Source organism: Mangrovibacterium diazotrophicum (genome assembly GCF_003610535.1).
Classification (GTDB): Bacteria; Bacteroidota; Bacteroidia; order Bacteroidales; family Prolixibacteraceae; genus Mangrovibacterium; species Mangrovibacterium diazotrophicum.
Genome location: NZ_RAPN01000004.1, coordinates 1 through 115,343, shown reverse-complemented (window position 1 = coordinate 115,343; position 115,343 = coordinate 1). Strand labels below are relative to the sequence as shown.

At 43.3% G+C, this 115,343-nt stretch carries 82 protein-coding genes (1 of these 82 running past the window's edge); 42 read left to right on the top strand and 40 right to left on the bottom strand.

The window, feature by feature from the left end:
• The 15 genes from BC643_RS20095 to BC643_RS20025 all read right to left on the bottom strand — a co-directional run.
• Nucleotides 1–340, bottom strand: the 5' end (the start) of a protein-coding gene (locus tag BC643_RS20095; RefSeq protein WP_120275081.1) for a tyrosine-type recombinase/integrase. 797 nt of this gene lie to the left of the window's left edge; 340 of the gene's 1,137 nt are visible here — the first part of the coding sequence; it begins with the start codon at nucleotides 338–340; the stop codon falls past the left edge of the window.
• A 631-nt stretch (nucleotides 341–971) separates the two neighbouring features.
• Nucleotides 972–2,612, bottom strand: a complete 1,641-nt coding sequence (locus BC643_RS20090; protein ID WP_120275080.1) for a beta-N-acetylhexosaminidase — start codon at nucleotides 2,610–2,612, stop codon at nucleotides 972–974.
• Nucleotides 2,613–2,824: 212 nt separating this feature from the next.
• Nucleotides 2,825–4,402, bottom strand: a complete 1,578-nt coding sequence (locus BC643_RS20085; RefSeq protein WP_120275079.1) for a Gfo/Idh/MocA family protein — start codon at nucleotides 4,400–4,402, stop codon at nucleotides 2,825–2,827.
• Entirely contained in the window at nucleotides 4,399–4,899 is a 501-nt protein-coding gene (locus BC643_RS20080) for a DoxX subfamily (RefSeq protein ID WP_120275078.1), read from the bottom strand. The genes BC643_RS20085 and BC643_RS20080 overlap by 4 nt, the downstream gene beginning before the upstream one ends.
• A gap of 676 nt (nucleotides 4,900–5,575) precedes the next feature.
• The gene (locus tag BC643_RS20075) at nucleotides 5,576–6,166 is read right to left on the bottom strand and encodes an RNA polymerase sigma factor (protein WP_120275077.1); all 591 of its coding nucleotides are present in this window, start codon (nucleotides 6,164–6,166) and stop codon (nucleotides 5,576–5,578) included.
• A 332-nt stretch (nucleotides 6,167–6,498) separates the two neighbouring features.
• Nucleotides 6,499–7,266, bottom strand: a complete 768-nt coding sequence (locus tag BC643_RS20070) for a glucosamine-6-phosphate deaminase (RefSeq protein ID WP_120275254.1) — start codon at nucleotides 7,264–7,266, stop codon at nucleotides 6,499–6,501.
• An 81-nt stretch (nucleotides 7,267–7,347) separates the two neighbouring features.
• Nucleotides 7,348–8,589 (bottom strand): Nramp family divalent metal transporter, encoded by a 1,242-nt coding sequence (locus BC643_RS20065; RefSeq protein WP_120275076.1) that lies wholly within the window; start codon nucleotides 8,587–8,589, stop codon nucleotides 7,348–7,350.
• A gap of 12 nt (nucleotides 8,590–8,601) precedes the next feature.
• Complete coding sequence (nagA, locus tag BC643_RS20060; protein WP_120275075.1) at nucleotides 8,602–9,837, bottom strand: N-acetylglucosamine-6-phosphate deacetylase; 1,236 nt, start codon at nucleotides 9,835–9,837, stop codon at nucleotides 8,602–8,604.
• 246 nt (nucleotides 9,838–10,083) lie between these two features.
• On the bottom strand, nucleotides 10,084–11,196 hold the full coding sequence (locus tag BC643_RS20055; protein ID WP_120275074.1) for a glycoside hydrolase family 88/105 protein: 1,113 nt from the start codon (nucleotides 11,194–11,196) through the stop codon (nucleotides 10,084–10,086).
• 55 nt (nucleotides 11,197–11,251) lie between these two features.
• Entirely contained in the window at nucleotides 11,252–12,649 is a 1,398-nt protein-coding gene (locus tag BC643_RS20050; RefSeq protein WP_120275073.1) for a Gfo/Idh/MocA family protein, read from the bottom strand.
• A 224-nt stretch (nucleotides 12,650–12,873) separates the two neighbouring features.
• Nucleotides 12,874–14,580, bottom strand: a complete 1,707-nt coding sequence (locus tag BC643_RS20045; RefSeq protein WP_147377285.1) for a hypothetical protein — start codon at nucleotides 14,578–14,580, stop codon at nucleotides 12,874–12,876.
• A gap of 272 nt (nucleotides 14,581–14,852) precedes the next feature.
• On the bottom strand, nucleotides 14,853–16,412 hold the full coding sequence (locus BC643_RS20040; protein WP_120275071.1) for a RagB/SusD family nutrient uptake outer membrane protein: 1,560 nt from the start codon (nucleotides 16,410–16,412) through the stop codon (nucleotides 14,853–14,855).
• A gap of 31 nt (nucleotides 16,413–16,443) precedes the next feature.
• Nucleotides 16,444–19,767 carry a TonB-dependent receptor gene (locus BC643_RS20035; RefSeq protein ID WP_170154639.1) on the bottom strand — a complete coding sequence of 1,108 codons (3,324 nt, stop codon included), beginning with the start codon at nucleotides 19,765–19,767 and terminating at the stop codon, nucleotides 16,444–16,446.
• Nucleotides 19,768–19,965: 198 nt separating this feature from the next.
• Complete coding sequence (locus BC643_RS20030; RefSeq protein ID WP_120275069.1) at nucleotides 19,966–21,009, bottom strand: FecR family protein; 1,044 nt, start codon at nucleotides 21,007–21,009, stop codon at nucleotides 19,966–19,968.
• Nucleotides 21,010–21,405: 396 nt separating this feature from the next.
• The gene (locus BC643_RS20025) at nucleotides 21,406–22,260 is read right to left on the bottom strand and encodes an AraC family transcriptional regulator (RefSeq protein ID WP_120275068.1); all 855 of its coding nucleotides are present in this window, start codon (nucleotides 22,258–22,260) and stop codon (nucleotides 21,406–21,408) included.
• Between the two features lie 565 nt (nucleotides 22,261–22,825).
• On the opposite strand from BC643_RS20025, the gene BC643_RS20020 reads away from it, so the two are divergent.
• The 4 genes from BC643_RS20020 to BC643_RS20005 all read left to right on the top strand — a co-directional run bounded on the left by BC643_RS20020 (nucleotide 22,826) and on the right by BC643_RS20005 (nucleotide 28,815).
• Nucleotides 22,826–25,096 carry a glycoside hydrolase family 3 N-terminal domain-containing protein gene (locus tag BC643_RS20020; RefSeq protein WP_120275067.1) on the top strand — a complete coding sequence of 757 codons (2,271 nt, stop codon included), beginning with the start codon at nucleotides 22,826–22,828 and terminating at the stop codon, nucleotides 25,094–25,096.
• Nucleotides 25,097–25,368: 272 nt separating this feature from the next.
• Nucleotides 25,369–27,141, top strand: a complete 1,773-nt coding sequence (locus BC643_RS20015; RefSeq protein ID WP_120275066.1) for a tetratricopeptide repeat protein — start codon at nucleotides 25,369–25,371, stop codon at nucleotides 27,139–27,141.
• 207 nt (nucleotides 27,142–27,348) lie between these two features.
• Nucleotides 27,349–27,999 carry a hypothetical protein gene (locus tag BC643_RS20010; RefSeq protein ID WP_120275065.1) on the top strand — a complete coding sequence of 217 codons (651 nt, stop codon included), beginning with the start codon at nucleotides 27,349–27,351 and terminating at the stop codon, nucleotides 27,997–27,999.
• 111 nt (nucleotides 28,000–28,110) lie between these two features.
• Nucleotides 28,111–28,815, top strand: coding sequence for an FAD-dependent oxidoreductase (locus BC643_RS20005; RefSeq protein ID WP_120275064.1), 705 nt, complete (start codon nucleotides 28,111–28,113; stop codon nucleotides 28,813–28,815).
• A gap of 167 nt (nucleotides 28,816–28,982) precedes the next feature.
• Here the strand turns inward: BC643_RS20005 and BC643_RS20000 are convergent, their stop codons facing one another.
• Nucleotides 28,983–29,795, bottom strand: coding sequence for an XRE family transcriptional regulator (locus tag BC643_RS20000; protein ID WP_120275063.1), 813 nt, complete (start codon nucleotides 29,793–29,795; stop codon nucleotides 28,983–28,985).
• A gap of 63 nt (nucleotides 29,796–29,858) precedes the next feature.
• Here BC643_RS20000 and BC643_RS19995 point away from each other — a divergent pair, with 63 nt between their 5' ends.
• The 3 genes from BC643_RS19995 (at nucleotide 29,859) to BC643_RS19985 (ending at nucleotide 35,434) form a co-directional block, all read left to right on the top strand.
• On the top strand, nucleotides 29,859–30,608 hold the full coding sequence (locus BC643_RS19995; RefSeq protein ID WP_120275062.1) for an ImuA family protein: 750 nt from the start codon (nucleotides 29,859–29,861) through the stop codon (nucleotides 30,606–30,608).
• Nucleotides 30,601–32,094 carry a Y-family DNA polymerase gene (locus BC643_RS19990; protein ID WP_120275061.1) on the top strand — a complete coding sequence of 498 codons (1,494 nt, stop codon included), beginning with the start codon at nucleotides 30,601–30,603 and terminating at the stop codon, nucleotides 32,092–32,094. Before BC643_RS19995 ends, BC643_RS19990 begins: the two co-directional genes overlap by 8 nt.
• Before the next feature lie 109 nt (nucleotides 32,095–32,203).
• Nucleotides 32,204–35,434, top strand: coding sequence for an error-prone DNA polymerase (locus BC643_RS19985; protein WP_120275060.1), 3,231 nt, complete (start codon nucleotides 32,204–32,206; stop codon nucleotides 35,432–35,434).
• A gap of 87 nt (nucleotides 35,435–35,521) precedes the next feature.
• On the opposite strand, the gene BC643_RS19980 is transcribed toward BC643_RS19985, so the two are convergent.
• The 9 genes from BC643_RS19980 to BC643_RS19940 form a co-directional block, all read right to left on the bottom strand.
• Nucleotides 35,522–35,869, bottom strand: coding sequence for a BT0820 family HAD-type phosphatase (locus BC643_RS19980; RefSeq protein WP_147377284.1), 348 nt, complete (start codon nucleotides 35,867–35,869; stop codon nucleotides 35,522–35,524).
• A gap of 22 nt (nucleotides 35,870–35,891) precedes the next feature.
• Nucleotides 35,892–38,276 carry a GumC family protein gene (locus BC643_RS19975; protein ID WP_120275058.1) on the bottom strand — a complete coding sequence of 795 codons (2,385 nt, stop codon included), beginning with the start codon at nucleotides 38,274–38,276 and terminating at the stop codon, nucleotides 35,892–35,894.
• Nucleotides 38,277–38,314: 38 nt separating this feature from the next.
• Nucleotides 38,315–39,112, bottom strand: a complete 798-nt coding sequence (locus BC643_RS19970; RefSeq protein ID WP_120275057.1) for a polysaccharide biosynthesis/export family protein — start codon at nucleotides 39,110–39,112, stop codon at nucleotides 38,315–38,317.
• A gap of 50 nt (nucleotides 39,113–39,162) precedes the next feature.
• The gene (locus BC643_RS19965; RefSeq protein ID WP_211338155.1) at nucleotides 39,163–39,918 is read right to left on the bottom strand and encodes a WecB/TagA/CpsF family glycosyltransferase; all 756 of its coding nucleotides are present in this window, start codon (nucleotides 39,916–39,918) and stop codon (nucleotides 39,163–39,165) included.
• Between the two features lie 103 nt (nucleotides 39,919–40,021).
• Nucleotides 40,022–40,882 (bottom strand): ATP-grasp fold amidoligase family protein, encoded by an 861-nt coding sequence (locus BC643_RS19960; protein WP_120275056.1) that lies wholly within the window; start codon nucleotides 40,880–40,882, stop codon nucleotides 40,022–40,024.
• 51 nt (nucleotides 40,883–40,933) lie between these two features.
• Nucleotides 40,934–42,043, bottom strand: coding sequence for a glycosyltransferase (locus BC643_RS19955; protein WP_120275055.1), 1,110 nt, complete (start codon nucleotides 42,041–42,043; stop codon nucleotides 40,934–40,936).
• Between the two features lie 49 nt (nucleotides 42,044–42,092).
• Nucleotides 42,093–43,235, bottom strand: a complete 1,143-nt coding sequence (locus tag BC643_RS19950; RefSeq protein ID WP_120275054.1) for a glycosyltransferase family 4 protein — start codon at nucleotides 43,233–43,235, stop codon at nucleotides 42,093–42,095.
• 93 nt (nucleotides 43,236–43,328) lie between these two features.
• On the bottom strand, nucleotides 43,329–44,261 hold the full coding sequence (locus BC643_RS19945; RefSeq protein WP_120275053.1) for a glycosyltransferase family protein: 933 nt from the start codon (nucleotides 44,259–44,261) through the stop codon (nucleotides 43,329–43,331).
• Between the two features lie 3 nt (nucleotides 44,262–44,264).
• A complete protein-coding gene (locus tag BC643_RS19940; RefSeq protein WP_120275052.1) occupies nucleotides 44,265–45,182 on the bottom strand; it encodes a glycosyltransferase in 918 nt (305 codons plus the stop codon).
• 525 nt (nucleotides 45,183–45,707) lie between these two features.
• Here BC643_RS19940 and BC643_RS19935 point away from each other — a divergent pair.
• From BC643_RS19935 to BC643_RS19900, 8 genes are all read left to right on the top strand, one after another.
• On the top strand, nucleotides 45,708–47,267 hold the full coding sequence (locus BC643_RS19935; protein ID WP_120275051.1) for an AsmA family protein: 1,560 nt from the start codon (nucleotides 45,708–45,710) through the stop codon (nucleotides 47,265–47,267).
• 79 nt (nucleotides 47,268–47,346) lie between these two features.
• Complete coding sequence (bamA, locus tag BC643_RS19930) at nucleotides 47,347–49,170, top strand: outer membrane protein assembly factor BamA (protein ID WP_120275050.1); 1,824 nt, start codon at nucleotides 47,347–47,349, stop codon at nucleotides 49,168–49,170.
• 12 nt (nucleotides 49,171–49,182) lie between these two features.
• Nucleotides 49,183–53,058, top strand: a complete 3,876-nt coding sequence (locus tag BC643_RS19925) for a translocation/assembly module TamB domain-containing protein (RefSeq protein ID WP_120275049.1) — start codon at nucleotides 49,183–49,185, stop codon at nucleotides 53,056–53,058.
• Nucleotides 53,059–53,175: 117 nt separating this feature from the next.
• The gene (locus BC643_RS19920; RefSeq protein WP_120275048.1) at nucleotides 53,176–55,305 is read left to right on the top strand and encodes an ATP-binding protein; all 2,130 of its coding nucleotides are present in this window, start codon (nucleotides 53,176–53,178) and stop codon (nucleotides 55,303–55,305) included.
• A 237-nt stretch (nucleotides 55,306–55,542) separates the two neighbouring features.
• Nucleotides 55,543–57,996, top strand: a complete 2,454-nt coding sequence (gene pheT / locus BC643_RS19915; RefSeq protein ID WP_120275047.1) for a phenylalanine--tRNA ligase subunit beta — start codon at nucleotides 55,543–55,545, stop codon at nucleotides 57,994–57,996.
• 87 nt (nucleotides 57,997–58,083) lie between these two features.
• A complete protein-coding gene (locus BC643_RS19910; protein WP_120275046.1) occupies nucleotides 58,084–58,995 on the top strand; it encodes a DMT family transporter in 912 nt (303 codons plus the stop codon).
• Nucleotides 58,996–59,204: 209 nt separating this feature from the next.
• Nucleotides 59,205–59,828: a nitroreductase family protein gene (locus BC643_RS19905; protein WP_120275045.1), complete on the top strand. Its 624-nt coding sequence runs from the start codon at nucleotides 59,205–59,207 to the stop codon at nucleotides 59,826–59,828.
• Between the two features lie 58 nt (nucleotides 59,829–59,886).
• Entirely contained in the window at nucleotides 59,887–60,330 is a 444-nt protein-coding gene (locus BC643_RS19900; protein WP_120275044.1) for a DUF2383 domain-containing protein, read from the top strand.
• A 124-nt stretch (nucleotides 60,331–60,454) separates the two neighbouring features.
• Here BC643_RS19900 and BC643_RS19895 read toward each other — a convergent pair whose 3' ends face one another.
• The gene (locus BC643_RS19895) at nucleotides 60,455–61,357 is read right to left on the bottom strand and encodes a diacylglycerol/lipid kinase family protein (protein ID WP_170154638.1); all 903 of its coding nucleotides are present in this window, start codon (nucleotides 61,355–61,357) and stop codon (nucleotides 60,455–60,457) included.
• A 52-nt stretch (nucleotides 61,358–61,409) separates the two neighbouring features.
• Here BC643_RS19895 and BC643_RS19890 point away from each other — a divergent pair, with 52 nt between their 5' ends.
• Entirely contained in the window at nucleotides 61,410–62,579 is a 1,170-nt protein-coding gene (locus BC643_RS19890) for an App1 family protein (protein ID WP_170154637.1), read from the top strand.
• Between the two features lie 42 nt (nucleotides 62,580–62,621).
• Here the strand turns inward: BC643_RS19890 and BC643_RS19885 are convergent, their stop codons facing one another.
• Entirely contained in the window at nucleotides 62,622–64,583 is a 1,962-nt protein-coding gene (locus BC643_RS19885; RefSeq protein ID WP_120275041.1) for an alpha-L-arabinofuranosidase C-terminal domain-containing protein, read from the bottom strand.
• Nucleotides 64,584–64,790: 207 nt separating this feature from the next.
• On the opposite strand from BC643_RS19885, the gene BC643_RS19880 reads away from it, so the two are divergent.
• The 6 genes from BC643_RS19880 to BC643_RS19855 all read left to right on the top strand — a co-directional run bounded on the left by BC643_RS19880 (nucleotide 64,791) and on the right by BC643_RS19855 (nucleotide 72,841).
• Nucleotides 64,791–65,792 carry a phosphotriesterase family protein gene (locus BC643_RS19880; RefSeq protein ID WP_170154636.1) on the top strand — a complete coding sequence of 334 codons (1,002 nt, stop codon included), beginning with the start codon at nucleotides 64,791–64,793 and terminating at the stop codon, nucleotides 65,790–65,792.
• A 141-nt stretch (nucleotides 65,793–65,933) separates the two neighbouring features.
• On the top strand, nucleotides 65,934–66,836 hold the full coding sequence (locus BC643_RS19875; protein ID WP_120275039.1) for an EamA family transporter: 903 nt from the start codon (nucleotides 65,934–65,936) through the stop codon (nucleotides 66,834–66,836).
• A gap of 111 nt (nucleotides 66,837–66,947) precedes the next feature.
• The gene (locus BC643_RS19870; protein WP_120275038.1) at nucleotides 66,948–67,460 is read left to right on the top strand and encodes an O-acetyl-ADP-ribose deacetylase; all 513 of its coding nucleotides are present in this window, start codon (nucleotides 66,948–66,950) and stop codon (nucleotides 67,458–67,460) included.
• A gap of 265 nt (nucleotides 67,461–67,725) precedes the next feature.
• Entirely contained in the window at nucleotides 67,726–70,140 is a 2,415-nt protein-coding gene (locus BC643_RS19865) for a hybrid sensor histidine kinase/response regulator (protein WP_120275037.1), read from the top strand.
• A gap of 128 nt (nucleotides 70,141–70,268) precedes the next feature.
• The gene (locus BC643_RS19860) at nucleotides 70,269–71,627 is read left to right on the top strand and encodes a sigma-54-dependent transcriptional regulator (RefSeq protein WP_120275036.1); all 1,359 of its coding nucleotides are present in this window, start codon (nucleotides 70,269–70,271) and stop codon (nucleotides 71,625–71,627) included.
• A 311-nt stretch (nucleotides 71,628–71,938) separates the two neighbouring features.
• Nucleotides 71,939–72,841 (top strand): Cbp1 family collagen-binding glycoprotein adhesin, encoded by a 903-nt coding sequence (locus tag BC643_RS19855; RefSeq protein ID WP_120275035.1) that lies wholly within the window; start codon nucleotides 71,939–71,941, stop codon nucleotides 72,839–72,841.
• A 147-nt stretch (nucleotides 72,842–72,988) separates the two neighbouring features.
• On the opposite strand, the gene BC643_RS19850 is transcribed toward BC643_RS19855, so the two are convergent.
• The 3 genes from BC643_RS19850 to BC643_RS19840 are packed head-to-tail and all read right to left on the bottom strand — an operon-like array spanning nucleotide 72,989 to nucleotide 75,886.
• Nucleotides 72,989–73,366, bottom strand: coding sequence for an SRPBCC domain-containing protein (locus tag BC643_RS19850; RefSeq protein ID WP_120275034.1), 378 nt, complete (start codon nucleotides 73,364–73,366; stop codon nucleotides 72,989–72,991).
• Nucleotides 73,367–73,374: 8 nt separating this feature from the next.
• Nucleotides 73,375–75,351: a DUF3078 domain-containing protein gene (locus tag BC643_RS19845; protein ID WP_120275033.1), complete on the bottom strand. Its 1,977-nt coding sequence runs from the start codon at nucleotides 75,349–75,351 to the stop codon at nucleotides 73,375–73,377.
• A gap of 46 nt (nucleotides 75,352–75,397) precedes the next feature.
• Nucleotides 75,398–75,886, bottom strand: a complete 489-nt coding sequence (locus BC643_RS19840; protein WP_120275032.1) for a CYTH domain-containing protein — start codon at nucleotides 75,884–75,886, stop codon at nucleotides 75,398–75,400.
• 326 nt (nucleotides 75,887–76,212) lie between these two features.
• On the opposite strand from BC643_RS19840, the gene BC643_RS19830 reads away from it, so the two are divergent.
• The 4 genes from BC643_RS19830 to BC643_RS19815 all read left to right on the top strand — a co-directional run bounded on the left by BC643_RS19830 (nucleotide 76,213) and on the right by BC643_RS19815 (nucleotide 80,287).
• Entirely contained in the window at nucleotides 76,213–76,686 is a 474-nt protein-coding gene (locus BC643_RS19830) for an NADH-quinone oxidoreductase subunit NuoE family protein (protein ID WP_120275030.1), read from the top strand.
• A 4-nt stretch (nucleotides 76,687–76,690) separates the two neighbouring features.
• Nucleotides 76,691–77,878 carry an NADH-ubiquinone oxidoreductase-F iron-sulfur binding region domain-containing protein gene (locus BC643_RS19825; protein ID WP_120275029.1) on the top strand — a complete coding sequence of 396 codons (1,188 nt, stop codon included), beginning with the start codon at nucleotides 76,691–76,693 and terminating at the stop codon, nucleotides 77,876–77,878.
• Nucleotides 77,879–77,888: 10 nt separating this feature from the next.
• Nucleotides 77,889–79,679 carry an NADH-dependent [FeFe] hydrogenase, group A6 gene (locus tag BC643_RS19820; RefSeq protein ID WP_120275028.1) on the top strand — a complete coding sequence of 597 codons (1,791 nt, stop codon included), beginning with the start codon at nucleotides 77,889–77,891 and terminating at the stop codon, nucleotides 79,677–79,679.
• A 125-nt stretch (nucleotides 79,680–79,804) separates the two neighbouring features.
• Complete coding sequence (locus BC643_RS19815) at nucleotides 79,805–80,287, top strand: methylated-DNA--[protein]-cysteine S-methyltransferase (protein WP_120275027.1); 483 nt, start codon at nucleotides 79,805–79,807, stop codon at nucleotides 80,285–80,287.
• A gap of 41 nt (nucleotides 80,288–80,328) precedes the next feature.
• Here the strand turns inward: BC643_RS19815 and hydE are convergent, their stop codons facing one another.
• The gene (hydE, locus tag BC643_RS19810; protein ID WP_120275026.1) at nucleotides 80,329–81,411 is read right to left on the bottom strand and encodes a [FeFe] hydrogenase H-cluster radical SAM maturase HydE; all 1,083 of its coding nucleotides are present in this window, start codon (nucleotides 81,409–81,411) and stop codon (nucleotides 80,329–80,331) included.
• 79 nt (nucleotides 81,412–81,490) lie between these two features.
• Between hydE and BC643_RS19805 the strand changes: the two genes are divergently transcribed.
• The 9 genes from BC643_RS19805 (at nucleotide 81,491) to hydF (ending at nucleotide 89,356) form a co-directional block, all read left to right on the top strand.
• Nucleotides 81,491–81,913 carry a DUF1801 domain-containing protein gene (locus tag BC643_RS19805; RefSeq protein ID WP_120275025.1) on the top strand — a complete coding sequence of 141 codons (423 nt, stop codon included), beginning with the start codon at nucleotides 81,491–81,493 and terminating at the stop codon, nucleotides 81,911–81,913.
• 227 nt (nucleotides 81,914–82,140) lie between these two features.
• Nucleotides 82,141–82,395 carry a TM1266 family iron-only hydrogenase system putative regulator gene (locus BC643_RS19800; RefSeq protein ID WP_120275252.1) on the top strand — a complete coding sequence of 85 codons (255 nt, stop codon included), beginning with the start codon at nucleotides 82,141–82,143 and terminating at the stop codon, nucleotides 82,393–82,395.
• Nucleotides 82,396–82,406: 11 nt separating this feature from the next.
• A complete protein-coding gene (gene hydG / locus BC643_RS19795) occupies nucleotides 82,407–83,798 on the top strand; it encodes a [FeFe] hydrogenase H-cluster radical SAM maturase HydG (RefSeq protein WP_120275024.1) in 1,392 nt (463 codons plus the stop codon).
• Nucleotides 83,799–83,878: 80 nt separating this feature from the next.
• A complete protein-coding gene (locus BC643_RS19790) occupies nucleotides 83,879–85,285 on the top strand; it encodes an aspartate ammonia-lyase (protein ID WP_120275023.1) in 1,407 nt (468 codons plus the stop codon).
• A gap of 106 nt (nucleotides 85,286–85,391) precedes the next feature.
• Nucleotides 85,392–85,604, top strand: coding sequence for a hypothetical protein (locus BC643_RS19785; RefSeq protein WP_120275022.1), 213 nt, complete (start codon nucleotides 85,392–85,394; stop codon nucleotides 85,602–85,604).
• A gap of 309 nt (nucleotides 85,605–85,913) precedes the next feature.
• Nucleotides 85,914–86,159 (top strand): hypothetical protein, encoded by a 246-nt coding sequence (locus tag BC643_RS23430; RefSeq protein WP_170154635.1) that lies wholly within the window; start codon nucleotides 85,914–85,916, stop codon nucleotides 86,157–86,159.
• 224 nt (nucleotides 86,160–86,383) lie between these two features.
• On the top strand, nucleotides 86,384–87,481 hold the full coding sequence (gene corA / locus BC643_RS19780) for a magnesium/cobalt transporter CorA (protein ID WP_211338154.1): 1,098 nt from the start codon (nucleotides 86,384–86,386) through the stop codon (nucleotides 87,479–87,481).
• Nucleotides 87,482–87,705: 224 nt separating this feature from the next.
• The gene (locus BC643_RS19775) at nucleotides 87,706–88,053 is read left to right on the top strand and encodes a Rieske (2Fe-2S) protein (RefSeq protein WP_120275021.1); all 348 of its coding nucleotides are present in this window, start codon (nucleotides 87,706–87,708) and stop codon (nucleotides 88,051–88,053) included.
• Between the two features lie 64 nt (nucleotides 88,054–88,117).
• Nucleotides 88,118–89,356 (top strand): [FeFe] hydrogenase H-cluster maturation GTPase HydF, encoded by a 1,239-nt coding sequence (hydF, locus tag BC643_RS19770; protein WP_120275250.1) that lies wholly within the window; start codon nucleotides 88,118–88,120, stop codon nucleotides 89,354–89,356.
• Here the strand turns inward: hydF and BC643_RS19765 are convergent.
• The 3 genes from BC643_RS19765 to BC643_RS19755 all read right to left on the bottom strand — a co-directional run bounded on the left by BC643_RS19765 (nucleotide 89,353) and on the right by BC643_RS19755 (nucleotide 99,231).
• Nucleotides 89,353–94,707, bottom strand: a complete 5,355-nt coding sequence (locus tag BC643_RS19765; protein ID WP_120275020.1) for a tetratricopeptide repeat protein — start codon at nucleotides 94,705–94,707, stop codon at nucleotides 89,353–89,355. The two genes, hydF and BC643_RS19765, sit on opposite strands and share 4 nt — an antisense overlap.
• A gap of 148 nt (nucleotides 94,708–94,855) precedes the next feature.
• Entirely contained in the window at nucleotides 94,856–96,976 is a 2,121-nt protein-coding gene (locus BC643_RS19760) for a patatin-like phospholipase family protein (RefSeq protein WP_170154634.1), read from the bottom strand.
• A 197-nt stretch (nucleotides 96,977–97,173) separates the two neighbouring features.
• Nucleotides 97,174–99,231, bottom strand: coding sequence for an acetate--CoA ligase family protein (locus tag BC643_RS19755; protein WP_120275018.1), 2,058 nt, complete (start codon nucleotides 99,229–99,231; stop codon nucleotides 97,174–97,176).
• Between the two features lie 155 nt (nucleotides 99,232–99,386).
• On the opposite strand from BC643_RS19755, the gene BC643_RS19750 reads away from it, so the two are divergent.
• The 3 genes from BC643_RS19750 to BC643_RS19740 all read left to right on the top strand — a co-directional run bounded on the left by BC643_RS19750 (nucleotide 99,387) and on the right by BC643_RS19740 (nucleotide 101,715).
• Entirely contained in the window at nucleotides 99,387–100,202 is an 816-nt protein-coding gene (locus BC643_RS19750; RefSeq protein WP_120275017.1) for a universal stress protein, read from the top strand.
• Nucleotides 100,203–100,275: 73 nt separating this feature from the next.
• Nucleotides 100,276–101,271 carry a hypothetical protein gene (locus tag BC643_RS19745; protein WP_120275016.1) on the top strand — a complete coding sequence of 332 codons (996 nt, stop codon included), beginning with the start codon at nucleotides 100,276–100,278 and terminating at the stop codon, nucleotides 101,269–101,271.
• Between the two features lie 33 nt (nucleotides 101,272–101,304).
• The gene (locus BC643_RS19740; RefSeq protein WP_211338152.1) at nucleotides 101,305–101,715 is read left to right on the top strand and encodes a GNAT family N-acetyltransferase; all 411 of its coding nucleotides are present in this window, start codon (nucleotides 101,305–101,307) and stop codon (nucleotides 101,713–101,715) included.
• Here the strand turns inward: BC643_RS19740 and BC643_RS19735 are convergent.
• Nucleotides 101,712–102,863 (bottom strand): hypothetical protein, encoded by a 1,152-nt coding sequence (locus BC643_RS19735; RefSeq protein ID WP_147377283.1) that lies wholly within the window; start codon nucleotides 102,861–102,863, stop codon nucleotides 101,712–101,714. The genes BC643_RS19740 and BC643_RS19735 overlap by 4 nt on opposite strands.
• A gap of 642 nt (nucleotides 102,864–103,505) precedes the next feature.
• Between BC643_RS19735 and BC643_RS19730 the strand changes: the two genes are divergently transcribed.
• The 4 genes from BC643_RS19730 to BC643_RS19710 all read left to right on the top strand — a co-directional run bounded on the left by BC643_RS19730 (nucleotide 103,506) and on the right by BC643_RS19710 (nucleotide 109,193).
• Nucleotides 103,506–103,847, top strand: coding sequence for a YciI family protein (locus BC643_RS19730; protein ID WP_120275014.1), 342 nt, complete (start codon nucleotides 103,506–103,508; stop codon nucleotides 103,845–103,847).
• Entirely contained in the window at nucleotides 103,847–105,100 is a 1,254-nt protein-coding gene (locus BC643_RS19725; RefSeq protein WP_120275013.1) for an RNA polymerase sigma factor, read from the top strand. Before BC643_RS19730 ends, BC643_RS19725 begins: the two co-directional genes overlap by 1 nt.
• 567 nt (nucleotides 105,101–105,667) lie before the next feature.
• A complete protein-coding gene (locus tag BC643_RS19720) occupies nucleotides 105,668–106,240 on the top strand; it encodes a hypothetical protein (RefSeq protein WP_120275012.1) in 573 nt (190 codons plus the stop codon).
• A gap of 391 nt (nucleotides 106,241–106,631) precedes the next feature.
• Nucleotides 106,632–109,193: a rhamnogalacturonan lyase family protein gene (locus tag BC643_RS19710; protein ID WP_245995030.1), complete on the top strand. Its 2,562-nt coding sequence runs from the start codon at nucleotides 106,632–106,634 to the stop codon at nucleotides 109,191–109,193.
• A 79-nt stretch (nucleotides 109,194–109,272) separates the two neighbouring features.
• On the opposite strand, the gene BC643_RS19705 is transcribed toward BC643_RS19710, so the two are convergent.
• From BC643_RS19705 to BC643_RS23780, 5 genes are all read right to left on the bottom strand, one after another.
• The gene (locus BC643_RS19705) at nucleotides 109,273–111,459 is read right to left on the bottom strand and encodes a S46 family peptidase (protein WP_120275010.1); all 2,187 of its coding nucleotides are present in this window, start codon (nucleotides 111,457–111,459) and stop codon (nucleotides 109,273–109,275) included.
• Nucleotides 111,460–111,627: 168 nt separating this feature from the next.
• Complete coding sequence (locus BC643_RS19700; RefSeq protein ID WP_120275009.1) at nucleotides 111,628–112,209, bottom strand: Maf-like protein; 582 nt, start codon at nucleotides 112,207–112,209, stop codon at nucleotides 111,628–111,630.
• On the bottom strand, nucleotides 112,209–112,739 hold the full coding sequence (locus BC643_RS19695) for a KdsC family phosphatase (RefSeq protein ID WP_120275008.1): 531 nt from the start codon (nucleotides 112,737–112,739) through the stop codon (nucleotides 112,209–112,211). The genes BC643_RS19700 and BC643_RS19695 overlap by 1 nt, the downstream gene beginning before the upstream one ends.
• A gap of 1 nt (nucleotide 112,740) precedes the next feature.
• Complete coding sequence (locus tag BC643_RS19690) at nucleotides 112,741–113,517, bottom strand: Rossmann-like and DUF2520 domain-containing protein (RefSeq protein ID WP_120275007.1); 777 nt, start codon at nucleotides 113,515–113,517, stop codon at nucleotides 112,741–112,743.
• A gap of 80 nt (nucleotides 113,518–113,597) precedes the next feature.
• Nucleotides 113,598–114,047, bottom strand: a complete 450-nt coding sequence (locus tag BC643_RS23780) for an O-antigen ligase family protein (RefSeq protein WP_394340529.1) — start codon at nucleotides 114,045–114,047, stop codon at nucleotides 113,598–113,600.
• Nucleotides 114,048–115,343: the final 1,296 nt, after the last annotated feature.

Here is a 115,343-nt window from a genome sequence, read left to right as displayed (position 1 = left end):
TGTACCGTCTTTGTGCTAACTTTTCTAAATAACCATCGGGGAGGCTCACTAATTTTCGGTAACTGTAATCAAAAGACGGCCTCGGTTCTACTTTTTTAACTGACAGAGTCTTTAACGCCTTATATTCCAACCAGGCTTTCCCCCGAAACACGTCAAAAAACCGGTGCAAATCAAATTGTTCTTTGGGGACATACCAACAACCCAATGTTTGGCTCCAGCTAGCATGATCAAACTGTTTCACAATCGCCACAAGCTCCGCATCGTAAGCAAAATCAATCCGAACAACGGACTTGCTCCGATGCGTTGCAAAGCTCAGCTTGATGTTCCTTTCTAGTGGCATGTTGATGATTGGTTTCTATCACTAATTTACAAAAAATACAATTAGTAACTACCATCCAATCATAATTCTAACTGAATACAAAAAACAGTTTATACACATTTTTCGTACAATAACAACTGGAATTGTGGATTTGAATTCAAGCTTCGTCGAAGATACAACAATGTCACGTTGTTCTATGTGTATTGCCTTTAACACTAAATATTACTACTTTTGAAAATAGAGTTCAACTCATAATGAAATAAACCGAGTCAAATCTCAGGTGAGTTAAACGGTGAGTTCTCAGCTTGAAATATTCGATATACAACTATCAATAAACGACTTACAGATACCAAAATCAATCCTGGTATCCCGACAAAATTTAAACCCGCTGTAAATCAAGCATTTGCAGCGGTTTTTTGCGTTTATACCCCTATTATACCTTGTTTTTACTGTTGTTTTTTTACTGCAAATAGTGTAATATTGTTATCAGATTGTGTCACTTTTGGTCTTTTGGGAGCATTGACTGACCTAAAAACTGACCTAGAAAAAGAGGCGTTTTTAACTGGCGAAAAAAAGGACTGGCGCACGAATTACACGAACACGACACACTAAATAATAGTATTATGGCAACAGTAAATAATTTGTGTTACTGTTACTTTTCATTGTCTTCAGATTCAATTCCGACGACGGAATCCGGAGCATAATAAACACCGATTTTATCCCAATGCATCTTCATTTTTTTCAGTGCCCGTTCGAATTCCCCAAAGTTCTTGTTTTCGATTTGTGTCCATCCAACTTCAGCATAGGCTGCTATTCGCGGAAAAACCATAAAATGCATGTACCCGTTAGTCGGAATCCATTCACCCCACATTTGACATCCCATACCAATCACTTTATCATGATACCGAGAATCCAGCTCTTCAGGAATTGGATTAAAAGAATATGCCTTTTGCAAAGGAATATCGACATAGTCGTAATCGAGGTAAGTGTATGAATGCAATGAATTCACAATTTCATAGCCCTCACTGGCAGCTTGGCTAATAAGCTCCACGTCTCCCTTCCAAAAGTGGATTACTGTTTGACGGGCCAGTTTCTGTTTTACCTGAGTATCCGCCTCATCCTGATATTCGTGGAGATTATGCCCCAAAATTTCATTCCATCCCATCATTCTTCTCCCTTTTCCCTGTAAATACCGAGAAATACTATTGGTGAAATAGACTTGCAGGTCTGCCGGAGTTTCCAGATTATTCTCATTCATGTAAGCCTGCACAGATAAAGATTGCTTCCAATGATCGTATTTAACTTCATCACCACCGATGTGTATTACCATTGACGGGAATAACTCAATTACCTCATCGAGCACATCTGTAAGAAATTGATAGACTTTCGGATCGCTCAAATCATATACGTCCGTACCAACGCCAAAACGAATTGGCACCTCAATTTCATCTTTGGCTGTCCCCAGCCAAGGGTATGATGCGATCGCCGCAGATGAGTGTCCCGGCATTTCGATCTCAGGAACGATTGTAATATGCCTCTGCGCTGCGTAGTTAATAATTTCCTTGATTTCATCCTGAGTGTAATATCCTTCGTGCGTTTCACCCGACTGAATCGGGCTCTCCCACTTCAGCGGTCCCACTTGCGTACTTTCCCTCTTTGAACCAATTTCGGTCAGAAGCGGATACTTTTTTATCTCGATACGCCACCCCTGATCATCAACCAAATGCCAGTGGAAAATATTCATCTTCAAGGAAGCCATTTCGTCAAGTAGCATTTTCACCTGATCCGCGCCTTTAAAATATCGGCTTTCATCAAGCATAAAAGCCCTCCAAGGGAAACGAGGTGAATCTTTGATTGACACTCCGGGAATCGAAATATCGTTGACCGCAGAAACACCATCATTCGGGGGAAGTAGCTGTTTCAGGCTTTGAATCGCATAGAACCACCCCGTGTTATCAGACGCACTGATTTCAACGCAATTGGCGTTTACATTTAGTTCGTATCCTTCGGAGGGCAAATTCCGCTTGAGAGTGAATCTGATACACTTCTCTTTTTCTGTTGCCAACGATTTTAGTTCGAGTTTTAAACCATATTCACAAGCAAAGTATTCCCGTAGGATCAACGCGGTACTTTGGCTCTCGACTCCAGAAACGATAAATAGACGCGAGTCTAATAGAAAATTGTCATTGGTTTCAACCATCTCCTTCGGCTGTGGTATGATCCGAATATTTTCTGCGGAAACGGCAAAAAAGCCTAATGTAAACGATAGCAAAAACAAACATAAAACCTTCATTTTATACACTTTTTATCATTATTAGTAACTCTTAAAAGAAATAGGCGGTTTGCTAGGTTTAGCCACGAATGCAATTCATCAATGACAAGCGATTATTGCATACATCCTACAACCATTTTTAGAATTTATAACTCAACGTTATCTTTCTTTCCTGTGGATATTTCGGTTCACTTCGATTGGATTGCTTACTTTGCATGTCCAAATATCTTTTGCTAGATTATTTTTTGAGCAATCGGATCCCATTTGACAACTCGTTTCTCCACATAAGACTTATGCGCCATTATACAAGCGATACCTTCTTGATAGGCCATTTCGATATTCGCACTCGGCATACCTCCATTTCGAATACAGTTTAGCCATTCTCTTAAATGGAGGTGAGTAACATCCACGTTCTGTCCATTAATGGCAGTTGTCGTTAATCCCCGGGCTGCATAGTATTTTTCGGATGCGGATGAGACAGCATCAATTTGTTGCGCATTGGAACTAAAGGAAATAATCGGAGAGTTAGGATCAATTACCCCTGATTGGATTCCTTTGCTATAGCGCGTTGAGTTCCTATCTACTCGAATAACAGCATCACTTCCCAACTCCAAAGAGGCATCATGCCCCATAAATATTCGTCCGCGATTGTGGCTGGAAGCGAGATTTCCGCTATAAACCATCGTTAGGTCATGATTCGGATACTCAAAAACACAGTGAAGTGAATCTGGCATCTCTCGGTTATTCTTCCAATAATAAATTCCTCCTGAGGATACTACTGAATGTGGAATTCCTATCCCCAGCAACTGATTCACCGCATCAAACTCATGGGTAAACAGTTGCCCAATCATCCCTGTATCATAAGCAAACCACTTAGTCCAGTTATAAAATCGGTCGACTGAAAATGGTGCATATGGAGCATTTCCGAGCCATTGCTCCCAGTCAATCATTTTTTCACTACCGGGTTTAAGATTTCCATTGGCATCCAAATGTCTTATCCAGGCTTCACTCGCGCTGTTTCTGTTTGAGGTTGTTTCAACCAAAGTTATCTTTCCCAGAATGTTCCTTTTTATTATTTCTTTCGCCTTTTTAAAAACAACACTTTGGGTTATCTGATGTCCCAGTTGATAGACTATTTTACTCTCTTTTACAGTCCGGTAAAGTTCATTTAATTCCTCCTCGGTGAGTGCCACACTTTTTTCACAGTAAACATGTTTACCCGCTTTTACTGCATCAATTGCCATGCGGGCATGATGATGATCCGGAGTAGCTATAATCACCGCATCAATTTCTTTATCTGCAAGCATGTCTTGGTACGTCTGATAACGTTTAACAGGCAACGATAGCTTACGACCCCCATCAGATATGTCATTTGATGCGGTATCCAAGCCATTTTGCGCGTGCAAATCAAACACATCACAAATACCCGTTATGGCCACGTTTAATGACTTTTGTCCGAGAATAACATTCTGTTTTCCCAATTTCGTATCGCATGGGTGCACAAAACCTAAAGCTTGCGCCAATGAGGTTGCACGGGTACCGAAACCAATGAAGCCCACCCTGACCAATTCACTATTAGCTTTGGTATCGCCATAATCCATTTCGGAGAAATCAGCTGTATCCAATCCGAGCTCTTTTAGCACGGATTCTCTGGCTCCTAAATCATAACTTCTTTTCTTTAATATCTCAAATCCCAAAAGACCAATAACAGGAACCCCTGCCAAAGCTTTCAATAATGATCTACGTGGCATTTGGGACCGATGACCATCAGATTGATTTTTAGAATGATTCTCGTTTTCAGCAGTCATCATTTCGTATTCTTTAAAGTTTTCAGTTTACTGGTAAAAGCATCTAATCCAAAAATCCTATTGGTAGGAAACAGCGCCAACACGCAAAGCGACAATGCTTCTATCAATGTTTCATCAATCAAGAGATTATTCCCATCTACCGGGCTAGAATATCCGCTTCCGATGAGGGGGGGATTACATAGAAAATAAAACAATAGAATAGTAGCACCTGAAATAACTGCCCCTCGGAAGAAAAGCCCAAGTACAACTCCTAACCCAATAGATATCAGTCCCCATGTATTTAGAAAGTCGACGAGATTTAAAACCACGGGATTCGATACTATCCAATCGCTCATTCCAGTGAACAGACCTCGAGTTTGTTGCAAGAAGACTAATGATGACCACTGAGGAGATAATGCTTTTGCCAGGCCTTCATATAATATATGCCAGCCAACCGAAAAGCGTAACAACAATAAAAATGTCAACTGTAAGTTTGAAAAACTGTCCTTGGAATTATTCATAACACGAATATTTTCATTACTCTACTATTTCTAATAATAAAACGATAGTCCTCAATATCTGCAGCTTGAAGGTTGCATTGTTTTATATTGAAATCGTCTTTATTCTGAATAGACACAAACAGCAATCGACTAATCATCTTTATTATCAATCAAATTACAACTATTCACCCGCGCAGTTAGCGTTCTGTATCAGGTCATCAAAAGGCCATTGACAATCCCTGTAAAAGAAGCATCACATCACAGTATTATCGGGAAAACATTCGGATAGTGTATTTCCATATCGAATATATTCTGAATTGTAAAGAGAAAGAATTACATCGCAGACGCCGTCCACCAATAACTACAAAACCCTCACTATCTACAACATATGCACAAGCATCGTTGATCTATCCGTCTTTACTCATAAATTTTTTTTACTGTTAGTTGTTCTCAGATGCCTCCATCGAAAAAGATTTAACTTCTTTTGTGCCTATTTTTTCGATCACTTCTCGATTTAAATCCTCCCGTATTATCGGGAGGATTTTGACTTGCCAAACAAAAAACAATCAATGAAAAGTTACCCTATGTGATACTTCAATAGGTAATAGTATTGGGAAGACAAAATCTAACGGGAAAAAGGAAGTTTTTTTGTCGAGATCTAAAATGACCCGAGAGAGAGATTCTACTTTAGCCGAGCTTATTCTGTGATAAAAATTGCAAAGAATAGTAACATGCCAAGGTTGTTGGGTGAAATATGCTGACGTAGGAACTTAATGGCAGCTGAGATATTATTGTCAACGGTACCGGGAGCGAGATTCATTTCTTTGGCAATCTCTCGCGTAGATTTCCCTTCTTTCCGGCTTTTTATAAAAATGGCCTTTTGTTTTGCCGGTAATTTGTCGATAAGCTTATCCAGTTCTTCAATTGTCGCTCTGTATTCCAATTGCTCTTCCAGATCAACAATGTTATTTTCGGAGATACTTTTTTCTAGAAGAAATCTGGTATGCCTTCTCTTTTTCCGAAAATGCAGACATATATTATGATATGCGATAGTAAAAAGATACGATTTTAAAGAAGCTTCTTTTTTTAAGTTCTTTCTGTTTTCCCATATCTTCAAAAATACATCCTGAACCAACTCTTCAGTTTCTTCTTTAGACTTCAAATACCCCAACGCAAATCCAAATAGTCTGTCTCCATACTTCGAGAAAATTTGATCGAACGCATCAATGTCTCCATTGCAAAATTTTTCAACTAACTCATAATCCAAAGTATGTTCATTCGATCTCATTGCTACACAGTAATGTTTGACGAATATAAAAAAATTAATCAATCGTGTTCACTTCTACTCCGGAAAAACAAAATTTGTAAATTATAATCTTCCAAACCGAACATTTAGACACAAAAAAATTTAAGAATCCTTTACTCTCATTGTAAAAAACAATGAATGCTGAAACGGAATTCAGCATTCATCATAAACCAAATCAATAATGCACATAATGGTATATGCAATCGTATTTCTTGCTTTTCAAATAAACAACATCGAACCCCTTTAACCAGCGAAAGTTAGTTTTACAAGACTCGAAGACTTGTGTGAAAGCTAGCAGTCTATAGCAAGATTGCCTATTTTAACAGTGATGCTGAAAATGAATCGAGAAAAAGTACACAATCATTATGTTTTCGAAGAATAGTTGAAGGATAAGCAGTAGAAACCTCTGCGTTCAACGTGTCATATACAGCTTGAGCTTTCCTTGCGTCAGGCACAGCACAACTAATCGTATCACAACGCATAATGGCTGGAATAGTAAGAGAAAGCGCATGTGTTGGAACCTCCTCGAATGTAGAAAACCAACCTTCTCCGAGTTGTTGTCTACGGCACGCTTCATCTAGTTCTACAACTTTCACCAAATATGGGTCGTTAAAATCAGCTACAGGCGGATCGTTAAATGCAATGTGCCCATTTTCCCCTATCCCAATACACGCAACATCAATAACAGTATCTTTGAGCAAATTTTCATACTTCAATATTTCAGCTTCTACATCCGGCGCATCTCCATGCAGATAGTGTACTTGTTTTGGCTGAACTTGCTCAAGTATCCGCTCCTTCAAATACTTCCTGAAACTGGCTGGATGATTATCGCTTATGCCTTCATATTCATCAAGATGAAAAACTGTTATTTTACTCCAATCAATAATCTCGTTCTTAAGACATTGAATAAAAGAAAATTGAGATGCACCAGTGGCCAAAATTAAATTAGCTTCTCCTTTTTTCAGAATCGCACTGTTTAACTTTTCGGCTACAAATTTCGCAGATGCTACGCCTAATTCACTAACACTTTGATAAATATTTACACTAAGATTCTCAACTTTCTGTTCTTTAACTTCATTCATTTGTTTTATATTTAGATTTATACTTAACATATTTACACCGAATACTAGATCACAATACACGCCGCTTTATTCCCAACTCCTTCAAAATAGCAGTTCTGAGATAGCGAACCATGTGGTTACTAGTGAAAATAGCACGACAGCCCCAATTCCAAGATTCTCCCAAACCGATGCCTTATATTTCCCCATAAACTCTTTACGATTAAGAAGTAATAATACGGGAACAGCCACCGCCGGAAGAATAACTGCCTGAAATGCTTGGGAGAAAATCATCAATGCCGGAGGCCGTTGATTCAGGAAAACGGTACCGAAAGCAAACAGCATCGCCAAAAGGATCAACGTACGCGATTGTTTCGAATGAATATTACGTGGCTTACCAGAATAATCTGCAATTAACCAGGGTGCAATTAAAACGATTGGAAAGATTGTCGAGAGCCCAGCCCCGACTATACCAAGTATTAATATAAGAACTGCAATATCCCCCCCGATCGGTTCAAATAGGTGGATCATTTCAACGGTATTCTCAAGTTTCAACCCCATTACATGTAGAGTTCCTGCGGCAACAGCCATAATTACCCCACTTAACAACAACATGACGGACGCAGACACAAAAGCATCCTTCTTCTCATCTTTTAAGTTTTGAATAGTCCACCCCTTTTCTGCTACGACAGTGCTTCGTATTATGAAAACCGCTGCAGAACAAGTAGTCCCTGCAATTGCAGCAGCCAAACCAAAGGCTCCACTTTGATTAGGCATTCCAGGAATTAGCCCACGGGCAATTACTGAAAAATCGGGTTTGACCATAAAAAATACGACAATGAAAGCCAACCCCATGAAAATCACAAACACCGTCAAAACTTTCTCGAAAGTTTTGTATTGCCCATACAGAAGCAATAGGTATAAACCCGCTGCCAGGATCAAAATAATCACCCACCTATCAACCAGAAAGTCGTTCTTTAACAGACGAAAAGCTTCTTGCAACAAATCAGCGACTATACCCATAACTCCCATTAAAGCCAGCAATTCACCAATTATTAGCGCAATTAGGATATACAAAGCAAGTATCCATCCATACTTAAACTCTTTTTTGATATTCGAAAGAGCGGTGTTACCAGAAACCAATGTAACTTTTCCATAGGCTACCATCAGGATAAATGTAAAAATGCAGGATAACACAAGTGCCCAAAACAATTCCATGCCATACTCTGCACCTGTTTTAGCCATCGTTGTTACACTTCCGGTTCCTATATTGTAACCAATCAGAAATAAGCCCGGCCCAACTGATGCCAGGGCCATTAGTATTTTTTTAACTACTTTATTTTTCATCTTATGATCGACTCATTCAGCCTGATAGACTAATTTACCTTGGACATACGTTTTCTGAATTTGCAACTGGTTATTCTCCATTTTGAATAAAATTATATCAGCGCGTTTGCCGGGCTCCAGTATTCCCCGATCAGATAAACCATACAAATTGGCTGGATTTGTGCTTGCCATTTGAACAGCATCTGCTAGCGTACAGCCTGTTACATCAATAATATGACCAACACCTTTGGTTATTGGAGACGCCGAGCCATACAATACTTTTTGCTCAGGATATCGCAACATTCCTTCTTCTGTCAATTCGATGATTTCCCCCGTTTGAGTATGATATACCCCAGGATCCAGTGCCGCGTAACTTGTTACATCTGATGTTAAGATTGTTTTATCGATCCCTTTTGCTTTATAAAAAGTTTTGATCTCTTCGGGTAAAAGGTGAAAGCCATCACAAATAATACTAACCATAAAACGATCATCTGCCAATTGCGACCAAAAAGGATTTTGATGACGGTTAACCATATTAGCAGCCCCATTTCCAAGATGAGTTGCAATTTTAGCTCCCCTATCAATAGCCTGACTAACAATTTCTGATGGAGCATTATGATGCCCCAAAGCAACAACAACACCTGCTTCGGTACAGTTTGAAATGAAATCGAGTGCCCGATCCATTTCAGGCGCTATCGTAATTTGTAAGATTTTATCATTTGCAGCTTCGTTTAACTGCACAAATTCCTCCCAATCGGGCAGTCTTACATATTTCACTGGATGTGCACCTCGGTAACCGTCTTCAGGATTAATATATGGGCCTTCTAAATGGAACCCGGGAATTGAGCCCAATAATCTTTCGCTTTCCGAAGCCCTTGATAAAATACTCAGGTTTTTTATTAATAACTCTTTTGTATTTGTAGTCAGCGTTGGTAAATAGCTGGTGACGCCGGTTTTCCACAGTGCGATAGTAGCCTTTTCAACTCCTTCGTATGTTAAATCACTCCCACCAAAAGCAAATGAAACCCCGGCGAAACCATTTACCTGATTATCAATAAACCCCGGAGCTATGTACAGCTGCGGAAAATCTTTCGAAACCTCTTTTAGCCTCTTTATCTGTTTTATTCTACCATTTTCTATTTCTATCGATATCGGGCTATTGTCGTAATAGAACAATCCTTCTATCGTTTCTTGAGCATAAGTTGACAGTGATAAAAGAGCTGCAACTCCTGTGATAAAGAGATTTTTCATCCTTTTTCTATGCATCATACCAATAAATTTATTTTATAACTGTTTGTCTGCGAACAGCAAAAATTGAGTGAAACACCACATTCCGGTGATTCTTCGTTTTTGTGTTACCGAAAACTCTAACTTGTAAGACGGGGATGAACAGGGATATTCTTCCGTTTACGCTCTCAGTTGAATGCTTGAAATCCCTGAGTCCAGAACAAACACCAGTTCCCTATTTTTTTACTAAATAGCTTATTACCCAAAACGAGATATGCTATTTTACCATCACCGATTTATTGAGTACATTTTCAACACTTCGACAGCAGCAAGGAGAAATTGCCCTTGTCCGAACCAGTCTGTATCTGTCTCCTTCACGTTTCCTGGCTGATGCGCAACTATTTGACAACGCCCCATGCAACCTTTCGAATCAATATTTCGAACTAAAGCTGCCCATGCTTCCCTCAGGTGGGGTTCATACTTTTTCTTACTTAATATTCCATTATTAATTCCCCATGCCATTGTATAGCAAAACAGCGCAGAACCACTGGTTTCGGTGTCTGGAAAATCTTTCTGATCTATGATGTTAGTGGTCCAAAGCCCGTCAGGCTGTTGATATTTGACGATTGATTTTTGTGTATTCCTCAATGTTCGCAGATAAAATTTCCGATAAGGATGACTTTCGGGGAGATAATTTAATAGCCGACATATCCCAGCTACTGCCCAGCCATTACCTCTTGACCAAAATATCTTACCTTCAGAAGATGTACGGGCTTGCGGATCCCCAAGACTGTAGACCCAGTTTGAATCGCGGTAAAACAAATTTGCTTTCTCATCATACAATTCACGGTAGGTACCTTGCCATTTTTCGTGCATAAACTCCAAATATTCGGTATCACCGGTCACCTGCGATAAAAGAGCAAACGATGGTGGCCCCATATAAAGGGCATCAACCCACCACCAGGAATCACCTCCGGTAAACCGCCCCTTCATGATCCGCTCTATTTCCAATTTAAGATCTTGAAAGTATACGGTATCTTTATTCAGCAAGGACATGTTCAGATAAACATCACCAATCAGAAGGTTATTTGCAGTCGAATTTTGATGCCCTGGAAATAGTTTCCAGTCAAAACATTCACCAACAGCCTTTAGCTGTTTTAAGTAGTTCTCATCATTGGTGTATTTCCAAGCTTCCAGCAAACCTGAATAATAAGTAGCTCCATTCCAGGTTATTAATCTTGAATTGGCAGAGTCCTGTGAAATAACTTCATCATGAAACCATGCCGTATTCTTGTCGATCAAACCTTTGATGAATGAGGGGTCGAAAAGGTCGGCCGGCTGTGCTGAACCTATGTGTGTGACTAATAAAAAAATAACAAAAACATATATTTTTATTTTCATCTTCTTCAATTTTTATCGATTGTAAACTTATCAGACCAGAGGTCTTCAAACGTTTTTACACACCCCTGGTTGGATGCGGTTTTATATCTGTCAGTTCGTCAATCCGAACAGGGCGCTTTTCTTCAATTGACTTTCGCGCAGCAATTCCAATCAGTATCGACATTGCGCCATCACGACTACCTGCAGAATGCTTGAACGGGTCAGCAGCATTCGGATCAAGAAAAATTTTGTCGAGTAATCGCTCATCTCCTCCGCCGTGTCCGCCACCCGCTTTCGTAATTTTATATTGCTGGTAGCCTTCCCAATTTTTCATCACCATCACCTCATCGTATTGATCTTCCAGATCCTTCTCACCCTGCTTCATTTCCTGATCATGTAAATTCCCCTGATTAATCTGTTCCTGGGTTCGCCACGGAATATCTTTCCATGAGTCTATTCTTCCGTCTGTTCCATTTAAGGCCATACGCCAGCCTTCATAAGGCGAATAAGTTGTTAACGAATAGCTTACCTGTACATTATTGGCATATTTTATTTGAACCGCCATCTTGTCGTAGATGTCAATCTCTTCTCTCCAAAGACAGTTATCCCGTATATACCCATCGTATTTTTCGTTTTTAGCATACAGGTCTACAGCCACTGGGTCTTCATTAATATCCCAGTAAAATTTGCACTTACTTACATAGGCGCAATTCCGGCAGTTAGAGCCCCGGAAAGAATTGTTCCGACCATAATGTTCCAGAGAACCGTATGCAAAAACTTCAACCGGGTCTGAGTCAAGCAACCAATTAATCAAATCGAAGTGATGGGTTGATTTGTGCACAAGCAGGGTGCCGCTTTTATCTTTTTCACCGTTCCACCTGCGGAAATACGATGCCCCGTGGTACGTGTTCAGATACCAATGAAAATCGACTGAAGTGATTTTGCCGACAGTATTTAAGGTAAGTAGCTCTTTGATTTTTGTTGGATGAGGTCCGTAGCGGTAATTAAAACCTACGATCACTTTATTTCCGGTTCTCTTCTCTGCATCAAGAATAGCTTGACAGCTGTCCTCATCAGTTGTCAGTGGTTTTTCAGTAACAACTTCGAGCCCGTATTCCAGTCCTTTGATAATGAATTCATGATGAGTTGAATCTACCGTCGTAATAATAATCATATCCGGTTTAGCAGTCGCCACCATTTCATCAAAATCGGTAAAAACAGAACAGTTAATGCCAAGGTATTTTTTAGCAGTTTCAAGTCTGCCGATATTAATATCGCACAACGCCACAAACTCTACCAAATCCTTATATCTTGCAATTATCGACTTTCCCCAAAACATGGTTCCCCTGTAACCCGTCCCAATTAAAGCCAACCTTTTTTTTGATTTTGAGGTATTAATTGCAAACGCTGGGTTCGCAATAACACTGCCCGCAATCGCGGCACCTGTTGTTGCCAAAAAATTTCTTCTCTTCATAATTATACTTTTATTACTAATTGAATTACTGACAAATATGCTGGAGCCAATAATCGTGGTTCGATTAAAATTCGTCTTGAATCGTATCCTGTGGTTCTCCAGAAGGTAAAATCGGCTCTAAACAGTTAACATGATTTTCCTTGCCGATTGCGTAAAAACAAACCAAGTGATTATCAAAACTCTCGCGCTGAATTAAAAATCTGAAAAATTGATTTTTTTGAACATTAACTCCAATCAATCAAGCCTATACGGATGAACGGAGCTGTCTTCGACAAAGGAGCATCCGGTTTTTGATCCTTCCCGGGCCCTAAAAGTTCTATGGTAACTGTATTCTCCCCTACGCGCAAAGTTTTAACAGCAGGTTCTGGGATGTACCAGCCAGCCTTGAGATCAGGCAAATTGTACTTAACAATCTTTACCGGTTCACCATTCAATGAAACCTGAAATTCGCCACTCCAAGTAGCTTCAAAATAGGGTTGTTGTAACGCACTAAGTTGTTCCGCTGTCAAAGAAAAAGTAAAAGTACCTTCCCCGGTTACATCGTCATTTGTTACTTTCAACGTTACATCCTGCTGCTCAATAACCGATGACCTTTTCTTTGACCAATGAACCTTATTGCGTGCCTTTAGGCCATATTTACCTACATCGTAGTTCTCATTTCCGAATATCTCTTCCGCATTCTTAGGAATTACATTAACCCAATTACCATATGGACCTACGACAAAGCGCCATTTCATTGTACAACCTTGCTCAAAACGGAACCATTGATTAAAGGCCAGATCGTCAGGCAAATCCTCCCAATTCAGAAATAATCCGATAATGCCTGATCCAAATACACAGTAAACGCTGGAAGCAGTTTTCTTCCATTTTATTGAATCTTTAAAACCCTGAAGACATAATTCCATCGCATCAAGCAATTCATCATGTCGATAATCAGTAAGCATCAGATAATGAGCCATTGTCTCTCCATAATTACGAGCGGTTGTCTCATCTGTATAAAGCTCATTTTTATGTGCTAGCATATTATCTACTGCTACATGTACAAGTTCTTCCGGAAAATTCTCCATACCTGCGTAACCACAAATACGTGCTATGATTTTGAACCCACTGGATGGCTGATATTCCTCCCAGGGAAAACTATCAAGCGGTTCAGGCCGCCACATACCGGTTTCCCGATTATAAGCCCTGACCAAAGCTGCCATTCCGGCTTCTACCTGTGGTATTTTTTCAAAGTTCCCATTGTCAACCTCAACAGCTGCCTGATATGGATATGCTCCTGCTTTACTTGTCATCCACTGAGGCATCCATCCCCACAAATCATCAAATGTATCAACCCCCGCATCAGCCCTGGAAGTCACATTTACAGGCAATGACAACGTATCTCCTAAAATTTTTAAAATCGAAGGAATGTATTTGGTATTGATTTCCTCTGCCGAATAATCATTTCGATTACCAGCCATGCTTCGTTTTACTTCAGGATTTTGAGGATCCTGATAAAGTGGATTGTAAAGTTTTCCGGTTTCAAGGTTCTGCCAACTTTTCCAGAACTTTACAGCTTTTTCCCTATTATTTTCCGAATAGCCTGGAAGAGTTTCAAGCCCTCCAAAAAATAAAAGGTCACCCCATACTGCCATCGTTTCCTGCTCATCTGTCCCTCTCCCGGCTCCCCTTGCAAAAAACCAAACTCCTGTTTCTTCATATGACTTTTGAGCCATTTCAATCATCCGGGAATGCAAGATCTGACGGTTTTCCTTTAACCAATCAGGCATCTTCGCCGCTTGAGCCCGCTTGTTCTCTCTTACCCGTTGTTTTGCAAAAACAACGGCAAGATCAGACTCCGACTCTACTTGAGAAGTCTTTTTACATGATGACATTAGGCCCAATAATATGAAAATCAGACATACTGAGCCCTTAAAAAACAATCGATTCATAACGTGAAGTATTTTGCGTAGGCATAAGACGATCTCCCAATCAGACAAATACTCAAAGTAATGATCTGATCAACAAAACATTAAGAGACAACATCCGCATAAAGCAGAACTCTTAAATAATTTCAATTACACTTGTTTTAGTGGCTATTCTTGAGGGAGATTATATTATTCCTGATTTAGGAAGGAAACAGTCTTTACAATTCCAAGGCAGACTGTTTCCTTCAATGTTCGATTAACGAGAATTCTATTTCTTAAAGCTGAATCTCAAAAAATCAATAGCCTTCGTTTTGAATTAATAACTCATCGGCATCCAAAATACTTTGAGTTATCGGCAATAGCCGATCTCTAGGATCTTCCAAGCTGACAGTCTCGTAAGGTCCAAAATGAAACCCGGTATCACCATAGCCAGACCATTTCGCCTGAATCTCTTGAAAATACGAGAAATACCGTTGACCATCGAACCAAGCTTGCCCCTCCATAACAAATTCCTTTTGTCTTTCAATGTATACTGAGTCCTTAAACTGAGTATAAGTCAATCCTGCTTGCAAATTTGCCAATCCGGCTCTATTTCGCACTTGATTGATTGCATTATAAGCTTCAGAAGTAGGTCCAGTATTTACTTCATTTAAAGCTTCTGCTTTCATAAGCAATACATCCGCATAGCGAAGAATAATCTCATCGCTTGCATTATTGACAGTATTAACATAGTATTTGGCAATTGCAGGAGTGTCATAATAATAACCATCATTGGCTGGATCGTCCATATCATAAGTGATGGTATCCCCATTCAGAACATATTGCGTGTAAAAAATAACACTTTTGCGAATATCGTTATCACTAAACGATTTATAAAAATCAAGAGAAGATTGCATGCTGCCATAAGATCCGCCAACCAGGTCCGAATTGGGCAAGTTAAGATAATAAGAGAGGTAATCCATATAAGTTACGCCCGCAGAATGTTGAATAGTGTATATAATCTCACTGTTATTTTCAACCTTGTCAAAGCTCCATAAGTCCTTGCACGCAACAAGCTCATATTCATTGTCGTCTATCACCGCCTGGCAGTAATCTGCAGCTTGCTGAAAATCCGTAGACTGCGCAATCAGCCTTTCTCCTGTTATTCCATTATTTCCGCTTAAGCTACCTCTTTGTAAATATACTTTTGCAAGTAGCGCCTTAGCAGCCCCTTTTGAAGCCCTCCCAATGTCATCGCCGGAATAAGAAGAACCTTGAGGTAAAAGATTGATTGCTTCGGTCAAATCAGCAATAACCTGATCATATACTTCTGCGTCAGTATTACGTGCCATACTCTCTGCATCTGATATCGTTTCGATAGCTTTAACTCGCAATGGAACTCCACCAAAAAAACGAACAAGGGTAAAATAGCTGAGTCCTCTCAAGAAATAAGCTTCGCCCAAAACGCGATCTTGTAAAGTAGAGTCATCAAATTTGCTCTCGTCCATTTCCCCCACGTACTTCAGAACCCAATTGGCTCTGTTGATGACAGCATAATAAAGCTTCCATTGCACTCCAGGGTTGCCTGAATTGTAGAGAAGAAGGCTGTTATCGTAATCTCCAAGCCCGTTACCTGAACCAGTAGTCTGACTTCTGGTCGTCATGGCTTCTCCCATCAAATCCGCTATAACATAGTAACGATGTTCCTCTCCGTTAATGAATGAACTGTAAACAGCGTCTACTGCGGCAACAGCATCGTCCTGGTTTCTAAAATAGTTTTCCGTGCTAATAAAATCCGCAGGAATTTCTTCCAGAAAACTTTTATTACACCCGTAAAAAGTCATTATTCCTATAAAGAATATAATTATTTTTTTCATTTTTTTTCGATTAAACGGATTAATACTTTCTCTAAAATTCCACTTTAACGCCAAACAAATAAGTCTTTGCTAAAGGATATGCCCCCATATCTACACCTTGTACCAAGTTGCTTGAGCTAACGCTATTTACGTCAGGATTATAACCACTATAACCAGTTATGGTTAACAAATTTTGTCCACTTACATAAACATAAGCGCTCTTCAGGACCGACATTTTCTTAACCGGTATGTTATACCCTAATTGAAGAGTTTTTAATCGAACATAAGATCCATCTTCGATATTCAGGCCAATTGGAGTAAGGCCTGTAGTCCATCCTGCCCGAGGTTGGGTTCCATTGGGGTTATCTTCACTCCACCGGTTCTTGTACCGCTCGTATGACATATTCAAATCTACCGGTCCGGAGACACTTGTCCTTCTGGCATCTGTAATATTAAATACATCATTACCAACAGTACCCATTACGAACGCTGTTAAACTGAAATTTTTATAACTGAAAGTATTGTTCCATCCGAAAATAAAATCGGGATAAGGATTGCCAATCCAAGTACGGTCATTTGAATCAATTGCCTCATCTTCATTAACATTAACAAATCTTACATCACCAGGTACAGCACTGGATTGGACTGAGGCATCAACTTCGGCCTGACTTTTGAAAATACCATCTACTTTATACCCATAAAATTCGCCAAGTGCATGCCCTTCGTCAACATATGTAGAAACGTTATCAACACCAGCAAAAAAAGGCTCACTATCACCAAGATCCATCACCTTGTTTTTATTCATCGACCCGTTTATTTGGGTATCCCAGGTGAATGGCGCTTTTAGTATGGTTGCGCCCAATGCCAACTCAACACCTCGGTTTCTAACTTTCCCTGTATTCTTTAACGCAGAGGAGAATCCAGAACTTGAAGGAAGCGTTACTTCCAATAGTAAATCGCTGGTATTCTTTTCGTAATAGTCAGCAGTAAGGTTTAATCTACCATCAAACAAACCGATATCGAAACCTGCATCGAATTGTGCTGTGCTTTCCCATTTAAGATCACCATTAGGCAAGCTCCCCAGATAATAACCAGTTACTTTTGTATCATTGAACGAATAAGAATTTGTAGATAGGGCTGCCAGGGAATGGTAAGAACCAATATTAGTGTTGCCCGTTAGTCCGTAACTTACTCGTAATTTTAAATATTGAATAGGTTCGGCACTTTTTAAGAATTCCTCATTATGGACGTTCCAAGCCAGCGCTCCGGAGGGGAAATACCCCCATCGATTATTTTTACCCATTCGGGATGAACCATCGGCCCTGAGGCTCATGGTTACAAGGTATTTATCTTTATACTTATAATTCAACCTGCCTAACCAAGATGATAACTGCCATTGAGACTCTGCTGCACTAACAGTTGGACCTCCGTCACGAGTACCATTACCGATACCATTATTTTCCAATTCGTCATCCAGGAAATTCGAATTATACATATACTGAGAATTCACATTCTCTTTTTGTCGCGTAAATCCGACCAGAGCATTCAAGTGATGCCCTCCGTTAATATCTCTTGAATAATTAAGTGTGTTCTCGGTGAGGTATGAAAGATAGTGTTTATTACTAGTCGTGGCCACCCCGTCAAGATACATACCGGTTCTGGTTTCCCTACTATAATATGCTTCGTACAGTTGTTCCTCGACATCAGCACCTAAACTCGTTCTAAAAGTCAATCCCTTAAAGATGTCAATTTGTGCGTATACATTACTTAACAACCGATTACCGGTAATCTTATTTGTTGTCTCATTAAGCAGAGAAACCGGGTTATCCACTTGATAGGTTGAGCCTAAGGATTCTTCGGTATTCTCAGGCATTAACGTGTAAGTACCATCTTCATTATAGACATCAATATAAGGATGATAATACAAAGCTGCTCTTACAACGCCGGTAGCACCACCGTTTCCTTCTTCAGTCACCATCTGATCATTAACGGAATGACTCGCAGTCAAATTCACCCCAATTCTTATGCGATCACTAAGTTCTGATTCTACATTTGTTCGCAGAGAGTAACGTTCATAGCCTGAATTTTTTATGATCCCATCCTGATTGTAATAGTTCCCGGAAACATAATAAGTCGATTTGCCTTGACCTCCAGAAACACCCAGCTGATAATTTTGGATAGGTGCAATTGTATATATTAAATCTTGCCAATCTGTTCCTTTCCCCAGCGCTGAGGGATTTGAGAAATAATTCGCTACTCCATTGTATTGAGCTGCCTCATTTGCATAAATTGCAAATTCTTCGGCATTCATTACGTCAAGTTTATTGGTAATTTCCTGCACTCCATAATAAGCGTCAAAAGTCAATTTTTGTGCACCGGATTTCCCTTTCTTCGTTGTAATTAAAATAACTCCGTTAGCTCCTCTTGCTCCATAAATGGCAGTAGCCGATGCGTCTTTTAATACCTCAATAGATTCAATATCATTCGGATTTATAGACGACAAAGAGTTGGGAGACACGTAACCTGAACTACCGGCACTTCTGGTTTCATTATTACTTGTAACCGGAAACCCATCGATTACATATAAAGGTCCATTGTCTCCGTTCACGGAATTCCCCCCACGGATTGTAATAGAAACACCGCCACCGGGAGATGAGGACTGTTGGTTCACCTGAACCCCGGCAATACGACCAGATAACGCCTGATCAGGAGATAAAACCTTTGTTGTCTGAATGTCATTCGATCGAACAGAGGCAACCGATCCAGTTAAATCACTTTTTTTCAGTGTACCATAACCAATTGCGACAGTCTCTTCTAGCTCAATAGCATCCTCAATCATCGTAACACTAACAATAGTCTTACCTGCAACTTCAACTTCCTGGGATCTCATTCCTATAAAAGAGAAAATAAGTGTCGCATTATCCGGGATATTTGCCAAGAAATATTTCCCTTCGCTATCTGTAACCGTTCCTTTACCAGTGCCTTTTATCGATACCGTCACCCCAGGTAATGGTTGCCCGTTTGCTTCGACCACCTTTCCGGACACTGAGCCGTACTGTTGATTCTCTGACAAATAAGAAGGGGCAACAATTATCTTACGATCGGTAATTGTATACTTCATCTCGCGCCCAGCAAACAGTTGATCAAGAATATCTTCAATTTTTTGATCTTTTACTTCTATAGTCACAAGACGATCTGTATCTATCAATTTCTCGTTATACAGAAAATAGAATTCCGACTGCTGCTCGATTTCATCAAATACATCAGTAATTTTTGAATTAGTCGCATTGATGGTGAGATACGTTTTTTGCGAATACACATCGCTGGCGTAGGTTTGAAGAATTACAGCAAACATCAAGATAAATGTAATCTTCATAATTTTTAAGAGTTTAGTACAACAATGGAAATAGCATCCATGAAAAATTCCATTTTTTTCCATACATTTGAATCATTAAAAGGTTAAAAAAATTATAGAAAGTTTTTTTAAGGAAATCGGTAGGACGGTTTCCTTTTTTTACTTTTTACAGGCCATCTCTTTATTTCATTCTTCCGTTTTTATTTTATGATTATTAAGTTATTTTTTCAGATATAGATAGACTTTCTTTTTATCGAAAGTTCCATCCTTGAGAATCTCCCTATTTTTTACTTTATAGGTTATCGGTGAAGTCATACTGAGATACTGAAGCACTTCTTCCAAAGAATCATCCTGAAATATTCCTCTAATGGCATATTGCTCCAAATCTTTATCAACGATCTCTATTTCTACATCATACCATCTACCTATTCGCTCTGCTACGTCAATCATAGGATCGCCTCTGAAAATAAGCTTACCTTCTTTCCATCCTGAATATTTTGTTGCATCTGCCTGACTTATTTGTATAGATGAATCTGTATAAACAAGCCTTTCATCAGGTTTCAAAATAACTGGTGTTCCTGAGGCATCGCTTGAGAATTCGACTTTCCCTTCCTCTAATACAACCTCAATATAATTTTCACCAGGGTAAGCATTAACGTTAAATTTTGTTCCTAACACTTTTACTTTTGAAGAACCGGCAGTAACCTCGAATGGATGAGATGCATCATGTGCGACGTCAAACCAAGCTTCCCCTGAGACAACCACCTGTCTGTTATCCTGAAAGGGAATTTCGTATTGAAGCGACGAACCACTGTTCAACCAACCACTGGAACCATCGGGAAGAGTGAAATTAATTCTCGCACCCATTGGTGCGAATAACGTAGAACTTAAAACACTTTCCTGCCTTTCTGAAGTACCTCGATTTTGGCCTAAATACCATAAGAATCCTGCAATTAACAATGGAATTAAGATAACTGCAGCACTCGCTGAATACCAAGTGTAAATCCGTTGCACTGTACTCCGCTTTTTCCGATTTTCTCTTTTGTGAATTGTATGATGAATCCGGTCGAGTAAATAATTCAAATTAAAATTAACAATAGGAGAATCGTCAATGTATTGTTCGAAATCAGAATACACCTGTTGCCTCAATTCCGAATCATTTTCGCCTTCTGAGAACCTACTCGAAACATCCTGCATTTCTTTTTCTGTTGCCAGATCTTCTCGAAAACGCCTCAAGTTTTCTTTACTTGTGTTATTTGCCATTTCAATTATATTGTTACTATCCTTATATCCTGTTTAAAGAAAATTCCGTCGGCCCCTAAGCCAAGGTATCGTCAGCTATTAGGTTGTTTTATAGGTAATAGTATTGGAGGAAAAAAATCTCACGAAAAAAATTAAAAAAAAATACTCAACACCATCGACACCATCATAAAACACTATTATAGTGGAGCTTAAATAAACATGACTGAATAACCCTCGGTTTTATTCAATTATCTGTTGTCGTGGATAAACAAACTCAATTAGACTAGAATATTAACTTCGCCGGAGCTTAAGCTCAATAGCTAGAAACAATTGGAATTGATTTTTTTTACGCTGTCCCTCTAAGTCTATACGCAAGAATTAAAGCATTCTTCAACCTGCGAGATATTCAAAATTCGATCAAGAAGTTTTAGTGTTTTCATTCTTCTCCCGCCGATATTCGGTGGGTGTTTTACCAAAGTGCTTTTTAAACATTTTATTCAAATGGCTTTCATCCACAAATCCGTATTCAAAAGCGATTTCGGAGAATGACAACTCGCTGTTTGCCACCCGGTCACCAATCACTGTCATCCGACTCGAACTGATGAACTGCTTCACGGTATGACCGGTCTCTTGGCGGAAATATGCTCCCAATTTATTGGTGCTCATTTTAAATTCATCGGCGATACGGGCCAAGGTCAATTTTTCCGGATCCCGTAAATTACGACTGATATGTTTTAAGATTGAGCGAATAAGTTCCCTGTTTCGGGGAACATCATTCAGAGACGGAGCAAAGCTGAGATTGCGCTCGGTAAGCGTCACCAGGGTAATCATCTGCAATAAAATTTGACTCTCGTTTTTTACGTGGTCTTCGCCCAAGAGCAGCAAAAACTCAAACAAGCGATCCGCCAATGGTCTATCCTCCTCACTGAAACTCACTTTGGCATTCACCGGCGATTTGGTTTTTACAGGCGGACCGGCAATCTCTTTCAAACTGCCGCTCATTTCCTTCAACTTTAGACGCGTCTTTTCGGCAAACTTCACCGAATAAACCACCGAAGGCTCTTCAATGCGAAGACTGTGTACGTTTCCTTTATTCACCAGAAACAAATCGCCCGCCGAAAACGTGGTATTGACCTGCTCATAGCAATACACGCCACTCCCCTTTTCGAAATAAATGAATTCGTGGAAATCATGCTTCAACAAACCAGTTTGCTGTTCCTCCAACTGGAGCCTTTCAACAGCGACAGCCACAGTAAGCTTTTCAATATTCATAATCGGCTAGTTTGATTCTACTGAAAATCGGTATTTAATTACACCGACCTATTAGTCTTCGTTAATAGACATTTCGGATAATAAAATTTGAAACACTATGAAAGAACAACTTTTAAATGAAAAAGTAGTCAAAGTGCAAAGCCCTTTACTCTTAAAAAGCGAAAATTTTACAGCACTCACCGGTTGCAAATCAAATTGAATGGTACCAAAGTTGAAAACGTTAAAAGAGTGCAAGCTGACGACAACATCAAATTGAGTCCCGATACAATTGATTCACTTGGGCTTCTCAACGTAAAAAAGCAACAATACTTTTCCCCTACATCCTGCACGGTATTCTGAACGGTCGAATTAATTTGTTAAAACACGGCCATCAAAATGCTTTTTCATCCAAAATATAATCAAAACAAAAATACTACATGCCGTTTCCAGCGCCTTCTAGAATCATCACTTAGTTTATATTTGAGTCAAACAAATGCGTGTTGAACGCTTATCAGTTGCGTCATTCCGGCACACAAACAGTCCAATTATTCTCAATAGTTCATATCAAAAATCAAAAAGATAATTCATGACCAAAGATTTCATTTCAAAAACGCTGCTTATCGCGGTATTTTTAGTGGTAAGCGGAGCTGCGATGGCAACTTCAAAAAAAAACAACGAACCTGCAGCAACCTGGGCAAAGTCGAAAGTTGCACAAATGACCATGGAAGAAAAAGCGAATCTTCTTTGCGGATCATCGGAGTACAATAAACTGTGCGACGAGTTAAAGGCATCCGGTACGACTACCGAAATATCACGTTTGGGTATAAGACCGATGATTGTTTCGGATGGGCCTGCCGGTTTGCGCATCCTTACAATACGGCCAAACGATGTAAAAACATACTACACAACCGCCTTTCCGGTTGGTACGTCACTGGCTTCGACATGGGATGTTGACCTGGTAAAAGAAGTTGGCGAAGCCATGGGAAATGAAGTGAAAGAATATGGTGTAGATATTTTGCTGGGACCGGGAATGAATATCCAACGCTCTCCCTTGTGTGGCCGTAACTTCGAATATTACTCCGAAGATCCTTATGTGGCGGGGAATATTGCCGCTGCAATGATCAATGGAATTCAGGAAAACGGCGTGGGTGCATCCTTGAAGCATTTTATCGCCAATAACCAGGAAACAAACCGTCACTCAATTGACGAAATTATTTCAGAACGAGCCCTGCGCGAAATTTATTTACGAGGTTTTGAAATTGCAGTCAAAAAATCGAATCCCTGGACAGTGATGAGTTCTTACAACAAAGTTGACGGCTATTTCACCTCCGACCGCAAAGATTTGTTAACCGATATTCTTCGCTATGAATGGGGCTTTAAAGGATTTGTCATGTCTGACTGGTGGGGAGGAACCTACGACAACTACACCAAAAGTAATGTTGTTGCTCAAATTTCAGCCGGTAATGATCTGTTGATGCCCGGTATCGACTCGCAACGGGAAGATCTGATGGAAGCGATGAAAAGCGGGGAACTCAAAATGGCAGCGGTTGATTTGTCGTGCGAACGGATTTTAAAAATCGTCTATAACAGCATTAGTCAAAACAATTACGCTTTCTCGAATAATCCGGATTTGAAAGCACATGCCGAATTAACCCGGAAAGCCGGAGCTGAAGGCATGGTGCTGTTGAAAAATGATTCCCAGGCACTCCCGCTGTCAAAGCAGAATAAGCTTGCGCTGTTTCGCGTTGCATCCTACAAACCCATCAGCGGGGGACTTGGTAGCGGCGATGTGTATGAAGCGCACATTGCATCATTGGACGAAGGTTTGCAAGAAGCCGGCGTAGCACTTGATAAAAGTTTGACCGATTTTTACACGGCATATCTCAATTATCCTTACCATGATACGGTTGATTATAACTACATCAGCGAGAAACAAATCGCCTTTGATGATAATTGTTTAAAAGAACTGGCAGCGAATAACGATGTGGCAGTCATTACCATCGGGCGAATTTCGGCAGAGGGATTAGACCGCAAAATAGAGGACGATTACAATTTAAAAGATGATGAGCAAAAGATGATCGAAGATGTGTCAAAACATTTTCATGCTGCCGGCAAAAAAGTAGTCGTTGTATTAAATATTGGAGGGGTCATCGAAACCGAAAGCTGGAAAAACAAAGCCGATGCCATTCTTCTTGCATGGCAACCGGGCCAGGAAGTTGGACACTCTGTTGCCGATGTATTGACCGGAAAAGTTAATCCTTCGGGCAAGCTCACCATGACCTTTCCAAAAAAATACGAAGATAGTCCTGCCGCAGAATATTACCCGGGAGAACCGGCAAACGACCCTCAAAAATCGTATTACAAAGAAGGAATCTTTGTGGGATACCGGGGCTTTGAAAAAGAGGAAATTGAGCCCTCTTATGAATTTGGGTTTGGCATGTCGTACACCGATTTTAGCTATTCCGATTTACACTTAAGCAGCAAGATCTTTACCAACGGAATAACGGTATCGGTTAAGATAACAAACACGGGCAAATATGCCGGACAGGAAGTTGTTGAGCTATACATGAAAGCTCCGGAATCAAGCATCGAAAAACCCAAAAAAGAACTGAAGGGCTTTGCTAAAACCCGGTTATTACAACCTGGTGAAAGCCAAATTGTGTCGTTAAAATTAGAGGTTAAGGATTTGGCTTCATTCCATTCGAAAGAAGAAGCCTGGATTGCCGATAAGGGTTTGTACCAGGTCATGTTGGGAGCTTCGTCCAAAATTATAAAGTTGCAGGACGATTTTAAAGTATCCAAACGAATCGTTGTCGAAAAAGTCCATCCTTCATTTCAGGAAGCGACCATAGACTAAAAAAACAATTCCAAACAGATAAGGAGAACTATTCGGCGAATGTTTCTCCTTATCTGTTTTAACCCCGGTCATTATTCTGTTGGCATTCGCCCCAAAACCAAATTATATTCAACGAAAATGACTCCATCGAACCAGGCTATTTTCGAGCCTGTTATTTTGAAAAAAGAGTAATTTAGAATGCAAAATCAGATAAAACCATCGAGCATAATTGTTGTAGCTAGAAAATGGTTCAGGGAGAGATAGCTCTGCCTGCAATAACTAATTCCAAATAAATGAGATTTCATTTTGTCATACGCCAAAGCCTGCTGATCCTATTTGTCCTGGGCAGTATTGCTGCCTTTTCTCAATCAACCGGAAATACGGCGATGGGGAATGAAAAGCAATCGGGCTTTGTGCACATGAACGAACTGATAAAGCTTTACGAACAGAACCGGAACTCCTATCCATACAAAGCCATCGACTACATCAAGGAAGCCATTTCGATAGCCGAACTATCCGGTACCGACGAAATCCGGTGCAGCGTTTACAATAAACTCGGGAATGTTTATTCTGATTTGGGGCTGAATTTTTTAGCAATGGACGCCTTTTATTCCTCGCTAAAATATGCCGAAGGATTAGACGATCCATACGCTGTGCCCTTTTGCTTTATTGATATTGGCAATGTGTACTACACCATCGACAACAACGAGAGGAGCCTTGAATATTATCAGAAAGCAATCGAATTGCTGAAAAGCAACAATATAAAAGATGGGCTGGCAATTCCGTATAACAACATCGGCTTGATAAAAATCAAACAGCACGATTATGTCAGTGCTTTAAAAGAATTTGAACTGAGTTACACAATTCGGCAGGAGCATGGAGCCACCTCCGATATGGCACACTCAAACATGCTAATGTCTGAAGCGTATCTGGGGCTGGAACAATATAACGACGCCATTGCGCATTTAGAAACAGCAAAAGCCTTATACGAAAAAGCCGGTGATCCCAAAAATCAGATGATTACTGTGTCAAAAATGGGCGAAGTCTATGAATCCGAGAAAGATTATCCCAAAGCAATTCTGCTCTATCAACAAGCATTAGACTATTTTGAAACCACGAATGATTACATGTGGATTGTAATTGAAAACCGAAACCTCGCAAAAGTTTATCAAAAAACCGAACAATACAACAAAGCCATCTCCCACGCTGAAGCAGCACTGCAAAGCTCCCGGGCCAATCACTACAGTCAATATCTGGTTGAAATTCTCAAAATTCTGGCTGATACCCATTATAAAAATAAACAGGAAGATGACGCTTATTACTATCACGACATGCTAATTAATGTGAGTGATTCGCTACAACAGGTCAATGACAATTTGCAGTTTGCAAACCTTCAGTTTAGCGTTGAAACGCTCAAACACAACATCGAAAAAGAGCAGCTGGAAAACGAAATTAACAAGCGAAAAGCCGTCCGAAATTACATCATCCTCATTTTCATTTTTATCTCACTCATATTCCTGTCTGTATTGTTCAGATTCTTAAAAAAACGGAAACAAGAGCGGAATCGCTTTCTTCAAAAAGAAAAAATTGCAGCCGTGAAATTGCAGGAAAAGGAAGTTGAGAATGACGAGCTGAACAAGGAATTGGAACAGCGGAACAAGGAATTAACATCCAAAACAATGGGTATTGTAAAAAATGCAGAATTTATAAATAGTGTGATTGAGGAGTTGGATGATTTGGTTGTCAACCGGGAAACCAAGGCAAAAATCAGAAGCATAATTGATAAGCTAAGTCATAATCAAAAAGAAGACAGTTGGGAAGAATTCGAAATTCGTTTTACGAACGTTCATCAGGATTTCATCGAAAAACTCAACCAAAAACATCCGGACCTTTCGCCCAACGAACGAAGGCTCTGTGCATTTCTTCGCTTAAATATGACGACCAAAGAAATTTCATCCATAACCTATCAGAATAGCAAGAGTATCGACGTTGCCCGATATCGGCTGCGCAAAAAGATGCAACTATCCCGGGAGACAAACCTGATTTCATACCTTTCCTCTTTTTAGGCCCATCATTCACCTGATCCGCCACCAGCCGGCCGGTCTCGAAGGCATCCCTGTCTCCTACTAGCCCAGCTCTAGTTTTTCAACTGCAACTGTAAGTTTCTCAATCTTCATAATCACCTTGGTGTGAATTTACCGAAAATCGGTGTTTAATTACAGACGTATTGGTCTTAATTATTGGACATTTGTAGTCATAAAATTTGAAACACCATGAAAGAACAACCTTTAAAAGAAAAAATGGGTAAAGTGCAAGGCACATTCACCCTTAAAAGCAAAAGTTTTACAGCGCCCCACTATTTGCAAATCGAATTGAGCGGTGTCGAAGTAGAGAACTTAAAAGAAGTGCAAGCTGGTGACCGCATTAAATTGCGCCCGGCTAACACCGAAGAAAAAGAGCAACGAGGCGATCGCATGAACAAAAGCAAATCAGCTTTTATTGTGACAAGCGTTGATATTGAAAATCAAATTCTGAACGTGGCCGCGATTATCGTTGATCAAAATGATCCGAAAACCCAAGCAATTTTAGAGGCTGAAGAAGGTCTGAAATTGGCAGTTAAGGTAAAGTCAGCTCTGTTCAAAGGCAAACATCATCAGAAACACGGTGAAAAACACCATGGCATGAAAGAGCACGGTATAAAAACTCACGGTCATCACGACAAAGAAGGACAGCCTCATGGACGAAGTCATCGTGGAGAATCCGTTGTGTTTGCAAGTCCTGAGCAAATTGCCGCAGCTGAGGAACGCCTGGCAAAATTGATGGGCGGGAAAGAAATCGCAGGAAAAGGATTTGGAGGAAAAGGTCACCACAAAGGTCATGGCATGAAACACGGACATCACCACGGCAAAGGTCGCAGTCATTAAATAACCGCTGTGAGTTATCAAGTTTCCAGAAAACGTGAAAACCGCATCGGCCCCAGAAATTACTAAAAGCGAAGCTCTGAAAAAAGCTCAAAAACAATCGAAAACAAGAAAATGCAAACAGAAAACACACAAACGATAAAAAGCCCCAAAGATGGCAAAACTGATTTTCAGTTTTACACCCTTGAACTGGTCGAACGAAAAGCGGAATATGCCAACATCCACACTTTTAGGTTCAAACCAATTGAACCACTTGAATTCCGTGCCGGACAGTGGGTTCACCTGGGCTTTCCAATGGGAAACCGCGACAAAACATTTATCCGACACATGTCATTTGCCTCTTCTCCGAAAGATGAATTGCTCGACTTTACCATGGATTTGGCATCGGTATCGCCTTACAAACAGCGCATGGCTGCTTTGCAGCCCGGTGATCAATTAAAAGCTTTCAAAATCAAAGGGGAATTTCATTCGGCCATTAACTCCGAAAGCGAAGTTGTATTTTTAACCGGAGGAATCGGAGTCACCCCTGTCCGATCTGTCCTCCGCGAACTTCAGCACCTGGGATCTAAATTGAACTGGACACTTTGCCACGTATCGCGCGACAAGTTCCTGTATGAAGAGGAATTGACAGCTTACCGCAACCAACAATGGAGAACCAACCGGGAAGGCTTGGAAACCGTGTGGCCCCAGTTGATCAGCAAACCAGCAGGCACCCGCTATTTTATTTCCGGCTCCGATCGCTTTGTTCGGGGCATGGTTGACCGACTAATTGCTGAAGGAAAATTACCGGAAGACATCATCACGGAGAGCTTCCATTAATAATAAAGCTACATGTCTGAAATATGTTAGCCCTGATCAAACCAAATTACAATGGGCTTATCAGGGCTAATTATTTCAGCTATTGAAATTCTTTCGAGAGGGCAATTGGTCGTCTTTTCCGACAAGCAGAGGTCTGCCTCAAAGCTCTAGTCGTTAGAATCCGAAAATCAATCTTTTTCCATTTGCCCCAGCCGTTGCTCCAGACTTTTAATGGCTGCTAATACTGTTTCCATTTCAGAACGGGCTTCCGGAAATTCGCGGCTCGTGTAGGCATAAAAGCGCCAGATCTCCATGACATCGGCTGCCTCAACCGTGTAGGGTTCATACACCGGGTTCAGCGACTTTAGCCGAATGGTGCCATCTTCATTCAGCGTGGTTAGTTTGAAAACAAAATCCTGCTGCCCCTTCAGAATCACAATGCAAGGCGTATCGGGTTTCAGGTCGGTCCAATCGGCGATGTATTGCGCCACAATATCAGCCCCCTCAGGCACTGGCAACATCGAATCGCCCACCGACGGAAAGATGCGAAAAGTGCCCTGTGTCGGTAGGTTCGGAATCGAAAATTTGGGAAGGCCCGCGATAAACTCAGGGTCGTTGTAGCCCGCCATATAACCGGCTTTCGCCTTCACCGGCACATATTCCACATTCTCGTTATTCGACTTGTCCACCGAGATAGCCAGCACCCGCAGGTTACCACCGCGAATGTACACGTCGTTACCCGTCTCCAGTTCCCGCAACTTCAACTCGCCCAATTTCGACAAATCAATTTTCAATAGAGTGTCGATACTAATTTTGAAGAAATCGGAAAAATTGAGGTAGTCTTCCGGCTGTGGCGATTTGGTATTACCAGCCTCAATGGCAGCCAGTTTTGCCCGGGTCAGCCCCAAAGCGGAAGCCAGCGTTTCCTGGCTCAATTTTCGTCGCTCCCGTAAAAACTTAATGTTCGAAGCGAAAAATATTTTTTGTGTTTTGCCAGCCATTTGTTATAATTAGAAACAACTAGTTGTTATTATTCGTAACAAAAATAGAAACATTTCGCAGATATGGAAGCAATTGCGGGCAAAAAAGACATCATCTCCCAACTAAAAAAGCAGATTCTTTCGATGGAAGGATTCAGCACCGGCTCTGTCAGCCGGCAGCTCGATTTTGGTTTGGGCCCGGTGAACGACGCTTTTCCCGAGGGTGTCTTTCCGGTTGGAACCATTCACGAATTTGTTAGCCCAACCGAAGCACATGCTGCTGCTGCCAACGGCTTCCTGTCCGGACTGCTCAGCACCCTCCTGGGGCAAAGTGGCATTTGCCTGTGGATTAGCGTTGGCCGGAAACTGTTTCCACCTGCACTGAAGTTTTTCGGTATCGAGCCGCACCGGGTCATTTTTGTCGATGTAAAGTTGAGAAAAGACGGGCTTTGGGTGATGGAGCAAGCCTTGAAATGCACAGCCCTGTCGGCCGTGGTCGCTGAGCTTCGCGAGGTGAGTTTTGCCGAATCGCGTCGTCTGCAACTGGCTGTCGAAAACAGTCGGGTAACCGGATTTCTGCATCGTCAGCTTCCCAGCAGCAAACATACGCTGGCCTGTGTGTCGCGCTGGCAAGTCAGCCCGTTACCAAGCCACAGCAGCGGCCTACCCGGTGTTGGCTTTCCACGCGTGTTGGTTGAACTGGAAAAGATTCGAAATGGCCGCCCCGGCAGTTGGACCTTCGAGTGGCGCAACAGCCGGTTCCATGCATTGCCCGATCAACGCCCGGCGGCACTACCGGCTACTTCACCCTCAAACACACGCTCGTATGCCTAAACGTTATTTACATATTTGGCTGCCGTTTCTCCCAACCGAGCGCATGAGTAAAAACCATCCGGAGCTGCGCGGCAAGCGTTTTCTGCTGTACACTCCCGAGCACGGTCGCATGGTGGTTTACGCCGTGAGCCCGGCATTGGCCCAAGAAGGCATTCGTCCGGGCATGGTGGTAGCCGATGTTCGCGCGATTCTGCCCGGGGTTGAAGTATTCCCGGCCGAGCCTGAAGCAGATGAAAAACTGCTGCACAAACTGGCAGAATGGTGCTTTCGTTTTAGCCCGATTGTTGCGACCACTTCCCCCGACGGGCTGGTTCTCGACATCTCCGGCTGCCCGCATCTGTGGGGTGGAGAATTGCCGTACCTCAACACCATTATAAACCGTCTGCGAAAAGGCGGCTACCGGGCACGTGCTGCAATTGCCGATACGGTCGGCACAGCCTGGGCAACAGCCCGCCATGGAGAGAATCTCATCATCGAACCGGGCAAACAGCGTGAAGCTCTTCTTGCCCTTCCGCCAGTGGCTCTTCGTCTCGAAACTCCCACGCTGCAGCGTCTCGACAAGCTGGGATTCCAGGAAATCAGCCAGCTGATCGACATTCCACGAACGAATCTACGCCGTCGCTTTGGCAATGGCTTGCTGCTTCGGCTGGGGCAAGCCATGGGAACTGAACGCGAGTTACTGAAACCAGTTCAGGCAGCACCAATTTACCTGGAACGTTTGCCCTGTCTGGAGCCAATCCGAACAGCGAAAGGCATCGAAATCGCTGTTCAAACTCTGCTTGAAATGCTTTGCAAACGACTTTCAAATGACGGAAAAGGCGTGCGAGCTGCTACCCTAAAAGGCTACCGACTGGATGGCGAAACGGTACAAATCAGCATCGGAACAAACCGGGCCTCGCGCAACACCGCCCATTTATTCAAGCTATTCGAGTTGAAGATTCCGGAACTGGAACCGGCACTCGGTATCGAGCTGTTTGCCATCGAAGCTACTTTGGTGGAGGACGTGAGCGAAGCGCAGGAAGCTCTGTGGAGCCTGAGCAACAATAACCAGTCTGCTATTGCCGAGCTACTCGACAACATTGCCGGCAAGGTGGGTCAACAATCGATTCGGCGCTATCTGCCGCAGGAAAGCTATTGGCCCGAGCGTTCGGTAAAAGCAGTGAGCTCGCTCGACATTCAGCCCGAAACAGCATGGCGCATCGACCGATCACGCCCCATGCAGCTACTTCCCCGCCCCGACCCCATCGAGGTAATGGTGGTGCTGCCCGACTACCCACCTATGCACTTTCGCTACAAAGGCGAACTGATCCGAATAGCGAAAGCCGACGGTCCCGAGCGGATTGAGCAGGAATGGTGGCTTCAAAGCAGTCCGCCACGCGACTATTACCGGGTAGAAGACGACACCGGCGCCCGCTACTGGATTTTCCGACTTGGACTTTACGGCAATGGCAAACCGCAATGGTTCCTGCACGGGTATTTTGTTTGAGGTAGCTACGAGTATTCAGCCACAGGTTTCAAGTTGAAATTATAGAAAGAAAAGCCTTCTGCATTTGGATTTTGGTTATTGAATTTTAGAATTTTATAAACATCGAATTTTGAATCAGGTAAGTTACACTGAATTACAGGTCACATCGAATTTTACGTTCCTCAGGGGAGGTTCGGGTCCCGACGAGCTGGTAGAACGAGCTGAAGAGCTGGGCTACACGGCTATTGCCATTACCGACCGAAATTCGCTGGCCGGCATTGTTCGGGCACATGTGGCTGCCCGCAGCAAAAAAATTCGCTTCATCCCGGCCTGCCGCCTCGACTTACTCGACGGCCCCAGCTTGCTCGCCTATCCCACTTGCCGAGAAGGTTACTCCAACCTTTCCGGATTGCTATCAACCGGTAACTTGCGAACAGAAAAAGGAAAATGTGAACTATACCGGGCCGATGTGTTTCAATATGCCGCAAACATCCAATTCGTACTTTTGCCACCCGATTCGCTGAATGCAGATTTCGAATTTCAGCCTGAATTTATACTTGCATTGAAAGAATACCGGCAAGTTTTGGGCAAATCGCTTCATTTGGCAGCCAGTTTTACCTACCGGGGTGACGATCAGAAGCGCATGTACCAGCTTTCGCAACTGGCCAAACGATATCGGGTTCCGCTGGTAGCCACCAACGACGTGCATTATCACGGGTCGGAGCGCCGCGAGCTGCAGGATGTACTCACCTGCATCCGCGAGAAATGTACCATCAGTTCGGCTGGTTTCAAACTACACCAGAATGCCGAGCGCTACCTGAAACCGATAGACGAACTGAAACGCCTGTTTCTGCAATACCCCGAAGCCATTCAGAATGCACAACGGCTAGCCGATTTATGCAATTTTTCGCTCGATGAGCTGCGCTACCTATACCCTGAAGAAATTACCAGCTCGGGCCGTAAACCAATGGAAGAGCTGATCTACCTATGCTGGAAGGGTGCACATGAGCGGTGGGGCGAAACGATTCCGCCGAAAATCAAAGCCACGATCGAAATGGAGTTGGAGTTTATCGGGCGGAAAGACTACGCATCCTATTTTCTAACCGTGTACGACTACGTGCGCGAGGCCCGCTCTCGTGGAATTCTGTGCCAGGGACGTGGCTCTGCAGCCAACTCAGTGGTTTGCTACTGCCTTGGGATCACTTCGGTTGACCCGTCGAAATTCAAACTATTGTTTGCCCGTTTCATGAGCGACGAGCGCAATGAACCACCCGACATTGATGTGGATTTTGAACACGAGCGTCGCGAGGAAATCATGCAATACATTTACAACAAGTACGGACGCGACCGGGCCGGCATTGTAGCTACAGTAACGCAAGTGCATTGGAAAGGAGCCATACGCGATGTTGGAAAAGTGATGGGATTATCGACTGATTCGATCAACCTTTTGTCGAAATCAGCTTATGAATTTACCGAAGATTGGTTTACCGGTAAAACTCCTGAAAGTACCAGTTTCAACCCGAACGACCTGCACCTGCGCAAAGTACTGGAGCTTACCGGGCAATACATTGGCTTCCCGCGACAACTGGGACAGCACACTGGCGGTTTTGTTATTACCCGTGGCAAACTACACGAGCTGTGCCCTATTCTGAATGCCCGCATGGAAGACCGCACCTGCATTGAGTGGAACAAAGATGATATTGAAGCACTCGGCTTTTTAAAGGTTGACGTGCTCGCGCTAGGCATGCTCACCTGCATCCAAAAGGCCTTCAAGCTGGCCAAACAACATTACAACTTAGACCTTACTTTGGCCAATATTCCTCAGGACGACCCGAAAGTCTACGAAATGATTAGTCATGCCGATACGTTGGGTGTGTTCCAGATTGAAAGCCGTGCGCAAATGTCGATGCTCCCCCGCCTGAAGCCCACCGAATTTTACGATTTGGTAATTGAGGTAGCCATTGTTCGTCCCGGCCCAATTCAGGGCGACATGGTCCATCCATATTTAAGACGCCGGGATGGAAAGGAGCCGATTGAATTTCCGTCAGAGGAGCTGAAAGAAATTTTACACCGGACCAAAGGAGTTCCCTTATTTCAGGAACAGGCCATGGAAATCGCCATTGTTGCAGCAGGCTTCACGCCGGCCGAAGCCGATGGTTTGCGCCGGGCCATGGCAACGTTTAAGTCGAAAGGGAAAGTGAGTTGGTACCACGACAAGCTTGTTAGTGGCATGATCAGAAAAGGCTACACTAACGAATTTGCTGAACGAGTTTTCAAACAAATTGAAGGTTTCGGGAGCTACGGATTCCCGGAGAGCCACGCCGCTAGTTTTGCGCTGCTGGTGTACATCTCGTCGTGGATTAAATGTTACTACCCCGATATTTTCGCTGCAGCCCTTCTAAATAGTCAGCCTATGGGATTTTACCAACCGGCGCAAATTGTGATTGATGCCCGTAAGCATGGAGTTATGGTTCGCCCCGTCGATGTTAATTACTCTGATTGGGACAACACCCTGGAAGAAAAAGATGGTCATTATTGTGCTGTCAGACTTGGATTCCGCCAAGTAACAGGGTTGAGGGAGGAAGAAATGAAACTTTTAATCCTTCGTCGAAAATCACCGTACAAAGATATCGATCGACTCGTCGAAATTGGGATAATGCCAGCAGCACTGGAGCGCCTTGCCGATGCTGATGCTTTTCGTTCCCTCGGTCTCGACCGACGCCGTGCCCTCTGGGAAGTCTCAGCCATGAAAGACCACCCTACCGGGATGTTCACCGGCACGCCATCGGCCAGCTCCTCCGAGCAACAAACTGAATTGCCGGTTATGAGTGATGGCGAACACGTCATTCAGGATTATGCAAGCACCACCCTTTCGCTAAAAGCGCACCCGGTAAGCTTCGCCCGCGCCACTCTTAACAATTTTGGAGTGACCACAACTTCAGCCCTAAACCAACTAAAAAACGGCGATCGGGTAAAAGTCTGCGGGCTCATCACCGTGAGGCAACGCCCGGGAACAGCCAAAGGCGTGCTCTTTATTACGATTGAAGATGAAACCGGTTTTGCCAACCTGGTGGTGTGGGCAAACACGTTTGAAAAATATCGCAAGGTGATTTTGCAATCTCGCCTGTTGATGGTGGAAGGCAAGCTTCAAATTGAAGGGGAAGTTATTCATGTTGTGGTAAGTGCATGTTTCAACCTAAACAAGCTCATGGACTTGAGAGCAGAAGGCCGAAACCTGGGGTCGATGAATAAACCGACCGGAGCAAGTAAAAAATATCCGGCAGAAGTACTGAAAAGCGAAAAAGCCCGCCCCGTACAAACTGTACAAGGCGAGCTTTTCCGATCGCGCGATTTCAAATAAATTATAACGGCACAAAAAAAGAACGGGGCACACTTCTAAAGTGTAACCCCGCCCCATCGATCTGCAATCAACCAGATGGTTGTATCTTTAAGCTTTTTGCTTGCTAATTTTTGAATAGATCTCTTCCCATGGAGGCAAACCACCCAGGTTTCGATCGTCTACAAAAAGGTCTGCAGTAATCTTACGACTTATGTTCTGACAGTCATAGACCTCTTCAGGATGACTCCGATTAACGGCATGAAATTCGAGCCCCCGGCTATTACAAAATTGTAATGCATCATCAAGTTCCTTTCCATCACGAACGGTCCAAAGAATAAGTGTATGACCATCCTGTTTCAATTGCTTCAGCATTTGAACCGCCATTGGGATTTCCTTTCCCAACTTCGGATATTTATGCTCTACAATTGTTCCGTCAAAATCGATCGCTAAAACCATATACTACTATCTTTTTTATCGTTTAGGCCTTGCTCACTTCAAGTTTATCATCAAAATACCCGCCCGATTTGAACGAACTTTGAGCATAACTTGCGTAAGAAGTTGCATATGAACCGTATTTCTTCGGATTAACATCATTGATTACAATACCAACTTTCTTCAATCCATACTGTTCAACGTTGTAGTTCAATACTTCAATCATCTTTTTATGAGTATAGCCCTGGCGCGCAACAAACAAGTTCACACCTGCATGCTTACCCACGATTGCGGCATCAGCAACTAACGTAAATGGTGAGTTGTCAATTACTACAACGTCGTAACGGGATTTTAGCTCTTCAATCAAACCGTCAAACTCTTCCGAAGCCAAAAGGTCGGCCGGGTTTGGAGGAATTACTCCACAAAGTACAATATCTAAATTTTCAATTCCTGACGGTTTAATAATCTCATCCAGCTTATGAGTACCAATCAAATAAGTACTGATACCAATGTCGTTTTTAAGATTGAAGTATTGATGAGTTGTCGGTTTTCTCATATCTGCACCAACCAATACTACTTTTCGGTTATTGAGAGCCATTACCGACGCTAAGTTAGCAGCAACAAACGTTTTTCCCTCACCTGGAACCGATGAATGTATTGCAATTACATTCTTATTGTCTCCTTTTTGCATGTAAGTTAAGTTTGTTCTCAACTTGCGGAAAGACTCAGCGATAACCGATCGTGTATACTTTATGACGGGAATTGCATCTTTAAACTTATTGTGAATAATGTCGGCCACAATAGGCAAACTTGTTAATTGAGCCAACTGCTCTTTCGAATAGATACTATCATCAAAATAATCAACTGCAATTATCACGAACAGCGGAATAAAAATCCCCAGTAAGAATCCCAATGCTAAATTGATCGTTGATTTAGGCCCAATCTGTGATACTGTGGCCGATTGAGCCGGATCGAGAACTTCAATTTCAGGTAAGTTTGAAGCTTTTGTTATCTGCGCTTCTGCCCGACGTTGTAACAAGAAATTATACAATTCATTATTCAAATCAACCATTCGCTTGATGTTCACCAAGTCCTGTTCTGTTTTTGGAACATCACTTAATTGGCTTTTTACTTGATAAATCTCGCGATTCAACGCATCTAACTCTCGTTGTGTATTAAACACCAGGTTATTCAAATTTTCCTGCAAACTCTTGCGGGTATATTCCAATTCCCGATCGATAACAACCAAACTCGGGTTTTTGGCCTGAAGACTGTACGACAGCGCTTCCTTTTTACTATACAACTCACTCAATTTTGCGACCAAATTGTTTAATCCAGAATCTGTGATTCCGACAACTGATGGAAAGGTAACATTCTGCATCTTCTCCCCATCCTCCATATACTTCTTGAGGTTCTCATAATAGCTCAATTGCATTTCCGCCATTGACTGTCTCGAATCGAGCTCGTTCAATTTTTGCATAATGATTTCAGCCTTCTGACTCAAATCATAAACCCCTTTATTGGATCTGTAGCTGGTAAATTGATCATTCGTTGTTTTTAATGTATCGACAACGGCACTCAACTGTCGATCAATGAAATCAATTGTATTCTCAGAGATTTGATTTTGCTCTTTTAGTGTATACTGCATATACACCGTCGACAACATGTTTATAAAGTCTATTTCTTTCTGCGTATTATCACCATTAATCATGACGTTCAGTAAATTTGCATCGTCATCAACTGCTGTAACATCTAATTTCTTCACATATCCTAATGCCAGCTTATTTAAATCATTGAAAATAAAATAGTATGCATCTTTGCCGATAGTACCGCTTGGGTTCACGACGAAACTGAAGTAGTTATTCTCAAATTTCTCGCCGTACTTACCTTTAGACTCAAAATTAATTTCAAAATCATCGCCACCAATATTAACAACTGCATCAACTTTCGCGGTATATGTAGAATCATTTATTTGAGAAATGTAAACGGGTACATTCTTCAAGTTTGAATCTTCGGGACTAAATGCAACATGAAAAGGCTCTTTACCATACAAGCTATAATCACCTAAAGGCATTTTTTGATACCAAGACACATACCAACCTAAACGCTCTATAACCTCCAGATTCAAATTATAGGAAGTGAGTATTCCAATATGGTTTGCTAAAACCATATTCGACTTCATCGAATATGAATCAAATATTCCCCCCAAAGATGCTCCATTATTGTTGTTATCTTTTACCAACAATTTACTTGTAACCTGGTAAACAGGAGGAGTGAATTTGTTGTAAACAAAAGCCGCCCCAACACCGATTATAACTAAAATCACAAACCAATACCAATAATGCATTAGTTTGGTAAGAAACTCTTTAAAATTAAATGACTTATCATCCTCATCTAAGAGCATTTTTAAAATATCATTATTTTTATCCATACCAGTAGAATTGCAAATCGATTTATAGAAATATACCTTTAATCTTTCAAATAACTGACAACAACAATGGCAGTTGTGATTGTTGAAAGCATTAACGAATAGATGGATGCATTTAATCGCATATTTTTAAATCCTCGATCCGGAGAAACGTAAATTACGTCATTGGGGTGAATATAATAGGCCGGAGAGGTCAAAAGAGACTTATCTGTCAAATCAATATCAATAGAATAAGATCCGTCTTTGCCTTCTCTGACAACTTTAGCTTGTTTAAGCTTTGACGTATCTGTCGTTCCACGCGCGTTACTTATCGCTTCCAAAATAGTACAAGTGTTATTGTAATTATAGAATACACCAGGATAACTTACCTCACCCATCACTGTATATTTAAAACTTAACAATTTAACAGTCACCATTGCCTCTTTAAAATATTCAGCCACTTTCGTATCCAAAATTTTCTTAGCTTCAGTGATTGTTGCTCCTTTCAAATAAACATGCCCTATAATAGGCAATTCAACACGACCGTCACCATCTAACTGGTAACCATTAATATACTGTGTTGCCTCATTCGCAAATTGCTGTCCTGCACCGCTGTTTCCGCCACCTGCCATTGATGGATTAAACAATTGGTTAACTTCCGGATTCATTGAGGTCACCTGTATAAACAAGTTGTCACCAACGCGCAAAGCATAGTCATTGGTTGAGTAAAGAATCCCCTGTTGAACTTCACCTTCCGGTAAATTCTGTAGATAAGTTATCTCTTTTGTTGATGCGCAGGAAACCAATAGGCCAGCGCATAAAATAACTAGTAACTTGCAAATCGATACTTTTTTATTCATGAGAAATAAATTTTAGTTGTAATCAGAAAACATACTCTAAATTATTCTTATTAATGATACACTTTGCTTTCTCTTCTTTGATAAAGCCCTAACTTATGCAGGAAGATATCAACAAAGAAGATTGGAGTAGAGAGAATATAGCGTCTCCACATGCGCTTGGGCTCCCGAAGAAGTCTTCCTAACCACTCCATTCGAAGATCAATCATCCAACGGGGTGGTCTTTTCGTTGTGCCAGCATAAAAATCAAAAACAGCACCAATTGCGCAAATTACGTTTGCATCCAATTTACTTTTGTTCTCGTGTGCCCACTTTTCCTGTTTCGGAGCGGTCATTCCAACAAATAAAACATCAGGTTTAAACTCATTTACTTTCGACCTCATCAACTCATTATCCTCTTCCGAAAAAGCTGGTTTATACGGTGGAGAATAAGCTCCAACCCGAACATTCGGGAATTCCAAACGTAGCCTCGAAGTTATTAAAGAAAGTGTTTTTTCTGATGCTCCCAGAAAAAAGCAGGATCCACCTTTCTCCTGTAAACTATTCATCAAGTGATAGAATAGATCAAACCCTGCAATTTTATGCAAATCAGAAATACCAAGAAATCTTGCTCCCAACACGACACTCTCTCCGTCAGGAAGAAGAACATCTGATTCTAACAACGCTTTCTTAAATTCAGGATCTTTCTTCGCAACATTATAAGAATGCCCATTAAGTGTGTTTATTATTTTAGGCCCATGTATCGAAATGTCCGATAGATCATTCATATAAACATGGTAGCCTAAGACTGAAGCAAATTTGGAATTCATATGGAAAATTTTCATGTAAAGTAAGCGCAGGCTAAGTTCCTGCGCCCGAGAATATATTATCTAAAAGCAAACTGTAACTTTAATTCGACAGCGGCCGACTGTTTTAATTAGAACTTTCAAGATCTAAAAGTTCACCGATTTTCTTATCGTATTGTTTTGGGGAGAAGTTTAGCATTCCGTTGCCGGAGTATAACGTGAGCTCACCAAAGTAGATTTTTTCGCCTACCAAATAAAGATCAACCCTTATGAATTTAAATCCTTTACACAAAATCCCGGCAATTTCAAGCATTTTTTTAAATTGAGATGGCTTTGGGATTATCGAAGAACTAGCCTTGCATCCGCCCAGTTCGAAATGAATCTGTTGCCACTCCAAATCAAAATAAGTTCGGGTATGATTCTCGTATCGATCCATATCTACTTGAATAAATCGGGGAGTATCATTGAAACAGTATATTTTATAGTCGGTTAAGCCTGATTCATTGTCGTTACGTAAGAATTTTTCACAAATTACTCGCGGTTTCAATTCTTTATAGACCCATTCTCCGTAAAGATCATAGAAGTTCTTGTTAAGCCATCCTGCCATCTGCTTTCTTGCAGAGTCAATATCCAGTTTACTTTTATCCTCACAAACAATAATCCAACCGGACCCATGTGTCGCTTTTAGCACAAAATCGTTTGGCAAGCTTTCAAAATCGATATCATCTACTCGCTCGTAAACCCCATACAACTCGTTCAAATATTCAGAGCCTATTCGATCAGAGATATACTTCCTAACGTCGTACTTATCGACAAATGAAGCGTATTGTGGATTCCGATCATATAAATTCAACCATATCAATTTCGAGTTAAACGTTTGCGGCTTTTTCAGATGAGCTCGTCCTCGATGCTTAAACCAGTGCCTGAGCTGATAATACAGTTTATCATTTGTGGTTTTTCGCAGTATGTTTAAAAATAAATCTTTCATAAAATCAACTTCAACACCACTTTGTCGAATAGCTAGACTCTATCTTAAAGACTAACACTTTTCAATTATGCCAATAAATTTTTCTTTGAATCCTTCTAACTCGTAGTAATCCAAATAACGTTTTCGTGCACAACTTCCCATCACTCCTATCACCTCTTTGGAGTTAAAGTATTCTAATTTGGAAATAATCTCTTCAGGTGTATTTTCAGTCAACAAGAAACCGGTATAATTATCAACAATCGTACTCGGGATCGCTGCAATGGAATTAGCTATAACAGGAATACCAAACTCCATAGCCTCAATAATCACACGAGGGAGAGCTTCATGTCTGTATTCCGTCGGAAAAATCAGAAGATCTGACTTCGCCAATATTTCACGTTTTCTATTACCGTCTACAAAACCAATATATGAAACACAATCATTTAGTTGATGACGATTTAAAAACTTATAAAACTCTGTTTCTTCTGAATGTGACGGCCAACTTCCTGCGAATCGAAAATGAAAATCAGCATCCGCATCTTTTAGCAGTTTTGCTACTTTTAGCGCTTTTAACCATCCCTTATCTCTCATCATGTTTGACAAGAATAATAAGTTTAAGGTTTTAAATTTCAATCGCTCAGCTTCAATTTTCCGGTACTCAATATCTGAAACGGATTTAGCAATGGCGTTGGGTAGTATTTTGACTTTTTCACTGGACGTAAAATTTACTAGTGCTGTTTTCAATTCTTGCCCCAACACTATGACAGTTGAGTTTTTAAACGCATTTTTGAAATAAAAAAACCTCACTTTATTTTCTATGTCATCATCGTTAATATGTGTCCTTACGTGATAAACGATCTTTTGCTTCATAAGTTTAAGAACTAAAGCAGAACCAAAATCACGATAAAAGGCAACTCCTGCGGTGGACGGCATCAAATAGACCAGATCGGGTTTGAACTTTCGCACCGTCTTCACTATTTGCCAGGTTAGTCCCAAACTCGCTATAAGCTTTTTTCCTGTCAGTTTTCCAACCTCATCAAACCTTACCGATTTATTTAATTTTATATTTTGGATCTCAAATGTTTTACTTTCTTGAATTACCTCTAAACATGTCTGACATGATAAATTGCTTCCGTAGATGGGTGGAGGTAATGGACTTAGAAACAATATCTTTTTACTCATTAAATCCGGTTGTCCAATTTACGCCCTAGTGTCACAGCGAAAATTCTAATTATTTATTCAATTCCAACGATTCATTCGTACTGCTTTTAGAATTACCAACAACCTTTTCAAACAATTCAGATATTTCATTACTACAATCTTTCCACGAATATTTTTGGAGAAATTTAGGCGACTCCCGATCAAAGTTTTGCCTAAACTGCTTGTCATCCAGCGTTTCTTTGATCGCATTACCAATTGTTTTACAATCGAGTGGATCTACATATTTAACCATCGGCCCCAGAATCTCCCTAAAAACAGGGATATCCGAAACTAAGGAAGGCGTCCCGAACGACATCGCCTCAAATGGAGGAAAACCAAATCCTTCGATCAAGGGAATGAACACAAACAACCTTGCATTCCGATATAAACTCATCAACGTTTTCTCATCAACGAAACCCATGCACTCTATGCCCTGATCCTGATAAGCATCTCCTAACCATTTAGGGTCTAACCCACACAATTTTAAAGGCAATGCTTCAGCATTGTTCTTTCTGTATTCAATATATCCTTTTAATAGGTTTTCACGGTTTTTATGCGGTAAACTACTCGTAATCGAGAAAATATATGGAGCACACTCTGTCTCTCCATTTGAGCCGAAAGAAAATGAGTTTACCCCATTGTAAATTACTTCAATACCATTTTTACGATTACAATGTTGCTTAATCATTTCCTTCGAATAGTTGGAAATGGTAATTACCTCGTTGGCAACTTTAATCGAGTGATAAAGAGATTTTGTAACAAACATATTTTCGAACGCACCAAAATGACCAGGGAAATGACTCTTGTAGTAAAAAGGAATCATATCATGTACAGTTAGAACAATATAAGGTGCCCTTTTTCTTCTAACAAATCCTGGCGCAAACCCCTTTGGAGAGTAATAAATATCGCATTCATATTTAGTTGCCATATTTATGGCATTATATGAACGCCATAAAAGCCTCTTCTGAAAATTCGGATATTCCCTATTTACTTCCAAAACTTCAACTCGCTCAATTTTAGATATTTGATCTGCATTTTCCCCAGAACACGCAACAAGTATTTTCAACTTGTCATTTAAAGCTAAATTTCGCAAAACAGATAAAGCATAATTATAAATCCCGATACTTTTCCCCTTCGTAATTGCGATCTCATAAAAATCAAAAAATATCTTCATAAATTGAGCTCTCTGGTTGAAAGTCTTGTCCCTATAACTTGACACAACGAAGTTATTTTCGTAGCATCAATTATATCTACACTTACTAATTGTTTAATTCAACTTACTTCTCCCGAATATCTTTCGTACTTGTCTCGTTGCTACGTTTATAACCTTTGAATACAACATGTTGTAAAAACTGTAGACATCGTAACTACGATTAACCATGACTACATGAGGTTCCTTGATGATTTGAAAGCCATCTACTGATTTCAATTTTTGGGCCTTTGTGATACCCGAAAAGTGAGTCCCTTCATAGCCAATATTCTCGATTAAATTTTTTGCAGGAACGATACCTAACCCTCCGTGCGCATTGATATTGAAGGTAAATTGATAGTCCCAAACGTGGGAACTTAAATCTTCACTTCTATACAAATTTTTGTACGCGAAATTGAAATACATACCTGCAAGTCTTGAAAACTGGATATTACGAAATCCTCCTTGCTGATAAAATCCCGGCCAAAGACTCATTGTTATGTCATATTTTTCCCAACATCTTTTCCACGTTGCCCATCCCCATGTTTCAGCATGAGTACTAAAAATGTAATCGCTATTTCTGAAGAACTTTGTTTTACTTGAATGCGGTGACCGTCCTGAGATAAGCCATACACGCTGGTCACCTTTGTATTTATTTAGTAAGCTATTACAATAATCAAAAAACTCTGGCTGAGGTATACAATCATCTTCCAAGATTATTCCCTGTTCTTCGTGAGTGAAAAGCCAGCTTATAGCTGATGCAGGGCCAGAACCGCAGCCTTTATTTTCATCACGAAATAATGTTTTAATCTGACAGTCCCAGTCAATTGAATTTAATACCAGCTCTCGTGTCTTTAAAACAATTTCTCTTTCCCCTTCAACATTCGTTCTTGGTCCGTCTGACGCAATGTAAATACGATCTGGTTTATATGACCTAATTGAATCTAAAACTCTCAGCGCAAGATTAGGACGATTAAATGTAATCAACAACACTGGAGATTTTGCTTCCATAAACTATATAAACATTATAATGAAACCTATAAAATAAAATAACCTTAATTTATCAACCAGTCTGTTATAGAAAGAATGCTTTTTTCTAAACTCTTTTAATAACTTCTTATCTGGTTTAACTGATTTATCGAAGTGGAATGATGTTTTTCCAACGTCTTCTAAGCTATTTTCATATCTCTTCTTAATTCTTTTGGTGTGCGTTGCATCTTCACCGGCACCAATATTGATGATTTTATTTTTGGTGGTACATAAAGAATATAAATCTTGTTTATACTGGTGATAAGTCCATCTTATCGCCCAAGAATCAAGACGTCCATTCATTTGCCTCCACAACATCAAGGGAAGATCCGATCCTCCTCTCATAAATTTGACTTGTTTGAAAATGTTGTACTTGAATTTTGGGTAGTCTTCCATACCCCAATCAACTTTCTCCCACCGATCTTTCCAGATAGCCCAGCCCCAAGATGAAGGTCTATGTATCAAATAGTAGTCTTTACTATATTCTGCCAACGAAGGAAGACCTAGAGTGTATCCAGAAATACTGAATATTTGTTGATCATTTTCGTAATACTCTAATGCCTGATTCATAAAATTTAGAAAATTAGGCGCAGAAATAAGATCATCCTCCAATACAATAATTTTCCCGTATTCATCAAGCACTTCTGTTACTCCAGAGATAATTGAATTTGCCAATCCTCTATTTGTTTCGGCTTCTACAACCCGTATTGATTTAAAACCACTCAAACTTTTCACATAATCTCTAACGGCCTCTACTTTATTCTCCTCGCTAGGATATTTTGCACCATCTGAAAATACAATCAGCTCACTTTCAGCTGCTAAATAATTAGAGGCTAAAGATTCTAGTGTTTTTTGAGTTTCATTTAACCTGTTGTAGGTAAACAAGCAAATCGGAGCGTACATAGTTTTTGATTTAGAGGTTTTATAATTTCTGGTCCTTTAAAACTATTAAAGAAATCGGACCATATTTTTTGCTAAACCGGTAACCACAAAACCACATTCCCACAAAACCACCATGCATCTATTACATACATGCGCCTTTGCTTGCTTTTTCTAAGAAAATTTTGGAAATAAATTTGAGATTTTTTTACGGCTTCGCCGCCTCCCCCACAGGAGGCAGAATTTTAATTCGTGTAGCTGAATGATCTGAAACAAAGATCAACACTTCTTTCGAAATACGCAAGACTGTCGCAGATTATTTAGAATTAGTTAAAATAAAATTGCATCAATCTGAGCACAAAAACAAGTCAATACTAACACCTTACAACAACGTTAAGGTTTTGTTAGCCCAAACAAAGAAAATTCATTTAACACCATGTTAACTTTAATTATCGTTTGTTCGTTGCAAATTTACGCTTCACAAAATAAAAACGAGCTCTGCCATCGCTAAATGTTGTAAATTGTAAGAGCAACTTATTCTCATACCCCATGAAAACAACACCCCGAACAAAATATCTGTTCACAGCACTATCTATATTAATAATCCTGCTTGCCGGAGTCATATATATTGGGCCATCCATCCTAATCAAAAAAAGGCTTTCCAAACTGGAAGTGGGGAATTACCTGATCATTGTTGGCAATGCTCACGCGTCGTTAATTAATCAAAGCATTACACTAAAAAACGTAGAAGTAAAAGAGAAATCCAACAAACAGGAAATCAGGATTCATAAAATCTCATTGATAGGCTTGAATATCCCCAGCATACTAAAACGACAAAATATTATTGTCGACAAGATTAAAATTGAAAGCCCCGAAATATTAATGCGCAAAGGCTCCGAAGAAGCTTCTGAAGAAGTCAATAAAAAAGAAACAACAAAGACCCAACTACCTACTTTTCAGGTAAATCAATTTATCGTGGAGAAAGGCTCGTTTCTTTTACAGGACAATCTCCCCGCAAACGACAGTCTTCTTTGGTTGAAATTTGATGCCGCTTTAACTGATATTCATCTGGGAAATGACACTGCCCGTTCAATTCAGGACAACTTAAGCATAAACGATGTCCAAATTGACATTAAAAATCTCAATCAGTATCTCGATGGGAGAAACTACCAGGTGAGTATTGACAAATGCAGCTTTCGTAAACTTCAGCAGCAAATGGAAATTAAAAATACAAAGATTATCCCGCTGGTTTCAAAATATGAAATTGGCCGCCAAAACGGTAGCCAGACGACCTGGTATAATGCCAGTGCAGAGAAGATACTTATTTCCGGTATTGAATTGGAACACTTTATTGCACTCGATACAATAACGATTCAGTCTATTCTTTTCGACAAAATCAATTTCGAAGCATTTAAAGACAAACGACTCCCCTTTCCTGTTAAACCCGACACAAAACTATTCGCAGATTTACTGTTGGCGCCGCCAATTCCGTACAATTGTGATTCCATTATCATTCGTAATTCAAACATCCATTACTCGGAACGCGCTGAGGAATCGCAAAAATCCGGATTCATTGACTTCAACGATCTCAATGCAGAAATCCTTTGCCTGACTAACAGGAGTGAATTCTATGATGAATCACCGACAATGCATGCGGAGGTAAAAATCATGAACAATGCGAAACTCAAGGTAGACTTCAAATTTCCAGCTCCTGCTGAAGACGTACAGACTAGGGTAACAGGTCAGGTTTGGCCGATGCCGTTTCACCATTTAAACAGCATTGTGGAGCCGAGCACGGGAGTACACATCGAAAGTGGAGAAATAAAAAGATTGATGTTTGATTTCTCATACAGCGATAACATTTCGACCGGTAACCTGATCCTGGATTACGAAAATCTAAAAATCAAAGTATTCGACAGATCAACAAAACGCAACAAGGATATCAAATCGTTACTTGCTAACACATTGATTGTTCACGAAAAAAATAAGCCTGAACAAAAACATTACCGAAGTGGAAAAATCTATTTCGAACGAGACAAAAAAAAGTCCTTTGTGAACTACTGGTGGAAATCTGTTTTCAGTGGCATAAAATCAGTTGTTGTAAATTAGAATTCAAAAACTACGAAATCAAGCTCAAACATTCGCCATTATTGAGCGTTTAGAACTCAAACGAATTACGACAATATTTATGACTAGAATAGTTTTCGCCTGTACAATGGTTCTACTTTTCACCCTTATTGCGTGGACGGCGGTAGCCCAGGAAAACTATGAAATCCGCAAAATAAAATTCGAGGGCAACGATACAATTCCCGAGGAAACATTGCTCGAGGGAATGATCTTGCACCCGACGAACTACTTTGAAAAGAAATTTGGACAGAAAGAACCGTCACTCTACAGCTCCGAACTGATCCAAACAGACATAGAGAGGCTAACCAAGTTGTACCAGCGGATGGGTTTTTTAGACGCCCAAGTGAAAATGCTGGAACCTGAAATTGATGACAAAAAGGAAAAGGTAGAATTGACATTTAAAATCAACGAAGGAGAAGCATTTCGGATCGACTCGATCACGTACTCGATTGGCGGCTCAGGGGTTGATTTTAACGCCGACTCGGTGCTCAGCCTGTTACGGGAGCAATTGTACCTCACGAAGGGCAAACGATTTGTTGACGATGAACTGGGCAGTGATGTCAGCACCATAAAAAACGAATTCAAAAATTACGGTTATGCCTATGCCCGGGCCGATTATAAAATAACGCCAAAACCGAAGGAGCGGCTCGCCGACATTGAGTATATTGTGCAGCCCGGCCCAAAAAGCTATTTTGGAGCGACTTCCATAGACGGCAACAAACACGTTTCGGAGAAATATATTCGCAAGCAGTTACAGTACAAAGAGGGCGACGAGTATAATTCGAGCCTGCTCGACGACACCCGCAAGGACATGTACAAACTGCAATTATTCTCCATTCTCTCCTTTCAGCCGCAAACAACCAAAGACCAGACGCCTAACATCCCCGTAAAAATATACGTTGACGAAGCTCCCCGCTTCACATCCAAATTTGGAGTTGGATATGGAACCGAAGACAAGATCAGAGCGTTTACGAATTTGACTTACAAGGGTCTTTGGGGAGGAGCTCGCCGTGTAAATCTTCAATTGAAGCACTCTGCGCTAACCCCTTACGAAATAAATTTCAGCTACATCCAGCCTCAACTTTTTAGCTCTGATGTCTCGTTAACGTTGAACCCGTTTTTCAGTCGAATTAAAGAACCCGGATACGACATTCGAGACATGGGGCTGAATGTGAAATTCTCGCAGGAATTCACGGATGACCTTTCCGGCTACGTAAGTTATTATTTCGAAAAAGTAAAGAACTACGAAATTGATTCGACTTACCTCACGTCGGGCGAAACAGATATCCCCTATAACAAGTCCGGGATCCTTCTAAGTACTTTATTTGATAATTCCGATCCCAAATTTTCGCCAACAAAAGGCCTTAACATCAGTTTGGCATACAAGCTCAACGGGTACATTTTTGGCGGCGATTTCAACTATTCGAGAGTGTGGACGGATATACGCAACTACCAGGATTTGGATAAACTGGTGCTCGCAACCCGGTTGATGATAGGAGCTATCCACTCAGGAGACAGTGATAAATTTATTCCTGTTGAAGACCGATTTTATGCAGGCGGTAGCAACTCCATCCGCGGCTGGCAACGCTCCGAGCTGGGACCTTTACGCGACGACGGAACCCCGCGCGGTGGTAGCAGTGCCATCCAGGCTTCTGTTGAACTGAGGATTCCGCTGGTCTGGAAACTCAGCGTAGTAAGTTTTATGGATTTCGGAAATGTATGGGAACAGGAATTGCATTACCGGCTGAACGACTTGGCCTGGGCTACCGGAGGTGGTATCCGATTGGAAACTCCCATCGGCCCGATTCGTTTTGACGTGGGGGTACCGGTTTGGAACGAAAAACGCAGCGCCGAGTTCTTTCTCAGCGTTGGCCAGGCATTTTAATGAAGTGAAAGCATGAAAAGATTTTTCAAAATACTGATACGAATCGTTAGCTGGTTATTAATCGGAATAATCGGACTCGTTGTGTTGGTACTTGTATTAATCGAAATTCCGCCAGTTAAGCAAAAAATTGCGCGTATCGCCGAAAACCAGGTTGGCAATTTTATCAATGGCGAACTTCACATTGGCCGGCTCGAGGGCAATTTCTGGAACCACCTAAGGGTAGAAGAAATCGCGTTGACCCAAAACAACGACACGCTGGCCAGCATTAAAGCGATCGATTTACGGTATAACCTGAAACCGATTCTCCGTCAGGAATTGTTCATCCAGTCTTTCGACATTGTTCAGCCGCGATTGAATCTGGTTCAGCTGAAAGATTCGACCTGGAACCTCGAGCACATTGCGAAAGAACAGGAGCCCTCAACCGAACCGGAGGATACAACAACATCCTCGAGCTCGTGGCGAATCAACCTAAAAAAAATGGGATTGGAAAATGGCTTCATTTCAATTGCCACTCCCGACAGCATCATCCCGAAACAGATCAAAGAACTGAATATCACACTGGCTGCTTTTTACAGTGAAAAACAGCAAAAACTCTCGCTTGATCAATTCAGCTTTAAAACCCGGGAACCGGACGTCACTTTAAACCAATTTACATTTAAACTGGAGTATACTAATCAAACCCTCAATTTGTCGGATTTCATTCTGAAAACGGCTCTCAACCAGATCAACGGAGAAGCTCTTTATGCGGCTGACTCAACAAATGCGTCTTCGGCCTACCTAAAAACAACACCGATTGAAGCTGACGAATTCTCGTTTGCTTTGCCGGATCTCAAAATAAAAGTGAAGCCTGAAATTGAGTTCGACGCAAAAATGCAAAACGAAGTCCTGACCTCAACGTTGAACCTGATTGCCGAGGAACAAAAAATTGAAGTCAAGCTGAAAGTTGATCAACTCTCAAAATGGATTGCTAACCCGGATTCGGCTGACCTGAACTACGATCTTTCTGCCATCCTCGACCAGATAAAAGTTGATGAATGGAGCGGCATGGAAGATCTGGATTACACCTTGAATGGCGAAATTGCCGTAAAAGGGCACGGAACTGATCCGAAGAAACTACAGGCAGATGTAGATGCCAACTTGTTTGATTCGAACATTGCCGGCTACTTGCTTGATAAACTCGACACCAAAGTCAATTACCTGGCTGGCAATCTGAAGGCGACGCTCGATTTGTACAGCGATTTCGGAACCATGACTGCCAGCGCCGATGCTCGCAACATTTTTGGAACCCCGAATTACAAAGCGGAGCTCACGACCAAGCAACTCAACCTGGCTCCATTGTTGAACAACGACAGCCTGCCCAGCGACATTAATTTACATTTGCTTGTGAATGGATCGGGCTTTGAACCGAAAAAAATAAAGGCCAAAGCACAGCTCGAACTCTCGTCGTCAAATGTGATGGAAGTTCCGCTTGATACAGCGTTTGCCCTCATCCGATACGCCGGCGAAACAGTCGACATCGACAGTTTGACATTTGAAAATCCTTCACTGAAAATAAACGCGCAAGGTACGTACAGTCTTTCGGGGCAAAGTGATTTGACACTGAACGGAAAATTACTGTCGCTCGAGGCCTTCCAAGCGTTCCTGCCCGACGCTATCATTGAAACGTCGGGAGAATTATCGGCCCGTTTGAATGGCACTCCGGATTCGCTTGAAGTCACCAGCCAGATCACCTTAGAAAACACGATTTACGACGAGTACCGGATTGAAAATGCCTCGCTCGCAGCAAACGGAAGTATTGGAAAAACCTTCATTTTCGACGCCAAAATGGTTGCCCGCGATTTCAAAAGCAGTTTTCTGAACCTGGACTCCATCAATGTTGAAAGTAAAATCTTTGCCGATTCGCTGAACCTGACTGCATCCGTTGGCAACAAGGATCTCCAAACTCATCTTCAAACAAATTTGAGCTGGAAAGACCAAATCAGAATCTACCTGGCCAGTTGGGATCTCGCAATCAAAGATCAGCAATGGGAACTTGAGTCACCATCCACCATTCAGATCGATTCGACAAGCTATCAAATTGATCAGTTCAACCTCAGCTCCAACGGCAACCAGCTGTTTAAAATGAATGGTATTGTCAGTACAAATGGCAACGAAGATTTCAACATGACCATTTCCCGCTTTAACCTGGGTGGTTTGTTCGAAACGTTGAAAATAGATCCTCCCCTTAACGGATTTCTGAATCTGAACCTGACGATGGCCGGAACAGCCCAGGCGCCAACCATCGATGGCGATTTTAATATTGAGGAGTCGGGCTACTCGGACTACAATTTCTCGAAAGCAGAAGGTAGCGTAAATTATGCGCAGAATATCTTAAAAACCAATGCAGAACTAGCGCTCGAACAGGATGGTAGCTTCCTGCTAAATGCAGAAGTGCCCTTCAACCTGAACCTGGAAACAATGAGTGGTCAGATTGACAGCTTAAAAGAGATTAATGCATCGACCCAAATCGTCGATTTGCCGCTCGCTCTTATCCAGCAAGCGATCCACGCAAAAGAAGTCACGGGGATGCTGAACGGCGAATTGACTGTGAAGGGAACCATCGATGCGCTCAAGCCAATCGGACAAATCAAGCTGACGGACGGAAACATCAAGATTCCGGAATACGGTATCGACTACCAGGACATGCAGCTGCGTACGAGTTTCGACGACAACATCATCACCCTCGATACGCTGGGCATTCGATCGAACGACGGTAAAATGACCGGCGGTGGAAAAATGTCCTTCGCCTCAGAATTTTACAATGGCGAACTCAACGAGTCGACCATCAATTTGAAGTTCGACGATTTTTATCCCATCAACCACAAACAAGTCAATTTGCAACTTTCGGGTGATATGCATCTCGACGCGCAAAAAGATTCGGTTACTTTTGGCGGAGACCTGGAAATTCCCCGGTCGGAAATTTACCTGCCAACCGTACTGAACATGATGGGCAAAGTTTACACACCGGAAATACCTAAACCGATCCTGGTTGAAGAAATTGAAAAGATGAACCAGGTGAAAGACACGACCACTGCAGCAACAGCGGAGCTCGAGATTCCCGATTCCATCAGTACAGCCTCATTGCCAAACATAACCGGAAAAATAAAAGTTGACATTCCGAAGAATACCTGGATCAAAAATCCGAACCTGAGGCTGGAGCTATCCGGAGATCTTGATATCATCAAACATCCGGAATTTTTGGAAATCTTCGGCTCCGTGGAGGTCGTTCGCGGGCAGTACGAATTACTGGGCAAGACGTTCGTTGTTTCAGAAGGTGTCATCACTTTCGAGGGAGGTGAAGAAATTAATCCCACCATCAGCCTGAAAGCAGATTACACCGTCAAAAACCGCGATACCGATTCGAAAACAATCCAACTCACGGTAGAGGGCGAAGCGGACGATCCAACCATCAGCTTTACACTCGACGGCGAGAGTATTGGTGAAGGCGAAGCGCTTTCGTACATAGTTTTTGGCAAGGGCATGAACGAGCTGAGCACCTCCGAGCAAAGCGATATGAGCGACGCCGGAGCCGGGTCAATGGCCGTGTCAGCCGCAGCATTACTGGTATCTTCCCAACTTTCCAGACTCCTCGGTAAGAGTTTTAACGTCGACTATATCGAGGTGAAAAGCACCGACAGCTTCGACAATGCCAGCCTCGAAGTCGGGAAATACCTGACGAATGATTTATTTGTTAGCTACGAACAACAGATCGGGGCAACGACCGATGATGATTTATCTCGTTATGAAGTTCGGTTAGAATATGAAATTCTTAAGTTTTTGTTTCTTCAGCTAAATAATTCGACAAACGATAGCGGTTTTGACGTAATTTTTAAAGTGGATAAAGACTAGTCAAAAAAACGCGATTGCAAATATCAAACATAAGACCAAAAGAAAGCTAAATAGCAGTTGTTATTGACTCGCATTTCTAAAAGCCGTAATTTGTAAGAACTATTCATTCGATAAACGATGCTAACAAACCCCCAAAAGGAAACCAATTTTTTAATGAATGCGCTGAATAGTGCGTCCATTGGGGTTTATCATATCTATATCTCAAAAGCCAAGATTTTCATCAACGAATCTTTTGCAAGCATACTAGGATACACATCAGACGATCTGAATCCGATTCCAATCGAAAGTTGGTTCGAAATTTATTCCAAACACGACCACCAGTTCCTGAAACAGCTCATCGAGCAATTTACAGAAGAGAGCAAAACCGGATTTTCGCGCAATTGCCGGTTAAAGCACAAAAACGGGACATGGCTCGATGTACAAATGAACGGAAAGGTAACCCACTATAACGACCTTGGAAACCCCGAGCAGATTACCGGCACTATATTCGATATTTCAGAATTGTCAACTTCAAAAAACAACCTAAATTACCGTTATCAGATTGAAAAATTGGTATCCGGCATTTCATCGGATTTTGTTGAAGTGAAACTCCATTCCTTGGACAAGACCATTAACCTGGCGTTAAAAAAGATAGGCGACTTTTGCCAGATAGACCGGAGCTATTTGTTCCTTTTGCATTGGGATAAGCAGAAATTTGATAACACCCATGAATGGTGTGCCAAAGGGATTAAACCGGAAATCGAAAATCTGCAAAACATGCCTTGCTCTTTGTTCCCCTGGTGGATGAGGCAATTATGGGCAAAGAAGTACATTTACATTTACGATGTGGATGATATGCCGGAAGAAGCAGCTGCTGAAAAAGAGATACTGCAAGCACAGGGCATAAAATCGTTATTGGTAGTCCCAATTGTTACCAAGGGCGATTTAATTGGCTTCATGGGTTTCGACTCGGTGGAAAATCACAAAGACTGGCATCGATCTGATATTGAGTTGCTGGAAACAGTTGGTGCTACAATCGGAAATGCACTGGCGGCCAAGCGCGACCATGAACTCTTACTGGTAGCCAAGGAAAAAGCGGAGGAAAGCAACCGGTTAAAATCGGCTTTTATGGCAACCATGAACCACGAGTTGCGAACGCCACTTCACCACATATTAGGATTCAGCGACCTGATCAAAAGCGGAGCTATTTCGCAAGACCAGAATGAGCTTTATGCCAGTAAAATTTACGACAGCGGACGAAACCTGCTGCAGATTGTTGAAGATGTTTTAAGCCTGGCAATCGGCAACAAGGAAGATGTAAAGGTCAGACAGGAAGCGATTCGCGGACTCGATCTTTTTGTGCAGCACAAATCGTATATGATCGAAATATTGGCGACACTGAATCGGGAGAAGGACATTCAGCTGCAGTGCCATCCGGATCCAGAATTCATGACGCAAAGTATCGTCACCGACAAAAACAAAATCAACCAGATTCTGATTAACCTGTTTCGGAATGCGGTCAAATTCACCCAAAAAGGAATTATTGAATATGGTCTTTCGTTGAAAGACGGGCAATTAATTTTATCGGTCAAAGACGATGGGATTGGGGTTCCGCGAGCCCAGCGTGACCTGATTTTCGAATTCTTCCGACAGGGTGAAGATACAACTACCCGTCGTTTCCATGGAATTGGCATTGGTTTAGCTATCTGCAAAAACCTGGTTCAAATTATGGGCGGTCAAATCGAGTTGAAATCACTGAAAGGTAATGGCAGCACCTTCACCGTTACAATACCGGTTGAAGTCGAAACGGTTCGGCACCCGAAAATTAATGCAACTTACCTTTCACCAATCCCCAATTATTCGAATTACCGTTTTTTGCTGGTTGATGATGACCCGAACAGTTCGTTCCTGATTAAAAACCTGCTCGTTAAAACAAACGCCAACGTTTTAACAACCGGCAACGACCTCGAAGCGTTGGCCTACATGGGCGACAGTTGCTTCCTGAATGTCATCCTGTTCAACATCAAAGCTTACACCGATACGAGTTTGAAAATGATCAAGGAAATGACCCAAAGATGTTGCCGCTGCGCCATCATTGGTTTGGTTTCACACTCATTTTTGTCCGAAAAAGAAAAAGCGCTAAAAGCGGGCTGCGTCGAGGTTCTGTCGAAACCAATTGATACGCAGTTGTTATTCGAAGCCATCAACAAAGCCATTCGTTCAAAAGGAAACGGTTCCGGCTCCTGCTCAAATAAAACGACCGCCTGAGCTTTCCACCGATATTAATCGACTAAACAAGGCCGCTACTTTATTCAACCAATCGCTTTGTCTGTTTCTTATTTTCGAAAAGCTGTTTTATCAACCTTATTTTCATTTCCAATATTCCCTTTCCACCTTTGTGTCAGCCTAAAAAATGTTTACTTTTGTCGGACTTTGAAAAGAGCCTGGGCGCTCGATTCAGTTCATTCAAAATAAACTGAAGAACTTCAGCATAAAAACAAGATTATGAATATCTCATACAAGTGGTTAAAAGATTACATCGATATTGACCTTCGCCCGGAAGATCTGGAAAGCATCCTGACGCAAACAGGTCTGGAAGTTGGCAGTATTGAAGAAGTTGAAAGCATCAAAGGTGGTTTACGCGGGCTTGTGATCGGGCACGTGGTGACTTGCGAGAAACATCCGAATTCGGATCATTTGAGCAAAACGACTGTTGATGTTGGCACTGGTGAAATTCTTCCAATCGTTTGCGGTGCACCAAACGTTGCCGCCGGGCAAAAAGTTGTGGTTGCCACCGTTGGAACGACCTTGTATGATGGCGATAACGAATTCACAATCAAAAAATCGAAAATACGCGGTGAGGTTTCTGAGGGTATGATTTGTGCTGAAGACGAAATCGGTTTGGGAACCGGTCACGACGGCATTATGGTTTTACCGGAAGAGGCTGTTGTCGGTACACCGGCTAGCGAATATTTCAATGTCGAATCAGACTATTCCATCGAGGTTGACCTGACTCCAAACCGGGTTGATGGTTCGTCGCATATCGGAGTTGCGCGCGATTTGGCTGCATTCCTGAGCAAAGAACAGGAAATCGCCTACAAAAAGCCTTCGGTTGATGGGTTTCAGGTTGATGATAACTCACTGACGATCCCAATCGAGGTAGTCAATCCCGAAGCTTGCCCGCGATACAGCGGAGTAACCATTAGTGGCGTGGAAATTAAAGAATCTCCGGAATGGCTTCAAAACAGGCTGAAAGCAATTGGCTTGTCTCCGATCAACAACGTAGTTGACATTACGAACTATGTACTGTTTGAATGTGGCCAGCCGTTGCACGCTTTCGACGCCGACGAAATAACTGGTGGCAAAGTACTTGTGAAAACCATGCCGGCCGGAACTAAATTTGTGACATTAGATGAAGTTGAACGCGAATTGCACGAAGATGATTTGATGATCTGCAATACCGAAGAAGCCATGTGTATTGGTGGTGTTTTCGGCGGAATCAAATCGGGCGTAAAAGATTCAACCAAAAATATTTTCCTGGAATCGGCTTGTTTCGATCCGGTTTTCATTCGTAAAACCGCTCGTCGCTTTGGCTTGAGCACTGACGCTTCTTTCCGTTTCGAACGCGGAACAGATCCGAACAATGTGATTTTCGCATTGAAACGTGCGGCAATGTTGATCAAAGAGATCGCCGGCGGAAAGATTTCCAGCGAGATCATCGACATCTACCCCACTCCAATCGAAGATTTTTCGGTGGACGTGACTTTTGCCAACATCAAACGTCTGATTGGCAAAGACCTTGGTGCTGAGTTGATCAAACGCATCCTGGCATCTTTGGAAATCAAAGTGGTGAGTGAAACAGAAACTGGACTTTCATTAGCAGTGCCTCCATACCGCGTTGATGTGAAACGCGAAGCCGATGTTGTGGAAGAAATTCTTCGTATTTACGGCTACAACAATGTTGAAATCCCAACACAAGTAAATGCGTCGTTGCAATATTCAGTAAAACCCGACCCGGTAAAAATCCGGAACATTGCAGCTGACATGTTGACCGCTCTGGGCTTCAACGAAATTTGGTCGAACTCGCTGACCAAAGCTGGTTATTACGAGAACCGCGAAAGCTTATCAGCTGATAGCACCGTTAAGCTGTTCAATCCGTTGAGTGCTGACCTGAATGCGATGCGTCAGAACCTGCTTTTCGGTGGTTTGGAAGCGGTTGCTTACAATGCGAACCGCAAAAATCAAGACTTGCGTTTGTACGAATTCGGTAACTGCTATTTCAAAACAGGTAGCGAGCTGATCGACAATCCATTGAAAAATTACAAAGAAGAAGAACACCTGGCGCTGTTCGTTTCGGGACAAAAAGAACGCGAAAGCTGGGCGTTGGTTCAAAGTCCGAGCACCTTCTTCCAACTGAAATCATATGTTGAAAACCTGCTGCTTAAATTTGGTCTGACAACTGATCGTTTGAAAGTTGATGATTTCAGCAACGACCTGATTGCTGAAGGTTTGATTTATTCAACTTACAGCGGACGAAAAATTGTTGAATTTGGAGTCGTTGCACGTAAACTTCAGAAAGAGTTCGACATTGAAAGCCCAGTTTATTTCGCCGACATTTTGATGGACAACCTGATCCTTGAACAGAAAAACAGCAAGACTACATTTGCTGAACTACCGAAATATCCGGAAGTTCGCCGCGACCTCGCTTTGCTGATCGACAAAACTGTTCGTTTCAAAGAAATCAGCGATTTGGCAAATAAAATGGAACGCAAACTGCTTCGCTCAGTCGACCTGTTCGACGTATACGAAGGCAAGGGTGTTCCGGAGGGCAAGAAGTCTTATGCCGTTAGTTTCATTTTGAGAGACGACGAAAAGACCCTTAACGAAAAACAAATTGAAAAAATAATGGAAAAGCTGATCCAAGCCTTCGACCGGGAGCTTGGAGCAACACTCCGATAAGAACTTCCAAAAGCCATCGGTTAAGCCGGTGGCTTTTTTTGATTCCAGAAAGGGAATCCTTCAAAACAATCAATTCGAAATACCGGCATGACAAACAATCAAAAAGGAATTCTATTTGCGTGCATCACTGCACTATTCTGGGGATTTTTGGCCATTTTCCTGAAAATTGCCGTTCAAAAAGTCGAACCGCAAACCATCGTTTGGTTTCGCTTTACCGTGGCTTTTTCCGTTTTGTTTGCCTGGCATTTAGTCAAGAAGCCGCGCGAATTGAAGATCCTTTACCGTCCGCCACTCTGGCTGATTTTTGCAGCGTTGGGCCTCGCCTGGAACTACATCGGGTTCATGCAGGCTGTGAACTACACCTCGCCCAGTAACGCACAACTCATCGCGCAACTAGGACCGGTTCTGCTGGCTTTTGCGGGCATCATTTTTTTCAAAGAAAAATTGCGCCGAATTCAACTGTTTGGATTTGCATTGGCAACAACCGGATTTTTCGTGTTTTACAGTCAGCAACTACAACAAATGCTTGGACAACAGAGTCGCTACAACATTGGCGTGTTGTTTGCCATCAGTGCTGCGGTTTCGTGGGTGGTCTATGCCGTCATGCAAAAAAAACTCGTCAATAGCTATTCCACCGAAACGCTCAATCTTTTCCTGTTCGGATTCCCGGTGTTGGCCTACCTGCCTTTTGTGAATTTCGATAACTTTTCGGGACTGAGTTTCCAATGGTGGCTCCTGCTTATTTTCCTGGGATTAAACACACTGATTGCCTACGGTTCTCTAGCATTAGCCTTAAAATATGCTCAGGCGAACAAAGTAAGTATTATCCTTCTTTTAAACCCGACAATTACCTTTGCAACAATGGCAATTTTAACCGAGTTGCAAGTTAGTTGGATCGAAGGTGAAAGCTTCTCCTTTTTGTCGATAATCGGAGCATTCATCATACTTACAGGGGCAATCATGGTCATCAAAAAGCCCTCGAAAAGCAAGAAAAATTAAGCCAAATTCTGCCTGTTTTGATATTGGCGTTCTCATTTTGAGAATCAACATTTGGGCAACTGTGGAATAAATGCCACAGTTTTAGCCCTTTTACTGCAATCCAACAAAACAAAAACATCTCACATTCAATGCGTTAACCTTTTTAACATTTCCATCACACCAACTGGCAAGATTATTTCATATTACATAATCGATAAACAGGAGGTAATATGGAACAATTAATTAAGAACCCGAGCACAGATAAATTGGTCGATGAACCAATAGTTACAAAGTATTTACAAGAAAGATGGAGCCCCAGAAGCTTCTCGAAGGAACCGATTGCCCCGACGGATCTCCGCCGGATATTCGAAGCGGGAGCAACTGCCATGTCAAGCTTTAACGAGCAGCCATGGAATATTATTTTAACCCACAAAGGTGATCCGACCTACGAAAAATTATTTCATTGCCTAAGCGAGTATAACCAGGAGTGGGTTCACTTTGCACCGGTCTTGGGCGCAGTAATCGCTAAAAAGTATTTCACAAAAAGCAGGAAGGAAAACAGACATCGGTTTTACGACTCCGGTGCTTTTATGGCCTACGCCAGTCTGCAAGCCAGCGAGCTTGGCTATCAAATCCACCAAATGGCCGGCTTTTCACCGGGCAAATTAATGATGGATCTTAAAATTCCACATGTATATGAAGCGGCAACGATGTTCGTCATCGGAAAGCCGGATTCGCCGGAAAAACTGCCAGTCAATCTACGCAAGCAAGAACAAGAAGAACAAACACGAAAAGAAGTATCATCATTCATTTTTGCCGACAAATGGGGAGACCCCTATCATTTTGATGAATGAAAAGTAAGCGAATAAAGAACTAGAATTAATTGCGATAATACATAAAAACTAGAATGTCATGAGAAAGGCCAATTTGAAAACTGATTTACAACATGTAATCGAAAACTGTAAAGATTCTGCAGACATTTACATTGCTGCAGCCGACAGTACCCAATCAGACGATCTTCAAAATACATTTTTGCTGATTGCGCTGCAACGCAAAAGCTTCGTCGAACTCTTAAACAGAGAATCGTGGAAAGAAGGCTATACGCTGACAATCAGCAATAGCCTCGGACGGATTTTACAGCGTTCAGCGCGTACGGTCGTTCGTGCATTCTCGTCTAAAAGAGACGAGAAAATTATCGAATCGTGTAGAGATTGCGAGGAAAACTTGATTGATCTGTACGATGAAGTATTGACAAACGAAGACTTGCCAATCAACCTGTACAGACTTTTGGCAGAACACCAGCAGGTGATTCGTGCAACAGTTGATCAACGTTTATATTCGTTGGCCAGAGCATAGCCAAAGAAATACGCCGGAAACAATTCTTGATAAATTGAAATTGCGGTTGCTACATCCTGAAAATGATGAAGCAATTGCAATTTCTTTTTTTAGCGTATCCGATAAAAATTTATTTATTGGCATCTTACTTCGGCAAAACCACCGTCAAACTTCGTGGTAGGATTTCCACGCTCACTTCCTCGAATTGTCCGATTACTTCCCCATCTACCTGAACCACATGTTTCCGACTATTCCGAATTTCCGCCTTCCGGCACGAGTACACATCCACGTATTCCTGTTCATGAATATTACCGGTGAAAAAGGAGACCAGCATCCCAAGTAAATGGGCAAACCGATAAGGTCGAAATAGAACAACTTCGAACTTTCCGTCATTTAATTTTCCTTTGGGATTGACAACCGCCCCCGTTCCATACATTGAAGCATTGGCGAAAACCGCCATGTAAGCGCGCTTGCGAATTCGCTGGCCGTCAATATCCATTGTAAATCGAATGGGGCGAGCCTCGAAAAGTGCTTTTGCGTATTGACGGGCATAGCCCCATAAACCGCGAATATTTTCCTTTTCAAATCGTTCAATCACCGCAGCATTAATTCCTATATCGCTCAAATGCAGCGACATGTGCGATTGATTTACCTGCAGTGTATCAATCAAATCAACCCTTCCGCTAACGGCAATCGAAATAGCTTCTTCAGTGTCAGTCGGAATACCCAGCTCGCGGGCCATGCCATTTGCCGAGCCCAACGGAACAATTCCTAACGGAATGTCTTCGTAGAGCAGCACCTTACCAACCATATTACAAGTGCCATCCCCACCAACTGCGACAACCCGATCGGGACTAGTCGCTTCAATTACAGCAGTTAATTTATGCTCATCGTTGTCGCCTGTTGTGAAATAATAGTCGGGCACGAATTGAAGCTCCATGGAAAGGCGCCGGATTTTTAACTCCAGATCATCCTTTTGTACATCTCCCGAAATTGGGTTGATAACGAACAAAATGTGAGGCTGAAGTTTATTTGTATCGTTTGGCATGTCTGTTGCTTTTTTCTTATACGTATAAAAACTCATGCCAAAACAAATCCGAATGGCGAATACTGAAAACACAGAAAGATATCTCGCACTAAAAAAATATAATCCCTGGTTGTGGTTGAAACTAAAAATCAAGAAACAACTCGGCTGGATTGGCACCCCAAAACTAATTCCTTACCGTGGATACGCAAACGAAAATACAATCTATCTAACCGGATACCTGACCGAAGATAAAGGACTGGAAAAACCAACAGCGAAACAAACAACCTGGGAAAACGCGGTCAGCATGCTCAAGCGCTACACAAGTGACAATCTTCCGAAAGTTGATCTGAAAGCTTCCGTCGGAAGTCAACAAATTGAAACGCGAACAGCTGAAAACGGCTTATTCAAATGCGAACTTCCCAACTCAGGCTCGTTCTCCGAATCACAGAACCAATGGAAAAAATACCTGGTAAAATTCCCTGAAGAGATGATCGCGACAACGAAGAATCAATCAACTGAAGGTGAGTTTTTGGTTCCGGGTACAAACCACGAGTTCGCGGTAATTTCCGATATCGACGACACGATCATCGTGAGCCATTCCACGCAATGGTTCCGAAAACTCTGGCTCATGCTTTTCCGAAATTCACGAACCCGAAAACCATTTCCGGGAGTCGACACATTTTACCAGGCCTTGCAGCAAGGCAAAAGCGGGCAAAACGAAAATCCATTCTTTTACGTTTCCAGCAGCGAGTGGAATTTATACGACTTGCTCGACGATTTCTGCACACACAATCAACTGCCAAAGGGCGTGCTTTTACTGCGCGAACTGGAAGCCAGTATTTTTCAACTCCGAAAGTCCGGCGGCGGAAACCACGAACACAAATACGAGAAAATCAAGCATCTTTTTGAGGTCTATCCTACAATGAATTTCATTCTAATTGGCGACAATGGGCAACGGGATCCTGAAATTTACGAACGAATCGCTACGGAATTTCCGAATCGGGTCAAGTCGATTTACATACGCACCGTACGAAAAAGGAAACATGCCGAACGAGATCTCGAAATCAGGTTGAAACTGGAGCAAATGGGAGTGCCCTTCGTAGCTTCAGCGACAAGTATTGAAGCTGCAAAACACGCCGCAAAGTATGGAATTATTTCGCCCGGCAGTGTTCAAAAAATTGAGATTGATGCCCAAAAGGATCAAGAAAATCCTCTAACAAAAAAGGTGTTTGAAAAGGAATAAACTCCCTCGCAAACACCCTTTCGATATGACAGTAAAAGAAATCTACTTGGTTGTCAGTTCTACCAGAATAAATGACTTAGGCTTCAATTCAAGGCTTAATAAATTTCCCTTCACTGCAACCGTCGACGTTTGAGGCACAATCACATCTTGCTTTGCAAGTGTATTGTAGGCCATCAGGTCCGAGTCGTAAAGCTCTGTCAGGCCAGCTTCTTTCGACGCCAACTTTCCGCCTTTCAGGTTTATTTTTACCGACTTGGCAGCAACCGACGAGTTGACTAATTTCAGATAAACTTTTTTAGCCGCTTTGTCCACCGAAGCGCTGGCATACAAACTATCCTGGCCCGCCAGAATATCGCCCTCGGAAACCACCGGTAGAACATGATCGCCGCGATGCGTTGAATACATTTGCTGAACGTAATAGTTTGGTGTCGTGACCGAATTCAGGTTATCAAACCAAATCAGATCCGGACGCCACTGCCAGGCATCAACATGCGCGAAAAGCGGCGCATACGAAGCCATTGAAACAACATCGGCATTGCGCTCCAGCCCAGTCATGAAAGCAGCCTCGGAAAGTGCCGCCAACCAGTTGTTATTCGAAGTCGGATCCTTGCTTTCAACACGCGTATGGCTTGCATATTCGCCGGCAAACACTTTCAACCCGCCGCGTTCGTAGTTATCGTAACGTTTCGCATTGTTGAAAAACCAATTCGGATCTTTGTAGTAGTGCTCGTCGACCAGATTCGCGCTTCTTGTTTTCAGCTCTTTCCAAAGATGCTCAAAACGATCGCCGTCTGACGAAGGCCCGGAACCGGACACCAGCTGAATTTCAGGATATTTCTCGTGCACTTTTTCGGCAATCACATCGTAGCGTTCCAAGTACTGATCGCCCCACTGCTCGTTGCCAATTCCCAAATATTTTAAATTAAAGGGCTCTGGGTGTCCCATTTCAGCACGCAGTTTTCCCCACTTCGTCGCACTATCGCCATTTGCAAATTCAATCAAGTCCAAGGCATCCGAAACGTAGGGTTCCATCTCATCCAGCGGAACCAATTCGCCGGTGTTGTACTGACAAGCCATCCCGCAATTCAAAATCGGCAGCGGTTCAGCTCCCAAATCTTCGGCTAGCTGGAAATATTCAAAAAAACCAAGACCAAAACTTTGGTAATAATCAGGTGTGTAGCGGTGCATAAACTCGGTATTCCAACGGTTGATAATCACCTCGCGTTCTTCTACATCGCCAACCGTTTTTTTCCATTGGTAACGCAAATCCAGTTGATGCCCCTCAACAATGCAACCTCCGGGGAAGCGCACAAAACCGGGCTTCAAATCAGCCAGTTTTTCTGCTAAATCCAAGCGCATTCCATTCGGTCGGTCTTTGAATGTTTTTACAGGAAACAATGAAATGTATTTGAAATCGACTGTTCCGTTTCCTTCCAACGAGATTTTCAGACTTCCCTTGTCAGCGGTTGCACCCGCTTTCAGCACAAGTTCCGCATATCCCCAATCTTCGCCGTCTACCGTCAGTTCGCCTTCGGCAATAGTCATTTTATCATCACCTAAAAGTTCTACTTTCAATTTTTGTGCTCCGCCATTTACAGCACGCATATGCAAAATCAAACGGTACTCCTCCCCTTCATGCAACCCCATGCCCCGAAAACCATCGTTTTGAAGAAAATTTTCCGTGCCGGATTTGAGGGCCGACAGCCGCACAAAACGCTTTTGAGTTCCGGCTGCAACTTCATTAATAATACGGATTGAATCTTTGGAGAAAGTTTTCCAGCCCATCATCGGGTCGTCAAAACTAAACGAGCGGTTTTTCACCAACTCCGCATAAAGTCCGCCATCAGCGGCAAAGTTGATGTCCTCGAAAAAGATTCCCCACATGGTCGGTTGAATAGCCACTCCTGGCTTGTTGAGTTGCAAGTCGATATTGGTTTGCGCCTGCAGAAAAGTTGACGCCAGTAAACCCGCAAAAAGAAGGCTTGATTTCAGTTTTCGAAACATGGTTTGAGTGTTTAATGGTATTTGTAAATTGATTGAATCGTTAGTTTGAACCGTTTCAATCCACGCAAGATATAAAATAAAAGTAGTAATTACTTTTACTGATTTGAAAAACCATAGCAGATAACCGGAAACCTGCAGCTACACCGTTTTATGTTGCATAAATACGAGCAAATGATATTTTCAATCTTTACCTTTGAAGAAAAAAAGATGCGACGCCTCCTACTTGGATTGGCACTGATTTCAATATTGATTTCGTGCCAGCCAGCCAACAATCAAATCATAACCGTTAACGGCCCCATTAAAGCCAGTGAATTGGGTGTTTGCCTCGAGCACGAGCATTTCCTCGTTGACTTCTACCGGAAAGAGGACAAACAACCGGACACCTACAATACTGAAGATGCCATCAAAATTATTCTTCCCGAATTAGAAAAGCTGAAAGCTTACGGCGTGAAATCATTGGCCGAATGCACTCCTGCTTATTTGGGGCGGAATGTGCGCCTGTTGCAAGAACTATCGAAGAAATCCGGCATCCAAATTCTGACAAACACCGGGTTTTACGGAGCCAGAAACAACTTCTTCATTCCAAAAGAAATCTTGCTCATGACGGCTGATTCCATTGCATCAATCTGGATCGACGAGTTCAATAACGGAATTGATGGCACCGACGTCAAACCGGGTTTTATCAAAATTGGTGTTAACCGCAAACCACTTTCCGAGTTTCACTCTTGCCTGACACGAGCTGCAGCAATTGCTCACAAAGCCACCGGAGTGACCATCATGTCGCACAGTGGACCAGCCATTGCCGCCATGCAGCAGCTGGATATTTTGAAAGAAGAAGGCGTTTCACCCGAAGCATTTATCTGGACACACGCTTCCGATGATAAAGATCAGGATCTGCTGATAAAAGCAGCCAAACTGGGATGTTGGATCTCGTTAGATAAATATGGCTGGGACGAAAAATGGATCGAAGGTTATCCGGAACTTTTGCTGAAGTTCAAAAATGAAAAGCTGCTCGATAAAGTTCTGATTTCGCAGGATGCCGGCTTCGTCGACCCTGGAAATCCCGAAGTTGAATTCAAACCTTACACCCCCCTGTTTGAAAACCTGATCCCGGCATTAAAGGCGAAAGGTTTTACGGATGCGGATATCCGCCAATTGCTGGTTGAAAATCCGGCAAAGGCTTTTACAATTAGGAAACGCTTGCTTTAAGAAATTCGATGCCAGCTTATCCTGTCATTCATCTCCCAGTTCGGTAATGAATTAAGTAATGATTAATCTTCAGACAGATTTCAGTTATTTGCGAAATCAATCGTCCGAAAGCTTATAGTTTTGCCCAAAATTCAAGGAACTATGTGGGTAATTCTGGCGTTGATTTCGGCCGTTTTGTTGGGATTGTATGATGTATTCAAAAAGTTGTCGCTAAACCACAACGCTGTGTTGCCGGTACTTTTCCTGTCTACCGTAACAGCTGCGGTTGCCGTTTTTCCGATCGTCGTTGGTTCGGTTTATTTTCCCGACGCTTTCCAATCCATTCACCTTTACGTTCCACAAATAACCGCACGCGAGCACGGATTGATTCTGATAAAATCGGTGATTGTTGTCAGCAGCTGGATCTTCGCGTTCCACGCTATGAAACATTTGCCAATCACCCTGATCTCGCCCATTCGCGCTACCGGCCCAATTTGGACACTCATCGGTGCCATCCTTATTTTTCAGGAACGCCTGAACCTGATGCAGTGGTTAGGTGTCGCGGTTACCTTGGTTTTCTTCTACCTGTTATCGACTGCCGGTAAACTTGAAGGGATCAGCTTTCGACGCAACGTCTGGATTTTCTGCATTATTGCGGCAACTCTTTTGGGGGCAGCAAGTGGCCTTTTCGACAAATTCATCCTGCGAAAAATAGACCGGATCGCCGTGCAAGCCTGGTTCTCATTCTACCAGGTTGTCGTGATGCTGCCTGCAATCGCCTTGTTCCGCTGGCGAAAACCCAAAGAAAACCGTCCTCCGTTTGAGTGGCGCTGGAGCATTCCGCTCATTGCCATCTTCCTGTTGTTTGCCGACTTCGCTTATTTCTATTCGCTGAGCATCCCCGATAGCATGATTTCGATTGTTTCGGCTTTGCGACGTGGTGGAGTTTTGGTTGCATTCGTCACCGGAGCTATTCTTTTCCGCGAGCGCAATATCCGCAAAAAGGGACTTTACCTGTTGGGCATCCTGGCCGGTATCCTCATTATCAGCTTCGGAACTCACTAAAAAACAAGAGAGAAATAGGACGCAGTCGTCTTCAGCTAAGAAATTCATCCTGAAATTTTCGGTATTTCCATTTGACCAACCCTCATTTCCTCTTAATTTTAAAGGAAAAAAATGAAACGTATCCAATTATACCAGGACGACATCACGCAGTTGCATGTTGATGCTATTGTAAATGCTGCAAATAAGAGTTTGCTGGGTGGTGGAGGTGTCGACGGTGCCATTCACCGGGCTGCTGGCCCACGCCTGCTGGAGGAATGCCGAAAACTGAATGGCTGCGAAACCGGAGAAGCTAAAATCACACAGGCCTATAAACTCCCCTGTCGCTTTGTCATTCATACCGTTGGACCAGTTTGGTACGGAGGCAAAATCGGAGAAGATGAACTGCTGGCATCCGCCTATCGCAACAGCCTTCAAATTGCAAAAGCCAAAAAGCTGGATACCATTGCCTTTCCAAATATCAGTACGGGGGTTTACAATTTCCCGAAAGATCGGGCTGCGAAAATTGCGTTTGATACCATTCAACAATTTCTGGCTGAAAATGAGTTTCCGGAAACAGTCGTCTTCTGTGTTTTCGATGACGAAAACTTCCATATTTACGAAAAGCTGATTTTGGAGAAGGAATAGCACAAACGGCACTGTTTTCGATATGCCACCACTAAATGATCAGCTTTTGTAAAATAATTGAACCGCAACATAGGGGCATTTTGTTATTTTAATTACAAAAAACGAGTCATCGACTTTGCATCACCAAAAAGCTGCTAACTTGCAGAAAACAAAAGTCAGCGAACAGGAAAACAAGGAATGAGCGTGAGAATGAATATAACTTTTCCGAAAGAATATTAGTCCATGCCAATTCATCTGGTGTCCTAAAAAACAGAGCATTTTACGGATGAAATTTTTCAAGATTGAAATTCAAATAACACTGTTAACCCTTATTATTGGTGCAGCAGTTGCCGGTTCAGGTTACCTGGTTTACAAGAGTCTTTCGGAAATCATTGACTCGATACACCGGGAAGCCCGTCCCGATTATAAATTGCTTTTAATCAAAGATATTTCTTCCGAACTGAGCGAAGTCGAAAACTCTGTTCGCCTGTTCAGCTTCACGGGAAACGAAAATTACATTTACAAATTCCGAAACCTTAGTAAAAGCGTCCAGGAAAAGCTGACCAACCTCGAAGATTACGCCATTCCGGAGTCGAATGAAATTCAGCAAATCGATTCCATCCAGCTTCTTTCCAACCAAAAACTGGTGATTTGGGCCGAAATTCGAAACCTCCACAAGCAAAAGATCGAGAAACAAACCGAGAAGCCGCTGGCAAAGCTGGCCTCGAAACTCGATACAGCCATCATCCAACCCGACACCATTAAATTTGAAAAACCCGAAAAGGTAGGCTTTTTCAAACGGGTATTCGGGAAACAGGATACCACAACCAAGGCCCCCATCATTATCGACAAAAGTGAAGAAAAGGAACAGCTGAAGCAGGAGATTGTCGAAATAGAGGAGCAAATGAGCACTGAAAACACCGAGCAGCAAGCCAGGGAGAAAAAGCTGCTGGAACGGAATATTCGGGTGACTGACAATATTAACCGGCTGATTGAGCAATTGGAACAAGCCGAGCAGCTGCGCCTGGAAACCAAAACCCAGGAAGCCGATTTTATGGCTGCACAAATCTACCGCCGACTGGTGATGTTTACAGGAGCGTCAATTCTCCTCCTGCTCATTGTTCTCATACTTTTCTACCGTAACCTGAAAAAGAATAAGGACTACCAAAATATTTTGAAAAAAGCCCGTGCCGATGCTGAAAACCTGGCCAAAGCCAAAGAACGGTTTGTTGCGACGGTGAGCCACGAAATGCGCACACCGGTTAATGCAATTTACGGGCTCAGCGAGCAAATGCTGCAACGCGTTACTGACACAGATCTAAAGACCGACCTCAACATTGTCTACAAATCGGCCGATCACCTCATCACGCTGGTCAATGACACGCTCGATTTTTCGAAAATTGAGTCGCAGAAAATGACCTTCGAAAAGATTGACTTTATTCCGGTCGAACTGCTTCAAGAAGTGATAACGCTTCACCAGGTTCCGGCTCGCGCGAAAAAACTGGAACTTGTATTGAAAAATGACATTCCGGAAAACCGGGTTTACCAGGGAGATCCGGTTCGTTTGAAACAAATCCTGATCAACCTTTTCACCAATGCCATAAAATTTACCGAAAAAGGCAAAATTACGCTGGAAGCTACCGAAGAAAAGTTGGCTGGCCATCACTATAAATTAATTGTCGATGTGGTCGACTCCGGCATTGGAATTCCGCAGAAAAATATCGACAAAATTTTTGAAGAGTTTGTGCAGCTTGATGGCGATAACTCGCAAAAGCACCGCGGAGCCGGACTTGGTTTGGCCATCGTAAAAAAACTGGTTGATTTGCAGGAAGGTAAAATAAAGGTGAAAAGCCTCGTCGGAAAAGGGACACGATTCACGGTCGAAATTCCATACGCCGAGGGAGATCAGCGAATTTACCAACCAGCCGAGCAAAAGCAGCAACCAATTCCGGATTGGTTTAAAAACCTCAACCTGCTCCTGGTTGACGACGAAGCCTTCAACCTGTATTTATTAAAGAACATCCTTTCCAAATGGGGCGTTGCCTTTAAAGAAGCGGCCAATGGTCTGGAAGCGGTTGAAATGACACAGAATGAGCACTTCGATTTGATACTGATGGATATGCGCATGCCTGTCATGGACGGATTTGAGGCCAGCACCCAAATTTTGACCCGTGATCCGAATATTGCGATTACCATGCTAACGGCGACCAACCGCGCCGAAGACGAGGAGCGATACAAAAAAATAGGAATCTGGGATTTCCTGCAAAAACCGTTTCCGGAACGTTCGCTGTTTGAGCTTCTTTTAAAACTAAAAGAGAAGATAGACAGCAGGCCTAAGCCGGAAGTGACTCAGGAAAAAGCTACGCCCGAATTCAGTCTTTCCGAATTGAAAAAAATATTGGGTGACGACGAAAGTTTCTTCAAAGAAATGGTTGATCTGTTTGTCATATCTGCTCAAAAATGCCGCGAATCCCTGGCAAAGTCAACTGAATTGAAGGACAAAGAAGGCTTGGTGGATGCCGCACACAAACTGGCTGCACCTGCCAAACACATGCTAGCCAATAAGCTTTACGCCAAACTGAAAGAGCTTGAGAAAAAAGGAGCAGAAAACGAAGAATGGCCGGAACTGGAAAAACTGATCCGCGAAATCGATCTACGCATTCAGGAATTCCTGAACCTGCTAAACAGTGAAATCAGCTAACGAGCTCCCCGAAATGTTAAAATAGGTCAAACGTCTTTCTCATTTTGAGAATTTCTATCAATATAAGCGCATTTCTTAGTATATTGCGGCTCTTTCCTATGAAGAACTGGGAGTAAACTCAAAAATGTATGGCTGAAAAAGCATTTAAAATTTTCGTTGTAGAAGACGACGAATGGTACCGCCGGCTGCTGGTACACAACCTTTCTTTAAATCCGGACTACGAAATCCACGCCTTTGGAACAGGCAAAGAATGTTTGTCGAAGTTAAGCGAACAACCCGACGTTGTTACGTTGGATTACCGTTTGCCCGACATGAAAGGTTTGGAGGTTTTGAAACAAATCAAGGAAGTAAACGACGACATTCAGGTTATCCTGATTTCGGAACAGGACGATATTGCTACAGTCGTTGAATTGTTGAAAGAAGGCGCTTACGACTACATTGTGAAATCGCGCGATATCAAGGAACGTTTGCTGAATACCATCACCAATATCCGCAACCGCAATAACCTGAAAAAGGAAATTGTGAGTCTCCGGAAAGAAGTGAAGCAAAAATACAGCTACCAAAATACGATTATCGGCAACAGCCCGGCTGCTCAGCACATCTTCGAATTAATTGATAAAGCCACGCGCACAAACATTACAGTGACGGTAACCGGAGAAACCGGAACAGGAAAAGAGTTAGTTGCCAAGGCGATTCATTACAATTCAAACCGTTCCAAAAAACCTTTCGTAGCGGTGAATGTGGCAGCGATCCCGAAAGATTTGATTGAGAGCGAATTGTTCGGGCACGAAAAAGGTGCATTTACCGGGGCCAACTTCCGCCGGATCGGGAAGTTTGAAGAAGCCAACGGAGGAACGTTATTCCTGGATGAAATGGCTGAAATGGACATTTCTCTTCAGGCTAAGTTACTGAGAGCATTGCAGGAAAAAGAAGTGATCCGCGTGGGAAGTAACGCGCCGGTAAAAACAGACTGCCGGATTATTATTGCCACCAATAAAAATTTATTGGAAGAAGTCAAAAACGGCAATTTCCGCCAGGATCTTTATTATCGTCTCTATGGACTTCCGATCGAACTCCCCCCATTGCGCGCACGTGGAAACGATGTAGTGATTTTAGCCAAACACTTTATCCAACAATTCTGCAGCGAAAACCAGATGGAAGTCAGAAGCCTTAGTTCCGAAGCGTCTGCAAAATTGTTGTCATACGCTTTTCCCGGCAACATCCGCGAGTTAAAATCGATTATGGAGTTGGCTGTTACACTCTGTGACCAAGCCGAAATCACGGCCGACCATATCGTATTTGGTGGCGGACACGATGCAATGGCCGATATCACAGCGCAGGAAATGACTCTTCGGGAATACGACATTAAAATTGTTAAAACATTTCTGGCGAAATACGATAACAACACCAAACTCGTGGCTGACAAGCTCGACATTGGGGTTGCTACAATTTACAGAATGCTAAAAGAAGACAAAGTTACACCCTAAATAAAATACGACGCCAACTGCGATCAAAAAGCAAGAAGCAATGCAAGTCATTCCTTCTTGCTTTTTTGCTTTATAACCTACTCTCCTTCATCTGCGTTCTCATTTCTTCGTTTCATTTTGATCTTTTTATCAATTTGATAGTAGTTTCGAAATTCAACAAGCATACTAACCACTGTCTTTCAACACCTTAGGACAACTACCTCATTTTGGCACATGGATTGGCATATATATACCGATTGCGAAAGCGAAAGCTTAGTAAGCGGAGTGAAAAAATGAAAAAAGAATAAACCAGTTTATGGAGGATTTATACTATGAACAAAAAACAAATTAGTACAATAATTATTGCGGCCGTAATTGTAGTAGTTGCAGTAATTGGAGGTGTGTATGTTTACACACAGAAAGAAGCTCAACTGAAATCATTGGCAAGTGAAAAGTCTGATCTTTTCCAACAAATGCAGATGAAAGACTCGGTGCTCAACGACATGGAAAACACATTTGCAGAAATTGAAAAGAACCTGACATTCGTGAAAGAGAAAAGAAGTCAACTTTCAATTGAAACCGGCGAAGGTGTTAAAAATCAAAAAGAAGAATTAGTTTCTGACATTGCTCTGATGAACACGATGCTGGACGAAAGCAGCAAAAAAATCGAAGAGCTGGAAGCTAAATTGAAAAAGTCGGGAATAAACTTACACGCGTTCGAACGCCGAATTGCAGCGCTGAATGAAAGCATTAACAGCCAAAACAGCCAAATCGCTGAACTGCAACAACTGGTAGAACAGAAAGATTTCCAAATTGCTGAGTTCGAAACAAAAGTGAATGAACTGAACGCAGCTATGACTGTTCAAAACGACTCGCTGAGCCGTGAATCGGGAAGATTGGTTGAGAGAACCAATGAGTTGAACACCGGCCACGTTGCTTACGGCACATACAAAGAACTGAGAGACAAAGGACTATTAGATAAAGAAGGTGGTTTCCTGGGAATCGGATCAAACAAAGTAGTTAACAACAACCTTGACGAGGACTACTTCACAAGCCTTGACATCCGCGACACGAAAATTATCCCGCTGCATACAAAGAAAGCTGAGGTAATTTCGGAACACCCATCAGACTCTTACTCACTGGTTGAAGAAGAAGGTCAGATTGCTTACCTGCAAATCGACAACCCACAAGAGTTCTGGAAAATTTCAAAATACGCAGTTATAGAAGTAAAATAACCAAAGCCTTCTGAAGACTAATTCGAGTTCGAAAAGAAATTAAAGAAATCCCTTACCTCGAATAATTGCGTTAAACAAGTCAGAAGCCGTCACTGATTCCAGGACGGCTTCTTCTTTTTATCTGTAATTCAACAAAATCGTTGTAAACTATTCTTCGAAAAGCTGATTCAGCGCTAAAAAATAATCTTCATCCCAGCCTTCAGCAATATTGTCAAATGCCTCGTCGGGAATGTTTGTTTGCTTTACTTCCATGCTTGTGCCACCTTTGTGAGCGTGCAGCTTAATCGTTACCAACGAATTTTCATCTTCACCAAAATACCATTCCTGAACGATCTTGTGATCCTTCACAAATTCAATATTTTTCCCGCAGATGCTTCCGTCCCACATCGAAAATTCGGTTCCCGGCACCTCTTCCATTTCGGCATCTTCGCCCGTCCAAATCTCAATCATGACTTTGTTCGTCAGGGCATTGTATACGTCGTGTGGCTCAGCTGCCAGTTGAAAATATTTTTTAAATTCTTTCATAGTTTGAATTACTTGACGCGTTCCCGTTTGTAAATCGGTTTATTCAATTTATAGGTGAAACCCAGGGTGATAAATTCTTTAATCTGCCATTTCGGTTTGTAAATGGTATCACCGTTGACGTCGACCTTATCGGTAGCAAAGGTAACATCATCGTCGTAAACTACGTGAAAGAGCGCCTGCATATTAAAGTAGTTACTTAATTGAAAGGTCAACGTGTTCTGCCAGTCTACGTCAAATTTTGAAAAAGGTGCTTTGTAACTGATGAACATCTTATAAGTCGTTTGCCAGGTAATATCCGATGTAAACTGCTTTTTATAAGTTAAGTCAGCGTTTAAACCGGTCTTCCAGTAGCTTCTTTTATTCTCACTCACACCAAATGTAGTTTGGTCAATATTGGCCGTATCGCGAACAAAGACACTCTTGGCGGTAAGCGGAGAAATCAACAGCGACATATTGCTATTCGGTTTATAATCCATACCGATTTTGTAGGACGTTTTAGCTGGTGCCAAAAATCCGGAGATCGTGGTTTCCCTGTCCGGATAATCGAAACCTTTAAAAAACTGGGTTTCGAAATCGATCTCGGCTGAATAGTACCACTTTTTGTAAGCCTGGATACCGTACCGGGTTATGAATTCAAACTTGTCATCGTTCTTTTCCAAGCCGTCATCTGAGGGTTTCAACCAACCGCTTCGGATTTCAACTGAGTTCTCCCAGCTTGTTTTGCTTGATGAATAGTTGGCCGATCCTTTAAAAACCATTAAGCCCGACATCGAACTTGTTCCCCCCGCCGACCAGTTGGTATAGGATGTTTGGGTGATACCGGCATTAAAAGTTCCGGCAAGAGTCCACGGTGTAATAACATTAAAACGTTTGTCCACTTTCTCCAGCGATGAAGGTATTTTCATCGGCTCAAAAGAAATGTCTTTTTTCTGACGTTGAGAAAAACGCGTGAATGTTACACCATCGTCAATTAGCAAACGAACACTATTCCGATCAACGCCCTGCACTCGGATACCTAAGGAGTCATTTTGCTCATTTTTCACAAAGATTCGCGATTGGCCCGGTTGTGAATTGCTTAAAAATACCTGGATCGAATCTTGGGCCGAGTTGTGAAACCAAAATCCAATTTGCTCTGCATTCACATAATTGGTGAGAATGCGCAGACTACTGCTGACCGAATCATTCACAGCTTGAATAACACTTTCATTGTAAGCTGTCAACACCCGGTAATTTCGATAGCGAATCGAGTCGGAATATTCGCGTTGGGCTTTCAATGAATACTGTTTTATGTATTCGGTTCGGTACGACTCACTCACCGAATCAACAAAATTTTTAATCACTTGGGTATTGTACTGTTGCCGGGCTTCTTCCAGTATAGCACGTTTGGTACTATCCATACGCTGCAACCTCTTAAAGTCATCCGGATTGGTCATCACCGAGTCGGGTAACGCGCCAAAACTAACCAAACTATCCGGAATACTCACGTAAGCAGTACCCAGCAATTGGTAAGCATCATCCTGCGATAAGGTATGCGCCCGTTCATCAATATTTTCCAGTAATTGCTCCGGAACAGGTATTTGCTCCTTCACAATACTACTGCGAACAGATCGGTCGATTCGCTTCAATTGTTCCTGTACCTGCGGATAAGGGGTGTAGCCGGTAACTTTCAAACTATCTTCAACATTATCCGGAGTTCGGTAGAAAAACCGCTCGCCTGAAACCCGGTAATCATCCAGGCGCTTAACCAAGCTATCAAGCTTTTCATCCTGCAAATAATGAATCAGGCCACGCATTCTTTGTTCTGCGTCTCGACTTTGGGGATACCAGTTTCCTCGGCGGTTTAAAAAATAATTGAGGTAATCGATACTTGCTTTTACAGAATCTTGCTTCTCTTCGTTTTCTTCTCGCTTAACTCCGTTAATGGCATAAACATTTTGGACAGCTATTACAACAAGAATTCCAAACAGAATAAATCTGTGTTTCATAATTTTCAATTGTTTATTTGGCTTTTAAATAGTTTCACAGGCTCTATTAATTCTCTGGCTCAACGGATTGATCTTTCCAATTCCGATACGGATCGCGCGCAAGACATGAATTGTGGTAACGCATATCACCGGAGACTTCCTTAGCAGCCCATGCTGGCAAATCTATGTTTTCGTCAGCATCAGAAAGTTCAACTTCAGCAATAATCAAGCCAGCATTTGCCCCTTCAAACACGTCGACCTCCCATTTTTTACCAAACGCGTAGATAATATGTCGTACTTTGTCAATTACCGGATAAACCGCCAGTTTTAACATTTCGTCTGCGTCAGTCGGGGGAATCTCGTATTCAAACTCGGGTCGGCTGATTCCCTTCATTTTCCCTTTCACCGTAAAAAAGGCTTTCTCTCCCGCAATCCGAATCCGTACAGTTCTTTCCGGATCCGCACACAAATAACCTTGTGTCATCCGGATTTGCTTTTCGCCATTAGGTGTAAACCCCTCGCTGACTAAAAACTTGCGTTCAATTTCAGTAGCCATTTTCCCTTTTTTTCAAATTCATCACAAAAATAACAGACTCGCCTGAATAGCAATTTTTTAAAGCAAAGAAAATCGAAGATTAAGCCATCCTTAATTCTTTCAGACCTGTTTGTCCGTTTTTAACAGCATGCTGAATAACAGTGCTAATGCATAACGATATGACAAAAATCGTCATTTTATCAAACTTATGTTCTTTAATTTTATACAACTGATCTGTTGCTCTCTCCCCGAACGGGATCCAACTACTCCGTAAAAGAACCTGACTGCCAAGGTCGTGCTTCAAGACTTCTTCATTAACTTCTTCAGAAAAACGAAATCAACCAAATATGAATCCAGTACAGGATCTGATTAAAAGTCTGGCCGAAACGCACGGCCGAAAGCGCGAAAATCTGTTGCCAATCCTTCAAGGCGTAGTCGAAAAGGAAAAATACCTTTCGGAATACGCCATGATTGAGATTGCCCGTGAACTGGAGCTTCCATCGGCCGAAGTTTACGGAACAGCGACTTTTTACTCTTTCCTCGAACATCGAAAAATGGGTGTTTACACGATCCGTGTTTGCAAGACGATTACCTGCTCCATGAAAGGCAAAAATCAAATTTTAGAAGCCATCGAAGAGATGCTGAAGATCAGCCTGGGGGAATCCACTCCCGATGGCAAATTTTCCCTGTTGCAAACCAACTGTCTTGGATGGTGTCACAAAGCCCCGGCCATGCTCATAAACAACGATGTTTACACCGAGCTGACTCCTGAAAAAGTCCGCGAAATATTGAAACAATACATTCAACCAACCCAAAACTAACGCCATGGCTTTCGATACCTATTTGCTGAAACGGGCCGATTTCATTTTTAAAAATGAAAACGACTGGGAGAAAATACTGGACAGAACCCTCAAACTCCCCCCTAACGAAATCATTAACGAACTGATGAGCTCAGAATTGAAAGGTCGCGGCGGTGCCGGCTTTCCAACCGGTTTGAAATGGAAGCTGACGGCAGAAGCACCGGCGGACGAAAAATTTGTGATTTGCAATGCCGACGAAGGAGAACCGGGAACTTTTAAAGATCGCGAAATTCTCACCCTCGTTCCTTACAAAGTTTTAACCTCAATGGCGGTCTGTGCCTATGTAATTGGAGCAAAGGTCGGTTACATTTACCTGCGCGGCGAATACAAATACCTTGTTCCCGAACTGAGAAAAGCGATTAAAGAGTTCGAATATTTCTGCAACGAAGTAAAGCACGATTTTCGAATCAAGCTTTGCCTGGGAAGTGGCGCTTACATCTGCGGCGAGGAAACAGCCCTTTTTGAATCGATGGAGGGGAAAAGAGGCGAGCCCCGCAACAAGCCGCCCTACCCTACCAGTGTCGGGTTCAAACAAAGCCCCAGTGTTATCAACAACGTAGAAACGCTTGCCCACACTTTCACAATTTTTAAGTACGGCGCTAAAAAATTCTACGACCTTGGCGTGCAATATTCGCGCGGATCGAAGTTATTTTCGGTTTCGGGTGACACTCCAATCCCCGGAATTTACGAGCTCGAGCTGGGAATGAGCCTGCAGGATTTCGTGAACGAATTTGGGGATGGCGATACTAAAGCCGTACAGGTTGGCGGTGCCTCGGGGTTCCTGGTACCTCGCAAAAAATTTCAGGAAACAGCCATAGGCTACAAAGGAAAACTCTCCGGAATTTCGCTGCCCACCGGCGGATCGATGATGCTGTTCAATAGTTCGCGCTCCATGTACAACGTGCTCGACAACTACCTGGAATTCTTCCGTGAGGAAAGTTGCGGCCAGTGCACGCCCTGCCGCGTTGGGTGCCAGCAATTGTACAACGGTATCAAAGCAGTAAAAAGAGGCGAGAAACCCACAAGCTACCTCGATAAACTCCTCAAATTAACGGAAACGATGAAACTGACGGCCAAGTGCGGATTGGGCCAATCCGTGGCCAACTCTTTTTCGTCAATAGTTGAAAATTTCAGAGAAGAAATGATCTACTAAACCCAAGCTTATGAATTCAAAAATAAACATCAGCATAAACGGAATTTCCATGGATGTGCAATCCGGATTGACAATTCTTGAAGCTGCCGACCAAGCCGGGATCATCATCCCAACACTTTGCTACCACAAAGATTTGTGCATCGCAGGGAATTGCAGGGTTTGCGTCGTTGAACTGACTGGGCAAAAGCGACTTGCGGCGGCATGTGCCACACCGTGCGAGGAAGGCATGGAAATCCGAACCAATAGTCTGAATGTCAGAAATTCACGAAAACACATTATCGAGCTACTACTATCGGAACACCGGGCCGAATGCACAACGTGCTACAAAAACGGCAATTGTGAATTGCAGAAGCTGGCTTCGGAATATAAAATTATGACCCAGGATTTTATCCCGCTGGTCAAAAACAACAAGTACACCATCGATCAGTTTTCTCCTTCAATTTTAAAGGATGACAGCAAGTGCATTCGCTGCCAGCGTTGTGTCCGAACCTGCGCCGGGTTGCAAGGCGTGAATGCCCTTACGGTTGCCTACAAAGGTGATAAAATGAAAATCACCACCTTCTTTGAAAAAGCCATCACCGATGTGGTTTGCACCAATTGCGGGCAATGCATCATCCACTGTCCCACCGGCGCCTTGGTCGAGCGCAACTACATTGAAGAAGTTTGGGACGCACTTTCGAATCCCGATCTCCATGTCGTTGTTCAAACAGCACCGGCGGTTCGTGTCGGTCTGGGTGAAGAACTTGGTTTACCAACCGGCACAAGGGTAACCGGCAAAATGGTCGAAGCACTCAAACGACTGGGATTCAATTCTGTTTTGGATACTGATTTCACCGCCGACCTCACCATTATTGAAGAAGGAACCGAACTGTTGCAACGCCTGAAGAAAAAAATCCATGAAAAAGACGAATCTGTTAAATTACCAATGGCGACATCCTGTTCTCCAGGTTGGATTAAATACATCGAACACATGTACCCCGAATGCCTCGGGAATCTCTCGACCTGCAAATCGCCGCAACAAATGTTTGGCGCATTGGTAAAAACCTACTACGCGAAAGCCCGAAACCTGCAGCCCGACAAAATCATCTCGGTTTCAATTATGCCTTGCACCGCGAAAAAATTTGAAGCTGCCCGACCAGAGATGCACGCAAGCGGCTATACCGACGTCGACTATGTTTTAACGACAAGGGAACTCGCGATCATGATCAAACAGGCAGGCATTGACTTCAAAAAACTACCCGACTCCAAATTCGACCGATTGATGGGCGAGTCAACCGGCGCAGCAGTTATTTTCGGCGCAACAGGCGGGGTGATGGAAGCTGCTCTTCGTACGGCTTACGAATTGGTTACCGGGCGCGAAGTTCCTTTCGAACACCTCAACATCAAGCCGGTTAGAGGAATAGAAGGACTGCGCGAAGCCAGCATCAAAATTGAAAACCCGCAACGCGACTGGGCATTTTTGGATGGAGTGGAATTAAAATGCGCCGTTGCACATGGGCTGATCAATGCAAAAACCATCATGGATCAGGTGCAAACGGGAGCAAGCCCCTACCATTTTGTAGAAATCATGGCTTGCCCCGGAGGCTGCTTGGGTGGAGGCGGACAACCGATTCCGACCAATCCCGAAATTAGAAAACGAAGAACGGAAGCCATTTATGCAGAGGATGAAAGCATGGCTATTCGAAAATCGCACGAAAATCCCGAGGTATTGAAAATCTACGAGGACTTTTTGGGCGAGCCTTTAGGCGAATTATCGCATCATTTGCTGCATACGAGCTACGTCGCCCGAAGCCGGTATTGACCCAATGGTATCCTGAAAAGCGAATAATGCTGAAATTTTATTCAGTTTTAATCGATTTTTGACTCATTTTATGGGGATCAAATGTTACGCATTCGTTAATTTTGGATCATCCAAACATTAACACCATGGAAGAACGATTCACATACTACTCCCCAATAGGTCCCCTGTGTATTGAAACCAAGGACGACCAAATCAGTTCTGTCCTGTTTTGTGATAAGGAATACACAACAGATCATTTCAACCCGGACCTTCAAAAAATGATAACTGAACAGCTGGATGATTATTTTGCCGGCACTCGTTTCGAGTTCGAATTACCGTTGCATCCTTCGGGTACCGATTTTCAACAAAAAGTATGGCAGGAACTGGAACACATCCCCTACGGACATTTAACCAGTTACAGCGAACTATCGCTAATATTGGGGGACAAAAATCTGGTTCGGGCCGTTGGCGGAGCAAACTCAAAAAATCCGATCGCGATTATCATACCCTGCCACCGGGTAATTGGCGCCAATAACAAGTTGGTAGGTTACGCCGGCGGTCTGTGGCGTAAAAAATGGTTGCTGCAACACGAGCTTTCCAATAAACCTGATCCTGAAACGCTTTGGTAGAGACCTAAAGGAATGAATTAACCGCATTCGGAACGGGAAGATTAGATCTTTCGGCGTTCAAAGTGTTTTGAGTCGCCCCATTCGCCATAGCCAATCTCACTCCCGGCCAATTCAATCCGGGCTTCCAGGCAATTTCGGCACTGATCGGCATCTTCGTCCAAACAGGGTTTATCCTCGTAAAGTTGATAGTCTTTGCGGAAAGCACTCGGCGTCAGGTTGGGCATAATAATGTTGGCTCCAATTTTCACTGCTTTCTCGCGCCCCGCCGGATCAATTGCCTGCAAAGCTGTAGCGGCGGCAATATTAATATCAGGCATCAAAAGCCGCAGCGTGGCAACCATGCGCAGAGCCAAATCAAAACGCTCTTGTTTACTTTTTATCAGGTGGCGAAACTCGTACAGCGGAGTATCTTCATGCTCAATGTACGGCCCCATCCCAACCATATCAACATCAATGCTTTTCAGAAACAGTAAGTCGTCTGCAAGGTTTTCCGTAGTTTGAAATGGCAGACCAATCATTACACCTGTGCCAACCTGGTAGCCACATTCCTTCAACAAGCGCAGGCATTCCAGTCTTTTTTCAAACGAATGGTGATCGTTGTTCGGGTGAATCTTCTGATACAATTCCCGAGTTGAGCTTTCAATACGGAGCAAATATCGGTGGGCGCCACTTTCGAACCAGCGCTCGTAGGTTTCGCGAGTTTGCTCGCCGCACGACAGCGTAATTCCCAAACCGCCATTCGACAAAGCTTTGATTTGCTTCACCAAATAATCGACGCGGTTAATGAAATTTGTAGAAGACAATTCACCCGATTGCAGCACTACCGATCCGAATTTATTCTCCCAGGCAAAACGGCAGGCTGCCAAAATATCTTCGTCCGCGGCTTCGTAGCGCACTACTTTGCTGTTGCTGTGCCGGATTCCGCAATACAGACAGTCTTTCGAGCACTCATTTGAAAACTCGACCAAGCCGCGAAAATACACTTTCTTCCCTACCACTGCTTCCTTTCGGGCAGCTGCAGCCGAGAACAAAGCCGTTCGTTCTGCACCTTCCGCCTCCAACAGGCGAACCAAATCGTCGCGACTAAAGTCGTTCTGCGCTAAAATGTCTTCAAACTTTTTCACGCTGCGAAGATAATCAATTAGAGATGTTATAGAGAACGTAAACTTGTTCCCATACAGCTTGTTTCAGAAAAGAAAACGAATGGCTGAATTGAAAACCAAAGCAAATGATCAATCGGTGGAAGCATTTTTACAGAAAGTAGAACCTACCAAAAAACGAGACGACAGCTTCAAATTGCTGGAAATGATGAAACGCCTCAGCGGCCTGGAACCGACCATGTGGGGAGAAAGTATTGTTGGCTTTGGAACTTACCATTACAAATATGCCAGCGGTCGCGAAGGCAACTGGTTTCAGATTGGCTTTTCACCGCGCAAACAAAATTTCTCGGTTTACCTCATGAGTTGCGACGCAGCAAATGATCTTTCCGACGAACTGGAACGACTCGGTAAACACAAAACCGGTAAAGCTTGCCTGTATTTCAACAAACTGGCCGACATCGATACAAGTGTTTTGGAAGAGATGATTGTGAAGGCACTGAAGATACTCGAATCAAAACCGAAATAACGGACATATTCATCTGATTTACAGAGCTTAAATTTTCACTCACCTCGCATTTTTCATTAAAAAAATAGCCGCTCCACTCAAAAGAATTGTAATTTTGTCGCGCAACCTGCGGGAAGGTCACCAGACTGACTTCAAGGGAAAGCGTTGAAATTGATTAGTGATTGATACTGAGTTTGTCAAATTTCGGCAGATTTATGCTTTTCCGCTTCCCGCAAAAACCAAAGATCATGAACACCGAAAAAAGGTTGGGTTTTGTGGGAATTATTTTGGAAGACCGCGAGCACTCTGCTCCGAAGGTCAACGAAATCCTGTCTCAAAATGCCGCGATCATCCTGGCCAGAACAGGCATTCCTCACATCAAAGGCGAAAATTCCGTCATCACTTTAGTTGTCGACAGCTCCACCGATGAGCTCGGAAAATTAACCGGCCGCCTGGGGTCTATTCCCGGTGTTCAGGTCAAATCAGCATTATCCAAAAAGTAAATCAATTCACTATGACTGCGTCACAAAATACCTTCATCAACGATCAAATCATAAACGACATTCTCGAGAAATACGCAAAACCGGATGTCGCTCAAATACAGGAAGTGCTGGCAAAAGCACGCGAGATGAAAGGACTCTCACTGGAAGATGTTGCTGTTTTGATGGGAATCAGCGAGCCCAAACAGCTTGCAGAACTGTTCGAAACTGCGAACCACATCAAAGACACCATCTACGGCAAACGTCTGGTGATGTTCGCCCCGCTTTACATCACAAACCTCTGCGCCAACGAATGTACCTACTGTGCCTTCCGGGTAAAGAATAAGGCTATTGTTCGGCGTGCACTGAACCAGCAAGAGATTAAACGCGAAACCGAGGCTTTGATTAAGCAAGGACACAAACGGGTACTGCTGGTAGCCGGAGAAAGTTATCCAAAGCAAGGTTTTCAATATGTGCTCGATTCGGTTCGTTCAGTTTATGAAGCAAACTTCAACGACGACAACATCCGCCGCGTGAATGTGAATGTGGCTCCGCTGACTTTGGACGAATTTAAAGCGTTAAAGGCTGAAAAGATCGGGACCTACCAGCTGTTCCAGGAAACCTACCACCGCGACACTTATAAAACGGTGCATGTTGGCGGTAAAAAAATGGACTACGACTGGCGTGTGAGCGCAATGCACCGGGCCATGGAAGCGGGTATCGACGATGTTGGTATTGGCGTTTTATTCGGATTGAACGACTACCGCTACGAGATGCTGGCGATGATGCAACACATCAAGGAACTGGAAAATGTTTTCGGCGTTGGACCTCACACGATCAGCGTGCCACGAATGGAACCAGCTACCGGTTCTGATATGTCGATCGCTCCGCCTTCACCAGTTTCCGATGATAATTTCCGCCGGATCGTGGCTATTTTACGCTGCGCCGTTCCTTACACCGGCATCATCATGTCCACCCGTGAAAGTGGGCAAATGCGCCGTGACACCTTTGCTTTGGGGGTTTCTCAAATTTCAGCGGGAAGCCGCACCAATCCGGGCGGTTACGAAGAAGAAGACGATATTTCCGGCCAATTCAGCTTAGGCGATCACCGCCCGATGGACGAAGTTATTCGCGATGTGGCCCAAATGGGCTACGTCCCCTCCTTCTGCACCGGCTGTTATCGTTTGGGACGCACCGGCCAGGATTTTATGGACCTGGCCAAACCCGGAGCCATCAAAGCACACTGTGGACCGAACGCATTGAGTAGTTTTATGGAGTACCTCAACCATTACGCATCGCCGGAAACCTATAAAATTGGTGTCGAACTGGTGGAACGTACCATTGCTGAGCTGGAAGGACTTCCGGCAGAACGGGCTCGTAAACTCGTCGACCGTGTGAACAACGGACAATCCGATGTTTATTGCTAGTTCTGGTTGCCGGTTACTGGTTACTGGTTGCCGGAACTTGAAACTCAAAACTAGAAACTTGGAATTTGGAACTTAAAAACATGAAACTTCAAACTCCCCTCACCCGAACCGAACACGATTTTCTGGGCGAACTGGAAATCCCGGCAGATGCTCTTTACGGCATTCACACGGCGCGGGCGCTTGAAAACTTTCAATTAAGCGGACGCTCGTTAAACCCGGCTTTGGTAAAAGCTTACGGTTGGGTGAAACTCGCTTGCACCCAAATCAACCGCGAACTGGGTTACTTTCCGGAATCGGCAAAAGCCGATGCGATCGAACAAGCTTGTCGTGAATTGGCAGAGGGAAGTTTAAACGAATGGATCAAAGTTGACGCGTTACAGGGCGGAGCCGGCACCTCAACCAATATGAATGTCAATGAGGTAATTGCCAACCGGGCGCTCCAAATCCTGGGTAAAGCCTTGGGCAGCTACGAGATTATTTCGCCGCTGGATGATATAAACCTGCACCAGTCGACCAACGACACCTACCCGACTGCCTTGAAACTGGCTGCGATATTGGAACTGCGAAATCTGGAGCAGGCTGTTCTGGAATTGCAGGAAGACTTTCAGCAAAAAGAAAAAGAATTTGCCGATGTCGTCAAAATAGGGCGCACTCAACTACAGGATGCCGTGCTCACAACGCTGGGCCGGGAAATGGCAGCCTACGCAGAAGCCTTTAACCGTGATCGCTGGCGGATTTATAAATGCGAGGAACGACTGCGTGTGGTCAACCTGGGAGGAACTGCCATTGGTAGCGGACTGGGTGCACCGCGTCAATTTATTTTCCGGGCAACCGATCGCCTGCGCGAATTGACGAACACTTCACTGGCTCGGGCCGAAAACCTGATGGAATGCACACAAAACACAGATGTGTTTGTCGAAGTATCCGGGATTTTGAAAGCCTGTGCCTCCAACCTGTTCAAGGTATCGAATGACTTGCGTTTGCTTTCAAGCGGCCCTGACGGCGGTTTGGGTGAAATCAACTTGCCTGCCATGCAAGCGGGATCATCCATTATGCCGGGAAAAATCAACCCGGTTATTCCGGAAAGTGTTGCTCAGGCTGCCATGCAGGTAATCGCAAACGACCAACTGCTCACCCAAGCTTGTATGAATGGCAACCTGGAACTAAACCAGTTTATGCCTGTTGTCGCTGATTCACTGCTCTGCAGTTTACAACTTCTGCTAAAAGCAGCCTCAATGCTTCGCCTTAAATGCGTAACCGGAATAACTGCAAACCGTGAAAAGTGCCGGAAGCAGGTTCTCAATTCAACAGCTGCTATTACTGCTCTCATTCCCAGTTTGGGCTACGAAAAATGCTCTGCTATCGCAGAGCAAGCAACTAAACAAAATTTATCGATACGGGAACTCGTTTTGCAGCAACACCTAATGGATGAGCAAGCCTTTGAGCAATTAATCTGTCCTGAAGCAGTCAATAAATTAGGCTTTTAGAACCATCCTATTTTTACCGAAAATCTCTAAAATTTTGTTAACGCTATTTCTATTTAGAATAATTCTCAATAAATTGTCGAAGTTATAAATCCTAAAATTGAATGAAATGAAAAAATTGGTATTCATGATGGCGATCGTCTTTGCTTGTGGAGTTACTTTCGCTGCCCCTGTTCAAACAACTGACGAAAAACCAAAGACAGAAAAAGCAGAGAAAAAAGAAGGTTGCTGCAGCGAGAAAAAATCATGCTGTGAAAAATCAAAAAGCTGCGACAAAAAAGCAGAGAAAGCTGAAAAAACTGAAAAAACAGAGAAGGAATAATAATTCCTCCGTTCAGATAAAAGAAGCCGGAATTTCCGGCTTTTTTTATGCGCTATTAAAATAACATAAAAATATTTCTTATAACCCTAGACTATTGAATCTTACAAGAAACAGTCAACTATAATTCATTAAAACTCCCTTTTCATCCCTACTTTCACCCTCGATACAACTCCCATATAATACTCAAAATCAACACTTTTTAACAATATTAAGTTATTCCTAATCCCTATTAAAAGACCACCACATCCGGAATAATTTATCAAGATCTCCTATAATTTTGCCGTATTACAAATTTCAAATTTTATACATATGAAAAGGTTGATTTTCATCCTAGCGATTTTTATTATGGCCAGTGGTTCAACATTTGCTGCAACGTTAAGCGGCCAGGATAACACGAAACCAAAAACAGAACAAACGGATAAGAAAGACAAAAAAGAAGAAAAGAAAGAAGCCAAAAAGAAAAAGAAAGAAGACAAAGAGGCTGAAAAAACAAAAACCAAAGCAACTGATGCCAAGAAAGCAGAACAAAAACCAGAAGTAAAAGAAAAAAAATAGCGGAATAACACCGCGACAAAGAAAAGCCGGAAGTCCGGCTTTTTTTTATGCAAATTCCCGAAACACATTAAAGTCCGGAAGACATCCAATCAACAACTCCTCAATACCATGGCCTGTTTAGCCAAATGAAAAACAGTCTGGCTCGAAATCTCCAAATTAAACATCTCTGAAAATTTCGTGTTAGAAAGAGAAATCCGACTTAAAATCAAAAATTTAGCTGGTAGATGAATAAATTTACAGATACAAGCAATCGCAAAATGGCAAAACTGATCAAAAAGAAAAAACACGAAATAGGGCTTTCTCCGGATGAGTTGATTTTTCGGGGTACAAAAAAAACTGAAAAAGTACTGCTACGGATTATTGATTTTGACGCCAATTCGCTGATCGAAGAAGTTGTCAAGAAAGTAAAGGATATTGTTGAATTTCAATACAAAGACACGGTCACCTGGATCAATATTGATGGGCTGCACAATACAGAGATCATGCAAGAGCTTGCAACAACCTTCAATTTTGATTCGATGGTCATGGCAGAAGTGATGAATACGGATGCCCGTCCCCGAGTGATTGAATACGACAATTGCGCACTGATTACCATCAAAATGTTGAGTCAGGAGGGAAACTCGGGCGATACAATTGTGGAAAACCTGAGTTTAATCCTAACAGAATCAGTCCTGATCTCCTTCCAGGAACGCCGCGGAGACATTTTTGAACCTGTTCGCGAACGCATCCGGAAACAGAAAAAACGAATCCGCAATGGTGGCACTGATTACCTGACCTTTGCGCTACTCGACATCGTGATCGACAACTATTTATACGTGCTAAGCCTACTGGGCGAAAAAGTGGAAAAGCTGGAAGAGAACTTGTTAGTCAATCCGGGAAAGGATGTTATCAACCAAATAAACAGTTACAAACGTGAATTAAACTTCTTAAGGAAAAGCATCAAGCCCGCAAAAGAGATGATTTTTTCGCTCGCCAAAATGGATTCCGAATTGATAACTGAAGCCACGGATGTGCACTTTAAAGAATTGCAGGACAATATCAGCCAGGCCAGCGATGTGTCCGATGGTTATCGGGATATCTTGTCTGACCAACTAAATATCTACCATACAACCATCAGTAGCAAACTGAATGACATCATGAAATTCCTGACTGTATTCTCAGTCATTTTCATCCCACTGACTTTTATTGCCGGGATTTATGGAACCAACTTTGAATACGTGCCTGAACTTGGTTACAAATACAGCTACTTCATCATGTGGATTGTGATGATAGCTGTTGCAATCGGGATGTTGATATTTTTCAAAAGGAAAAAGTGGTTTTAAAGCTTGGTCCATCCTTCTAATTTATTTCCACTAAACCTGGCTTTTCATTCTATAATTTGCGATTGACTTAAAAACCGAAAGTTACGATATCGTCAAGCATTCGGGACTGAAAACACATCCACGCGAGAATACATCTAACTTACAGCCCAATCCAATGCAGACATATTTGCATTTGGGATCCAATACTAATTGACAACAGCCGAACGGCAACTTAAACTCATAGAATGAAAAATGAAAGCTTGTGTTCTGTCGAAGAATTCAATGAACCCGGGAAAAAGGTTTTTGAAATTGAAGGCCTGGAGATATTATTGATTCATGCAGATGGTGAATACTTTGCAGTGGACAATATCTGTCCCCATGCGAAAACCCGACTGATTAGCGGGCGAGTAGAAGACGGAACGCTGACCTGTTCGAACCACGGCGCTTGTTTCGACCTGAAAAACGGTTCAATTCGACTCGACCGGGTCGATGAGGATTTGCTGGAGCAAATTGATGTTGACAATCTTCCGTTTGGCCCGCTGAAAACCTATCCCTTACATATTGAAAACGGGATGATCGTTGTCCAACTTTAGATATCGGCCTACTTAAATTGATTCCATGCGAAAAGCTTTGTATTTTCGCAACAAAATTATCCGCATGAAGTCACCCAAATCCTTTCGTCTGCATATTGGTTTATTCGGCCAACGTAATGTCGGAAAGTCGTCCCTGTTGAATGCGTTGACTAACCAGGAAGTTTCAATTGTTTCGGATATTGCCGGAACAACAACCGACCCTGTTGAAAAACCGATGGAACTGCTTCCGCTCGGCCCGGTGCTGTTTATCGATACGGCTGGGGTTGACGACGAAGGCGCTTTGGGCGAGCAACGTATCCGGAAAACCATGGCCGTGATCGACCGCACCGATCTGGCGATTGTGGTTTCAAACGCTGAGGTTTGGGGAAGCTTTGAAGAAAAACTGATTGACCAGTTCCGCGAACGAGAAATTCCGGTTTTGATCGTCTTCAACAAAACCGATCTGTACCCTTCGCGGTCGTGCATGGTCAATAGTTTGGCCGGCGAAAAGCTGAAATGTGTGGAAACATCAGCAGCAACAGGCCAAGGCATTTCCGACCTGCGCGAGGCCATCTTAAAATCCGCGCCCGATGATTTTATCAACCGACCAGCTATTGTCAGCGATTTGGTTGGCCCCGGCGAAATGGCCATCCTGGTTGTTCCAATTGACAAAGAAGCTCCGAAAGGACGCCTGATTCTTCCGCAAGTGCAAAGTATTCGGGATCTTTTGGACGGCGATTCATTTTGCATGGTGGTGAAAGAACGCGAACTGCGGGAGGGCCTCAACCGATTAAACACGCCCCCAAAACTAGTTGTTACCGACAGCCAGGCTTTTTTGAAAGTCGCAGCCGACACACCACCCAATATACCGCTGACCAGCTTTTCCATCCTGTTTGCCCGTCATCAGGGAGATTTGGCAGAAATGGTTCGGGGAGCGACAGCTATTGACAGCCTGAAAGCTGGCGATAAAGTGCTGATTGCCGAAGCATGCTCGCACCACCCAATTGGAGAAGATATTGGCACAGTGAAAATTCCGCGGTGGCTGACTCAATACGTGGGCGGGAAATTGCAATTCGACAATGTGCGGGGACGTGATTTTCCGGAAAACATTGCCGACTACAAACTAATTATCCACTGCGGAGCCTGCATGTGGAACCGCCGCGAGATGCTTTCGCGCATCATGAAAGCCCGCCAGTTGAACATCCCGATTACCAATTACGGATTGACAATTGCCTACTCGCTCGGTATTTTTGAACGTGCCTTGCAGCCATTCCCTGCAGCACTGGAAGTTTACCGAGAAAGCCTGAACCCGGTCCAACGCTAGTTAGCCGCGGCCATTCGTTCTTTTAAAATTTCAAGCTCATTTTCGTAGTAGGACAGGTCAAATTCATCCGACTCCAAGCCTTTTCGGATTTCGAGTGCAGTTTCATAATTAAAGAGAGCCGCATCGAAATTAGGTCGTCGCAACGAACTGTACATCAATCCCAAATTCGCGTAGAAAATAGGTCGGTTGGGTGCCAGTTGAATCGCTTCCTGATAATATGGGATGGCATCAGCTACCCGTAAATCCCGGAACAACAAATTACCCAGCAGGTTGTAAAAAGTTGCCAATTCCTGCGTTTCATTTTGACTGACTTCATTGGCATCAAACTCCAGAAAGAATTCGCTCAGTTTCCCGCACCGTTGGGCACTATCCGCCCAGTAGCCCATGTAATAGGCCAGCGAGTACTCATCCTTATCAATCTGGCGCCTCAACCTGGCAGCTTCACCGTAAAATTTAAACGATTCAGAATAATTTGGCGGATCCAGACTTTGAAATACTAATCCCCGGTTAGCCCAGAAAATAGGTCGAGTCGGGAAAAGGCCGATCGCTTTGTCGTACCAGCGGCCAGCGGTCTCAAAATCGTTGCTCTGGTAGTAAAGATTACCAACCTGATTGCACACACTGGCTTTTTCATCGGCAGTAAACGCGGTTGTTTCTTCATGTTCAAATTGACCCACAAACTCATCCATCCTTCCGCAACGGAATGAACTGTCGGCCAAATATTCGTAAAAGTAATTCAAGCTAAAATCATCCGTTTCCAATTTTTTCCGAACCTCTACCGCTTGCTGATATTGCTGAGCCGCCCGTTCATATTCCGGCGGATTCGAACTCGAATACATCAATCCCAGGTTTGCATAGAAAATAGGACGACTAGGATTGAGCTCAATCGCTCTTCTGTAAAAGTCAATGGCCTCCTGCACCCGGTTTTCGTTATAGTAAAGGTTCCCGATACGGTTATGAATATTGGCCTTTTCCGCGTTCGGCAGCCATCCCGGCGACTCCGCTTCCAACTCGTTTATAAAGGCGTCCATCCGCCCGCACTTAAACATCGACTCGGCCAGAGACTCGTAATAATATGCCAGATCGTAATCATCCTTCTCGATCAGTTTCCTCAACTGAATCGCCTCCCGATAATTTTCAATCGACGATTCGCAATCCGGCGGCGTAAGGCCGGCATACATGAGTCCCAGGTTGGCATGAAAAATCGGCCAATTGGGATAGACAGAGATCGCCAGATCGTAGTATGGTATCGCTCCGTTTGGATCAGACTCGCGGAAAATAAGATTACCGATGCGGTTGAAAAGTTTGGCGACCGCCAGCTCGTCGCTTAAAAAAGGCGAAGCTTCTGCCAAGCCGGGCTCAAGCTGCGCCAGTTTATTCGTGTGAAAAAGCGACTCGGTCCATCCTTCAAAATAAAACTCCATTGAATATTCATCGTCCTGCTCGCTCTTGCGGGTTTCAATTGCCATCTCATAATACTTCAAAGCCATCTTGTGATCTGCTGGCTCCATTTTCGAGTACATGAGCCCCAGGTTATTCTGGTAAATTGGCTTTTGCGGATCCAGCTCAATTGCCTTTTGGTAATATGGAATGGCATCCGTAATCTTGGCTTCATCATACAGAATTATCCCGAGTCGATTGTAAATTTTCGCGATTGCCGGCTTGCGATCGTCACTGTAATTCTCCACCTCAATCGCATTAACAAACCGAATAAGCTCTGCCGATTTCAGCTCTTCATTAGCCAGTAAATCGAGCACTTCCAAACTAACACCGGTACTCAATGCTTGTCTCAAACAATTGATATAGGCATCTTTCGACAAATAATAACGGGCGTAATAATTCAGATACTCGAAATTAATCTTGTCCTGAGCCAAGGAAAACAAGGTAAACGATTTAAGAACAACGTCGCAATGATCGATCACCGACTCGAACAATAAACTCGCTTTTCCTCGCTGCTGAACCATAAAGCGTCGTCGGCTCAGGTCGTAGCGGTTTTTACAATTAATCGTAAATACACAGTCGTCATTCTCCGACTTATCCACGACACAGTCGTGATCTTTTTCTACCGCCATGCCCAAACGCCGCATCATTTTTTCCAGTTCATCCGGAATTTGATTCTGCTTCAGTTCGTCAGCCAACCCCAAAGCAAAGTTCCCATTTGCACTCAATAGTTGGTACAACTCCGCTTCGTGTTTTTTCGAATCCGCAATACTATACAACAAATCGCGTTTCAACAGGAAAATATCAAAATCCTCGGGGTAATAGTAATCCAACAAATGATTGAACAACGAATTGATGGCACCGTATTCCTCCTTCTTAAATTCAGTGTTGAAATACTGGCAGGCCGTGGTGTACAATTTCAACGAGCGGGCATCCATTTCGTTTAGCTTGCCCCATTGAATATCCTTCGCCAGCAGATTCTGAATTGCAGCCGAACTAAAATCCCCCAACCTCAAGCCATCGTAAAGTGCATCGTAGCTGGTGGACTCTATGGTCTTCCATACCACCACTTCAATCTTTTTATCGATAACCTCCATCATTCGGGTACATTGGCTTTCGCGCGAAATCAACTCGTCGTACGAGAGTTCCGGCTTTTGTTTCATCTCCGATTTTCTTTCGGCTGTAACATTTTGTTGCTGCTGTAAATTCGTCTTTTGCGAACCTTTTAATAAGCCGCCCGAAGACTGTAATTTATCAGTACCCGAGGCCTGAAACTGAAACGGTGTCTTGGACTGTACCGATTTATAGCCCTTGATCTTGTCGCGGTATCCCTGTCGCTCAGTGACCAAATCCTGCCTCGTTCGTTTTAAAATCTCGAAATAGGATACGAGTCCTTCCATCCAGTTCGGGTAATTTTCAATTACTTCCGTTGAGATTTCCAGCAACTCCCGAATGTATTCCGAGTCAATATCTTCCTGTTCGATCTGACTAAGCAGAGGCTTCTGGTAAAGCAGAGCCAGCGACTTGTTGTATTTGGCCAAAATATTGTCGGCATGCAGTTGGATCGCCTCTTCAAACAAAATGACCGCCTTATTCAGCTCTGTCCGGTCACCGTACCGCCGGAAATAATTGAGAGCCGCATTGCCAATGTCATTCAATACAAAACTCGACACCAGGGTGAACAGCTTTTCCGAGCCTTGCTGACTAATCACCACATAATCGCCTTTCATTGTCAGCAGGTATTCCTCCTCCTTGGCCAATGGCATCAGATCGTCACTCTTCGATCGAACTTTCCATTGGTCGGATTTCTTCGTTTTCGTAATTTCCACGGGCCCCGAAAACAAGCCCGTATGATGAAGTTGGGCTGTCAGTTCATCGGTTTTCATTTCCTGCAGTGCCTCGTGCCATTGGCCTTTATCATCATGCAGCTGCAGCAAATGGTTGGTCGCCTGTTTTCTGAAAAAGTCAAAGCCATTTTTGTAATCATCAAAGCGCTTCAACAAACCAGGCGTAATATATTCGTAAAAGGAAATGTTGATGACTGAGTTGTCGTACATAAAATAGGCCCCGAGGTTGGGGCTCGACGTGATGGCCTGACTATAGAAATCGTAGCTGCGGGTCATGAAGCCTTTTTCAGCATAAACCCGTGCCAGCCCATACCACAAAATGCCAACGAAAGTTTCGCTGACCAAGGCTTTCACTTCAATGCCTTCCTCAAACTTTCGCCTCGCCTTATTCAAATCCTTGAGCACCCACAAAATATAGCCCTGTGCTGCCAGGGCCGCAATATTTCCGGGATTGATTTTCAACACCTTGTCATACTCATCCAAAACCAACATCGCCCGATCCTTGTCGGTCGCGCCCTCTTTGCGGAACCTCATTTCGCTCCAGAATGCCAGGTCGTATTGCGCAATTTGGAACGCGGGATCCTTTTCGCTGGCCTGACGAAACAGCAGAATCGCTTTATCAATATTGGGCTCAACATAGCCTTCGGCCAGTATAAACAACACACTCTCGTTACTCAAATCGGGCGCTAGCGAACGGGCATTGTCCAGTTTTTCGCGAGCTGCAATAAATGAGTTCAATAAAGTATCGGACAACGCATGTACGACATAGGCGTTGAATAGAATTTCCCGGGTTTCGTCGAACTGCTTCTTCGAAGTTTTAAAGAACAACTTCCGGAACCAATTATCCGCGGGATAAGAAAGGTAAGCCAGGTTGAAAAAGGTTTTCTGATCATCAGAGAAATCGCGGCTGTCCCGATTCTTCGCAACGGTAAAAATGACGAGTTCAAGCAGATTAACTACTCGTTTCATGTTTTGCCGGATCTCGAAAATGGGATTCGACGAGCGTCCGGAAAGCGTCGCAATCCGCTTTTTATAAATCAAACACAAGGAGTGCCCGATGCGAATGCGCGCGTAATGGTGCAGGAAATGAATCAACCAACTTCGCAGGGGAGTAATCTTAAACAGAAGGTTAAAGAAATTAATCCGGAATGACGAAGCGCTTTTCTTCATCGCTTTTTCGTAGAGACCTATCGCGCTGTCGAAAGCGTTGATCGTGTTTGATGCTGCCATATCCTGTGCTTCCTGAAACAAAGCATTTTCCTGTAAAAACGAGGTCGGAAAAAGTTTGATTTTATTGTCGATGTCCTGCTTGATGCGCGCATAAATTTCCGTCGTCACCCGGGAATACACGCGCTCCAGCAGCTGGTTATACTCCCGGGCATCGAGCACGTCGGGCGTTTCGTCGGTTGTTAACGAAAACCGCACCGACTGCGCCAGGGTCGCCGGCGCCTCTAAATTCCCAATCTGGATATAGGGCATGATGTGGATGATCCAATCCCCGTTCTCCCTGTCTTCCCGCACCGAGTAACTTCCGAAGATCCGCACATGCGACGACTTTCGGGTATCGGTCAGTTGCTTTGTTTTGTCGTCGTTTTCCCGATGGTCCTTCAGAATCGAAAACCGTTTAATACGTTTGTTGATCAGTTCGGTGAGGTCATGACTGAGTAACTTCAGCCGATCCAGCTTCTTCAGTTCAAACCCATCGGTGACCGTATCAATTTTCTGAAATTCCTCAACATAAAATGTGTATCGGAAAGGCTCCTTGGTGGCTTTCAACAAAAAACTGGTCCGGCGAAAAATGAAGTAGATAACCAAAAAAAAGACAACGAACAACAGCAAAATGTAGTTGAAAGGGCTGACAAAATACGATCTGAGATCGACCTCTCCACCACCCGCGAGAATTTCTTTTAAAATGGGCCACAACAGAATCAGTGCCTGCCCGATAGCCGTAATCAATGCGAGTGTTCCGGCTATTTTACCGTTCTGCTTCCGGTTCAACAGGTTTTCCTCGATCGATTTAAACTGCTCCACTCCCCCCGCAGAGAAAAGATCAGAAATATTCATACAATGAGATTTAAGTCCGTAATAAAAGGCGAATCACTGATCTCATGTACGCAGGGACACAAAAAAAGATATAAAAGTATTTTTACTTAAGCAGCGAAGAATTGGAATAAACGAAACTACTAATTGACAGAAAGATAGAATGAGAACATCAGAACCAATATCCCAAATTGGCGGAGAAATTCGGTTTACTTTGGAAATCGGAATAGCCCACACCGATGTCCAACGGTCCGACGAAAGTCTTGAGTGAATATTTCACTCCACCTCCATAAACCGCTAAATCAGGAAGAATTTGATCATATTCGACCCCTTGCTGCAGACTATTAAAGATAAAGGACAGGTACTGGCTGGACGAAAGCCGAAAGCGCACGCCAAGCGCACCAATAGCCGTAAAACGCTCGCCAATCATCACCGGAGGCATGCCCATAAAAGGCAAATGGTAGTTAAAATACCGGGAATATGGCTCGCCTCCGATCATTGTCGATTTGATCTCGGGATAGCCTTCGTCCAAGATTCCGCGGCCATACAAATTCACAAGGAAGGCGGTTTTTCGACTGACCGGGAAAACGTTCTCCATTTTCAACAACAGGTAAGGCGACGATTGTCCTCCATTTTTCAAGTCGGTATTGAAGGTGGCCTCGGCATATAAGCGGGTTCCTTTCCGCGGAAAATAAAAATGATCCTGGTTATCAAAAGAGACATAAAAGGAAGCACCACTCAGCAAAAAAGTCGTGTTCTCAGACAAAACGAGGGCCCGTTCGCTGGCAAAGACATCGCCGGAAAAATACTCTTCCTGAAACGAGAACCCCGTACGCACTGTACCAAAACGCTGTTCCAGGTATAACTTCCCCGAAGTATAAAACAGGTCGGCATCGAAAGCTTTGTCACCATTCTCGTAAATGTTGTAATTCTGAAACTTGGCATTCAACGCAAAACCCAAATCAGGAAAGTTGTGCCAGTTGGTCTCGGTCAAAAATTCAAGGCCGGGGTTGGCCGACAATTCTGTACTGATTGAAATCAAACTGAATGTGCCCGAATAGTTTTTCCAGGTAGCATTCAGCAGCAAAGCTGCAGCCTCAGTCGTATTCACGCGGAAACCGATGTTTTGCGATCGCTCGTTCTGCGCATGCAAATGCAGGTTCAGGGTCTTGCCGTTATCATTATCGGTCAGATCAAAGTAAACGTAATCAAAACCTTTGGTGCCATACAGCCGATCGACTGCTTCTTTAATTTCCTGATAGCTGTATCGCTCACCCAAAGGTAGGTTGATGATTTTAGCCAAAAACTCGTCATTCAGTTTCTCCTCACAATCGAGGTTAATTTTTGTAATTCGCCATTTGTTGTCCTCAACATACATCCGCGAAACAGAATCGCGTTGCAAATGATATTTTTCCTTCAAGGCCTTCAACTGATCAAGAATCGCCAAAGTTGCGTCTTCACCTCTTTTTATCAGCGTATCTGTAGCAGCTCGGGTAAAACTCCCTCCCGAGAAGTCGATGACATCCGGTTTAATCACGATATCACACAAATCGTGGTTTTTCTCGTCCTTGTCTTTGGTATAGAAATTTATAAGGTTCAGGAAAATTTCGCTGATCGACTTAATTTGATCCTGTTTGTAGTAATCGTCGCGAATGTCGACACCGATGATAATATCGGCTCCCATTGCCTTGGCAACATCAACCGGAAAATTATTCACCACACCACCATCAACCAACAGTTTACCATCGTGCTTACCCGGCATAAAAACACCGGGAATCGCCATACTCGAATACATCGCTGTTGGTAAAAAGCCGTGATCCAATATTTCCTCGTCACCATTTTCAATGTTGGTCGCAACGCAGGCAAATTCAATCGGGAACTTTCTGAAATCGGCATCGACCGGCACATTGGCTGTCAGCCCGCAAAATACATTCAATACATTTTGCCCCCGAATAACACCTTGTGGCAAACTCAACTTACGCTGGTTATTAAAAGGAAGTGAAAACAGGTAGCGCTGTTTCATGGTTTGATCGCGCGGCGACAGGTAAAGCCTCGAAACATCATCCGAAAGTACCTGGTCCCAATTCTGCGATTGCACAATGTCAATCAATTCTTCTGACGAATACCCAATAGAATAGATTCCGCCAATCAAACTTCCGATACTGGTACCAACAATAATGTCGACCGGAATACCTTCCTCCTCGAGTACTTTTATTACACCTATGTGCGCAAAACCTTTTGCCCCGCCCCCACTCAGCACCAAGCCAACTTTCGGACGTTCCTTTTGGAGCATTTGCTGGCCCTCCGCCGGCTGTAGCCCAATAGCCAAACTGAAATAAAAAAGTAAGATTATGGAAATGGCGCGCATGCTAGTTTTCTTAATTGAGGCTTTTCGACTACAATTTATAACAATTTTATTTTATCCAAACTGCGGCAACATTTCTATTTTGTAATGTTAACAAAAGCGTCCTCGCTCAACACGTTTTTACATTACCTGCCGGTTCGGATACGGACATCCACGACATTGAATTCATCGCCGGATGCCAGAATCGGATTGATGTCCAACTCCTGAATCTCGGGTGCAGCAAGCATCAATTGTCCGACTCTGACGATCAATTCAGCAAAAACAGAGATATTGATTCCTGCGTTGCCGCGATGTCCGATCAAAAGAGGAAATGATTTTAAACGAGTCAGCAAATCCATCACTTCCGGCAGAGTAAGCGGTGCCAGTCCGAACTGCAAATCTTTCATCACTTCCAGCCAAACTCCGCCCATCCCAAAAAGAACAATCGGATCAAAACCTTCCTCGCGTTTAGCCCCGATAAATAATTCCAGACCGCCGGCCATCTGTTGGAGCAAAACACCTGTCGCTCCCGGAATCGCCATCAGATCCTTAAACTTGTTGATCAACTCATTCCGTTCAACATCGAGTTTAACGCCGCCAACATCCGTTTTATGCACCGGACCGATCACTTTCATAGCCAACGGAAATCCAATATCATCAGCAGCCAACAGCGCATCCGGGATGGTTTCAACTACATTTTGCTTAACCCTCGGAATTCCGACCTGATCCAATAACTCGCCGACGGCCTCCGGTTTTAAAAAGCCTTCCGAATTGACATCTGTAATTCTCTGAATTGTATTTCGATCGAAATGAATTTGTTCCCGTGATTCGGGCTCCGGTTTGGCTGTTTGCTGAACTTTGATCAACGCGTTGGCCAAATCAACCTCGCCGGGGAAACAAACCTGCCCGGACGAAATAAACTTGTCAATCGCTTCTCGGGCATTTACAACCGATGGCAAAACCGGAAAAATCGGCTTTCGACCTTGTTTCATTTTGGCGGCAAGCACGCGGTAGACTTCATTCACCGGAATCAAACCCGGGCTACCAAAAATAACGACCATGGCGTCCACTTCCGGTACTTCAGCATCGCAAACGTCAATGATAAAACCCAATTGCTCAGCTGTACCTGTTGCCAAAAAGTCGATCGGATTTTCAACTGAGGAGCCGGGATGCAAATAAGATTTCAGTTTTTCTTTCACAACCGGTTCGACTAAACGGGGGATTAAAAAACCACCTTTCTCCAATGCATCCGTCATCATTACGGCAGGGCCGCCCGCATGGGTAATAATCGCAAGCCGAGAGCCTTTTAATTCCGGGAGCAGCAGGATACCACCAACAGTAGTCAACTCCTCGCGGCTGTGGCACCGGATGATACCGGCCTTTTGAAAGAGTGCCTCAACCGCCAAATCGGAAGAAGCCAACGCCCCCGTATGAGATTGTGCGGCACGAGCTCCCGACTCCCCCACACCCGCTTTCACACCTGCAATCCGACAGCCTTTTAGAACCAGCGAACGCGCATATTTCAGTAATTTCCGGGGGTCTCTAATGCTTTCCAAATAAAGCAGCTTCACCCGCGGACTAACAGCAGCATCAAAATTTTCATCCCAATATTGGAGCACTTCCTCAACGCCAATCTGCGCTGAATTACCCACCGAAAAGACCGAAGCAAACCGCAAACCTTTGCTCATCCCTGCTTCCAGCGTAAAAACAGCAGTGGCACCAGAACCGGACACAAAGTCGATTCCCTGCGGGTCGAGCGCGGGAACCGGGCTGGTGAACACTCCCGCATAGGCGGAATTAATCAATCCAACACAATTAGGGCCTATCAAACAAGCATTATGCTTCAAGACCGTTTCAAGAAGCTGCATTTCCAATCGCTTTCCTTCATCATCCCCTTCGCCGAAACCAGCCGATATGATCACAAATGCCCGGGTTTTCTTCTGGCCCGCCAGAATTTCCACAGCTTCGATACAAAGCGCTGCAGGAATGGCTAAAAAGGCCAGATCTACTTCCGGCAAATCATTAACTGAAGCAAAAGAAGGTACCCCTTGGACCAATGTTTCCCGGGGATTGACGGTATACAAATCGCCATTAAATTGGTGTTGAATGAGATTGCTGAGCAGATGTCCGCCCGGTTTAGCCGCATTGTTCGATGCGCCAACAACCACGATCGATTTCGGTTGTAACAGTGCCTGGTTTAGCATAGTCTGAAGCTTGGTTTCTACCAAAGATAGCATTTCGCCTTGTCCTTGCCGATGACTTTGATCATTCTGAAAAACAAGCTTAAGCCTGAGACTTTGCTTAATTATTATCAGAACAAAAAGTCTTTTTCATAAAAAATAGATAGTTTTGGACTTCTATGAGCAAGACTTCAGAACAGCGGGTGATGGTATGTTGCGATTTTTCCGAGTCGATGAACGATGCAATCGTGCACGGGCTCCGGATTAGTCAGATATTTAAGAAAGAGTTGTGTTTGTTCCATCCTTATGCAAAAGGGAAAAAGGACGAAAAAATGGCGGCGCAAAAGGCCTTGGGAATGATTATCCGGAAACTGAAAGATGATTTTCCGACGGTGACCATTTCGAGCCTCACACTGAAAGGGAAGCTGTCCGACACAATTACCCGGGTTGCCGAAGAATACGACGGGATCATGCTTATCGCCACCGTCGAAAATCTGAAACCCAAGATTCAGGCCTTGCAGGAAAGCCAGATTCCGTTCTTGTTTATCAACGGCAGTTCGGCCGAAAGTTTGCGCTACGACCGGGTGATGCTCCCAATCGATTATCGCAAGGTGATGAAGGACACCTCGCTTTGGGCTTCGTATTTCGGCCGTTTTAACCAATCGGCGATTGAGGTATTGACCGCCCGCGAAAAAAATGCGTCGAACCAAACAATGATCAAAAAGAACAAAAAATTCATCGAGCAATTGCTTTACAAACTGCAAGTAGATGTGGACTTCCGGGAAGCACAGAAAGGAAGCTTCGGCGTGCCTTTCGAAGCACTTGAACGTTGCCGGGTAGATGCGCAAAACCTCATGATCATTCCGGCCAGTCAGCAAGTTAGTCTGCTCGACCTTATTGTTGGCTTGCCCGAGACCAAGCTCATCAAACAAGCCGGGCAAATTCCGGTGATGTGTATCAACCCCAAACGCGATATGTATATTCTTTGCGACTAGCCTTTGCTGGCGCGCATCAAACCGCAATAATCACTTTCAGTATCCGTTTATCAGTCGACACAAAATACAGAACATGACAAAGCAAATCTTAGCCGTACTGATTCTCATCCTGGCCGCAATCAGCGCAAAAGCGCAAAAACCGGAATACCAGGTACAGTTTCAGGGAATTGGTGACAACAGGGAGTTTACACACGAATACAATTACCCGCAAACCATATTGGGCGAGAGTACCAGCGTTGAGCTGGGAACAACCATCGACAGCTTGCACCGCTTTCGCATCGGGATCAGCCATTTGTTCGAGTTTGGCTCGGAAGCCGATGCTGTGAAACCCAAACTGACAGCCTATTACCGTTTCCAGGACGATAAAAATACCTTCTACTTTGGAGCATTCCCGCGCATGGAAGTGATTGATTTTCCGTTGGCCATGCTGACGGATACTTTTCAGTACTATCGCCCGAATATTGAAGGATTGTACGGTAAGCACCAATGGAGCTGGGGACACCAACTTGGGTTTGTTGACTGGACCAGCCGCCAAACGATGACCCAACGCGAAACCTTCATGGCCGGCCTTTCCGGCGAAATGCGCTTTGGCAAGTTCTACGTTCAGAACTATTTGCTGATGTTTCATTATGCGTTGACGGCTGCGGAAAACCCCGATGAACACATTACCGATAATATGGGCTACACCCTATACCTGGGCTACAACTTTGCCGAGTTGACAGGGCTGAAACAGGCTTACCTGAAAGTTGGTTATATGGGCTCATCCATTCGCGAGCGTGGTATCGATGATGGCTTTCAAACCGGCGGTAGTTTCACCGGGCAGCTATATGGCGAAGGGAAACGCTTCGCTCTGCGTTCAACCTTCAGCTTTGGCGATGGCCATCATTTTATGAACGGCGACCGCTATTATGCACAGGATAGTTATGTTCGTACCGATGTGATCTGGAAATTTCTGCAATACAAAAATATCCAGGGACACTTCAACCTCTCGTTCCATTTGGTTGATGGCAGCACCCTCGATCAGCAGCAGCAACTCTCGCTCATTTACAAATTTGGCAATGCCAATTAGCGAACCTTTAAAAACACAAACTCTGGTTTTCCGGTGATTCGAATTGAGGAGATTCCATACCAGCAAACCTGGGAAATCAGGCACCGGGTGATGTGGCCGCACAAGCCGATCGAATACGTCCAACTGGACGAAGATCGTTTTGGGAAGCATTACGGTTTATTTGTCGATGACGAGCTTGTATCAATCGTTTCGCTTTTTGTAGAAAACAAAGAAGCGCAGTTCCGGAAATTTGCGACACTGCAAAGCAGCCAAGGCAAAGGTTACGGAAGCCAATTGCTCAAGTTTGTTTTTGCCGAAGTGGAAGTTCAAAACATCAAGCGGATTTGGTGCAATGCCCGGAAGGAAAAAACAGCTTTTTATCAACGGTTCTGCATGATCGAAACACAGGAGACCTTCTCGAAAGGCGGCATTGAATACGTCATTATGGAGAAATTTTCCCGCTAAGAACTTCGATAATCACCGCCCTCTTGTTTGTTCTTTTTCTGTCGCAACCGCATTCGTCCAAAGCTGTAACCAAGGGCAAACGGAACACCAAACATCACCAATATTAGCAGGATTACATACACAATTACTTTGCGGATAATTTTGACCAGGCCATCGGTTGCCGTCTCAATCATGCTGTTGCCCATCTGCTCCGCCTCCTTCGCCAGAATAGCCCTTTGCACGTCAAAATAAACCTGCAGTTCAGCACGCTGTTGATCCAATTTGACCAAAGAGCTATCGAGAGTTGCATTCATCGAATAAACCAAAGGCGACAATTCCTCCCGGATTCGAACGGCGATAATCCCCATCATCTCGGGTGATTCTTTGGCGATTGTTGCCAGGTTGCTCAACATCAGCGAGAGACTATCAGCGCGAGCCAACAGTTCTTCGTCAAAATTCCCCTCTTCCCACTGGATTAAAAGCTTGTCTTTCTCCCACTCGACGGAATTATTGAACTGCGTCTGGTAACGCCCCATGCGGTCACTAAAGTCGCTCATCACTTCGGCCTGGGTTCCCACAGTGCTGGTATATAGTGAATCGGGAAGCTCGAAATACTCGAGTAACGAACGCAGTGTTTTCGGCGATTGTGGAGAGAAAGCCAACATCGGATGTTCAGCCGAATAGCCCTCCACAAAATCTTTCAGCTTTCGATAGTCAGCCCCGGAGTGTATTTTTTTTGCCAATTGATCAATGTCGCTTGCCAGTTCATCTGTCGTTTCTTTTGCCAGATCACTGTAATCACCCAGAAGCGAATCGCCCCGGCTTTCCATCAATCGTTGCCATTGCAGGGTCAACACCCACACATCCGAAAGCGAACTTTCCGGCACCGTTTGATAGCCTGCCCGGGTGTACGCCGTTCCGGCATTCAGTTTCCAGCGAATCGCGTTGATTTGGTAGAACGGTTCGGTATCGGCCATGGCAATGATAGAATCGGCAGCTTTCACAATCTGATCGCTCGCCCCCTCTACAAAATTCCGGACCATAACCCGGGTCGTCAGCTGCCGGGAGCTCAATGGTTCTGAAGGCGTTTCGATGCTGAATTTCATGAGAGAACAGCTACTGACCAGAAGCAACAGTGCCACAATAGGAAGGAGTTTTACTGGTTTCATCTTTTTTTATATAAAGTTAGGGGATTCAGCTACCCGACTCAATACCAGCCGCTATTGAAAGCACTTCAACTTATCCGAAGCCTGATTTCAGCTATTGCAATACGCGTAAGAAAAAGCAAGATCGCCCTACCACCTAACAATCAGTCCCCCCCAAAGAAACGCCCGGATTCTTCTTTTTCGAACCAATTCGGGAAAATCTGTTTTCGGTCATGCATTGAATAGTTGAATTCGACAATCAAAACAGGGGCTTCATGAAGTCGTGCAGATTTATCCTGTTTTTGAGCCGCTCATTTCGTATCTTTTTTTTGTGAAACAGATCAAAAAGAGGCCCTACAGGCTTTCTGAGGCATATTTTAGAACCGAAACAAACCACTCAACAATACGACAAAACAATAAAACATTGGTTACAGAAAATAGGTTAATTGAGTACAGTAGAGATTAGGTAATAGTGTTATTTTATGTATTAGCGTTGAATTGTTTTGAAAACAGGCGTAAAGGGCATTGAAAAATGTCCTTTACTTTTTTTATATCTTCCAATACTCAGCTTCCTGTTCAGAAGACCTCTTATCAATACAAATCTCCCAAAAAATTGTCCCCTCCGGCAAACATCAATCGTTATAAATGTGAACAAAATTTTATAGTATGAAAGAATTTGCATTGATTTTTAGATTGAAGGACATTTCAGACTTCAAACCCTCTCCCGAACAAATCCAGGAAAGAATGAACTGGCTGGCTGGTATTGCCGCACAAAACAAACTAGTGGATAAAGGCAATACGCTCCTTCCCAGCCATGGGAGTGCCAAAACGGTAAGACCCGAAAAGTTGGTGACCGATGGTCCCTACACCGAAATCAAAGAATTCATCAGTGGCTACATTGTGATCAAAGCCATTGATATTGAAGAGGCCGTTGAAATTGCAAAAGGTAACCCCATTTTCAAAATCGGCGGTAACATTGAAGTGCGGGAAGTTTTAAAACGTGATTAATGACGCAAACTGAGCCCGAACATCCGGAATTACTACCGCATTTATTCCGTCAGGAATACGCTAAGATGACGGCCATTTTGTGTCGTCATTTTGGCTTAATGCATATTGAAATAGCAGAAGATATCGCGAGTGATACCTTCTTGAAAGCTTCGGAGAACTGGGCTATTCATGGCATACCCGAAAACCCGACCGCCTGGCTTTATACTGTAGCGAAAAATAAAGTCAAGGATTATTTCAAGCACCTAAATATTTATGAAACCCGCGTAAAAAACGAATTAAAACAGGATGAACACCTAGTGCAACCCGATATCGAATTCAACGAGCAAAATATCACCGACAGCCAGTTGGCCATGATCTTTGCCGTTTGTAACCCGGTAAATTCCGACGAACAGCAAGTCTGCCTGGCTCTCCAAATTCTCTGTGGTTTTAGCGTGGAAGAAATCGCAAATGCTTTTCTTGTCAATCGCGAGACAATTAAAAAGCGACTGCTCCGGGCCCGTAACAATCTTCGAAACGACCGGTTTCAAATTTCGATTCCGGTAGACGGCGAAATCAAATCCCGTTTAAAAACCGTCTTAAGAACAATCTACCTCTTGTTTAACGAAGGATACTATTCAAAAACCAATGACCATTTAATCCGAAAAGAATTGTGCACCGAGTCGATGCGTCTCTGCCTGTTACTTACTGAATACCCGATATCTAGTTCCGGGCAAACGAATGCCTTACTTGCACTAATGTGCTTCCAAAGTTCCCGATTGGAAGCGCGTTTGGATGAAAACGGTGCAGTGGTTTTATTCGAAGATCAAGACCGAACGTGTTGGGATCAATCGCTGATCGACCAGGGAAACTATTACTTGGTGCAGGCAACAAACGGCTCCGAAATTTCCAAATACCACCTGGAAGCCGGCATCGCATATTGGCACACGACCTTGTCCGACGCAACTAAGTGGCCGCATATTCTAGAGCTTTACAACCAGCTCATACTTTTTGAATATTCCCCGGTAACAGCTCTGAACAGGGCCTTCGCTTTCTCCCATGTTTACGGAAATGAAGAAGCGATTTCCGAAGTGGAAAAACTGGAGTTCACTGACAACAGTTATTACCATGCTCTACTTGGCTATTTGTACTCGACAGCAAATTATGGCAAAGCGATTGATCATTACCAACAAGCCATCAAACTGAGTAAATCAAGAAAAGAGAAAGAAAGTTTGACCGCTCAAATAGATCGCTTAGGTGGAGCAAAAAAGCCTTAGCTATCCTTTGAAGTTTTTCTACACCCCTTTCTGAATTTGGTTACCCAAATGAGTACAATCAAACGATTCCACCTCCGCTTCGATCTGTCTTATGTTTCCCCACAATTCCTATCTTAGTATCAACCCAATTCGCACAAGACCAAAGATGACTATAGCCCGCCAAATCATTTGGAGAAGGCGTAACTAAATAGTTAAAGCTTGTCCAACGCTTTGGTGGAGCCGTAACTAAATAGTTAAACCTCGCCCAACGCGCAGGGAGCCCGTAACTAAATAGTTAAAGCGTGACAAACCGTTTGGTGGAGGCGTGACTAAATAGTTAAAGCCTCCCCAACGTTCAGGGAACCCGTGACTAAATAGTCATAGCATGCCAGATCTTCGGATGGTACTATCAACTCTTCACACCTTCACTTTACCGATCAGACATCTGTTCTGACAAACACCAAAGATTTTGTTAATAAGTTAGCCACCTGCTTAGAATCTATTTCGTTTGGAAATGTTAAATTGACAGACGAAAAATAAAACGATCGACTCAATAACTAACTGGTGTATAACCGAAAGCCTACGACTATGAAAAAACATCTTATTTTACTTCTGATAATTTTGATTTCAAACCAGGCTGAAGCGCAATTTGTAAAAAAGCGGGCAATCAATGCGCAAATCGGATACGGAATGACTTCTCCATACTACAGTGCTGACGATATTGCCAACGGTGGATTTTTTCTGCAAACCGAATATGTTCTATCGCTTGCATCGTGGATTGAGCTGAAACCTTATGCCGGTTTTATTCTAACCAATTCAAACGGGAAAGACATCAATGATGACCCGACCGACGAGCGAGCCGAATGCAAGGCAATGCTCCTAGGTGGAAAAGCAAGGCTCATCGCTCCAATTCCGTATGTTGCACCTTACGTCGAAATCGGAATAGGCGCATCGATCGGCCGATTTGAAACCTTTACAGCATTCACCGATATCGAAAAAAGCGGAATTGTACACCATATCCCCTTTGCTTTTGGATTTGAACTGGGCCGCGACCATGGTGTCGACATCGGCTTTTCCTACTACTTTCAACCGGCTGTGGAACAGTTTGCCGGAGCATTTGCCATTGGGGTATCAATACCGCTGAAACAACGAAAAGAGTAATTAAAAACCCATTCATGCGAAACAGGCCCAAGTTAAATAACCAACGAGATGACATTATCATCGGCTTCTATATTGACGAATTGGGCGAAAAGAAACCATTTTCGGACGTGATCCAAAACAATGATTCTCTCTTTAGCCCAATGAATTCTGATTCTATTTACGTTATCCGGAACGGTAAAAAACGAGGATATAAATTGTTTTTAAACTTTGGGAAATTTTAAGAATACTTTTGTCGATCCGAAGTGGTAGTTCGACAGAGGGAGTGACTTCAAGTCACGCCCTCTGTAAAGACAAAAAATTGGCAAACGTATCCGTCAACAGCTAGAAACGATCCCCTGTTTCCGCCGATAATATCTTACATTTGTAGGACTACTTACAAAACTACTCACTTATGAAGCTAATCGGACTATTCCTTTTGTCCTTTGCGTTGGTATTTTCGGCAAAGGCACAAACGCTCTTATTCCACGACGATTTTAATCAAGGACTTTCGCAATGGGTGATCGAGCAAAACTCGGATGCCACCGTTCTGAACAGCGGTAACGGGCAACTGGAGATCATCGCCCCGCAAGGCCTCACCCTGTGGTTCAAACAAGTTCTTGCCGGTAACATCCGCATCAGCTACGATGCAAAAGTGATCCAGGCTGGTGGCGAATTTGATCGGGCATCAGATCTCAATTGCTTTTGGATGGCTAACGATCCCGAAAATCCGGACGATTTCTTTGCGAGATCCAAATGGCGCAACGGTGTCTTCGGAAACTATTATTCGCTATCGCAATATTATGTGGGCTATGGCGGAAATAACAACTCGACTACCCGTTTCCGAAAATACGACGGCAATTTCAAGCAGTTTAAAAATGAAAAGATACGCCCCGAAATTATTCAGGAATACACCGACTCTGCTCATTTGATAACGCCCAATCAATGGTGCCATATCGATATTGAAATGAAAGGGAACAGCGTGAACTACTATTTCAATCATGAGCTGTTATTCCGTATGGATGATCCCGAGCCCTACCGGTATGGTTATTTCGGTTTCCGTACCGTGAAAAATCATGTTGTGTTGAAGAACTTCAAGGTTTACCGACCTGCAAGTGAAGAAAAAAGTGCGGCATCAATGCGACAAATGGAGAAAATGGATCGCGGCGTAGTGGCTGTTTGCCCGTCGCAGGATTCCGTGTTTGTCAGCTGGCGTTTACTGCAAGCAGATCCACAAAACATTGCCTTCAATATTTACCGGCAAACGAGCGGAGAACAGGCTATCCAACTTAATGAGCATCCACTAAAAGAAGGCACTTACTTTTGGGATACCACCGCTGACCTATCGAAAACAAACAGTTGGTTTGTAACTCCGGAGAATGATGCTGAGCCTGTATGTTCTTCGGCGAACAGCTTTAGCTTGAATTCGGATGCTGTCGGGAAAGCCTATCTTTCCATTCCTTTACAAATTCCGGAATCAGCAAAAGTGGGAGACCAGGAATATTCCTACTCGGCGAACGATGCCAGTGTTGCCGATCTGGATGGAGATGGCAAATATGAAATCATTCTGAAATGGCAACCTTCGTTAGTTCGTAACCCGCCTCAAAAAGGATTGACCGGACTTCAACTGATTGATGCTTATAAACTGGATGGCACCTTGCTTTGGCGAATTAATCTCGGTAAAAATATTCGGTCTGGTGCTGCTTACACCCAATTCCTTGTTTATGATCTGGATGGAGACGGCCGTGCTGAAATGGTCTGCAAAACAGCCGATGGTACTATTGACGGCGAAGGAAATGTGATCGGTGATGCCTCGAAAGACTGGCGAACGATGGATGCGGACTCTGCAACTTACGGCAAAATCGTTGACGGTCCCGAATACCTGACCGTCTTTGACGGACTGACCGGCAAGGCGCTGGCTACCGAAAACTACATTCCGGACCGCTACCCGCTGGATAGCTGGGGAGGCGTAGGCGGAAACGGAAACAACGACAGCACCGGAGGCCGATCCGATCGTTTTTCGGCAGCTATTGCTTATTTGGATGGCGTTCATCCCAGTGCTTTGTTTGTTCGCGGCTGGTATGGCCGCACAGCCGTTGCTGCCTGGGACTACCGCGACGGACAACTATCCCAGCGCTGGTTGTTTGATTCGAAGGACGCTGACAATCCGTATTCAGGACAAGCCAACCACCAGGTCAGTGTCGCAGATGTTGATCAGGATGGCAAAGATGAACTTTGTGTTGGAGCCATGACCGTTGATGACGATGGACAAGGACTTTACACCACAGGCTTGCGTCATGGCGATGCACTTTCCATCTCTGATATGGATCCAGACCGCCCGGGACTGGAAGTATATGGTATTCACGAAAACGAAGGAAAAACACTTGCGCTGCAAACGCCGGGAGTAGCCATGTTTGACGCAAAGACCGGAGAAATTCTATTTAGCATTGGGCCTGGCATTGATATTGGTCGTGGCTTATCGGCTGATATCGATCCGACACATCGCGGATTTGAAAACTGGGGCGGCCCCGGAGGTTTGCGCGACGTGCACGGAAATACAATTAGCGAAAACACGCCTTCATCAACCAATTTTGTGCTTTGGTGGGATGGAGATCTTAGCCGCGAACTACTCGATAAAAACCGCATTGACAAATGGGACTGGACGGCGAACAAAACCGTTAACCTGCTAACTGCAGAAGACTGCGTATCGAACAACGGCACGAAAGCAACACCATGCCTGAGCGCCGATTTGTTGGGCGACTGGCGAGAAGAAGTGATTTGGCGGACAGCAGATAATTCGGAATTGCGAATTTATACGACGACCATCCCAACAGCTTACCGATTTCAAACGTTCATGCAGGATCCACAATACCGCTTAAGCATTGCCTGGCAAAATGTGGCTTATAACCAACCGCCATTTACCAGCTTCTATTTAGGGACAGACTTGGACACCAAGAAGAATTCAACGGACGATTAAAAACAAATTTGACCAAATAAGAAATGGCATCCTTTAACCGGGATGCCATTTCTTTTATGCTATTAAATTTAAAGATCTTCTAGATCGAATCCGTGTTGGTTTCAACAGCTTGTTCTGCCGGGACAAGTTGCATTTCGTCGAGCAAATAACCTGCTCCAGCAAACTTGTCGATAATAAACAACACGTAGCGAATGTCGACCATGATGTTGCGGCACTGGTCCGGGTCGAACATGATGTCGCTCATGGTTCCTTCCCAGCAACGGTCGAAATTGATACCGATCAGCTCACCGTTGGCATTTATCGCGGGGCTTCCCGAGTTACCGCCGGTGGTGTGAATTGAGGCTGTAAAAGCCACATGCATTTGTCTATCTTCCGCGTAGCGTCCGAAATCTTTCGCAGCATACAAATCGCGCAAACGTTGCGGCACATCGTAATCGTAAATATCCGGGTTATCCTTCTCCATAATTCCTTTCACTGTCGTGAAGTAGTTGTACTCCACACCATCGCGAGGTTTGTAGCCTTCCACTTTGCCATAAGCTACGCGGAGTGTCAAATTCGCATCCGGATACAAAGCCTGTCCTTCTTTCATCGCCATAATTCCGGCCATGTAAGTTTTCTGAAGCTTGTCTATTTCATCATTGATCTGACTGTACGGGCGTTCAACATTCGCCTGGTAATAGCCTGCCAGCTGATCATACAACGCAACAATCGGGTCTTTCTGCAAACGCTCAATGGCTTTTTCATCGAGGTTACGAACCAAATCCGTGAATTTTGCCTTGTCGGTTAGAATGGATTTGCGATATACTTTTTTCAGCAGTTTTTCGTCGTCGTATTTTGACAATAGCTCGCTAAATTCTTTCGGCAAAAATGAAGGATCCAGATCGGCTTTGTACATCCGAAGTAATGCAGTAAACACATGCTCGTCGGTAGCCTGGTCGTAATCTTTGAAATGCGCTTCTATCCGTTTCAGAATTTCATCCTTAACTTTTTGTTGCGTCTCCGCATCCGACTTGTTCCAGGCGGAAACATTGCGTGGCGTGTTCTGGGCCAATTGGAAAATATCAGTCCCCCGCTTTACAACTTCGTCATAATAATTCTTGGCACGATCAAAGGGTGTCAACTCCACATACAACCGCTCAAAATCGGGCAATAACGATTCGTACTTCGCGCTCAATTCTTCCGATTGTCCATACCAGTTTTTAAACTCGCCTTCAAATTCGTTTTTAATACCCAAGGCATCCATTCGTTTCAAGCCACGAATTTCGCCTTGCCAGCGTTTCCACGAGTTGCTGGTCGACGCATATTTCGAGGCATATTGAATGCGCACTTTCGGATCAGCTTCCATTTGCCCACGCAAAATGTCCAGCTTCGTTGTGCGGATTTTAATTTTATCCGGGTCGCTTTGTTGCATCAACAGCTCAACGGCAAACGATGGCAAATATTCGTCGGTACTTCCGGGGAAACCAAAAATCATGACAAAATCTTCAGGTTGCACACCTTTCATCGAAATCGGGAAAAACTTCTTCGGCGTGTAAGGTACATTATCCGGTGAATAATCGGCGGGCTCATTATTCTTATCCGCATAAACGCGGAAAATTGAAAAGTCACCGGTATGACGAGGCCACATCCAGTTGTCGGTGTCGCCACCAAACTTTCCAATAGCTGAGGGAGGAGCTCCTACCAAACGCACATCGCGATAAACTTTATAGACGTACAGGAAATACTGATTCCCTTTAAAAATCGGCTTCACATCGGCCGCGTAGCGCTCATCAACCTTCGCCTCCTTTTTAATCTCGTAAATGTTGCGCGTGATTTTCTTCTCCATATCTTCTCCCGTTAGAGAATCTGTTCCTTCCATCACTTTTTCAGTGACGTCTTCCATGCGGTCCAAAAAACGGACCGTCAATCCAGGATTGGTCAATTCTTCCTCACGCGATTTGGCCCAAAAACCATCTGTCAGGTAATCGTGCTCAACCGAACTGTGCGACTGGATCTGACGATAACCACAATGGTGATTGGTTAGCAGCAGACCTTCAGCTGAAACCAACTCCCCGGTGCAACCGCCACCAAACAAAACCACAGCATCCTTCAAACTGTTGTGATTGATACTGTAAATATCGTCAGCAGTCAGGCGAAAGCCCATTTGCTGCATTTCTTCGATATTGTATTTTTTCAGAAGTGTGGGAATCCACATGCCTTCGTTGGCCGACACCAGCAAAGCCAAATGCAGCAGCACACCCAGAAACAGCAACTTAATTTTTACCATTATCTCTCTAAACTTTTATATTGAACTGATTAAAATCGAATCGTCAAAAAAACAAAAATGCCGGCAAGCCAGCATGCAAAAATAAAGCCAGAAACAGAAACTGATCCTGATATCTATCAGTTAATCATCCTGTTTCAGCCTTCAATAGCTCAGAAAATGCCTTCGAAACTAAAATTCTTTCAAATATTGATACAGTTTGTGAATCGGCAGCCCCATGACATTATAGAACGAACCCTCAATTTTATAGATGCCAACGAAACCGATCCATTCCTGGATGCCGTACGCACCGGCTTTGTCAAAAGGTTTGTATTTGTCGATGTAGAAATTGATCTCGTCATCAGTCAATTCATCGAACCAAACTTCAGTAACCGCGTGAAACGATATTTTCTTCGATTTGCTTTGCAAGTGCATCCCGGTAATTACCTGGTGTTGCGAACCCGACAAAGACTTCAGCATGTCAACAGCTTCCTGCTGATTGCTCGGTTTCCCGAGTACTTTATCGTCTTTCCAAACGATGGTGTCAGCCGTAATAATCAAGTCATTCACGCCCATGCTGCCATTCAGTGCATCGGCTTTCAGTTGCGCCAGATATTCCGGAATCGCAGTCATTCCCAGGTTTTCCGGATAAAACTCGTCAACATCGGCTGGCTTTACTTCAAACGTAAGCCCAAGATCTTTCATTAACTGCTGCCGGCGTGGCGAAGCAGAAGCTAATATCAAGTTATATTTTTCGAGATTTTTGAGTACCATTATGTCGATCTCCAATAGTATGATTTATCATTAATCCAGGTGTCCTGCGCGCGCATCACTTGTTCGATCACATCGCGGCCACACCCTTCTCCCCCTTTGATAGCTGAAATATACAAAGAAATTTCCTTGATTTCGTGCACGGCGTCGCTCGGGCAGCAGGGAAATCCAACCAGCGACATAATTTTATAATCGATCAAATCGTCGCCCATGTAGAGCACCTGGTCAGCGGTAACACCAACTTTCTCCATAAAGTCGTTCAGCGGCTGAACTTTATCGCGAACGCCCATGTAAATGTGGGGAACGCCCAATTTTTCGTAACGCAGACGCACCCGTTCTACCGCACCACCGGTAATAATGGCAACATGGTAGCCCATATTCATGGCGTTACGCAAAGCATAGCCGTCCTTCACATTGGCCGTACGCATCGGATCTCCTTCTTCATTCAACGGCGAGGTATCCAACGACAAAACGCCGTCGATATCGAAAACCAATGCTTTAATATTTTTCAGTTTATCTTTTACAAAAGTCATGTTATTCGGATTTGTGCGCATCGAAAATGCTTCGCGAAACAAAACTATAGATTTCCTTCAATTCGGGTTGATCGCTCAAAAATTTTAAATGCTTATTAATAATAGTTTCATCAAAACGTTTGGCCGGGCCAGTTTGCGCTTCGAAGGGGTCAATTTCCATCACTTTCCCTGCAGTTTCCTGAATCAACGGTTTCAGCAATTCAAAATCGACACCGTATTTTTGTACCACCTCGTGCCCCAGGTAGTAAAAGTGATTGACAAAATTACAGACAAAAACAGCCGCCAAATGCAAACTCTGCCGTTGGTCGGAAGTTATTCGCTCAACCTTGCCCGATAGTTTTGCAGCTAATTCAGAAAGTTCATCTTCAATTTCGGCATTTGCACCTTCAATGCAAATGGGAATTTCTTTGAAGTCGACCTCTCGCTGTTTCGAAAACGTCTGCAACGGGTAAAAAACACCATGCTTTTCTGAATGACCTGCTAAGACCGACATGGGCAAACTACCCGCCGTATGGGCAATTAATTTCCCTTGCAAATCCAGTCGAGATAACAAGTTTTCGAGAATATCATCTTTCAACGCAAAAATAGTAAGGTCTGCGCTTAGCGTAATATCATCTACGTTGGCCGTATAGCCTGTTCCAAGGATCTGTGCTAATGTTTTTGCCGACTCTTCGGTGCGGCTGTATACCTGAAGTATTTCTATTCCTGCTTGTTTCAGAGCCGAACCTAACCGTGTTGCCAGGTTTCCGGCTCCGACCAGGGTTACTGATTGGATCATAATTAACAAATTCGTCCTTCAAAGTAACAAAAAATGGCGCAATAAAACGGACGATAAAAGTCAGTATCAAAACCTATCCTTTAGTTTGACTTTCTCCGAAGAGCACCTGGCTTTAGGTATTCGCGATGGGTCAGGAAAAGACAATAGAATAACAGGAAGAAATAGCCGCCAACGTGTGTGTCCAAATTCGAATCACCCATGTTGCTGACAACAAGAATGAATATAAACGCACCGAATAACGGAAATTGACTAAGCTGAACGCGCAATACCGGCCAGAAAAATAAAAACAGAATGATGACAGTGCCGATAAAACCAAAGCGAACCAACCATGCCAGATATTGATTGTGAGCATCGGCATACTGAGATTCATCCATATCCGACCCCATCTGCTGGTAAGTGTTCTTATAGGCTACTTTCCAATTACCTGTCCCGACGCCAAACCAAAAGTGTTTTTGCCAAATCGTCCAAGCAGCCTGAAAATATTCAATCCGCTGTGCTATTGACTTATTATTGGCATTCCCTGTTTTCATATACTGATCCACCTCCCAAACACTCACGTAGAGGCGCGGGTAAAGAGAAGCCTTCCGGGTAGCCAGCAAATAGTTACTTGTACCTTCTTCAATCAGTTTGATTTCTTCATCAGACAACTGTGCCACGCCATCTGCATCTTTCTTCAAATTTCGCGAAGTTAGGTATCGAGTCAAGGTATCTTTCACCCGGTATCCGTTTGCATCGGTTTTATCGTAGTCCAAATCCGAGCGTTTATTCCACGAATCCCGCAATTCAGGTTCACAAACATACAATCCAACCCAATGGCCGTTTTCGGTGAACGGGTTATTAAAATCGTGAATATAGCTGTTTCCCTGAGGAGTCTTCACTGGCAATTCGTTTCTTTTGATTTCATCGACATTATAAAAGTCGCTAACTACCCGGTAAACATAACCGGCGGGCAGAAGGACTAACAAGAACAAAACAAGCGTTCCTGCAATACGGTATTTCGTGCTAGCTTTCTTGTAAAAGAAAATAATAAGAGAGAAACAAAGAAGCGCCCAAAAGGTAACAAGTCCTGTTAACGATTGCTGCCAAAACAAGAAATAGACAAGAAATACCATCGCAGCAACCACAACGAACGACCACCTTTTCAATCTAGTTATACTCGACGGCATCAAGTAAACTTGAATTGCCAATGCCAAAACAATCATGAGACTAAAACGAATATGATGGATATAGCCGGTAAACTGTGCATCCAACAGCAATTGATCGGTTGCTAAATAAAATTTTACGAGCGTAATAAAGGCTGAAAAGACTACCGCCCAAAAGAACACACTCAAGACATTTCGGAACTGTTTGGTTGAAACCACCGGAGCCAAAAGGAAAGCAAGAGGGATTGTTAGAAAGGGTAAAGCTTTATTTAAATCATACAAGCCTGACGCAAAATCCTTACAGAAAACCATTCCCAAGACATGCAGCAGATAGATAGCCACAAAAAATAGGAGATATTTTCGTTCTGGATAACTCGCTTTCAAACGATCGCGCTTGAAGCTGATAAAAGAGAATAACAACAGAAGTATTGCTGATAGCGAGATGAGAGCAACTGAAAAAGGTAACGCAGCTGCAAATAACAGAAGACCGTAATAGAAAAAGTGTTCGCGCTTGAGAGTTGTCATTTGGTGTGGATCAGTCCTGGCACCGAAGATAATGAAATCCCAATAGCCCCGTTGACTAGTGGGCATAAAAAAACCCTGTGCTCTGTCGAACACAGGGTTTGTTAAAGATGGCGACGACCTACTCTCCCACATAAATGCAGTACCATCGGCGCTGGCGGG

What these genes read in the sequence shown, in the direction of transcription:
- BC643_RS20020 (WP_120275067.1), top strand. Translation starts at nt 22,826, where the DNA reads ATGACCAAAGATTTCATTTCAAAAACGCTGCTTATCGCGGTATTTTTA.
- BC643_RS19875 (WP_120275039.1), top strand. Translation starts at nt 65,934, where the DNA reads ATGTGGGTAATTCTGGCGTTGATTTCGGCCGTTTTGTTGGGATTGTAT.
- BC643_RS20010 (WP_120275065.1), top strand. Translation starts at nt 27,349, where the DNA reads ATGAAAGAACAACCTTTAAAAGAAAAAATGGGTAAAGTGCAAGGCACA.
- BC643_RS20050 (WP_120275073.1), bottom strand. Translation starts at nt 12,649, where the DNA reads ATGAAGAGAAGAAATTTTTTGGCAACAACAGGTGCCGCGATTGCGGGC.
- BC643_RS19900 (WP_120275044.1), top strand. Translation starts at nt 59,887, where the DNA reads ATGAGAAAGGCCAATTTGAAAACTGATTTACAACATGTAATCGAAAAC.
- nagA (WP_120275075.1), bottom strand. Translation starts at nt 9,837, where the DNA reads ATGATGCATAGAAAAAGGATGAAAAATCTCTTTATCACAGGAGTTGCA.
- BC643_RS19865 (WP_120275037.1), top strand. Translation starts at nt 67,726, where the DNA reads ATGAAATTTTTCAAGATTGAAATTCAAATAACACTGTTAACCCTTATT.
- BC643_RS20000 (WP_120275063.1), bottom strand. Translation starts at nt 29,795, where the DNA reads ATGGCTGGCAAAACACAAAAAATATTTTTCGCTTCGAACATTAAGTTT.
- BC643_RS19860 (WP_120275036.1), top strand. Translation starts at nt 70,269, where the DNA reads ATGGCTGAAAAAGCATTTAAAATTTTCGTTGTAGAAGACGACGAATGG.
- BC643_RS19925 (WP_120275049.1), top strand. Translation starts at nt 49,183, where the DNA reads ATGAAAAGATTTTTCAAAATACTGATACGAATCGTTAGCTGGTTATTA.
- BC643_RS19750 (WP_120275017.1), top strand. Translation starts at nt 99,387, where the DNA reads ATGAGCAAGACTTCAGAACAGCGGGTGATGGTATGTTGCGATTTTTCC.
- BC643_RS19820 (WP_120275028.1), top strand. Translation starts at nt 77,889, where the DNA reads ATGAATTCAAAAATAAACATCAGCATAAACGGAATTTCCATGGATGTG.
- BC643_RS19890 (WP_170154637.1), top strand. Translation starts at nt 61,410, where the DNA reads ATGGCGAATACTGAAAACACAGAAAGATATCTCGCACTAAAAAAATAT.
- BC643_RS20075 (WP_120275077.1), bottom strand. Translation starts at nt 6,166, where the DNA reads ATGAGATCGAATGAACATACTTTGGATTATGAGTTAGTTGAAAAATTT.
- BC643_RS19790 (WP_120275023.1), top strand. Translation starts at nt 83,879, where the DNA reads ATGAAACTTCAAACTCCCCTCACCCGAACCGAACACGATTTTCTGGGC.
- BC643_RS19905 (WP_120275045.1), top strand. Translation starts at nt 59,205, where the DNA reads ATGGAACAATTAATTAAGAACCCGAGCACAGATAAATTGGTCGATGAA.
- BC643_RS19755 (WP_120275018.1), bottom strand. Translation starts at nt 99,231, where the DNA reads ATGCTAAACCAGGCACTGTTACAACCGAAATCGATCGTGGTTGTTGGC.
- BC643_RS20040 (WP_120275071.1), bottom strand. Translation starts at nt 16,412, where the DNA reads ATGAAAAAAATAATTATATTCTTTATAGGAATAATGACTTTTTACGGG.
- BC643_RS19950 (WP_120275054.1), bottom strand. Translation starts at nt 43,235, where the DNA reads ATGAAGATATTTTTTGATTTTTATGAGATCGCAATTACGAAGGGGAAA.
- BC643_RS20035 (WP_170154639.1), bottom strand. Translation starts at nt 19,767, where the DNA reads ATGAAGATTACATTTATCTTGATGTTTGCTGTAATTCTTCAAACCTAC.
- BC643_RS19760 (WP_170154634.1), bottom strand. Translation starts at nt 96,976, where the DNA reads ATGCTCCAAAAGGAACGTCCGAAAGTTGGCTTGGTGCTGAGTGGGGGC.
- BC643_RS19995 (WP_120275062.1), top strand. Translation starts at nt 29,859, where the DNA reads ATGGAAGCAATTGCGGGCAAAAAAGACATCATCTCCCAACTAAAAAAG.
- BC643_RS19690 (WP_120275007.1), bottom strand. Translation starts at nt 113,517, where the DNA reads ATGATCCAATCAGTAACCCTGGTCGGAGCCGGAAACCTGGCAACACGG.
- BC643_RS19940 (WP_120275052.1), bottom strand. Translation starts at nt 45,182, where the DNA reads ATGTACGCTCCGATTTGCTTGTTTACCTACAACAGGTTAAATGAAACT.
- BC643_RS19990 (WP_120275061.1), top strand. Translation starts at nt 30,601, where the DNA reads ATGCCTAAACGTTATTTACATATTTGGCTGCCGTTTCTCCCAACCGAG.
- BC643_RS19840 (WP_120275032.1), bottom strand. Translation starts at nt 75,886, where the DNA reads ATGGCTACTGAAATTGAACGCAAGTTTTTAGTCAGCGAGGGGTTTACA.
- BC643_RS19815 (WP_120275027.1), top strand. Translation starts at nt 79,805, where the DNA reads ATGGAAGAACGATTCACATACTACTCCCCAATAGGTCCCCTGTGTATT.
- BC643_RS19735 (WP_147377283.1), bottom strand. Translation starts at nt 102,863, where the DNA reads ATGAAACCAGTAAAACTCCTTCCTATTGTGGCACTGTTGCTTCTGGTC.
- BC643_RS19695 (WP_120275008.1), bottom strand. Translation starts at nt 112,739, where the DNA reads ATGACTTTTGTAAAAGATAAACTGAAAAATATTAAAGCATTGGTTTTC.
- BC643_RS20090 (WP_120275080.1), bottom strand. Translation starts at nt 2,612, where the DNA reads ATGAAGGTTTTATGTTTGTTTTTGCTATCGTTTACATTAGGCTTTTTT.
- bamA (WP_120275050.1), top strand. Translation starts at nt 47,347, where the DNA reads ATGACTAGAATAGTTTTCGCCTGTACAATGGTTCTACTTTTCACCCTT.
- BC643_RS19855 (WP_120275035.1), top strand. Translation starts at nt 71,939, where the DNA reads ATGAACAAAAAACAAATTAGTACAATAATTATTGCGGCCGTAATTGTA.
- BC643_RS19805 (WP_120275025.1), top strand. Translation starts at nt 81,491, where the DNA reads ATGGCTGAATTGAAAACCAAAGCAAATGATCAATCGGTGGAAGCATTT.
- BC643_RS19705 (WP_120275010.1), bottom strand. Translation starts at nt 111,459, where the DNA reads ATGGTAAAAATTAAGTTGCTGTTTCTGGGTGTGCTGCTGCATTTGGCT.
- BC643_RS20055 (WP_120275074.1), bottom strand. Translation starts at nt 11,196, where the DNA reads ATGAAAATAAAAATATATGTTTTTGTTATTTTTTTATTAGTCACACAC.
- corA (WP_211338154.1), top strand. Translation starts at nt 86,384, where the DNA reads ATGAATAAATTTACAGATACAAGCAATCGCAAAATGGCAAAACTGATC.
- BC643_RS19960 (WP_120275056.1), bottom strand. Translation starts at nt 40,882, where the DNA reads ATGAAAGATTTATTTTTAAACATACTGCGAAAAACCACAAATGATAAA.
- BC643_RS19895 (WP_170154638.1), bottom strand. Translation starts at nt 61,357, where the DNA reads ATGCCAAACGATACAAATAAACTTCAGCCTCACATTTTGTTCGTTATC.
- BC643_RS19725 (WP_120275013.1), top strand. Translation starts at nt 103,847, where the DNA reads ATGACGCAAACTGAGCCCGAACATCCGGAATTACTACCGCATTTATTC.
- BC643_RS20070 (WP_120275254.1), bottom strand. Translation starts at nt 7,266, where the DNA reads ATGAATGAAGTTAAAGAACAGAAAGTTGAGAATCTTAGTGTAAATATT.
- BC643_RS19920 (WP_120275048.1), top strand. Translation starts at nt 53,176, where the DNA reads ATGCTAACAAACCCCCAAAAGGAAACCAATTTTTTAATGAATGCGCTG.
- BC643_RS19765 (WP_120275020.1), bottom strand. Translation starts at nt 94,707, where the DNA reads ATGAATATTTCTGATCTTTTCTCTGCGGGGGGAGTGGAGCAGTTTAAA.
- BC643_RS19700 (WP_120275009.1), bottom strand. Translation starts at nt 112,209, where the DNA reads ATGGTACTCAAAAATCTCGAAAAATATAACTTGATATTAGCTTCTGCT.
- BC643_RS19720 (WP_120275012.1), top strand. Translation starts at nt 105,668, where the DNA reads ATGAAAAAACATCTTATTTTACTTCTGATAATTTTGATTTCAAACCAG.
- BC643_RS19935 (WP_120275051.1), top strand. Translation starts at nt 45,708, where the DNA reads ATGAAAACAACACCCCGAACAAAATATCTGTTCACAGCACTATCTATA.
- BC643_RS23430 (WP_170154635.1), top strand. Translation starts at nt 85,914, where the DNA reads ATGAAAAGGTTGATTTTCATCCTAGCGATTTTTATTATGGCCAGTGGT.
- BC643_RS19730 (WP_120275014.1), top strand. Translation starts at nt 103,506, where the DNA reads ATGAAAGAATTTGCATTGATTTTTAGATTGAAGGACATTTCAGACTTC.
- pheT (WP_120275047.1), top strand. Translation starts at nt 55,543, where the DNA reads ATGAATATCTCATACAAGTGGTTAAAAGATTACATCGATATTGACCTT.
- BC643_RS19870 (WP_120275038.1), top strand. Translation starts at nt 66,948, where the DNA reads ATGAAACGTATCCAATTATACCAGGACGACATCACGCAGTTGCATGTT.
- BC643_RS19850 (WP_120275034.1), bottom strand. Translation starts at nt 73,366, where the DNA reads ATGAAAGAATTTAAAAAATATTTTCAACTGGCAGCTGAGCCACACGAC.
- BC643_RS19745 (WP_120275016.1), top strand. Translation starts at nt 100,276, where the DNA reads ATGACAAAGCAAATCTTAGCCGTACTGATTCTCATCCTGGCCGCAATC.
- BC643_RS20005 (WP_120275064.1), top strand. Translation starts at nt 28,111, where the DNA reads ATGCAAACAGAAAACACACAAACGATAAAAAGCCCCAAAGATGGCAAA.
- BC643_RS19945 (WP_120275053.1), bottom strand. Translation starts at nt 44,261, where the DNA reads ATGGAAGCAAAATCTCCAGTGTTGTTGATTACATTTAATCGTCCTAAT.
- BC643_RS19825 (WP_120275029.1), top strand. Translation starts at nt 76,691, where the DNA reads ATGGCTTTCGATACCTATTTGCTGAAACGGGCCGATTTCATTTTTAAA.
- BC643_RS20045 (WP_147377285.1), bottom strand. Translation starts at nt 14,580, where the DNA reads ATGAATCGATTGTTTTTTAAGGGCTCAGTATGTCTGATTTTCATATTA.
- BC643_RS20030 (WP_120275069.1), bottom strand. Translation starts at nt 21,009, where the DNA reads ATGGCAAATAACACAAGTAAAGAAAACTTGAGGCGTTTTCGAGAAGAT.
- BC643_RS19845 (WP_120275033.1), bottom strand. Translation starts at nt 75,351, where the DNA reads ATGAAACACAGATTTATTCTGTTTGGAATTCTTGTTGTAATAGCTGTC.
- BC643_RS19885 (WP_120275041.1), bottom strand. Translation starts at nt 64,583, where the DNA reads ATGTTTCGAAAACTGAAATCAAGCCTTCTTTTTGCGGGTTTACTGGCG.
- BC643_RS19710 (WP_245995030.1), top strand. Translation starts at nt 106,632, where the DNA reads ATGAAGCTAATCGGACTATTCCTTTTGTCCTTTGCGTTGGTATTTTCG.
- BC643_RS20015 (WP_120275066.1), top strand. Translation starts at nt 25,369, where the DNA reads ATGAGATTTCATTTTGTCATACGCCAAAGCCTGCTGATCCTATTTGTC.
- BC643_RS19910 (WP_120275046.1), top strand. Translation starts at nt 58,084, where the DNA reads ATGACAAACAATCAAAAAGGAATTCTATTTGCGTGCATCACTGCACTA.
- BC643_RS19970 (WP_120275057.1), bottom strand. Translation starts at nt 39,112, where the DNA reads ATGAATAAAAAAGTATCGATTTGCAAGTTACTAGTTATTTTATGCGCT.
- BC643_RS20025 (WP_120275068.1), bottom strand. Translation starts at nt 22,260, where the DNA reads ATGAATATTGAAAAGCTTACTGTGGCTGTCGCTGTTGAAAGGCTCCAG.
- BC643_RS19880 (WP_170154636.1), top strand. Translation starts at nt 64,791, where the DNA reads ATGCGACGCCTCCTACTTGGATTGGCACTGATTTCAATATTGATTTCG.
- BC643_RS19980 (WP_147377284.1), bottom strand. Translation starts at nt 35,869, where the DNA reads ATGGTTTTAGCGATCGATTTTGACGGAACAATTGTAGAGCATAAATAT.
- BC643_RS20080 (WP_120275078.1), bottom strand. Translation starts at nt 4,899, where the DNA reads ATGAATAATTCCAAGGACAGTTTTTCAAACTTACAGTTGACATTTTTA.
- hydF (WP_120275250.1), top strand. Translation starts at nt 88,118, where the DNA reads ATGAAGTCACCCAAATCCTTTCGTCTGCATATTGGTTTATTCGGCCAA.
- BC643_RS20085 (WP_120275079.1), bottom strand. Translation starts at nt 4,402, where the DNA reads ATGATGACTGCTGAAAACGAGAATCATTCTAAAAATCAATCTGATGGT.
- BC643_RS19830 (WP_120275030.1), top strand. Translation starts at nt 76,213, where the DNA reads ATGAATCCAGTACAGGATCTGATTAAAAGTCTGGCCGAAACGCACGGC.
- BC643_RS20065 (WP_120275076.1), bottom strand. Translation starts at nt 8,589, where the DNA reads ATGAAAAATAAAGTAGTTAAAAAAATACTAATGGCCCTGGCATCAGTT.
- BC643_RS19965 (WP_211338155.1), bottom strand. Translation starts at nt 39,918, where the DNA reads ATGAATTCCAAATTTGCTTCAGTCTTAGGCTACCATGTTTATATGAAT.
- BC643_RS19785 (WP_120275022.1), top strand. Translation starts at nt 85,392, where the DNA reads ATGAAAAAATTGGTATTCATGATGGCGATCGTCTTTGCTTGTGGAGTT.
- BC643_RS19975 (WP_120275058.1), bottom strand. Translation starts at nt 38,276, where the DNA reads ATGGATAAAAATAATGATATTTTAAAAATGCTCTTAGATGAGGATGAT.
- BC643_RS19955 (WP_120275055.1), bottom strand. Translation starts at nt 42,043, where the DNA reads ATGAGTAAAAAGATATTGTTTCTAAGTCCATTACCTCCACCCATCTAC.
- BC643_RS19775 (WP_120275021.1), top strand. Translation starts at nt 87,706, where the DNA reads ATGAAAAATGAAAGCTTGTGTTCTGTCGAAGAATTCAATGAACCCGGG.
- BC643_RS23780 (WP_394340529.1), bottom strand. Translation starts at nt 114,047, where the DNA reads ATGAAAACAGGGAATGCCAATAATAAGTCAATAGCACAGCGGATTGAA.
- hydG (WP_120275024.1), top strand. Translation starts at nt 82,407, where the DNA reads ATGACTGCGTCACAAAATACCTTCATCAACGATCAAATCATAAACGAC.
- BC643_RS19800 (WP_120275252.1), top strand. Translation starts at nt 82,141, where the DNA reads ATGAACACCGAAAAAAGGTTGGGTTTTGTGGGAATTATTTTGGAAGAC.